Origin of the sequence: Paenarthrobacter sp. NPDC090517 (assembly GCF_044769165.1) — a bacterium.
In the GTDB taxonomy this organism is placed as follows: domain Bacteria; phylum Actinomycetota; class Actinomycetes; order Actinomycetales; family Micrococcaceae; genus Arthrobacter.
Genome location: NZ_JBIVXN010000003.1, coordinates 1 through 115,343, shown reverse-complemented (window position 1 = coordinate 115,343; position 115,343 = coordinate 1). Strand labels below are relative to the sequence as shown.

Annotated in this window: 96 protein-coding genes (1 of these 96 running past the window's edge); 50 read left to right on the top strand and 46 right to left on the bottom strand. The window is 60.6% G+C overall.

The annotated features are described in order from the left end of the window. A protein-coding gene (locus tag ACIQTW_RS12195) for a Re/Si-specific NAD(P)(+) transhydrogenase subunit alpha (protein ID WP_402937122.1) crosses the window boundary here: on the top strand, nucleotides 1–440 show its 3' portion. Its footprint begins 1,117 nt before the window's first position; 440 of the gene's 1,557 nt are visible here — the last part of the coding sequence; its start codon lies beyond the left edge, outside the window; the stop codon is at nucleotides 438–440. Then, on the top strand, nucleotides 437–1,909 hold the full coding sequence (gene pntB / locus ACIQTW_RS12190) for a Re/Si-specific NAD(P)(+) transhydrogenase subunit beta (protein WP_402937120.1): 1,473 nt from the start codon (nucleotides 437–439) through the stop codon (nucleotides 1,907–1,909). Before ACIQTW_RS12195 ends, pntB begins: the two co-directional genes overlap by 4 nt. Nucleotides 1,910–2,936: 1,027 nt before the next feature. Here the strand turns inward: pntB and ACIQTW_RS12185 are convergent. Next, on the bottom strand, nucleotides 2,937–3,155 hold the full coding sequence (locus ACIQTW_RS12185; RefSeq protein WP_402937119.1) for a hypothetical protein: 219 nt from the start codon (nucleotides 3,153–3,155) through the stop codon (nucleotides 2,937–2,939). 718 nt (nucleotides 3,156–3,873) lie between these two features. On the opposite strand from ACIQTW_RS12185, the gene ACIQTW_RS12180 reads away from it, so the two are divergent. The 7 genes from ACIQTW_RS12180 (at nucleotide 3,874) to ACIQTW_RS12150 (ending at nucleotide 9,449) form a co-directional block, all read left to right on the top strand. Then, nucleotides 3,874–4,515 carry a hypothetical protein gene (locus ACIQTW_RS12180; RefSeq protein WP_402937117.1) on the top strand — a complete coding sequence of 214 codons (642 nt, stop codon included), beginning with the start codon at nucleotides 3,874–3,876 and terminating at the stop codon, nucleotides 4,513–4,515. A gap of 838 nt (nucleotides 4,516–5,353) precedes the next feature. Beyond that, nucleotides 5,354–5,602: a hypothetical protein gene (locus ACIQTW_RS12175; protein WP_402937115.1), complete on the top strand. Its 249-nt coding sequence runs from the start codon at nucleotides 5,354–5,356 to the stop codon at nucleotides 5,600–5,602. Further along, complete coding sequence (locus ACIQTW_RS12170) at nucleotides 5,599–5,730, top strand: hypothetical protein (protein WP_402937114.1); 132 nt, start codon at nucleotides 5,599–5,601, stop codon at nucleotides 5,728–5,730. Before ACIQTW_RS12175 ends, ACIQTW_RS12170 begins: the two co-directional genes overlap by 4 nt. 413 nt (nucleotides 5,731–6,143) lie before the next feature. Then, the gene (locus ACIQTW_RS12165; protein WP_402937113.1) at nucleotides 6,144–6,863 is read left to right on the top strand and encodes an LppX_LprAFG lipoprotein; all 720 of its coding nucleotides are present in this window, start codon (nucleotides 6,144–6,146) and stop codon (nucleotides 6,861–6,863) included. Further along, entirely contained in the window at nucleotides 6,860–8,410 is a 1,551-nt protein-coding gene (locus ACIQTW_RS12160) for an MFS transporter (protein ID WP_402937111.1), read from the top strand. The genes ACIQTW_RS12165 and ACIQTW_RS12160 overlap by 4 nt, the downstream gene beginning before the upstream one ends. 756 nt (nucleotides 8,411–9,166) lie before the next feature. Beyond that, a complete protein-coding gene (locus ACIQTW_RS12155) occupies nucleotides 9,167–9,301 on the top strand; it encodes a hypothetical protein (RefSeq protein ID WP_402937110.1) in 135 nt (44 codons plus the stop codon). A 7-nt stretch (nucleotides 9,302–9,308) separates the two neighbouring features. Further along, nucleotides 9,309–9,449, top strand: a complete 141-nt coding sequence (locus ACIQTW_RS12150) for a hypothetical protein (RefSeq protein WP_402937109.1) — start codon at nucleotides 9,309–9,311, stop codon at nucleotides 9,447–9,449. Nucleotides 9,450–9,651: 202 nt separating this feature from the next. Here the strand turns inward: ACIQTW_RS12150 and ACIQTW_RS12145 are convergent, their stop codons facing one another. Further along, entirely contained in the window at nucleotides 9,652–12,051 is a 2,400-nt protein-coding gene (locus tag ACIQTW_RS12145) for a signal peptidase I (protein ID WP_402937107.1), read from the bottom strand. 141 nt (nucleotides 12,052–12,192) lie between these two features. Then, nucleotides 12,193–12,816, bottom strand: coding sequence for a hypothetical protein (locus ACIQTW_RS12140; protein WP_402937106.1), 624 nt, complete (start codon nucleotides 12,814–12,816; stop codon nucleotides 12,193–12,195). Between the two features lie 1,097 nt (nucleotides 12,817–13,913). Here ACIQTW_RS12140 and ACIQTW_RS12135 point away from each other — a divergent pair. After that, on the top strand, nucleotides 13,914–14,660 hold the full coding sequence (locus ACIQTW_RS12135; RefSeq protein WP_402937567.1) for a GAF and ANTAR domain-containing protein: 747 nt from the start codon (nucleotides 13,914–13,916) through the stop codon (nucleotides 14,658–14,660). Nucleotides 14,661–14,677: 17 nt separating this feature from the next. On the opposite strand, the gene ACIQTW_RS12130 is transcribed toward ACIQTW_RS12135, so the two are convergent. Then, nucleotides 14,678–14,887: a hypothetical protein gene (locus tag ACIQTW_RS12130; RefSeq protein ID WP_402937104.1), complete on the bottom strand. Its 210-nt coding sequence runs from the start codon at nucleotides 14,885–14,887 to the stop codon at nucleotides 14,678–14,680. Between the two features lie 138 nt (nucleotides 14,888–15,025). On the opposite strand from ACIQTW_RS12130, the gene ACIQTW_RS12125 reads away from it, so the two are divergent. Further along, on the top strand, nucleotides 15,026–15,763 hold the full coding sequence (locus ACIQTW_RS12125) for a GAF and ANTAR domain-containing protein (RefSeq protein WP_402937102.1): 738 nt from the start codon (nucleotides 15,026–15,028) through the stop codon (nucleotides 15,761–15,763). A gap of 669 nt (nucleotides 15,764–16,432) precedes the next feature. Here the strand turns inward: ACIQTW_RS12125 and ACIQTW_RS12120 are convergent. Beyond that, nucleotides 16,433–16,861 carry a hypothetical protein gene (locus tag ACIQTW_RS12120; protein WP_402937100.1) on the bottom strand — a complete coding sequence of 143 codons (429 nt, stop codon included), beginning with the start codon at nucleotides 16,859–16,861 and terminating at the stop codon, nucleotides 16,433–16,435. 560 nt (nucleotides 16,862–17,421) lie between these two features. On the opposite strand from ACIQTW_RS12120, the gene ACIQTW_RS12115 reads away from it, so the two are divergent. Next, complete coding sequence (locus ACIQTW_RS12115; protein ID WP_402937099.1) at nucleotides 17,422–17,838, top strand: hypothetical protein; 417 nt, start codon at nucleotides 17,422–17,424, stop codon at nucleotides 17,836–17,838. Nucleotides 17,839–18,748: 910 nt separating this feature from the next. On the opposite strand, the gene ACIQTW_RS12110 is transcribed toward ACIQTW_RS12115, so the two are convergent. Beyond that, entirely contained in the window at nucleotides 18,749–19,312 is a 564-nt protein-coding gene (locus ACIQTW_RS12110) for a dihydrofolate reductase family protein (RefSeq protein WP_402937097.1), read from the bottom strand. A gap of 450 nt (nucleotides 19,313–19,762) precedes the next feature. Between ACIQTW_RS12110 and ACIQTW_RS12105 the strand changes: the two genes are divergently transcribed. Beyond that, the gene (locus ACIQTW_RS12105; RefSeq protein WP_402937096.1) at nucleotides 19,763–20,863 is read left to right on the top strand and encodes a ferredoxin reductase; all 1,101 of its coding nucleotides are present in this window, start codon (nucleotides 19,763–19,765) and stop codon (nucleotides 20,861–20,863) included. A 13-nt stretch (nucleotides 20,864–20,876) separates the two neighbouring features. Then, complete coding sequence (locus ACIQTW_RS12100; protein WP_402937095.1) at nucleotides 20,877–22,037, top strand: fatty acid desaturase family protein; 1,161 nt, start codon at nucleotides 20,877–20,879, stop codon at nucleotides 22,035–22,037. Nucleotides 22,038–22,124: 87 nt separating this feature from the next. Here ACIQTW_RS12100 and ACIQTW_RS12095 read toward each other — a convergent pair whose 3' ends face one another. The 13 genes from ACIQTW_RS12095 to ACIQTW_RS12035 form a co-directional block, all read right to left on the bottom strand. Next, a complete protein-coding gene (locus ACIQTW_RS12095) occupies nucleotides 22,125–23,075 on the bottom strand; it encodes an alpha/beta hydrolase (protein WP_402937093.1) in 951 nt (316 codons plus the stop codon). A 26-nt stretch (nucleotides 23,076–23,101) separates the two neighbouring features. Further along, nucleotides 23,102–24,739 (bottom strand): DUF5597 domain-containing protein, encoded by a 1,638-nt coding sequence (locus tag ACIQTW_RS12090; RefSeq protein ID WP_402937091.1) that lies wholly within the window; start codon nucleotides 24,737–24,739, stop codon nucleotides 23,102–23,104. A 58-nt stretch (nucleotides 24,740–24,797) separates the two neighbouring features. Continuing rightward, nucleotides 24,798–26,987, bottom strand: a complete 2,190-nt coding sequence (locus ACIQTW_RS12085; RefSeq protein WP_402937089.1) for a glycoside hydrolase family 3 N-terminal domain-containing protein — start codon at nucleotides 26,985–26,987, stop codon at nucleotides 24,798–24,800. Next, nucleotides 26,977–28,008 carry a Gfo/Idh/MocA family protein gene (locus ACIQTW_RS12080; protein ID WP_402937088.1) on the bottom strand — a complete coding sequence of 344 codons (1,032 nt, stop codon included), beginning with the start codon at nucleotides 28,006–28,008 and terminating at the stop codon, nucleotides 26,977–26,979. The genes ACIQTW_RS12085 and ACIQTW_RS12080 overlap by 11 nt, the downstream gene beginning before the upstream one ends. A 1-nt stretch (nucleotide 28,009) precedes the next feature. Beyond that, nucleotides 28,010–29,488, bottom strand: a complete 1,479-nt coding sequence (locus ACIQTW_RS12075; RefSeq protein ID WP_402937564.1) for an MFS transporter — start codon at nucleotides 29,486–29,488, stop codon at nucleotides 28,010–28,012. A gap of 62 nt (nucleotides 29,489–29,550) precedes the next feature. Continuing rightward, entirely contained in the window at nucleotides 29,551–30,444 is an 894-nt protein-coding gene (locus ACIQTW_RS12070) for a sugar phosphate isomerase/epimerase family protein (protein ID WP_402937086.1), read from the bottom strand. Next, nucleotides 30,441–30,845, bottom strand: a complete 405-nt coding sequence (locus ACIQTW_RS12065; protein ID WP_402937084.1) for a DUF6379 domain-containing protein — start codon at nucleotides 30,843–30,845, stop codon at nucleotides 30,441–30,443. The genes ACIQTW_RS12070 and ACIQTW_RS12065 overlap by 4 nt, the downstream gene beginning before the upstream one ends. Before the next feature lie 7 nt (nucleotides 30,846–30,852). After that, nucleotides 30,853–32,406, bottom strand: coding sequence for a GMC oxidoreductase (locus tag ACIQTW_RS12060; protein WP_402937082.1), 1,554 nt, complete (start codon nucleotides 32,404–32,406; stop codon nucleotides 30,853–30,855). Between the two features lie 52 nt (nucleotides 32,407–32,458). Next, the gene (locus ACIQTW_RS12055; RefSeq protein ID WP_402937080.1) at nucleotides 32,459–33,343 is read right to left on the bottom strand and encodes an ATP-binding cassette domain-containing protein; all 885 of its coding nucleotides are present in this window, start codon (nucleotides 33,341–33,343) and stop codon (nucleotides 32,459–32,461) included. After that, the gene (locus ACIQTW_RS12050) at nucleotides 33,340–35,175 is read right to left on the bottom strand and encodes a dipeptide/oligopeptide/nickel ABC transporter permease/ATP-binding protein (RefSeq protein ID WP_402937078.1); all 1,836 of its coding nucleotides are present in this window, start codon (nucleotides 35,173–35,175) and stop codon (nucleotides 33,340–33,342) included. The genes ACIQTW_RS12055 and ACIQTW_RS12050 overlap by 4 nt, the downstream gene beginning before the upstream one ends. After that, nucleotides 35,172–36,107 carry an ABC transporter permease gene (locus ACIQTW_RS12045; RefSeq protein ID WP_402937561.1) on the bottom strand — a complete coding sequence of 312 codons (936 nt, stop codon included), beginning with the start codon at nucleotides 36,105–36,107 and terminating at the stop codon, nucleotides 35,172–35,174. The genes ACIQTW_RS12050 and ACIQTW_RS12045 overlap by 4 nt, the downstream gene beginning before the upstream one ends. A gap of 82 nt (nucleotides 36,108–36,189) precedes the next feature. Further along, nucleotides 36,190–37,707, bottom strand: coding sequence for an ABC transporter substrate-binding protein (locus ACIQTW_RS12040; protein ID WP_402937076.1), 1,518 nt, complete (start codon nucleotides 37,705–37,707; stop codon nucleotides 36,190–36,192). 315 nt (nucleotides 37,708–38,022) lie between these two features. Continuing rightward, nucleotides 38,023–39,291, bottom strand: coding sequence for an ROK family transcriptional regulator (locus ACIQTW_RS12035; RefSeq protein ID WP_402937074.1), 1,269 nt, complete (start codon nucleotides 39,289–39,291; stop codon nucleotides 38,023–38,025). 200 nt (nucleotides 39,292–39,491) lie between these two features. Between ACIQTW_RS12035 and ACIQTW_RS12030 the strand changes: the two genes are divergently transcribed. From ACIQTW_RS12030 to ACIQTW_RS12020, 3 genes are read left to right on the top strand one after another with little or no spacing between them, the layout of a single operon-like run. Next, nucleotides 39,492–41,351 (top strand): glycoside hydrolase family 3 protein, encoded by a 1,860-nt coding sequence (locus ACIQTW_RS12030; RefSeq protein WP_402937072.1) that lies wholly within the window; start codon nucleotides 39,492–39,494, stop codon nucleotides 41,349–41,351. Nucleotides 41,352–41,356: 5 nt separating this feature from the next. Then, nucleotides 41,357–44,524 carry a glycosyl hydrolase gene (locus ACIQTW_RS12025; RefSeq protein WP_402937558.1) on the top strand — a complete coding sequence of 1,056 codons (3,168 nt, stop codon included), beginning with the start codon at nucleotides 41,357–41,359 and terminating at the stop codon, nucleotides 44,522–44,524. Nucleotides 44,525–44,550: 26 nt separating this feature from the next. Beyond that, nucleotides 44,551–46,104 carry a family 43 glycosylhydrolase gene (locus ACIQTW_RS12020; protein WP_402937070.1) on the top strand — a complete coding sequence of 518 codons (1,554 nt, stop codon included), beginning with the start codon at nucleotides 44,551–44,553 and terminating at the stop codon, nucleotides 46,102–46,104. Here the strand turns inward: ACIQTW_RS12020 and ACIQTW_RS12015 are convergent. From ACIQTW_RS12015 to ACIQTW_RS12005, 3 genes are read right to left on the bottom strand one after another with little or no spacing between them, the layout of a single operon-like run. After that, nucleotides 46,101–46,868, bottom strand: a complete 768-nt coding sequence (locus ACIQTW_RS12015; protein ID WP_402937069.1) for an SCO1664 family protein — start codon at nucleotides 46,866–46,868, stop codon at nucleotides 46,101–46,103. The genes ACIQTW_RS12020 and ACIQTW_RS12015 overlap by 4 nt on opposite strands. Further along, complete coding sequence (locus ACIQTW_RS12010; RefSeq protein ID WP_402937067.1) at nucleotides 46,868–47,416, bottom strand: DUF3090 domain-containing protein; 549 nt, start codon at nucleotides 47,414–47,416, stop codon at nucleotides 46,868–46,870. Before ACIQTW_RS12010 ends, ACIQTW_RS12015 begins: the two co-directional genes overlap by 1 nt. A gap of 24 nt (nucleotides 47,417–47,440) precedes the next feature. Then, nucleotides 47,441–48,133, bottom strand: coding sequence for a histidine phosphatase family protein (locus tag ACIQTW_RS12005; RefSeq protein ID WP_402937065.1), 693 nt, complete (start codon nucleotides 48,131–48,133; stop codon nucleotides 47,441–47,443). Between the two features lie 113 nt (nucleotides 48,134–48,246). Here ACIQTW_RS12005 and ACIQTW_RS12000 point away from each other — a divergent pair, with 113 nt between their 5' ends. Beyond that, nucleotides 48,247–49,287 (top strand): AAA family ATPase, encoded by a 1,041-nt coding sequence (locus ACIQTW_RS12000; RefSeq protein ID WP_402937063.1) that lies wholly within the window; start codon nucleotides 48,247–48,249, stop codon nucleotides 49,285–49,287. 52 nt (nucleotides 49,288–49,339) lie between these two features. Here the strand turns inward: ACIQTW_RS12000 and ACIQTW_RS11995 are convergent, their stop codons facing one another. From ACIQTW_RS11995 to ACIQTW_RS11985, 3 genes are read right to left on the bottom strand one after another with little or no spacing between them, the layout of a single operon-like run. After that, nucleotides 49,340–49,744: a heme-binding protein gene (locus ACIQTW_RS11995; RefSeq protein ID WP_402937061.1), complete on the bottom strand. Its 405-nt coding sequence runs from the start codon at nucleotides 49,742–49,744 to the stop codon at nucleotides 49,340–49,342. Nucleotides 49,745–49,797: 53 nt separating this feature from the next. Next, the gene (locus ACIQTW_RS11990; RefSeq protein ID WP_402937059.1) at nucleotides 49,798–50,757 is read right to left on the bottom strand and encodes a 2-hydroxyacid dehydrogenase; all 960 of its coding nucleotides are present in this window, start codon (nucleotides 50,755–50,757) and stop codon (nucleotides 49,798–49,800) included. Further along, nucleotides 50,754–51,953, bottom strand: coding sequence for a pyridoxal phosphate-dependent aminotransferase (locus ACIQTW_RS11985; protein WP_402937057.1), 1,200 nt, complete (start codon nucleotides 51,951–51,953; stop codon nucleotides 50,754–50,756). Before ACIQTW_RS11985 ends, ACIQTW_RS11990 begins: the two co-directional genes overlap by 4 nt. A gap of 185 nt (nucleotides 51,954–52,138) precedes the next feature. On the opposite strand from ACIQTW_RS11985, the gene ACIQTW_RS11980 reads away from it, so the two are divergent. Further along, on the top strand, nucleotides 52,139–52,384 hold the full coding sequence (locus tag ACIQTW_RS11980; RefSeq protein ID WP_402937055.1) for a hypothetical protein: 246 nt from the start codon (nucleotides 52,139–52,141) through the stop codon (nucleotides 52,382–52,384). A 117-nt stretch (nucleotides 52,385–52,501) separates the two neighbouring features. Further along, complete coding sequence (locus tag ACIQTW_RS11975; protein ID WP_402937053.1) at nucleotides 52,502–54,076, top strand: serine hydrolase domain-containing protein; 1,575 nt, start codon at nucleotides 52,502–52,504, stop codon at nucleotides 54,074–54,076. A 7-nt stretch (nucleotides 54,077–54,083) separates the two neighbouring features. Here ACIQTW_RS11975 and ACIQTW_RS11970 read toward each other — a convergent pair whose 3' ends face one another. The 5 genes from ACIQTW_RS11970 to murF form a co-directional block, all read right to left on the bottom strand. Further along, the gene (locus ACIQTW_RS11970) at nucleotides 54,084–54,872 is read right to left on the bottom strand and encodes an ABC transporter ATP-binding protein (protein ID WP_402937051.1); all 789 of its coding nucleotides are present in this window, start codon (nucleotides 54,870–54,872) and stop codon (nucleotides 54,084–54,086) included. Beyond that, complete coding sequence (locus ACIQTW_RS11965) at nucleotides 54,869–56,722, bottom strand: dipeptide/oligopeptide/nickel ABC transporter permease/ATP-binding protein (protein WP_402937050.1); 1,854 nt, start codon at nucleotides 56,720–56,722, stop codon at nucleotides 54,869–54,871. Before ACIQTW_RS11965 ends, ACIQTW_RS11970 begins: the two co-directional genes overlap by 4 nt. Continuing rightward, nucleotides 56,722–57,723, bottom strand: coding sequence for an ABC transporter permease (locus ACIQTW_RS11960; protein ID WP_402937048.1), 1,002 nt, complete (start codon nucleotides 57,721–57,723; stop codon nucleotides 56,722–56,724). The genes ACIQTW_RS11965 and ACIQTW_RS11960 overlap by 1 nt, the downstream gene beginning before the upstream one ends. A gap of 12 nt (nucleotides 57,724–57,735) precedes the next feature. Then, the gene (locus ACIQTW_RS11955; protein WP_402937046.1) at nucleotides 57,736–59,334 is read right to left on the bottom strand and encodes an ABC transporter substrate-binding protein; all 1,599 of its coding nucleotides are present in this window, start codon (nucleotides 59,332–59,334) and stop codon (nucleotides 57,736–57,738) included. Nucleotides 59,335–59,551: 217 nt separating this feature from the next. Beyond that, nucleotides 59,552–61,012, bottom strand: coding sequence for a UDP-N-acetylmuramoyl-tripeptide--D-alanyl-D-alanine ligase (murF, locus tag ACIQTW_RS11950; protein ID WP_402937044.1), 1,461 nt, complete (start codon nucleotides 61,010–61,012; stop codon nucleotides 59,552–59,554). A gap of 342 nt (nucleotides 61,013–61,354) precedes the next feature. Here murF and ACIQTW_RS11945 point away from each other — a divergent pair, with 342 nt between their 5' ends. Continuing rightward, on the top strand, nucleotides 61,355–62,965 hold the full coding sequence (locus ACIQTW_RS11945) for a PucR family transcriptional regulator (RefSeq protein ID WP_402937043.1): 1,611 nt from the start codon (nucleotides 61,355–61,357) through the stop codon (nucleotides 62,963–62,965). Nucleotides 62,966–62,978: 13 nt separating this feature from the next. Here ACIQTW_RS11945 and ACIQTW_RS11940 read toward each other — a convergent pair whose 3' ends face one another. Beyond that, nucleotides 62,979–63,464: an Lrp/AsnC family transcriptional regulator gene (locus tag ACIQTW_RS11940; protein ID WP_402937041.1), complete on the bottom strand. Its 486-nt coding sequence runs from the start codon at nucleotides 63,462–63,464 to the stop codon at nucleotides 62,979–62,981. Nucleotides 63,465–63,508: 44 nt separating this feature from the next. Here ACIQTW_RS11940 and ACIQTW_RS11935 point away from each other — a divergent pair, with 44 nt between their 5' ends. From ACIQTW_RS11935 to ACIQTW_RS11905, 7 genes are all read left to right on the top strand, one after another. Continuing rightward, nucleotides 63,509–64,912, top strand: coding sequence for an alanine racemase (locus ACIQTW_RS11935; protein WP_402937040.1), 1,404 nt, complete (start codon nucleotides 63,509–63,511; stop codon nucleotides 64,910–64,912). Between the two features lie 74 nt (nucleotides 64,913–64,986). Further along, the gene (locus ACIQTW_RS11930) at nucleotides 64,987–65,832 is read left to right on the top strand and encodes a M55 family metallopeptidase (protein ID WP_402937038.1); all 846 of its coding nucleotides are present in this window, start codon (nucleotides 64,987–64,989) and stop codon (nucleotides 65,830–65,832) included. Nucleotides 65,833–65,896: 64 nt separating this feature from the next. Beyond that, nucleotides 65,897–67,459 (top strand): ABC transporter substrate-binding protein, encoded by a 1,563-nt coding sequence (locus ACIQTW_RS11925; RefSeq protein ID WP_402937036.1) that lies wholly within the window; start codon nucleotides 65,897–65,899, stop codon nucleotides 67,457–67,459. Nucleotides 67,460–67,514: 55 nt separating this feature from the next. Beyond that, a complete protein-coding gene (locus ACIQTW_RS11920) occupies nucleotides 67,515–68,450 on the top strand; it encodes an ABC transporter permease (protein WP_402937035.1) in 936 nt (311 codons plus the stop codon). Between the two features lie 35 nt (nucleotides 68,451–68,485). Then, nucleotides 68,486–69,343: an ABC transporter permease gene (locus tag ACIQTW_RS11915; protein ID WP_402937034.1), complete on the top strand. Its 858-nt coding sequence runs from the start codon at nucleotides 68,486–68,488 to the stop codon at nucleotides 69,341–69,343. A 32-nt stretch (nucleotides 69,344–69,375) separates the two neighbouring features. Next, a complete protein-coding gene (locus tag ACIQTW_RS11910; protein ID WP_402937032.1) occupies nucleotides 69,376–70,275 on the top strand; it encodes an ABC transporter ATP-binding protein in 900 nt (299 codons plus the stop codon). A 1-nt stretch (nucleotide 70,276) separates the two neighbouring features. Next, nucleotides 70,277–71,080: an ABC transporter ATP-binding protein gene (locus tag ACIQTW_RS11905; protein WP_402937030.1), complete on the top strand. Its 804-nt coding sequence runs from the start codon at nucleotides 70,277–70,279 to the stop codon at nucleotides 71,078–71,080. Between the two features lie 76 nt (nucleotides 71,081–71,156). Here ACIQTW_RS11905 and ACIQTW_RS11900 read toward each other — a convergent pair whose 3' ends face one another. The 5 genes from ACIQTW_RS11900 to ACIQTW_RS11880 all read right to left on the bottom strand — a co-directional run bounded on the left by ACIQTW_RS11900 (nucleotide 71,157) and on the right by ACIQTW_RS11880 (nucleotide 77,113). Next, the gene (locus tag ACIQTW_RS11900; RefSeq protein WP_402937029.1) at nucleotides 71,157–72,002 is read right to left on the bottom strand and encodes a M55 family metallopeptidase; all 846 of its coding nucleotides are present in this window, start codon (nucleotides 72,000–72,002) and stop codon (nucleotides 71,157–71,159) included. An 84-nt stretch (nucleotides 72,003–72,086) separates the two neighbouring features. Next, nucleotides 72,087–72,953, bottom strand: a complete 867-nt coding sequence (locus ACIQTW_RS11895; RefSeq protein ID WP_402937028.1) for a hypothetical protein — start codon at nucleotides 72,951–72,953, stop codon at nucleotides 72,087–72,089. A gap of 146 nt (nucleotides 72,954–73,099) precedes the next feature. Further along, nucleotides 73,100–74,704, bottom strand: a complete 1,605-nt coding sequence (locus tag ACIQTW_RS11890) for an ABC transporter substrate-binding protein (RefSeq protein WP_402937026.1) — start codon at nucleotides 74,702–74,704, stop codon at nucleotides 73,100–73,102. Nucleotides 74,705–74,783: 79 nt separating this feature from the next. Further along, complete coding sequence (locus tag ACIQTW_RS11885) at nucleotides 74,784–75,728, bottom strand: serine hydrolase (RefSeq protein ID WP_402937024.1); 945 nt, start codon at nucleotides 75,726–75,728, stop codon at nucleotides 74,784–74,786. Further along, nucleotides 75,725–77,113, bottom strand: coding sequence for a serine hydrolase domain-containing protein (locus ACIQTW_RS11880; protein ID WP_402937022.1), 1,389 nt, complete (start codon nucleotides 77,111–77,113; stop codon nucleotides 75,725–75,727). The genes ACIQTW_RS11885 and ACIQTW_RS11880 overlap by 4 nt, the downstream gene beginning before the upstream one ends. Before the next feature lie 167 nt (nucleotides 77,114–77,280). Here ACIQTW_RS11880 and ACIQTW_RS11875 point away from each other — a divergent pair, with 167 nt between their 5' ends. From ACIQTW_RS11875 to ACIQTW_RS11845, 7 genes are all read left to right on the top strand, one after another. Further along, a complete protein-coding gene (locus ACIQTW_RS11875) occupies nucleotides 77,281–78,264 on the top strand; it encodes an ABC transporter permease (protein ID WP_402937020.1) in 984 nt (327 codons plus the stop codon). 3 nt (nucleotides 78,265–78,267) lie between these two features. Next, nucleotides 78,268–80,250, top strand: a complete 1,983-nt coding sequence (locus ACIQTW_RS11870) for a dipeptide/oligopeptide/nickel ABC transporter permease/ATP-binding protein (protein ID WP_402937018.1) — start codon at nucleotides 78,268–78,270, stop codon at nucleotides 80,248–80,250. Beyond that, nucleotides 80,247–81,236, top strand: coding sequence for an ABC transporter ATP-binding protein (locus ACIQTW_RS11865; RefSeq protein WP_402937017.1), 990 nt, complete (start codon nucleotides 80,247–80,249; stop codon nucleotides 81,234–81,236). The genes ACIQTW_RS11870 and ACIQTW_RS11865 overlap by 4 nt, the downstream gene beginning before the upstream one ends. Continuing rightward, nucleotides 81,233–83,236 carry a S9 family peptidase gene (locus ACIQTW_RS11860; protein WP_402937015.1) on the top strand — a complete coding sequence of 668 codons (2,004 nt, stop codon included), beginning with the start codon at nucleotides 81,233–81,235 and terminating at the stop codon, nucleotides 83,234–83,236. Before ACIQTW_RS11865 ends, ACIQTW_RS11860 begins: the two co-directional genes overlap by 4 nt. After that, a complete protein-coding gene (locus tag ACIQTW_RS11855) occupies nucleotides 83,233–84,882 on the top strand; it encodes a PucR family transcriptional regulator (protein ID WP_402937013.1) in 1,650 nt (549 codons plus the stop codon). The genes ACIQTW_RS11860 and ACIQTW_RS11855 overlap by 4 nt, the downstream gene beginning before the upstream one ends. Nucleotides 84,883–84,917: 35 nt before the next feature. Continuing rightward, nucleotides 84,918–86,030 carry a mandelate racemase/muconate lactonizing enzyme family protein gene (locus tag ACIQTW_RS11850; RefSeq protein WP_402937011.1) on the top strand — a complete coding sequence of 371 codons (1,113 nt, stop codon included), beginning with the start codon at nucleotides 84,918–84,920 and terminating at the stop codon, nucleotides 86,028–86,030. A 157-nt stretch (nucleotides 86,031–86,187) separates the two neighbouring features. Further along, the gene (locus tag ACIQTW_RS11845; RefSeq protein ID WP_402937009.1) at nucleotides 86,188–87,771 is read left to right on the top strand and encodes an alpha/beta fold hydrolase; all 1,584 of its coding nucleotides are present in this window, start codon (nucleotides 86,188–86,190) and stop codon (nucleotides 87,769–87,771) included. Nucleotides 87,772–87,963: 192 nt separating this feature from the next. Here ACIQTW_RS11845 and ACIQTW_RS11840 read toward each other — a convergent pair whose 3' ends face one another. Together ACIQTW_RS11840 and ACIQTW_RS11835 are read right to left on the bottom strand one after the other, a co-directional pair. Further along, entirely contained in the window at nucleotides 87,964–88,983 is a 1,020-nt protein-coding gene (locus ACIQTW_RS11840; protein WP_402937007.1) for a DUF808 domain-containing protein, read from the bottom strand. Between the two features lie 124 nt (nucleotides 88,984–89,107). Next, nucleotides 89,108–89,887 carry a type 1 glutamine amidotransferase domain-containing protein gene (locus ACIQTW_RS11835; protein ID WP_402937005.1) on the bottom strand — a complete coding sequence of 260 codons (780 nt, stop codon included), beginning with the start codon at nucleotides 89,885–89,887 and terminating at the stop codon, nucleotides 89,108–89,110. A 54-nt stretch (nucleotides 89,888–89,941) separates the two neighbouring features. Here ACIQTW_RS11835 and ACIQTW_RS11830 point away from each other — a divergent pair, with 54 nt between their 5' ends. The 9 genes from ACIQTW_RS11830 to ACIQTW_RS11790 all read left to right on the top strand — a co-directional run bounded on the left by ACIQTW_RS11830 (nucleotide 89,942) and on the right by ACIQTW_RS11790 (nucleotide 100,214). Then, nucleotides 89,942–90,070 carry a hypothetical protein gene (locus ACIQTW_RS11830; RefSeq protein ID WP_402937003.1) on the top strand — a complete coding sequence of 43 codons (129 nt, stop codon included), beginning with the start codon at nucleotides 89,942–89,944 and terminating at the stop codon, nucleotides 90,068–90,070. 190 nt (nucleotides 90,071–90,260) lie between these two features. After that, complete coding sequence (locus tag ACIQTW_RS11825; protein WP_402937001.1) at nucleotides 90,261–91,328, top strand: LacI family DNA-binding transcriptional regulator; 1,068 nt, start codon at nucleotides 90,261–90,263, stop codon at nucleotides 91,326–91,328. A gap of 79 nt (nucleotides 91,329–91,407) precedes the next feature. Continuing rightward, nucleotides 91,408–93,081: an ABC transporter substrate-binding protein gene (locus ACIQTW_RS11820; RefSeq protein WP_402936999.1), complete on the top strand. Its 1,674-nt coding sequence runs from the start codon at nucleotides 91,408–91,410 to the stop codon at nucleotides 93,079–93,081. A 170-nt stretch (nucleotides 93,082–93,251) separates the two neighbouring features. Next, entirely contained in the window at nucleotides 93,252–94,229 is a 978-nt protein-coding gene (locus ACIQTW_RS11815) for an ABC transporter permease (protein WP_402936997.1), read from the top strand. A 10-nt stretch (nucleotides 94,230–94,239) separates the two neighbouring features. Continuing rightward, a complete protein-coding gene (locus ACIQTW_RS11810; RefSeq protein ID WP_402936996.1) occupies nucleotides 94,240–95,166 on the top strand; it encodes an ABC transporter permease in 927 nt (308 codons plus the stop codon). Continuing rightward, nucleotides 95,163–96,125 (top strand): ABC transporter ATP-binding protein, encoded by a 963-nt coding sequence (locus tag ACIQTW_RS11805; RefSeq protein WP_402936995.1) that lies wholly within the window; start codon nucleotides 95,163–95,165, stop codon nucleotides 96,123–96,125. The genes ACIQTW_RS11810 and ACIQTW_RS11805 overlap by 4 nt, the downstream gene beginning before the upstream one ends. Continuing rightward, nucleotides 96,122–97,216, top strand: a complete 1,095-nt coding sequence (locus tag ACIQTW_RS11800; protein WP_402936994.1) for an ATP-binding cassette domain-containing protein — start codon at nucleotides 96,122–96,124, stop codon at nucleotides 97,214–97,216. Before ACIQTW_RS11805 ends, ACIQTW_RS11800 begins: the two co-directional genes overlap by 4 nt. Next, on the top strand, nucleotides 97,213–98,763 hold the full coding sequence (locus ACIQTW_RS11795) for a glycoside hydrolase family 32 protein (RefSeq protein WP_402936993.1): 1,551 nt from the start codon (nucleotides 97,213–97,215) through the stop codon (nucleotides 98,761–98,763). Before ACIQTW_RS11800 ends, ACIQTW_RS11795 begins: the two co-directional genes overlap by 4 nt. A 47-nt stretch (nucleotides 98,764–98,810) precedes the next feature. Continuing rightward, nucleotides 98,811–100,214 carry a glycoside hydrolase family 32 protein gene (locus ACIQTW_RS11790; protein ID WP_402936992.1) on the top strand — a complete coding sequence of 468 codons (1,404 nt, stop codon included), beginning with the start codon at nucleotides 98,811–98,813 and terminating at the stop codon, nucleotides 100,212–100,214. On the opposite strand, the gene aztA is transcribed toward ACIQTW_RS11790, so the two are convergent. Next, nucleotides 100,207–100,848 carry a zinc ABC transporter ATP-binding protein AztA gene (aztA, locus tag ACIQTW_RS11785; RefSeq protein WP_402936991.1) on the bottom strand — a complete coding sequence of 214 codons (642 nt, stop codon included), beginning with the start codon at nucleotides 100,846–100,848 and terminating at the stop codon, nucleotides 100,207–100,209. The genes ACIQTW_RS11790 and aztA overlap by 8 nt on opposite strands. 54 nt (nucleotides 100,849–100,902) lie before the next feature. On the opposite strand from aztA, the gene aztB reads away from it, so the two are divergent. From aztB to aztD, 4 genes are read left to right on the top strand one after another with little or no spacing between them, the layout of a single operon-like run. Further along, nucleotides 100,903–101,787, top strand: coding sequence for a zinc ABC transporter permease AztB (gene aztB / locus ACIQTW_RS11780; RefSeq protein WP_402936990.1), 885 nt, complete (start codon nucleotides 100,903–100,905; stop codon nucleotides 101,785–101,787). Nucleotides 101,788–101,789: 2 nt separating this feature from the next. After that, nucleotides 101,790–103,037, top strand: coding sequence for an ABC transporter (locus ACIQTW_RS11775; RefSeq protein WP_402936989.1), 1,248 nt, complete (start codon nucleotides 101,790–101,792; stop codon nucleotides 103,035–103,037). Beyond that, complete coding sequence (gene aztC, locus ACIQTW_RS11770) at nucleotides 103,034–103,945, top strand: zinc ABC transporter substrate-binding protein AztC (RefSeq protein ID WP_402936988.1); 912 nt, start codon at nucleotides 103,034–103,036, stop codon at nucleotides 103,943–103,945. Before ACIQTW_RS11775 ends, aztC begins: the two co-directional genes overlap by 4 nt. Before the next feature lie 32 nt (nucleotides 103,946–103,977). Next, nucleotides 103,978–105,219: a zinc metallochaperone AztD gene (gene aztD / locus ACIQTW_RS11765; protein ID WP_402936987.1), complete on the top strand. Its 1,242-nt coding sequence runs from the start codon at nucleotides 103,978–103,980 to the stop codon at nucleotides 105,217–105,219. A 171-nt stretch (nucleotides 105,220–105,390) separates the two neighbouring features. On the opposite strand, the gene ACIQTW_RS11760 is transcribed toward aztD, so the two are convergent. Beyond that, nucleotides 105,391–106,836: an SLC13 family permease gene (locus ACIQTW_RS11760; protein WP_402936986.1), complete on the bottom strand. Its 1,446-nt coding sequence runs from the start codon at nucleotides 106,834–106,836 to the stop codon at nucleotides 105,391–105,393. Nucleotides 106,837–106,848: 12 nt separating this feature from the next. Then, nucleotides 106,849–107,967 (bottom strand): PrpF domain-containing protein, encoded by a 1,119-nt coding sequence (locus ACIQTW_RS11755; RefSeq protein ID WP_402936985.1) that lies wholly within the window; start codon nucleotides 107,965–107,967, stop codon nucleotides 106,849–106,851. A gap of 238 nt (nucleotides 107,968–108,205) precedes the next feature. Here ACIQTW_RS11755 and ACIQTW_RS11750 point away from each other — a divergent pair, with 238 nt between their 5' ends. Further along, the gene (locus ACIQTW_RS11750; RefSeq protein ID WP_091467125.1) at nucleotides 108,206–109,144 is read left to right on the top strand and encodes a LysR family transcriptional regulator; all 939 of its coding nucleotides are present in this window, start codon (nucleotides 108,206–108,208) and stop codon (nucleotides 109,142–109,144) included. Here ACIQTW_RS11750 and ACIQTW_RS11745 read toward each other — a convergent pair. The 3 genes from ACIQTW_RS11745 to ACIQTW_RS11735 all read right to left on the bottom strand — a co-directional run bounded on the left by ACIQTW_RS11745 (nucleotide 109,135) and on the right by ACIQTW_RS11735 (nucleotide 113,144). Further along, complete coding sequence (locus tag ACIQTW_RS11745; protein WP_402936984.1) at nucleotides 109,135–110,532, bottom strand: MFS transporter; 1,398 nt, start codon at nucleotides 110,530–110,532, stop codon at nucleotides 109,135–109,137. The two genes, ACIQTW_RS11750 and ACIQTW_RS11745, sit on opposite strands and share 10 nt — an antisense overlap. A 161-nt stretch (nucleotides 110,533–110,693) precedes the next feature. Further along, entirely contained in the window at nucleotides 110,694–112,055 is a 1,362-nt protein-coding gene (locus tag ACIQTW_RS11740) for an aspartate aminotransferase family protein (protein ID WP_402936983.1), read from the bottom strand. A gap of 30 nt (nucleotides 112,056–112,085) precedes the next feature. Beyond that, nucleotides 112,086–113,144, bottom strand: a complete 1,059-nt coding sequence (locus ACIQTW_RS11735; protein WP_402936982.1) for a phosphotransferase — start codon at nucleotides 113,142–113,144, stop codon at nucleotides 112,086–112,088. A gap of 217 nt (nucleotides 113,145–113,361) precedes the next feature. On the opposite strand from ACIQTW_RS11735, the gene ACIQTW_RS11730 reads away from it, so the two are divergent. Next, nucleotides 113,362–114,081: a haloacid dehalogenase type II gene (locus tag ACIQTW_RS11730; protein ID WP_402936981.1), complete on the top strand. Its 720-nt coding sequence runs from the start codon at nucleotides 113,362–113,364 to the stop codon at nucleotides 114,079–114,081. A gap of 74 nt (nucleotides 114,082–114,155) precedes the next feature. On the opposite strand, the gene ACIQTW_RS11725 is transcribed toward ACIQTW_RS11730, so the two are convergent. Both ACIQTW_RS11725 and ACIQTW_RS11720 read right to left on the bottom strand, forming a co-directional pair. After that, nucleotides 114,156–114,830, bottom strand: coding sequence for a GntR family transcriptional regulator (locus ACIQTW_RS11725; protein ID WP_402936980.1), 675 nt, complete (start codon nucleotides 114,828–114,830; stop codon nucleotides 114,156–114,158). A gap of 74 nt (nucleotides 114,831–114,904) precedes the next feature. Beyond that, a partial coding sequence (locus tag ACIQTW_RS11720; protein WP_402936979.1) for an amino acid ABC transporter ATP-binding protein occupies nucleotides 114,905–115,343 on the bottom strand: 439 nt, incomplete at its 5' end.

Here is a 115,343-nt window from a genome sequence, read left to right as displayed (position 1 = left end):
TCCAGGTCTCGGCGGCGCCGGTTGTAAAGGCCGACACCGGGACAGCGGAAAACACTGCGGCGATAAAGACAGAAGGTCTGGGCACAGTTGGCAAGGCTGGGTTGTTCGCTGCGGGCATCGCAGCGCTTTTCTTGGTCAATGTCGTCGCGCCAGCGCCGTTGCCACAGCACTTCACGGTACTGATGCTCTCTGTGGTGGTCGGTTTCTACGTCATCGGTAAAGTCCATCACGCCCTGCACACCCCGCTGATGTCGGTGACGAACGCCATTTCCGGAATCATCGTCGTCGGCGCCCTGCTGCAGGTCACCTCCGAAAACCCCCTCATGCAGATCCTTTCCTCCGTTGCGGTGCTGCTCGCAAGCATCAACATTTTCGGTGGCTTCGCCGTCACTCGGCGGATGCTCGCAATGTTCTCCAGCGGACGAAAGACACGATCATGAACACCGCCACCGAAACAGCAGCAACACTGACCAGGAGCCTAACCGTGACTGACACCGTCTCCGGTCCCTTGACCGCCGAGTCCATCGCAGGGGCGGCTTACATTGTCGCGGCCCTGCTGTTCATCCTCAGCCTCGCCGGATTGAGCAAACACGAAAAAGCCCGTTCCGGTGTCATCTACGGCATCACCGGCATGGTCATCGCCCTGGCCGCGACCATCTGGCTGACCCTCCAGGATGGGCGGGGCACCAGTCACGCCCTGACCGGTCTGGGCCTGCTCGTCGCCGCGGTCATCGTTGGCGGCGCCATCGGGCTGTGGCGCGCACGGGTTGTCGAAATGACCGGCATGCCAGAACTCATCGCACTGCTGCACAGTTTCGTGGGCCTCGCCGCGGTCCTTGTCGGCTGGAACGGACACCTCCAAGCCCCAGGCCTGTCCCCGCAACTGATGGCAATCCACCACGCCGAGGTGTTCATCGGCGTCTTCATCGGGGCAGTCACTTTCACGGGCTCCATCGTCGCGTTCCTGAAACTCTCCGCCAGGATGAAGTCCACTCCGCTCATGCTGCCGGGTAAGGACGCTCTCAACCTCGGCGCCCTTGTAGCATTCATCGCCCTTACCGTCTGGTACGTCAAGGACTCCCAGCTCTGGCTCCTGATCGTGGTCACCCTCCTGGCCCTCGGGCTGGGCTGGCACCTGGTGGCCTCGATCGGCGGCGGCGACATGCCCGTCGTCGTGTCCATGCTCAACAGCTACTCCGGCTGGGCCGCCGCGGCCGCAGGCTTCCTGCTCAACAACGACCTTCTCATCATCACCGGTGCCCTGGTCGGCTCGTCGGGTGCCTACCTGTCCTACATCATGTGCAAAGCCATGAACCGGTCTTTCATCTCCGTAATCGCCGGCGGGTTCGGCATCTCCGCACCCAGTTCAACCGACACCGACTATGGAGAGCACCGCGAGATCACCTCCCAGGCAACCGCAGAGTTGCTGACCAGCGCCTCCAGCGTCATCATTACCCCCGGCTACGGCATGGCCGTGGCCCAAGCCCAATACCCCGTCGCCGAACTCGCCCACCAGCTGAGGGAACGCGGCGTGAACGTCCGGTTCGGCATTCATCCCGTCGCAGGGCGACTCCCAGGACACATGAACGTCCTCCTAGCGGAAGCTAAGGTGCCCTATGACATCGTTCTGGAAATGGACGAAATCAACGAAGACCTGAACGGGACCTCAGTCGTCCTCGTTATCGGAGCCAATGACACCGTAAACCCCGCCGCCGCAGAGGATCCGGGCAGTCCCATCGCCGGCATGCCGGTGCTGCGCGTCTGGGAAGCGGAAAACGTGGTGGTCTTCAAACGCTCGATGGCAGCCGGTTACGCCGGAGTCCAGAACCCGCTTTTCTTCAGAGATAACTCCCAAATGCTCTTCGGAGACGCCAAGCAACGTGTTGAAGACATCCTCCGCGCGCTTTAACCGTTGCCGCACCCGAAATATCGTCCCAATACAACGGTGGTGAACGTGATCGAACTACACAGATATGAGGACTGGGCCCAACTTCGGGGCCACTTCGTAGAAATCAGACACTTGAACAATGTAGTGCGGTGTGGCTTCGTGGACGATGCGACAGCAGATTCCGAATTTATATGGGTAGCAGCCGATGCCAATACCACCAGACAGATGTTTGAAAAGTCCGAGGACTACGAGGTCTGGGTAAGAACGGACATAAGTGAGTAGAACCAGGTGAAGAAGCGCGCAATTCGTCGAGCCCTAACCGGTGAGCATTGTCCTGCATCGGGGTGGTGGTCCCCGGATGACAGTATGAGCCCTGCGCTGTTTGTGAGCGAGGGCACTTTGATGCCAACGTCAAACCATGAACCCGCTGTTTGGCGGCTGGTTGCTGTTCCGCAAACAGCCAATGCCAAGTGGTTAGCTCCGTCTGCCGAATCGGCACGACGCGTCCTCAGGACCAACGACGCGTAGATTCGTCTCCTCTGATGCGCGGGCATGTTCGAAGCACCGGAGGTCTCCGGAACGATCACATGAGCTTGTAGTTCGACCAGTTCAAGTGCGGTGTTTTCAGTCTCCGGACTGGTGGCGGACTGAAGGCTGCAACTGGCGGCGCATTCTCGGGGTTCATAGCTTGGGTCAAATACGCTATCCCGGGTTACAACCACATGGGGTAAAGGGGAGTGTGGACAGTGTCCACACTTTCCACCTTGGACTGCCTCGTTCAGCCCCCGAACTTGCCCGGATTCCGCATGTTTCCGCCACTTCCCGGCGCTTCCAAGCTCAAGAATCCCGTTCGAGTCCCACCTCGGGCACAGCAGACCCCCTCGTCAGAGGGGGTCATTGCTTTAACGTGTGTACACGCTGGGTGGTCAGGTCCCTCTGACATCGTGCCGCGGGGTGTGCCTGGCGCCGCGGGTCCCTGTTCGGTTGTGTGTGTGGGGGCGGGGTCAGGACCGTGGCTGGCCGGCCTTCCGGTGGCTCTGTACTGGGGCTATGGGTTCCTTTCTTGGTTCTCCGGGAGGGCGTGGTTGTCCTTAAGCCCCTTCATGGCTGGATGGACTGAGTGCAACATGACTTCGAGATCCTGCATCAAAGTTCTTGTTTTTGGCTCGTCGCTGGAGTCAAGAACCTGGACTAAGTAGAGCTTTTTCAGGCCAAAGAGGGGGTGGACATTGTCCACACTTAAATCTTCTCTATTGAGCCTGATCACAGCCACTTCCTTCCACTTGTTCGGCCTACATCCACTCATCGCGTGTAAGGACCCGAGCGACAAGACGCCCGTTCGCAAGCGCACCATCTGCAGGGCCGCAGCGACGTGAGAGTCCCGCCGCCACGGGCGACCGGTGCTTTGGGGAGGTCTCGTAGGTGTCCTCGACGCGTAACTACGACTAAATCGGGGAGTGTCCGGCGCGGATTGCGATCCCTGCCAAGGTCGCCGAGCATCTGGAGTTCACACGCTTGTCGGGGCGTTCACGTCGAAGCCGACCAGCTTGCCGATAAGGGCCCTTTAGGCCGTTGTAACGAGGCTATTCGTGTTTTCTGCGAGTACTCCAACTCTGATAACGACAATTGAGAAGAGGGAATCCAGCACTAGCTGTGCGAAAGTCGCAGCGCCTCCTCATTCATCTTTTTGGATCCAGCTCCACCGCAGGCCGATCCTTTGACAATTGTGCCGGCTACAAAGTATTCGACGCTGGAACCTCGCTTCGGCTCCCCTTCGGCCACCGTACAACCCTGCATCAACAACAAGGTGGCGTACCCGCGCTGGTTCACGAAAACAATCATCGGAAGAGATCGCGCCCTCGGGCTGGAGGGCGTGTGACAAAGGGCTGTCGTATCCAGCCAGTACTCTCTGGAGAGACCTTTCAATGATCATGTACGAGAGAGACCGGATTATGTCCCACGGATTCGACCAGCAGCCACACGCTATGCCACCCAACTACCCCAACCACGAGTCTGACGACGGGCAGGAAGAGGGACCGTTCTTCTTCCCCGACCTGGAGGGCGCCGCGTTCAAGTCCAAAGCGACAACCTTTGCCGTCATCGGAATTTTCTTCTTCGGCGTCATCTTTGGTCCCCTGGCGATCAGGAATGCCGCCAAGGCCGAGGCCCTGGGCGTGCGGGCTCCATTCGGAAGAATCTGTGGCTGGATTGTTCTTGTTGGGAACGGCCTGAACATTTGCCTCCTCATACTCGGAGCCGTTCTCGCCCTGTCCGGAGCCTTCGACCGTTCACCCGAATCGGTCGAGAGCAAAGTTAAATCCGTTGTCAAGGACGCGCGCGATCTTCAGGGAGAGCTCCCAATGCAAGTGGACTCTGTCACCTCATTGACTGGAATCGAGGCCGAAGGCGATGCGATCCGTTACGACTACGTCGTCTCGTCCAGCGTCGACCCGTCCACGGTCAGCGCAGACTCCCTACGCAGCATGGTCCTTCCGACCGTGTGTGCAGCCACATCGACGAAAGACATTCTTGATGCCGGTATCAAGATGAAGTACGCGTACACATTCGAGGGAAGCACCAAGAGTGTGGACTTCACCGTCACCAAAGCGGTGTGCGCAAGTCTATGAGCAAACGCGGGAGCATGTCTTCGCGCGGTGTGACGACAACGCGTCAGTAGAGTGAGCCCATGATTACTTCCCGGCCCACAGCGCCGGCCTGTATTGCTTTTGCTGGGCTGCTTCTCGCTGGCTGCGCAGCCACCGCGGCTCCGATTGCCCAGGAGACATCAACACCATCGGCGTCGATAGTGTCCAGCTCCGGTGGGCACGCTGACTGATGCGGAGCGGGTGACCAAAGCAGAGGCCGCAGCTCAGGCGGTGCTGCCTAATGCGCCCATCTGGAAGGGCATGACTTTCAAGGGGGTTGTCGTCGACGACTCCGAGATCTGCGTTGACGGCACGTGGGGCCCGGATGCCGTCCGGAAAAGCTCGGCGGGAACGCCGGCTTCGTCGGGGTCGGCTTTCCTGCGGTCGCCCTGGGCAAACCGGAGGACGGAATTTGCGAAGGCTATGCCCCAGCTGAAGCAAAAGCACCAGCCAAGGTCGAGGTGCCGTCAAAGATAGCCACGCAGGAATGACCAATGCTGCATGACCTGTAAGAGTGCGGCCTTACCCTCAGGCCTCTCATCAAGGGATCCTTTGATGAGAGCTTTTCAGTTGAAGCCGAGTGACGTTTCATGTTCGCGGTATTCCGGGTCGTTGCCTGTCCCAACAATGTGTCTCGAGTTGGATACGCCCGCGTCAACCTGGCTGACCAAAACACGGATTTGCAGAACCGCGAGCTCGAAGAAGTCGGGTGCGAGCGTATCTATAATGACCGCAGGATCAGCGTAAGCCGTCCTTAATTAGACCGAATGCTGGACCGACTCGGGCCGGCGATGAAGTGGTGGTGTGGAAGCTGGACCGGTTGGGACGCAACACCCGCCACCTGCTTGAACTCCTGGATGACTTCAAGGTGCGAGGCATCAAGTCCCGTTCCCTAAGGGATGGCATCGCCACTGACCCCGCCAGCGAGGTCGGGGGAGCGATGGCCCACGCCATGGTTACCATCATTTCCGCGTTCGCCAGCTCGAACGAGACCAACTTTCCGAGCGCACCAAAGCCGGCATGGCCGCGGCAGCTGCCAACGGGCGCGAGGAAGGTCGACGAGAAATGACGGCGGAGCACGAGAATGTGAAAAGGGCGCATGAACTGAAGGCTCGTGGGCTCAAACCGGCTGACATCGGAAAGATCATCGGAGCCAGCCGCGCCACGCTCTACCGACACCTGTCCATGGACTCCTAAGCCAGCTTCGTGCCTGCAGAGCTTCGTGCCTGCAGTCCCCGGCAGAGGATTTGGGACAACACGCGGGGCCGCCGGCTGCTAACCGGCGGAACAGATCGGCCATCGAAACGACGCGGTTCGGTCGGCGGCAGGCCCCCGTTCCTTGACAAGAAGACTGCAAGGGCCGGAGCGTCGTCGAACGAAGCTTCAATACCCTCAAGCAGTGGCGGGCTTGGCCGGTCGCGCTTCGACAAACTCGATCTCTTTTACTGCGGCGGAGCTGTTCTCCGAGCACTCAACATCTGGCTGACCACCTTAGGAGACACGCCCCAGCGGTTGTGTGCAGCCGGCCAGGACCAGCAGGGAGCAAATCTTCACGGGCAAAGTGCTAACTAAGCCTTCAGCAGCCTGACCCAGGGGTGTACGATTCGGCCATGTATAGCGCATCCAAGCAGAGCCGCTTTGTGGCGATCTTCGCGCCCCTCATCGCCGTCGTCGCCCTCGTTGCAGGGTGCACCGCACCATCCCCCTCCCCATCGCCGGAGGCCTCTCCCGACCCCGTTACCCTGTTGAAAGAGTCGAGTGAGACCACCAAAGGGCAGACCAGCGCGCATCTCGAACTCTCGGTTGAGGGCAAGATCGCCGGTCTGCCGGTCGAGGCGATCCAGGGCGATCTCACACGGACTCCTGCAGTCGCTGCCAAGGGCACACTCGACATGACATACCTTGGCCAGCAGCTCAAAGGGGTCGAGTTTGTAGTCTCCGACGGCGACCTCTGGGCCGCCATCACGTCGGGAGGCAGGCAGACTAACTTCGGGCCGGCCTCGAACATCTACGACCCCGCGACGATCCTGGACCCCGACGTGGGGTTGGCCAACGTGCTTGCCAACTTCTCCGATGCCAAGATTGACGGCAACGAGACCGTCGGCGGCGTGACCTCTGTGCGCATCACGGGCAACGTCACCGCGGACGCAGTCAACAAAGTCGCCCCGCAAATTGGTGCGACGGGGCCCGTGCCAGGCACCGTCTGGATCTCTGAAGGCGGCAACCGCGAGCTGATGCAGGCCCGTTTGGAGCCCAGCCCTGGTAACAGCGTCACAATGGCCCTGTCCAAGTGGGGCGAACGGGTCACCATAGATAAACCGGCGATGTGACCCAGGACCCGACTCCTGCCACCAGGCGGGCGTCGTCCAACCGCCGCATCGCGATCAGCGCGGCCAGTCTCGCAGTAGCGCTGGGCGCGCTCGACACCTACGTCGTCGTTACGATCATGACCGACATCATGCGCGACGTCGGCATCGGGGTGAATCAGCTGCAACGGGTCACCCCGATCATCACCGGCTACCTGCTCGGCTATATCGCGGCCATGCCGCTGCTGGGTCGGGCGTCGGACCGGTTCGGGCGGAAGATGCTCATCCAAGCCAGTTTGGCCGGCTTCGCGCTCGGATCGGTGGTCACGGCACTGTCAACTGAGCTCCCCGTGTTGGTCCTCGGCCGCACTCTCCAGGGCGCCGCCAGTGGCGCGCTGCTGCCGGTGACGATGGCCTTGGCCGCCGAGCTGTGGGCTGCGCGCAACCGTGCAGCTGTGCTCGGCAGTGTCGGTGCCGCCCAGGAATTGGGCAGCGTGCTCGGCCCCGTGTACGGCATTGCCCTGGTCGGTCTGTTCCAGCATTGGCAGGCCGTTTTCTGGGTCAACGTGCCGCTTGCGGTGATCGCGATGGTGATGATCCACTTCACCCTGCCCGGCCGGCAAAGAACCGATGATCTCCAGAAGGTCGACGTGCTCGGAGGCCTGCTACTTGCCATCGCCCTGAGCCTAACTGTGATCGGGCTTTACAACCCCAAGCCCGACGGCAAGATGGTGCTGCCCATGTGGGGAATGCCGATGCTGATCGCCGCCGCCATGGCGAGCGTCGCGTTCCTCCTCTGGGAAAGATTCGCCCGCGCCCCCCTGCTGGAAACGACAGGAATGCACCTCAGACCGTTCCTAGCGGCACTTGGCGCGTCGTCCGCCGCCGGCGCAGCTCTCATGGTGACCCTCGTCAACGTCGAGCTGTTCGGTCAGGGCGTCCTGGGCCAAGACCAGCACCAGGCCGCCCTGCTGCTGCTGCGCTTCCTCATCGCGCTGCCGGTTGGGGCGCTATTCGGCGGATGGCTGGCCACCCGGATCGGCGACCGGATCGTCACGTTCGCCGGTCTGCTCCTCGCCGCCGTTGGCTATCTGCTGATCTCGAAATGGCCCGTCGATGTGCTGACGGCACGACACGATCTCGGACTGTTCACCCTGCCCACACTGGACACCGACCTGGCCATCGCCGGCCTCGGTCTCGGCTTGGTGATCGGCCCGCTGACATCAGCGACGCTTAGGGTGGTTCCCGCCACCCAACACGGGATCGCGTCGGCAGCGGTCGTGGTCGCCCGCATGATCGGCATGCTGCTCGGCATCGCGGCGCTGAGCGCTTGGGGCCTCTACCGGTTCAACCAGCATCTGGCCGGCCTGCCCGCCGGTACGGGCGGCGACACCCTCGCGGAACGATTGTCAGCCGAGGCCGGCCGGGTCCGCGAAGCGTACGCCCTTCAGTACGGCGAGATCTTCTCGATCACCGCGATCGTGTGTGTGGTGGGCGCCGTGCTGGGTCTGCTGATCAGCGCGCGCGAGGAGTACGCCGAGGAGCCAGACGCTGGGGGAGATTTTCAGTAGCATCAAATCCCACAGCACAACACCTGAGGCCCGCTGACCGGTCCCGATTCCCCTCAGGTCAGAAGCCGCCAGAAGTCACGGAAGACAGCCTTGATACTCCGTGGATTCGACCGGCGACACCGGACCCGCGAATTCGAGCGACGCTCCACCGGGAGGACCAGCTCGGTGCACCCGCTGGGAACGCCTTTTCGCGCTGCAATTCAGGGTGGGGGAGCGTCCCGCTAAGGGTGTTCCAGTTCTAAGGAAGTGGAACAGGATCGGCCCCGGCATGAGAAAGCCCGCAGTGGGGAAATGCCCGCGTACGCATTGAAGCGGAGAATGCCCGAGCCGCCCTGGAAGCGGTCAATACTGTCGCCGGTGGGGAATCCTATCCGCTGCTCGTTGAGATGGCCGAAGTGAGTTTCCTCAGTCACGAAGCACGCGCTCTCCTTACCCAGCCCCGCGCCGCTTCGAGGATCGCCTTGCCATGCGGGGCCCAGTGGACTGCGTACTGGCTGACTATCAGCTTAAGACGGCGCGGACGCCGTGCTCCATCAGGTTCTTCACCTCCCAGACCGAGGCGCTGGCCTGGCTAAGGGAGTCCGAGTAGCCGCCACCGTGCAGGTTCCTCCATGTTTCCGCGGAGGAGCTTGCCCGGTGTCGGGCTTGTGGGAAGGCCGGTGCGGGCTGCTAGCTACGGAGTAGGACCTTTGCCGCGCGTTCACGGGACTGTTTCCTTTTCCACAACCGGCTTTCTTCTTCGTGGAGGACCACTTCGTGTTCCTGTTCGCTGATCTCAGGTCCGTCGTCCGTGGCCTAGCCGATGTTCGTGTCACTGATGTGGTGAGGCGTCCCATCCGACAGACCATGACGACGGTCCACCAGGAAGTCCGGCAAAGCATCGAAATATAATGGTTTTGTGGAAGTGAAGCTGACCTATGAGAACGGCGAAGGGGAACGGGGGCATGTGAGCGCCTTCGGTCCCAGCTACGAAGATGCCTTGGCTGCTGCACGCGTACTGGTGCCTGAAGGCTGTACCGTGCTCGCCATCAGCAAGTAACCGAAAACGCGGCCGGGTTCCGGACCGGGCATACTGCCACTCTTGGGCCGCGACGGGCCACGAGCAAGCGGTCGCAGTTACCGAAACTGCCACGGTCCCACTTCTAAGGAAATGGAGCACTCATTACCACCGAAGACCACGGGATTGATGGTTGAGGCACCCTGTACCGGAGCAAGGAGTAACGGTGGCGGGTTTTGGCAGATTAGAAGTCCCGGTCGAGGGGGCTGGTCTCGGTGGTGGGGGCTGTGGAGGAGCGTACGCCGCCGGGTGTGGTGACTGATGATGTTGGTGTCCAGACCATGGCCGCGGAGGTTGTTGAGGTGCGGAGGTTGCTGTTGCCGCTTGCCGTGCTGCCCAGGGTCACGGTGATGACGGTTCGTGGTATTCCGCTGGTGGTGATCGTTGTTGCGGTCATGGTGGCGTTGATCGTGGCGGTCCTATAGCTGGCGATGAGGTTTGCTTTGGTGTTCACGGTGCCGAGGTTGACTGGGCTGCCGTTGCGTTGGATGTCGATGGTGTCACCGCTGCTGCCGAGTCCCAGCAGGTTGCCGTCCCGCAGACGTAGCGTGACGGGCAGGGGTGCCCCGGTCCAGCCTGGAGTGATGGTGGCCAGGTTCACGGGTTGGCTATAGGTGTATGTGAGAGTGTCTGCCGAGCCGAGGCGGCCTGCGGTGCCGGTGGCATTGGCGGCTTGGATATCTGCTCCGCGAAGTGGGCTGTTGTCTACTCGGCGTGACGTGATGACCGAAGAAGTGGTTTCCCTTCCAGTGCCGTCGGTTAGGATCGCCCGGAAGTCATACACTCCGTCGGGTACGGCGCGGGTGTCCCAGTTGCAGGTGAATGGGCTGGTAGCCAGCGAGCAGCGGGTGGTCCATGCCGTGGTCCCTGCCGGAGCGGTTTGGATACGGACCTGGTTCACCCCTGCAGTGGAGTTCGCTGCCGCTGTCAGTGCAACGGTTCCTGTTAGGTAGGCACCGGGATCTTCCATGGAGACGGACGAGGCGGTGTTGTCCACGATCCTGTTGGTGATGGCGGTGGAGGTGGTTGTGTTTCCGGCTTCGTCGGTGGCGACCGCGCGGAAGCTGTAGGTGCCGTTAGGAAGCGCGGTGGTGTTGTATCGGCAAGAGAACGGTTCGGTGTCCACGCCGCAGAGGTTTGACCAGGTCGTTGTCCCGGAGCGGGAGTATTGGATCTGGACTTGCCCGATGCCTGAGTGGGTGTCGGTGGCTGTGGCCGTGAATGTCCTGGTGCCGTTGAGCGGGGTGCCGGGGTCGGACATGGCAACGGTTGGAGGCTGGTTATCTATGGTGACGTCGGTAATGATCTCGGAGTAGGTTGCTGTGCCGCCGGAAACGGCGACTGCGCGCAGATCGTAGGAGCCGTTGGTAAAGGCGGCGGTGTTCCACGTGCAGTTGTACGGGGAGGTCACGTTGGCGCAGAGAGTAGACCATTTGTCGGTTCCGGCTGCTGAGTACTCGACCCGTACGGTGTAGCTCCCGCCCGATGGGTTCTCCAGCGTGGTGGAGAGGATGACGGTTCCGCGCTGGGTCTCGCCGGGATCGGCTAGGTCAACGGCAAAGGTGTTGGCAACCCTGGTTTCGACCGGGGCCGAAACAGTGATGAGTCCGGCTTTGTCCGTGGCGACAGCGCGGAGGCTGTAGGCGCCATCCGGTATGACCGTGGTGTTCCACAAGCACGAGTACGGTGGTGCGGAGGCAGTACATAATAGGGTCCAGACGCCTCCGGAGGGTGCGTACTCGATCCTGACCCCGGCAACGCCGGTTTCCGCATCTGACGCTGTGGCTGTGAGGGTGACGCTGCCGCGGAGTGAGGATCCAGGACTGTTGATGGACACCACCGGCGGGTTCCAGTCTTCTGAAGCACTGAACGTATTGGCCGTGGTCGCTGTTGTCGCGGTGAACGCGGCCGTCGAAAACGCTGTGGTCCCTGCCAGGACCATGACGGCGATGATCGCGGTTAGGCCGAACGCTGCCCCCGCGCGCTGCCATTTCGACCGTCTCCCCGGAGGCTGTGCAGCGCGTGTTTCCAACGCGGCAAAGTGCTCGCGCGCAGCGGAGTGATCCGGAGCAGTGCCGGTCTGATCATCGTCGTCGTCGCTGCCGGTGCCTGTCCCTGTTTGTCGGTGTTGGTCTGGGCGGGTGCCGCCGAAGACAGCTGCGGTTACCGAGAGCAGTGTCAGGGCCGACCACAAAGTCAAAGCCGGGAAGTTGCCCGATACCAGCCATAGACCGGGAAGCCCGATGACCGGGACCAGTAGCCGTGCCTGTCCGGTAATTTGCTCCCGTTTCAGGGGCGTACTGTCGGCCTCGACGTTGGCGTCCCCTGCTGTGACGAACGTGCCGTCGTCGTTGGCCTCGACCACTCTGTGCAGGCGGGTTTTTTCGCTTCCGCCCGGTTCAGCGGAAGCGGGGCTGGTAAACTCGACCACCCCGCCCACAGGCACGGGATTTTCCGGATCCAGCGCAGACGCGAGCACGACGTCACCGGCGCTGATGTGAGGCTCCATTGAACCGCTTTGAACCACAGTTCCGCCCCAGCCGGCCAAGGCCGGAAGGACAGCGATCAGGGCAAGGCTAAGCACAACCCCTAGATACAACCGAGACAGCAGGCAGCCGAAAAACACCACCCACCCGTCCCGGGAAAATAGCGAAGTCACTCCGGAACGAACCGGGTGAACACCGGTTCTTTCCGGAGTCATCGATAAATCAGGACTGGCTAATGGTTACGGGGTGGGGGCGTTGTCGGACTGCAGCTCCCAGACCAAATCAATACCCACCCGGGCGCCCTGAAGGGCATTGATGGCGTCCTGGCTCATGCCGGTGGTATCAAAGCGCCAGGTGCCCCGGTAGCTCTGGGTTTCACCGGGCGTGCCTGCTGTCGTCCAGGGTGCCCCGCCGGTAGCGAAGTCCCGGTTCACCGAGGCCAGTGTGGACAACGGAAGTTCGGGGACCTGGTTCGCCGTAGGAGTGAACCCCGTGCAGTCATTGAACGAGCCACCCGTGCCTTGTTCCAGGTCGAAGAAAATCCTGTCCTCCATGCCGCGGGCCGCAATGAGGTTCTGCGTATACGCTCGAACCTCACCAGGAACATTGGACTGGGACGTGACCACAATGCACTTTTGCCCGGTCTGGCCAGGAACGATGTTCTCCACCGTAAAAGCGGCCGCGCCCAGGTCATCGTCGGTCAGCACGACGTTTCCCGTGCTCCAGGAATTTCCGGAGTTGCGCGTCGTTGCCGTAAAAGCGGCCTGAGACCCCTGCCAGACCATTGCCCCGGCCACAAGGACCGCCAGAGGACCGGCGGTGAACATGGCGATCTTACGAATGCGGTCGGATGGTTTCTTCATGAATAAGCACCTTGTCTATGCACGACTACCGCTCAGGCCACCAGCAAAATACCGTCACAGACGCTCTGCCGTCCCCAAGCATGACAAAGCAAGACTAACTGATTAACAGATTACTGACATTGCAGTCAAATATATGATAGTCAGCTTTCGATAAGCTCTATTGTATCTTTTATCGTTAGCGACCTGCTCTGCGACTGGTGCGGGGGAGGGGAAACAAGCGATATTGGCTGGCGTGCAGAAGTTGATTATGTGCGGCCCGGTGCGAGTATTGTCAATCCGGAGGGCCGAAGTCTTCCGCTGGAACACCAAGAAGTCCCGGTCTGCTTGTCTACGAGAACGCAAGGCAAGCCGTCGCCGTGCCCCACATCTTTCCAAGAGATTGGCCCGTTCCAACGGGTTTGTAAAGATCACTATGCGGGCCGAGTAGCCACGGTCAAGCTTTCTTTGCCAGACAATGGCAGGTTAGGGCCGTGAGTGGCGGCCGGCCTTCGCTACGTAGAAGAAGATGAGCTTGGCGCGACAATCGGATGACCGGTCCGAGCCGACACTATAAAGTATTGTGATGGGCACTTGACTTGACAAAACAATTTGACCCCTTAAACCTCGGCGCAGCGTCGCCGTGATCGCCAGTACATTCTTGGGCTGATGTGAAGCCAGTAATTCACTAAAGTGTGGGGATGGAATTACGATTGCTAGATAATCTCACGGCTGTTCCGCCCCTTCTCGGCTCAAGGGAATGGCTGCTTTTTATTCAGTCAGTGGGCCAGGGGTTGATGCCGAGTCGGTGCAGCACAATGGCCTACTACTACCGCAGCCACTGCGAGTGACAGTGTCCGGGGAGCGCAGTGGAGCGCTCATGTAGATGCCTCCGTTTAGCGTTGGGCAGTAGCTAGAGTGGTCGCTTCCAGAAACCCGGGCGGAATCGCTTCTTAGCGATTGCTAGACTTCCTTGCTAAATTATTGGCGGATGCTTCCTGATCCTCCGGTAGTCCCAGAAAATCGAGTTGCGGGAACTATAGGACTGGGGTGTCCCCGGCTTCAGCAGGGAGGCCTTTTTGGATGGGTGTGCCTGTAAAGGTGGTGTTGGCTTGGACACGGTGGCTGCAGAGGCTTGGTCGGAGGATGTTGAGCAGCTCGCGGACTTGATCGTCGGCTCTGGGGACATTAGAGCGTTCTTGGACGGGATGGCCGGTCTCGGGGCGGCGGTGATGTCCCGGTCGACCGGAACACGTATTGAGTGTGCTGTGACGCTCGGGCGGCGGAAACGAACCGCGACGATCGGCGGGAGCAGCGATCAGGCGATGCTGCTGGACAGGATCGAGCAGACCCTTGAACAGGGGCCCTGCATCGACGCCCTGGAAAGCGGCCGCCCCGTCCTTCTCGATGACGCCCTGTCGTCGCCGCAATGGGGTGACTATTGCGGGGCGTTGAATGCCGCCGGGACGCGCAGCGCACTAGGAGCGCCGATGAAACTCGAACAGGACTCCACTGCCGTGCTGAATTTCTTCGCTCCCACTCCGGGGACGTTCACTCGTCACTCCGTCGCCGATGCGCTGACCTTCGCCGGGATCGCGGGCAAGGCTTTACGGGTTGCCATCAGGATTACCGCATTGAATGAGACCGCGGAAGACCTCGACGCGGCGATTAAGAGCAGGTCCGTTATTGATACGGCGTGTGGAGTGATCATTTCGCAGAACCGATGCACCCATGATGAAGCGTTCAGAATACTGCGGAAGGCTTCGAACGACCGGAATCAAAAACTGCGTGACCTCGCCCAAGCGCTCGTGGACGGAGTTGGGACGCAAAAAGAAACCGGTCCAACAGAAACGGAGAGGGCTCGCTGAAGAAAGCTCTCTGGGACTCAGTGGCGTGGTCCGGCCTGCAGATCGTCCATGGCCCATGCCAGGAGAGTGAGTTCGAAAGGGTGCGGTCTCAACGCTTCGTGCACGTAGGCGTCCAGTTCCAGAGGGTCGGCGGTCCCGCCTTCTCCCCAGTACTTGATCCACAATCGTTCAAGGGTGATTGTGTTCTGGTTCAGTAGATTGCGTGCGCTCTGCCGTGGGTCATGCATCTCTTATATCCCAGTGCTGTTGGCGGGGCCTCCTGCGCGCCGACTGGATGATCAGCCTGCTTACTAATTAACCTACATGGAAGATGCCTGCCTGAACAACCGGGCGGGGGAGGGCAGGTGGGACCTACCATTAGGCTCATGGAAACTCCTGTACACGCCGAGCACATCCTGAGTCTGCACGAGCTGGTTACCGGCACGGCCGACATCAAAGCCATCCTGCAAGGGGTGACCGGCTTCGCGTCCAAGGCGATGAGCCAGGCCGCAGGAGATCCGATCGATTGCGCGTTGACCCTGCGGCGGCGTAAACGCACCGCGACGGTGGCGGGCAGCAGCGACAAAGCGGTGCTCTTGGACCATATCGAGCAAAGCCTCGGGCAGGGACCGTGCCTGGACGCCCTGGATCAGGGTAAGCCATTGTTGTTGGACGATGTCGCCACCGACGTGGATTGGCCCCAATACAGCCGCGCACTGGGCGCAGAGGGGTGTCATAGCGCGTTGGGTGTTCCCATGGACTTGGGTGAAACCTCCGAAGCAGTCCTGAACTTCTTCGCGTCCAAGCCCGGCTTATTCACCCCTGAGGTAATCGATGAAGCCGCCGCCTTTGCGCACGTCGCGGGCAGCACCCTGCGCCTGGCGATCCGGATTGAGACCGTGGAACAGCTCAACGCGGACCTGAAAACGGCGATGACCACCAGAACAATCATTGACCTTGCCTGCGGCGCCATCATGGCCCAGAACCGCTGCACACAAGAAGAGGCTTTCAAATTCATTTCCAAGGCATCAAGTCACCGGAACGAAAAAGTTCACAAGGTCGCTACGGACATCATCACCCACGTGTCCGGCGCGGCTGAGGGATCCCTACATTTCGAAGACTAAACCGGGGCGGGCAACGCTAATCCCCACCTAGGTTGTGTTCCCCTTTTAGGGAGCCGGTGTACAGCTATGTCATCTCAACACAGCCCGGCTGGCTAATAGACCTCGCGGGGCGCATGCTGGGCAGGAGGGATATGGAAATCGGTCAATCCGATGGCTTGGATTCGTAGACCCCGGTGCTGATCAGCGCTGGTTGCCAGCTTTCTGTCGGGCCGTTATGCAGCCAGCGGTTTGACGGACTGCGTGGCCCCCTGTGGGCTAAGAATGAACGCTGGGGTCGCGTCTGGCCTGCAGTGGGCTACCATACGGATCCCATCAGCCGTTTGGTTGTGCTGCCTCAATGTCGAGCATGACCGGAGGTGCGTGATGGGCCAGGTCAATCGGAGCGATTGTGCAGTCCGGCTGGAGGCCGGGGGCATCCTGCACTTGACGTGGAATCATGGCACCGAATCAAACCGGAAAGTGCCCGTGCCGCCTTGGATGCGGTAAACAGTGCGACGGCGCAAAAACGTACCCGTTGTTGGTTGAGACAGCCGAAGTGAGATTCCTCAGGCATGAAGCACGCGCTGTCTTCGCTCAGCCGTGCACCGCTTTCAGGATCGCATAACTGGGCGCGGGTCCAGTTGGCCGGACTAACCGTCCCTCAGCGACCTACCCGCCTGACGTTGCTCGTCAGGCCCCCTGCGAGAAGGAAATGGCGAAATTCTCGAACTTTTCTAGGTCGTTTACTCCCAAAGCCCAGCAGAACCACATGGCAGCAACGGCGAGTAGCAGCATGATTGACCCAGTCGCGATTCGATTCAGGGCCCGCGGGCGGGCAAAGATTGAAGCACCGGCCGCCGCCGCAGACAGTGCCGGAAACAGCATCGACAGGCCCATCACCCACTGCCTCTGTGGGATCTTGTCGCGGTAGTAAGAGGCAGGGTAGTCATCAGGGTCGTGCACGAACCCCGACACGAAAGCGAGGAAAGTTGACACTAATGTCAGGCACAAAAAGAGGAAAGCCCAACCCAGCCATACATTCCCGCTCCAACGCTTCAACATGACTGCCATCAAAACACGGGCCTGGCCGCCCCATGAAACAAGTGCCGTGATCCGCACGCCGTCTCTCTAGCTTTGTCGGTGAGGTTCGAAGATCATGGATCAGTGCCGGCAGAGTTGCTCTGGAGCTGACCATGCGACGCTGCAACGCCTCGAAGTCCAGCCGGTCCCGTTCCATACGACTGCTTCACCGTCGAGGACCACACCAGGAGGGACCTGGGCTCATACATTTGCGCATAGCTCGGGAAAGATGCGGGAAAGTTCTTTGCCCTGCCGACTCCAAGGCGTCACACCGTTCGAATCACTCAGAACGATCGCCCGGCTATTAACTGCACTTCGGCATAGCCGGCAGAACGATCAATGTGTGATGCCAGCATGTCGATTGTCACAAATCCTAAGTTTCTGTGTGTTGACTGGACAAAGCTTGGCAAAGCCCTCAAGTGCGGATAGTCTGCTCTCGCTAGTCGAAATTGGGGGTTCGAACTGCGTCTACTGCATTCCCTTTGTCGAGTTTTCTTACTCCAAGGAGTCACGCAGTGAGACGAAGTACGCGAAGAGGTGTGTTGAGACTTGCTTTAGCCGTGAGTTTCTCCTTGCTGACTGTCACAGGGTGCACTCAGATGGGTGAAACGCGCCGAGATGAACTGGTGGGGACATGGACTTACTCTGCCGAGGAAAGCACCGTAGGCTCTCCAGTTCCATCGACGACCATAGAACTCCGCTCCGACGATACGGTCACGGTCGTGGACTTCCCTGCGGATCAACTTACCGAAACAGACTTTGCCAAAACGCCTTTATCGGCGACAGGAACCTGGGAGTTCCTTTCCAAGCTTCCCGAAGGATTTGGTCGGTATGGCAAGCAGGCGGGGATTCAACTGGATCTGCCCGCCACCGGTTCTAGTGACGGAACATATGAGCAACGTCTCCTAGTTATTGAGAAAAAGGATGATGAAGCTCCGCGTCTAGTTATTTATGTGGGACACCCAGATACGGTAGGTAAGGATTTTGTCTTGACGAAAGGATCCTCAAAATCATGAAGATCCTTTAGTAGTTCCTGCTTTAATACGTGCAAGGAATGAATCAATAGATCCCTGCGAGGAGTTGCCGCAAAAGCTCGGTAGCTCCTCGCTTTTCATTGTGGTCAATGCCCCATGGGATGGCAGCATGTAGTGAACCGACCGGCAGGGAAAAAGCCGGGACCGGTATCTGTAGCACCTAAGGCTCTCTATTAGCAGCGCGCATTGCCGCGCCCATACCTGGACCTCCGTCTTGACGTCGACATGGCATCGCCGAGATCGAAGCGCTGGCTCGGATGAGACGGCTCGAACTTCCAACCGAACTACGGCTGACCTGCTAGACAGTTTTGTCCAGTGAAGGTAGCCGTCCCATTTGGGTTCGCCGTAGATCCGGCCAGACAGGGCAGCGGGACCGGGGAATGACTTGACGAGTTTCGCCAAGGCAACTGCAATCGGTGGTTGCAGTGCCCGCGGAATGGACTCGTCCATGCGCCCCAGCTTAAAGGACCCACGGCTAGACCTGGTGTCCGGTCAAGGCGGCAAGGAGCGCCCATGCGAACCACAACAGCAGCGCGAGCAACGTATGCCGCCAATGGTGATGGCAAAGGTGAGCCGGCGACGTTTACGGCGGAGGTCTGGGTCAGGGCCGTAGTTCTCTTCACAAGCACAGTGATTGCCCAAGCAGGAAGCAGATTCCGGCGCACAACAAGCGCTCCGGAACGACCAACTACCCGCTCTGTAAGCACTGCCGGGACAAGTAAAGCCAAGTGGGTGGCGGCCCAGAGCGGCCACCATCCACTTTTGCTAATCGTCTGTTCATGGCAAGGTCAATGGATCATGCCCTCGGCAAGGTGCGCCTACAAAATGCGGGTCAACGGTTCCGGTATTCCCAAACAGCAACACCTGGGCCCAGGGCCCCATCCGGCTGGGGTCAGCGCCGCTTCGGCCGGTAGGTTCGCCCAGAACTGCGTTCGGCACCCTCATACATCTGGATGAGCTCCCAGTCATAACGGCGCCCGCCGGGGACATCGAAGATGCGGGTGCCATCGCCGAGGAACACTGGGGCTACGAAGACCTGCAGTTCGTCGATGAGGTCGAGTTCAAGTGCTTGGCGGGCGATGTCGGCGCTGATGATCTGAACGTCCTTGTCGCCTGCGATCTCCTGGGCACGGCGGACCGCCTCCACGACGTCGCAGTTAAGCGCAATGATGGTGGGGTCGTCGGCGATCTCCTCCGGCCGGTGGGTAAGGATGATCTCGGTCCCGGACCAGGCACCGCCATAAGCCTCGGCGGTCATCTGATCCCGCTCGTCCCTTTGAGCCTTCGCGGCGTCGTAGCCGTCCCTGCCGGAGATGATCACCGCGACCTCGCCCGCCATCCGCTCGGTGGTGCCATTGTCGAGTGGTTCGGCATCGGCTAACCAGCTCATGTCATGTCCGGGTCCGGCGATGAACCCGTCGATGGAGCATGTGAATCCCCAGGCTACTTTGCCCATGTCTGTTCCTCGTGTGGAAGGTTGTCTGCGCTGCTCGATGACTATCTGCGGTTGAGTGATGGGTCGACTCTACTCCAGGGTGAAAATGGCCTTCGTCGGCGTCGACCACGTTCGTGTCGAAGGACGCGCGCGGGAAACGTGGTGGCACTCAGTGCAGTGCTTCTCTGGACCACTGGCTTTGGGTTTGCATGGAATCCGGTGGACGTATTAGTGTCTTGCTACTAAACCGGTATGGGCGACAGAAGCCCGGAGAGGAGGAGCGCATCACCGCTGACCAATCCAAGCATCACGTCCCATTTCCGTTGAAAGCCCCTCCCGGGGGGCTTTCCCTATGTCTGATAGTAATTCGGGGGCGAAGGGTATCGTAAGCATGCTTATGATATTCGGTAGTTGGATGCCCCGACAGATTCGGTCGGGGTCTTGGTTCTCTGTCGTTGTGAGGAGTAGTCCATGGTCAGCTTTCGGCCTCTGGCCCGCATTGCCGCGGTTTTGACCACCCCGCTCGCGCCGGAAGATGTTCTGGCCCTGTTCAATCCGGTGTATTCGTCCCGGCAGTTACGCGGGATCGTGACCAGGGTCGTCCAGGAAACTGCGCAGTCGGCCACTATCTTCTTCCGTCCCGGCCGCGGCTGGCACGCCCACCTCGCGGGCCAGTGGGCGAGGATCGGCGTCGATCTCAACGGGGTCCGCCAATGGCGTTCCTATTCACTGAGTGCGCCGGCGGGCAAGGATCCGGCCATCACCGTCACTGACGTCGGGTCCGTGTCAGGGACCTTGGTCCGGAAGACCAAGGTTGGTGACGTCCTCTTCCTGGCTCCGCCTCAGGGCGACTTTGTCCTCCCGGAGCACCCCCGTTCACTCCTCATGCTCACTGCGGGAAGCGGCATCACACCCGTAATGTCGATGATTCGGACACTTGTCCCAAGCCGCCCCGATGCAGACGTTGTGCTAATCCATTCCTCCCGCGGCGAAGACGACAGTATCTTCCGCGAGGAACTGGCTGAACTTGCTGATCAATTTCCCAATTTCCGCTTGGTGCAGTGGCACACCAGCGGCCGCGGCCGCATGAACTTCACATCCACGGCCGTCCTGGAAGAGGTCTGCCCGGACTGGCGGGACAGGGCAGCGTATGCGTGCGGCCCTGAGTCTTTCCTGGATGACGCCGAAGCTATGTGGAACCAGGCCGCGTTGGCTGCTGCCACCACATCAGGAGCGGAAACCAATGGTGGAACAGGGCACGGCTCGCTCACTATCGAACGGTTCAGCACCGAGCTCCTGGGAGGCGAAGGCAGCGAAGGCGGCGTGGTCACGTTCGAAGCTTCCGACCGCGAGGTTATGGCCGACGGCGGGGTCCCCATCCTCGATGTCGGCGAGGACGCCGGGGTGCTGATGCCAAGCGGCTGTCGCATGGGCATTTGTCATAGCTGTCTAACTCCTTTGCTCGCCGGAAGAGTCCGCGACCTTCGCACCGGCGAGATTCATGGGGCGCCCGGGGAACTCATCCAAACTTGTGTCTCGGCAGCCGCCGGGCCCGTCAACCTCGGAATCTGAGGAGTACAACCGCATGTCAGTAGTTTCAGCCCAAAGCTCCGCCGCCGCCGTCGGACTTAAGACACGTCCTGGTGCGCTTGCCGATGGTGGCAGGCCTACGGTGCGGCCTCCGGCGGCCGCGCACCTGAGCGACGAGCAAGTGGCCCAACTGGGCCGTGAGCTCGATGCGCTCCGTGACGAGATCCTTGCCAAGCGGGGCTCCAGCGACGCCGCCTACATCAGGCGCATGATCAAGATCCAGCGAGGGTTGGAAATCTCCGGTCGTGCGGCGCTACTTGTAGGCAGGAACAAGGCCGCCTGGTTCACCGGCACAACACTCCTCAGCGTGGCCAAAATCCTGGAGAACATGGAACTTGGCCACAACATCCTCCACGGCCAGTGGGACTGGATGCGTGACCCGGACATCCACTCCACCACATGGGAGTGGGACTTCGTTACCCCGTCGCGGTCGTGGCAGCATACGCACAACGACCTTCACCACCGCTGGACCAACGTTGTTGGCAAGGACCGTGACGTCGGTTACAACCTTTTGCGCATGGACCCCGATCAGGAGTGGAAACCCTTCAACCTGGGCAATCCGATCTACAACGCCTTGCTTGCGCCCGTTTTCGAATGGGGCATCGCCATCTACGACCTGGAGATCCCCGAGTACAAGGAAGGCCTGAAATCCAAGGAGGCTATGAACAAGGACCTCAAAGCGCTGGGGCGGAAGGCACTCAAACAGTTCGCCAAGGACTATGCAGCCACTCCAGCCCTGGCCATGCTGTCGGGTTCAGGAAAGCAGGCCCTCTACGGCACGCTCGCTGCCAATGCCATACGCAACGTCTGGGCCCATGCGGTCATCTTTTGCGGCCACTTCCCCGAAGGAACGGATACGTTCACCGAGGAAATGGTGGAGGGCGAAACCCGCGGCGACTGGTACGTCCGTCAGATGATCGGCTCCGCCAATATCTCAGGCCCACGGTTCATGCACCTCATGACAGGGAACCTGTCGCACCAGATCGAGCACCACCTCTTCCCCGACCTTCCTTCCAACCGCTACGCCGAGATCGCACCCAAGGTCCGCGATATCTGCGAACGTTACGGCCTGAAGTACACCACCGGACCGTTGCCGAAGCAGGTCGGCTCCGCGTGGGCTAAAGTCTTCAAGCTTGCTCTGCCCCCAAGGCGGTAGAGCCTCCGCGGCTACAGTGGACTTGGCAGGGAGTCACAGCGGAGGGTGCCAGCTCCAGGGAAGTGGTACAGGCGGAAAGCAAGCCCCTCAGGAACTCTTTGGTCGTAGCCTCGCTGCGATTCGTTCCAGTGCGTCGTCGACAGGAGCAAATGTTGGGGGCAGGTTCAGGAAGCCATGAAGCATGCCCCGAATCTTGACCTGCTCCACGTCCACGCCGCGGGCTGCGAGCAAGGCACTGAAGGCTTCGCCTGACGCACGCAACTCGTCGTATTCGGCATTCAGCACCAGTGTTGGTCCGAGGCCATCCAAGTCTGCAGTGGCGGGCATTGCGTATCCCGGAATGGAATCTTCGCTTGACGTTCCCACGTAATTCTCTGTTGCCAAGTGGATCATCCGAGGCGTCAGCCTCAAGACATTGGGTAATTCCGCCAACGCGAGCCGCAGCGACTCCGAAGGAGCAGGGAGCTCGGCGTGCATCATCGGGTACACCAGCACAAGATGCTCCGGCACCCACATGTCCTCGTCGCGGAGCCGCAATGCGGCGGCGGCAGCCAAATTTGCACCAGCGCTGGCGCCACCCACGGAAAGCGAGGTAAGGCCCAACTCCGTCATGTTCGCCTGCACCCATCGGATAGCGGCAACGACGTCGTCAAGAGGTACCGGGTAGTGCACACCGTTAACGGCCAGCCGGTAGTCCACGCTCACGATTGTTGCCGATGCCCGCTGCGCTAACTGTCGGGCAGTCCAGTCAGCCTCTTTGGTGTCCAGGTCCCCGAATTGGAAGGCGCCGCCATGCATCCACACCAAGGCGTGTGCGGAATCAGCTTCCTGGCTCGGTTCCACAGGGGTGTAAATGCGCAGTGGTACCGGACCGTGCGGGCCGGGCACAGAGACTATTCGGGTGGTGGCAGACGGAGGGGGAGGCGCGTCCGGGTAGGCATCAAATGCCTCCATCTGTGGCTCACTAAGGCCCGCTTCCAAGGAAGGAATGCCTTCCAGCAAGGGGAGCCGGGTGGCGATGCCGGGGTGAAACGGCATGGGGTTCCTTTCGGGGTTTGCAGCTTTCAGCCGGCGCTGACGAGGAGGCTAACCCTCACCGCGCTGATGTGCTTGTCCGAGAGGATCTCGAGGCGCTCATCCCCGTTGAGGAATCGTCCTTCCGTTAACCCGGCGTCTGTGACTACCAACTCCCTCACTGCATCAAGCTCAATTTCACAACCGGGCTTGTGGAAGTCCACTTGAGCTCCTTGGCCTACCACAATGAACTCGGAGGGACTGATGGCCAGGACCATCCCGAAGGGACGGGAGTCTCCGGGGGTGGGGCCATGGGTGGCAGCAACGGTTTCTTCCAGGAGTTCAGGCGCGGGAGGAACCCGAACGCCTGCGTCCAGGAGCATTCCTTCGAGGAGCTTCCTGGAATTTCGAACCGTAATTGCTGTACCCGCCAGTTCCGTGCTGATGCATTCCTCTTGCGGGTCGAGGGCGAAACCGAAAATACGGCCGTCGCGCTGGGCATCCACGATCTCTGGAGTCAGGGAAGTGATGATGGAGCAGGCAGCGCTGAACTGATTGCCTTCCCTGCCTTCTTCCACACCGAAGACGTTGTAGCCCAGGCCACCAAAACCGCCTATGGCCAAGAACGCATCTCCGGCCCGGAATCGCGCTTCGGGGACGAATAGGGGATTGGAAGCGGAGGAGTATTGCCGCATAACTTCCTCCGCGTTGGGAACGTAAATGTCCGGTGCCAGGAAGTCGATGGCCGGCGCCGCGGCACGCCACACAGGCACCATGCCGGCCGTCGGTCCGCCGCTTGGGTACTGGCCGGGCAGGTCCTGGCCGCGTTGCGGGCCGATCCACGCGTTGGCGTACGTGGGGAGCGGCAGAACCTCCTTCCCGGCTGCCGCCAAACCTCCCACAAAGGATGCAAATCCCCAGGCCATAAACGTCTCTTCAGCAACGGGGTTGTCATCGCCGAAGTGGTCCGCCCAGCTCTTGCTGCCGTCCGGACGCGCGCCAAGGGCCCGCACAAACTCCTGGTCAAAGGAATCCGGTTCTTGGGAAACCGCAGCAAGAAGCTGCTCGGGGAGCGGTGCATTCCATGCGTCCTCTGCGAGCGCGCAGTGGTCTCTTCCTGCCCCCAACAGCCCCACTTCGTTTTCAACCTGAACCATGATGACTGTGTGGTCCGGATCGATCAGAGCCACATGCGTCAACAGGGCAGTGTAGGCAGTTCGGTCCGCTTCAAAGAGATTTTCAGAGAAGACGGACAAGCTGGGCCGCGGCATGGATCCCGGATACGAGAAGGGGGTCTTCAACGGCTTGACGCCTCTGTCCGCGCGCGGGAAACGTTCACGGTCAGAGCGAACCCAGCCGGGGGCATACGTGGAGAAAGCGTTCTTGAACGCCCCGAACCAAATCATGACCAGACGGACGCCGGCGGTCCGAGCGTCCTCTACCAACCCGTCCACGATCGAGAAGTCGAACTCTCCCTCCACCGGCTCTGTTTGTTCCCAGGACACAGGAGCGATGACAGTGTTGACCCCGGACTTTGCCAATTTGTCCCAAATAGGCGACATGTAGCTCCGGTGCGACGCACTCGAATTATGCAGTTCACCCCCGATGCAGAGAAACGGCTTCTCCTCAACAATGAGCCGGACGTGGCCGCCTGTCCGCTCGAGTCGCGGGAGGTTCTGGTGTGCCATGGTGATCAATCCTTAATCCTTGGTGGGCGAAATAAGTTGGTGGGCGGGGCTACTGGGTTCAAGCGGAACGGGGAGCGACTGTCAGGTTGAATTCCCGGGAGGTCAGGCCGTTGCCGATCCCCACCCGGAACTCGCCTGACTCCACGATGTATCCGGTACGGGGATGGTTGGTCCAGAATCCCAGATCATCGAAGCCTATGGTCAGTGACACACGTCGTTCTTCTCCAGCCGGTACGAATACTCGTTTGAAGCCCCGCAGCTGCCTGACGGGCCGGGTCACACTTGCCAAGAGGTCAGAAATATACAACTGGACCACTTCGTCGCCATCCTTTGTTCCGGTGTTGCGAACGATGGTGGTGAAAGAGATCCTGGATCCAGCGCTCAACTCGTCCAAGGTGACTGAAAGTGCTTGGTCCGGCGATGATTCCAACTCAAAAGATGTGTAGCTGAGCCCAAATCCGAAACCGAATTGTGGCCCCAGCTCCAAGTCCAGATACTTCGACTTGAAGTAGTCATCGGTGTTGTTGGGGCCGGTAAGCCCAACATCGGGCCGTTCGTGAGCAAGAGAGCCTCCAGTACGGGCAGGCCTCCCCGTTGACTCGTGGTTGTAGTAGATGGGGACTTGACCCACGGAGCGGGGGAAGGACATGGGAAGCTTGCCGCCGGGGTTGACCGCACCGGTAAGGAGATCTGAAATTGCTTTTCCTGCTTCAGAGCCCAGATGCCATGCCACCAGGAGGGCAGGACATTGATCAATCCATTCGCTGACAACCAGCGGGCGGCCTGTCATGAGGACTACGGCAAAGGGGGTGCCTGAGCCGGCAATGGCCCTGATCAGTTGTTCCTGGTCTCCGGGGAGGTCCAATGAACTCCGCGAGCTTGCCTCACCGGAAAGGTCACTGGGTTCTCCAACCGCCACAATCACAAGATCTGCCTCCGCTGCGGCGGCGGCAGCCTCAGCCTGCAGTCCCGGATCGGAGTCAAAAAAGGTAGCGCCGGGAAGCGTGGTCACCACAGAGTCCGGCAGGGCTGTGGTCAGCGATTCCACAATGGAGGTGGACGTGGGTGAGGCGAAATACTGTACCCAGGCCCCGAGGTGGTCCCTGCTTTCGGCATAAGGACCCACCACTAGAATGCGTTGTCCCCTGGGCCTCAAGGGCAACACGCCGTCGTCGTTTTTCAGCAGGACCGCGCAACGCGCGGCGGTATCCCTTGCCGCTGAGAGCGAGGCTTCATCGGGGCCGGTTGCGGCCGTTGGCTCGTCCACATAAGGGTTGTCGAACAGGCCCAGAGCCTGCTTGAGCCGCAGCACGCGGAGCACGGCGTCGTCCAAGCGCGCGGAGTCCAGCAGGTCCTCGCGGATAATGGGCTCACCGTCGCTCAGCAATGAACCGCCCATTTCAACATCGAGACCTGCTGAAAGTGCCAGGCGTCCGGCGTCGGAAGCGTCGGCGGCAATGCCATGGTCCACAAGCTCGCCCACGCCGCCGGCGTCTGCCACCACAATGCCGTCATGTCCCCACTCGTTCTTCAGGACATCGGTGAGCATCTCCCGGTTGGCGTGCATGGGTACGCCTGAGACGGCGTTGAAGCTCGCCATGACACTGGCAACTCCTGCTGCGACCGCGGCCCTGAAGGGTTCCAGATACACGTTGTGGAGCCGCTGGACCGAGATGTCCGTGGTGTTGTAATCACGGCCTCCTTCGGCGGCACTGTAGCCAACAAAGTGCTTTGCGCAGGCGGCAATGGATGCGTTGGAGGAAAGATCATCACCCTGGTAGCCCCGGATCTTGGCCTCCCCGAAAACGGCATTGAGGTAGGGATCCTCGCCAAACCCTTCCACCACGCGACCCCATCGGGGGTCCCGCGACACATCGACCATGGGCGAAAAGGTCCAGTTCACTCCATTGGACCGGGCTTCCTTCGCAGTGAGCGAGGCATCGGCCCTTGCCACCTCGGGATCGAAGCTGGCAGCTTGTGCCAGAGGAGTGGGAAAGATGGTGAACTGGCCATGGACCACGTCAAGGCCGATCAGGAGGGGGATGCCGTGCGGGCTTTCCTCGACGGCGACCCGCTGAAGCGCGTTGGTGGCCTGCGCCGAGGCAGGCCAGAACAACGCCCCGGCACCGTTTCGGGCAAGGTTTCCCGCTTCTGCAGGGTCCGGCCTCCAAACGATCTGAAGCTGTGCCAGTTTCTGCGCATAGGTCATGGAAGCCAGGATCTGCTCCGGCTGTACTTTAACTTTCACGGTGAGGATCCTCCTGGGAAGGTTTGTGGACCTGGTGCCTTATGAGGTCCAGTGTGCGCATGATGGCCAGAGAGTCGCCCAGGGGCATCACGGAGCTCTGCAGGCTACCGGACTCGAGCAGCGCGTGGAACTCGAGAATTTCGTACCTGAGTCCGCCGCCAACAATGGGTGCCCGAATGATGTGGGGCTGCTGGAGTCCCGGCCCCGCGGGGTTGTAGCGAGAAACAGTCAGCTCGTTGGGGCAATGGTGCGGGGCCGGCAGTTCAATGAGGCCTTCGGTTCCCAGTATCCGCGCGTTGTTGGGAAGCACTGTGGACATTGATGAGCTGATGCATCCGGTTGTACCGCCGCGAAAGGAAAGAAGCGCCGTGGTGTCCAGGTCCACCCCGCTGGTGCTGTTGCGGCCGAACGCGGCGACGGCCGGTTCATCTCCCAGGAGCCAGTGCGAGAGCTGGACAGGGTAAACGCCCATCTCCAGCAGGCTTCCGCCGCCCAACGCGGGATCGTACAACTGCGGCCGCGCCCGCGGGCCGGCCTCCGGAATCGGGAACCCGAAGGACGCTTCAACCTTCCGCACTTCTCCAATTGCACCATCGTCCACCAGCCGCTTTAGCTCGACGTACGCGGGAAGGAACCGGGACCACATGGCCTCCATCAGCACTGTTCCGGACCGCTTGGCGGTTCGGGCAAGGTCCAGGGCCTCGGCGTGGGTGGCGGTAAAGGGCTTTTCCACCAGGACGTGTTTTCCCGCCTCCAGGAATTGCGCGGCAAGCTCATGGTGGGATCCTGCAGGGGTGGAAACGTACACCGCGTCAATAGTGGGGTCATGGGCAAGATCCTGAAAGGACAGGTGCTGTGTTGGGATGCCGAATTCGGAACAGAACTTCCCTGAGGCCGCCTCGGTCCGGGACGCTGCAGCAGCGAGGAAGGCAGAGGGGACTTCAGCAAGGGTCTGCGCAAATTCACGGGCAATGGTTCCGGTGCCGGCGAGCCCCCATCTCACAGTGTTGTTGCCGGGCACGTCAATCCTTTCCTTGCAGAGCCAGGTCTGCAGAGTCGTCCAGGGCGGCAGTGTCGGCAGAGACCGCGGCATCATCGGACAGCCGTCCATCGGGCAGCAGCAACGCTGCAATGAAACCCAGGATGTAGACGCCGGCCAAGGCAAGGAAAACGGGAGAAAAGACGCCGTGGTAAATCGCTGCGATCTCAGCCTGCAAGGCGGGGTCTGCGGCGTGGACCAAGGCAGGTGTCAGGGTGTGGGAATCGAGCCCGGTTGGCAAGAGCGATGCGACGCCGAACCCCACCACGCCGCCGACCACGGCTGATCCTACGGTGGATCCGATCTGCCCGCTGAGTCCCGCGGTTGCGGTTGCGGCGCCAAGTTCACTGCGTGGTGCAGCACCTTGCACGATCGCAATGGCGAGGCTCATGAAAGCTCCCGTGCCAAGGCCCACGAACGCCATGATCAGCGCCGGCACCCACAGCGGCGCACCCCCCGGGAGCAGGGACATGGCTCCGAGCCCGAGTGCTCCCATCACCGTTCCTATGATGGGAAAAACGCGGTAGCGGCCCGTTCGCGACGCAAGCCAGCCAGTCACCAGATTGCCCACCAACATACCCAGCACTGTGGCGATGGGTACCAGCCCTGAGATGGTGGCACTGACGCCATAGGCCATCTGGAAATACGTTGGCAGGTACGCCGTGGCTGAGATAAGCCCGGCACCCATGACTGCTGAGAGTCCCACGCCTGCGCTGAAGGTGCGGTTGCGGAACAAATGAACCGGGATGATGGGGTTCTGTTGACCACGCTCGACGACGACAAGCACACCTAGCGCTGCTGCGCCGGCTCCAAGGGCGATCCATGCTGCGGAGTTCCCGGAGCTGAACCACGCAACTGCCAGCACCACCGCCACAAGGACAGCGGTGAGCAGTACTGCCCCAACGACGTCGAACCGTTTTTTGCCCGCCGGTTCGATGTGCGGAACGGCAATGACTGCCAGGAGAAGTGCGGCAAGCCCCACCGGGACGTTGATCCAAAACACCCAGGGCCACCCCCAGTGGTCCGTGATCAGACCGCCGAGGAGCGGCCCGATCAGAATTGCCACCGGGAAAGCTGCGCCGATCAGTGAGAGGTACGCAGGACGCTGCCTTGGAGTGGTGACCTCGGCAACGATCGTCTGCGACATCAGCTGAAGACCCGCGGCGCTCATGCCCTGGAGGACCCGGGCGACGACGAGTTGGGTCATGTCATGCGCGAGACCACACACGAAGGAAGCTGCAACGAAGCCGATGAGCGCAATGAGGAAGACCATCCGCGGTCCGACCCGATCGCCCAGCCCTCCGAGTACCGGGAGCAGGACAGTACTGGCGAGCGTGTAGCCCACTACCACCCAGCTCATGTGCTGGAGAGCTCCGAGTTCGCCGGCGACAGTGGCCAAGGACGTCGAAACGATGGTGTGATCAAGGGCTCCAAGGAATGACACCGCCAGGAGCGCTGCCATGAGGAGCCGGAGCCGGGTGGGAGAGATCCGGACTGTGTTGCTGCTGCGGTTGCGGACTTCGGTCACGGCGTCCCGTCGATCTCGGCCTCCAGGCTGTGCAGAAGCGCATGCTGCCGGCGGACCTGCTCAATGGATCGGTAAGGGAGCCGATCGCCTTCATATTCGCTGGACAGGTAACCGGACCATTCGTTCTCCTTCAGGGCCTGAAGGATCTCGCGCCACGGAATCTGGCCGTCAACCAGGTCATCATTGATGTCGAAGAATTTGGCCTGAATGAACGACACGTAGGGGAGAACATCCACCAGGTCTGACATGGGAACGGCAAGGGGTTTACGCCAGCCTTCTTCCTGGGCTTCTTCGCTAAGGCCGTCATGCTTGGCGGTGGTGATCGCCCTTTGGAAGATGCCGGTGTCGATCAGCAGGCGGAAGTTCTTCGAGCCGGTTCGCTCGATGAACGCGATGTACTCGTCCACCACCGGGTGCTTGATGGGCGTGGGCGCATGGATTTCCGGGCAAATGATGAGATCCAGCTCGGCCGCGAGATCGAGGTTGCGCTCAATCACTTCCTCCCAGATCGGGTGGGGGCGCAGATCCATGGACACTACACCGATCTTGGGGCGGATTGAGGTGAATCCAAGACGATGGGCAAGCCGAAGATCGCGAGCCAGCATCACAGCACCCTCATCAGCGGTGAGGTCGCGGTCACGCCACATGCTCGAGTCGATCCACGACCCGTAGTTGGTGGGCTCCAGCTGGTATTTTTCGAGCAGCCCGAACCATTGGTCAATCCACGCGGTGGACGGTTCCGGATAGTTGGGCACGTGACCTTCACCCAGGATCTCAATCCCGGTGGCGCCGATGTCAGCTATTTGTGCCATGGCGTCTTCGAGGATGAGGACGGTGTTGATGTCACCGGTGTAGCTGTAGAGGGAGACGCCGTACTTGAGGTTGCTCATGCGAGGACCGTGACCTTTCGCTGGGACGTGAAAATTGACGGTTGGAATTCAGCCGGAATGTAGGGTGCGTGCAGCGCAATATCAACGCGAACATCGTGGACACCTACGGCCAGGCCGCCTGGGAGCGGCACCATGACGGTGGCCACTTCATCGAGCTGCCAGCGGACATCGGTGGATTGGCGCAGTTCCTGGATGCTGAAAGTGCGTCCCTGGAGTGTCCAGCGCGGTACTTCCCGGCTCCATTCCTGACCATCAACGGTGACAGCCACGCCGTCGATGAGGCTTCCCCAGACGCCCCGGTAGTTGGGCATGCGCAGGGCTATCTCGAAGCCGACAGTATCGGTTCCCTCCTGGACGTTGCGAAAGCCCCGGCTTTGGATCAGTTCTCGTTCGAGGACCATGTTTTCCTCACTTCTCTGTGGACGTGTAGTTGATTGATTCGGCGATGTGGCGTGCACCGGCGACGGCCAGGGCCACCCCGGTCAACGTGGGGTTGCAGGCTGTAGGGGTGGGGATGACACCGTTCCCGGCAACGAACAACCCGCTGACGCCCCACACTTGTCCGGTGGGGTCGCACACAGCGGTGCCGTCATTGGATGTCCCCATCCGCAGGGTGCCTTGGTAGTGCAGTGAGGCGCCGGCAGGGAAAGTGAGCGGTTCATCGCCCAATGGCTCGCCCAAGGACCGGGCAGCGGCAACCACGGATTGGCGTGCTGCAGAGAGTGTCTGCTCGTCACGTTCGGTGAAGGTGTAGTGGATATTCATGGCCGGCAACCCGTAGGCGTCCGTGGTGTCTTCGGAGAAGACAACGCGGTCCGAGGCTTGAAGGTCCTTGGCGCAGAACCATCCCAAGCCCACGATCGAACCGGGGATGACATCCCCTGAGATGGGCACCGGCGACGCGTCAAGTTGCATGACCTGCCCATGAAAAGGCTGCTCATCGGTGAAGGGCACCCAGCTGACACCGCTTTGGGCGGTGATGGTGGTGTCGCTTGATGAAGCAACGGGAACATCATCCACGACGCCGGTCAACCGGACAGCATGGACAATTTGAGGCTGGTCGTTCAGGTACCGGCCGAGTGCTTCGGGGCGGATACCGGAGGCGAACAGCAGCTGCGGACCGCGGAGGGCATCGGCGGCAACTACGACGTACTTCGCCGCAATTTCGTGCTCGTCTCCGGTCTTGTCGTCGCGCACCCGCACACCGCTGACCTCGTCTCCGTCGGTCAGTACCCGCACAACCACGCTTTCGTCGAACAGGCGGGCACGGGGGTTGTTCCGCGTCTCGTCACCGAACACCACATCAGCTCCAGACCAGATCAAGCGGCCGTCCTCAGTGCGGCGGACCGCCAACGGCATGGGCTGAACACGACGGTCAGGTGCGCGTCCGTCGTCGAGAGCCGCTGACAGACGCGAGCGGACGAGGTCGGCCAGGGGAGCGCCGGCCAGGGCCTCCGAGCTGACCGAGAGGAGGCGTTCGGCCTCGCTCAGAAGCTCGTCCATGTTGGGAAGGAACGCAATACGTTCGCTTCCGCCAGGACGCGGGCAGGCGCCGGTCCAGTGGGCCGCCATCCCGCCAACATTGCTGGAGAATGCAAGACCCGGCAGTCCAGCCTCGCCGGGCTGCTGCCAACCGTCATCAAGCAGGAAGGTGCCGGGCCGCACCGGGCGGGCGACGTCGCGTGCGTACTCTGCGAGGTTCCCGCCAGTTGGCAGGGCGCTCACTTTTCCCTCGGAACGGCGCTGGGCACCTTCGCGATCCTGAACACTTGCGATGTTCTTCACGTGGGATCCGGGCGGATCACTGATGGTGGGTCCGGCCTCAAAGATGGCAATGCTCGCCTGGGGGCTGAGCTCCGAAAGTATCCGTGCGTAAGTGGCGCCGGCAGGGCCACTGCCGATGATTGCGACGTCGACGCCGGCCGGATAAGGGCGCGCTGAAGGTACTGCTGTGGTGGTCATGCTGTTCTCCGGGAATCTGTAGAAGGGAGGGCTTCACGCCCTGGTGGTTTGCTCAGCGGGCAGCTGTGGACAGTGCGGGTTGAGCGTCAAGAAAAAGTCGTCGTTCCCGGCGCCGCTCGGCCTGACGAGCCGGGTTGGCGATAGGGGAGGCCAGAAGGAGGGCCTTTGTGTAGGCATGGTGCGGATTGGCAATAACCTGCTCCGTGATGCCGGTTTCCACAATTTCTCCCCGTCGCATCACCGCCACGCGCTCGCTGATATGCCGCACCACATCAAGATCGTGAGTGACAAACAGGAGCGAAACCCCGGTCTGTTCTTGTATGTCGGAGAAAAGTTGAAGAACCCGTGCCTGGGTAGAGAGGTCCAATGCACTGACGGGCTCATCACACACAATGAGCTTGGGATTCCGGCACAAAGAACGGGCGATTGCGATGCGTTGCCTCTGGCCACCGGAGAACTCGCGCGGGTAGCGGGTGCTGGCGTTGGCGGGCAGATTCACAACATCCAGGAGTTCCCGGACCCGTCGTTGAGCATCAACCTTGGACGTTCCGGAAACCTGCATCGGCTCGGACAAAATGTCGCTGATGGTCATGGACGGATTCAGGGAGGTATAAGGATCTTGAAAAACCACCTGGATGTCGCTGCTCAGTGCCCGGCGTTCCTTCTTGTTGAGCTTGGTGATTGACCTGGCGTCGAAATGGATGTCGCCGCCGGTCACGGGCGCGAGCCCGAGCACTGCACGGCCGATGGTTGACTTACCGGATCCGGACTCGCCTACGAGTCCCAGGGTTTCCCCGGGTTTGATGTCCAGGCTCACGCCTTGCAACGCCCGGAATGTCCGTTTTCTGCCGAACCCGCCAACCCTGTAGTCGACCGTCAGGTCGGTGATCCGCAGGAGGGGGTCAGCTTCGGGCAGCGTCTGGCTGAGGGAAGTCATCGTGCACCTTCTGTCTCGGTGGTCTTCTCAGAAACGACGGCGTGTTCACCCTGCGGTTTCGAGGTTGAATCGAGGGCAGAGTCCAAGAGGAGGCGTGTGTACTCTTCCCGCGGGTTGGTGAACAGCTCAGTCACCTCAGCTACCTCCACAATTTCTCCGTTGCGCATCACGGCCACTTGGTCGCACAGATCCGCTACGACGCCGAAGTTATGGGTCACCAGGACCACTCCCATGCCGCGTTCTGCCTGAAGGCTGCGAATCAGGTCCAGCACGTCGGCCTGCACAGTAACGTCCAGGGCGGTGGTGGGCTCGTCGGCAATGAGCAGTTCCGGATTGCAGGAAACGGCTCCGGCAATGAGCACGCGCTGCGCCATGCCGCCTGAGACTTGATGCGGGTAGGACTTGAAGACCCGCTCCGGATCAGGAATGCCCACGCGGGCTAGCAGTTTGATGGCTTCATCTTTTGCAGCCTTCGCTGAGATTCCCAAATGGTGTTGCATTGGCTCGGTGAGTTGGGACCCGATGCGGAAGGCGGGATCGAGGTTGCTCATGGGCTCCTGGGGGATGTACCCGATCCGGGCGCCACGCAGGCGATTGCGCTCCTTTGGAGTCATCCCCAGCAGATCCGCTCCTGCGAAACTCAACGTCCCCGCAGTCATTTCGGCTTGACCGGGCAAGAGTCCCAGGACCGAGAAGGCAGTTTGTGATTTACCGGAGCCTGATTCTCCCACCAGGCCAAGGATCTGGCCGCGCTTCACCTTCAAGGAAACGCCTTTGACGACGTCGGACTTCTCACCGTTGGGGCGGGGGTAGGAAACCCGGAGATCGTCGATGACCAGGAGTGCGTCGCCAGGATCCACAGGCGCTTTCTTCACTGGCCGTACAGGTTCAGGAGTTGTAGTGGCCTGCTTTGCTGCTTTTACTCTTTTGGCGGGGCCTGCAGAAGATCCGTAGTTCGCCAAAGCGTCGCGGAAGCCGTTTCCTACCAAGGTGCAGGCCATGACCGTCAACACCAGGGCAACGCTTGGCCAGAGGAGCAGCCAGGGAGCGTTGAAGATGTTCTGCGATGCGTCGTTGAGCATCAGGCCCCAACTGGCTTTGTCAGAGGAGCCAAGGCCGAGGAAGGCGATGCCTGCTTCGATTCCTATGCCGGCGCCTGCCAACAATGCCGCCTGAATGATGGTGGGCGTGATGACTACGGGAAGGATGTGGCGAACCATGATGCGGATATCGCCCAAGCCGGAGACCCTGGCTGCGTCCACGTACAACTCTTCCCGCACGGCCCGGACCGAGCCGCGGATGAGCAGGAACACCGAGGGGGCGATCAATATGCCGAAGACCACCAGTGCAAGTGAGGTGCTGCGTCCTACACGGGCCAGCACTACAAGGAGCACAACGATTGCCGGCAGCGAGAGGAGCGCGCCACTGATCCACATGCTGACACCGTCGATCCATCCTTGGCGGTAACCTGCCAGGAGCCCGGTGGGTACTCCGATCAGCAGGCTCACGGCGATGACGATCGCGGCACTTGAGAGGCTGGTCTGGGCGCCGTAAACGAGGTTTGCCAGCACGTCGCGGCCCACACCGTCAGCGCCTAGTGGGTGCTCAGGGGTGAATGGAGGTGCAAGGACATCGGCGAGGCGCGTGGCGGTGGGATCGTAGGAGGAGATCAACGGTGCGAGGACCGCCACCAGCCCGAGCAAGGCGAGGAACACCAGGGAAATCACTGCTGCGGGTTCACGAAGAAACTTCTTGATCAGTTTGTCGCCTTGTGGCGCGGAGCTAACCACTTCAAGGGACTTGCGGGTGCCGGTGACAAGGTTATCGGTCATGAGACACGAACTTTCGGATTGATCCAGCCTTGTGCCAGATCGACGAGGAGATTGACGACGACGACGAGCACCACGGTGACCAGGACAATCCCGAGCACAACGGGCAGGTCGCCACGGCCGGCTGAGTTGTTGGCCTGGGTGCCAATACCGGGGATATTGAAAACTTTCTCAATGATCACCGAACTGGAGATGGCCACAATGAACATCAGGGATACCGTGGTGAGGCTCGGCCCGGCGGCGCTGCGCAAGGCATGCTTCACCACAACGCTGCGCTCGGGGAGGCCCCGGCTGCGCAGTGTTCGAACAAAGTCCTGCTGCATCACATCGATCATTGACCCCCGGACCTGCAGGGCGATGGAAGCCAAAGAACCCAACGCCAGCGCAACTACGGGGAGCGTGATGGAGGCGAGCCATTTGCCGGGAGAATCGCTGAAAGAAGTGAACCCGGTAGCCGGGAGCATGCGGAGTTGGACAGCGAATACCAAAGCCAGGACCAGTGCCACCAGGAAGCCGGGAATTGCCTGCACCAGGGTGGACGCCACTTGCAGACCGCGATCGAGTCGTCCCCGGCGCAAGGCGGCGGTGACCCCGATCAAAGTTCCGAAACAGGCAGCGAGGATCAGTGACCCGATCACCATGGACAGGGTGGGAGGCAGTGTTTGGGAGAGTAGTTCTCCTACTGGCTGGTTAGTGAACCAGGACCGACCCAAGTCTCCGCGGACGGCTGATCCGAGCCACTGGAAGTATTGGGTGATCAACGGTTCATCCAGGCCCAGCTGCTGGCGCTTGGCCTCCACCTGTTCCACCGAAGCCACCGGCCCCAAAACCTGACGGACAGGGTCTTGCCCTGTGAGGTTCAGGAGGAAAAACGTCGCAGTGGAAATAACGAACATGAGCACCAGTCCTGAGGCCAGGCGGCGAAGGATAAACATCAGCACGGCAGCTCCTTGGGCTTCGGGAAGATGAGGGATGGGTAGGGGAGGCCGGCCCTGGATGGGGCCGGCCGCCCACCTGCTACTTTTTCGAGGGAGTCAGGCCCCAAAGCGGCGGCAGGGTGGAATAGCGCTGCGGTGTAACCGTGATTTCGGCGGTGCTGGCAAAGACGTTGTCAGACTGGATGTAGGGCGCAAACCAGGCCTGGTCCACCAGGTAAGTGTTCAGTTGACGGAACGTTTCGGTCTGGGCCTCACCGGTTTCGCCTTGGGCTTTGTTGATCAGATCAACCACGGTGGGATCCGAGACGCGGAACGGGTTCCAGAGAGATTCGGGAGTGAGCGCGATCTGGGCGAAATCCCACGGACGCGGGCTGTTGAGCCCGAAAATCGCTGCGGGATACTTTCCTGCCAATAGATCCGAGATGAAGGTCTGGCCGTTCACTGGCTGGTACTGCGGCGTGATGCCGATAGCCGTCAACGCTTCAGTTACAGCCGCTTGCTGGTCCGGATAGACGGGTGATACATCCGGCATGGGCAAGGTGAAGCCGTTTGCGTAACCGGCGTCGGCGAGAAGCTTCTTGGCGGCGTCCACATCGAAGGGGTACTTCTTGTCCAGCTCAGGAATGAAGGCGTCACTTGTGGAACTGAAGACTTGGCTGGTGGCCTTACCTTTACCGCCGAAGACCTGCGCCTGGATGGCGTCGCGGTCCAAGGCCATGTTGATTGCCTGGCGGACCTTGGCCTCGGCGAGCGCAGGAACCAGGGAACCCTTGCGGTCGAACAAGTACAAGCCGCTGGTGGTGTAAGCAGGGCTGGTTTGGATGTTCAGGCCTGCGGATTTAAGGCTGTTTGCATCTTTGTCGGTTACCACTGCGAAGTCGGCTTCGCCAGCCCGCAGTGCGTTGAGGATTGCATTGTTGTCGTTGAAGACCGTGACTTCGATGGTGTCGAACTGGAAGTCTTTGGCGTTCCAGTAGTCAGCGTTTCGCGTGTAGATGTACTTGATGCCGGTCTGGGACTTTGCTGCGTCCAGGATATATGGGCCGGAACCTACGGGGGTGGTGTCCAGCTCCGGGGTTCCCAAGGCTTTGGGGCTGGCAAGGACACCGGCGGTTCCGCCCAGGTTCGGCACGAGCGATGGGTCAGGAGCGGAGAGCGTGACCGTGAGGTTGGTGGCGTCGGTGACGGTGACCTCCTGGATGAAGCGCAGTTGCCCACCGGCTTCACCGGTGCCCTTGCGGGCGGAATCAAGATTGGCCTTCACCGCGGCGGCATCCAGCGGCGTACCGTCGGTGAATTTGACGCCTTCCCTGATAGTGAGGGAGAGCCTGGTCCGGGCGTCATCGTAAGACCACTTGGTCACGATGTTCTCGGCCGGTTCTCCTTCATTGGTGTTCCGGAAGAGGGAGTCGTAGACGGGCTGAAGGAACTGGGTGGTGGGGCCGGTGCCGAAGTTGCCCGGCGAGAAGGACTCGGGCGGCGCAATGGCTGCAATGTCCAACTCAGTGGGGGCGGTGGAACCACCAGCGGAAGAGCCGGTGCAGGCAGTAAGCGCCATGACGGCTGTGACGGCGGCAATGCCGACTAATTTGCGCATGTTTCTCCTAGACAAGGCGTCGAAAGCTCAGCTTCGAGTGATCCGACTGTTCTCCGGCGACAACGCTACGGAGATCGATAGGTATTGCGGTGAGTGGTGGCTGAAATGCCGTGGAAAGGCGCCTTGCTTCACAGGGAATCCCGCAGATTCCTTGTATGCGTTACGGGCGCAGGGCCAACGGATGCAGAGGGTGTGCTCCATGTGGTCTCCCTCGCCGTCGAGGTTTATGTTGCTGGTTGAGCGCTTTGTGGCGCCTGTTACAACGATAATCCGGCGACCGGAAGAAGTCAACAACTTCTTCCGGTCTTCGGAATATTAGGCGGAAAGTCCTTCGATGCTTTCACCCATTTGACTCAGGGGTTGCGTCAGCCGCTCCAGGAGCCCGGGCAGGTTGTCTTTGGAGAAGAGCTCGCCAAGAACAAGCTGGGCAGCCCCTACGACGCCGCCTACCTGCTCGTCAATGGCAGATAACTCCACGAGCAGGTCCGGAGCGCCCGTGGAGGGCAGCCGTTCAAGGACGGCTTGCTGTATGGGCTTGAGCACTATGTCCTTGGCCCGGGCAATGCCACCGCCAACCACCAGCATGTGAGGAGCGAAGAAACTGACCAGGGTTGCCAGGCTGCTTCCAAGAAGTGCCGCTGTTCGGTTGAGTAGCTCCCTCGCGGAGGCATCTTCGTGCTCAGCGGCCAGGGTCACGTCATAGGCGCGAACGCGTCCAGTGTCCTTAAGGACTTGCGCGAGGTAGGGGCTGCGTCCCGTTTCGGCCAGCATTAGGCCATCCCGCTCAATCGCCCATCCACTGGTGACTGCTTCAAGGCAGCCCGTGCGTCCGCACCTGCAGGCGACCACTCCGGCCTCGGGAACGGCCACATGGCCTATTGAGCCTGCCAGGCCATGGGAGCCCCGGTAGAGCCTGCCGTCGGTGATGAGGGCAGCTCCAACTCCGGCGCCGGCCCCGAAATAGAGCAGGTGCTTTGCCTTGGCAGCCCGCGGATTGCTCTCTATTTCAGCTAGCGCCAGAAGATTGACTCGATTGTCCACCCATGCCGGAACCGGCCAGCGCGCCGCGAACTCTTCCCGTACGGGGTAGTCCTCCCAGCCCGGCATGACCGGTACGCCAACGGGAGTGCCGGTATCGAAATTGACCGGACCGGAGAGTCCCACGCCGATCCCCAGCAGGTTGTTGCCGCTTTGCTCCCTGATGACGTCGTCGATGATCGCATTGACCTGGCTCAGGATCCGCGCGGGCCCTTCGCTGATCTCGCATAGCTCCCGGTGGCGGATGCCCAGCAGGGCGCCGGCAAGATCGGAAGCGCTGATCACCATTTCGTTGGAGGCGATGTCCACTCCTATGACGTACCCGGCCTGGGCGTTGAGGGACAACAGCTTGGCGGTCCGCCCGCCCGTGGAGGGAGCGCGGCCGGGGGAGTGGATAAGCCCGATCTGTTCGAGTTCTGCAACTCGCTCGGCAACAACACTGCGCCCGAGCCCAACCTGATCGGTCAGGCTTGCCTGCGTAATGCCGTCCTGCCAACGGATTGTCTCCAGCACTGATGCCAGTCCGGTGTACCGCTCTATGGCCATTGATTTTCCCTCCAAGCGCCTTCAGCACCTTGACGCAACCCGCGGCGACAGCCCGACCACCCTTGTCGTAAATGGCCGGGCGGTCAGGGTGCTTTTTGGGTCACCATCCGCAACTTTAGCTTGCGCTGAACATGACTAAGTGTATAACTTTTTCCGGTAAGCGGATAAACTATATGAAACCCATCACATAAGGAGGCCGCATGCGGCGATCTGTCAGGACCACAGACCACGGCGTCCAGTACCGGGACTTGAACGGAAACGGAGTGCTGGATCCGTATGAAGATCCCCGGCTGGATGCAGCCACGCGCGCCAAGGATCTCCTGACCCGCCTATCGGTCGAAGAAAAAGTCGGGCTCCTCTTCAACACGGTGATGGTCGTCGGTGAGGTCGCGGATCACGACGCATCGAGTCCTTTCGGGCCGGAGTCTCCGCGTGACTTTGTGGTGGGCAGGTCCATAAACCATTTCAACGTTGGCCAATTCCCTTCCGCCCAGCACATGGCGCGTTGGCAGAATGCCATGCAGGAGCTCGCAGAGCTCACACCACACGGGATCCCCATTACTTTTGCCACCGATCCCCGCCATGGCTTTGCACAAAATGACGGTATGGCCTTTGCCGCGGGCTCGTTTTCGCAGTGGCCCGAACCTATGGGCTTTGCCGCACTCGGCGATTCTGATGTCATAAGCGACTTCGCGGAGACGGCCAGGCAGGAGTATGTGGCCATAGGGCTTCGTGCCGCTCTCCACCCACAGATTGACCTGGCATCTGAACCGCGCTGGGCACGCCAACTTCAGAGCTTCAGTTCAAACTCCGCGGTGGCCTCGGAGTACGGTGCGCTGCTCATAGCAGGTCTCCAGGGCGGGAAGCTGTCATCCTCGAGCGTTGCCTGTACGGCTAAGCACTTCCCGGGAGGCGGGGCGCAAGAAGACGGGGAGGATCCCCACTTCCCGCAAGGCAAAGCTCAGGTTTACCCAGGGGGCAACTTCGAAGAGCACCTGGCACCGTTCCGTACTGCGATCGCCGCCGGCACGAGCGCGATCATGCCCTACTACTCATTGGCGAAAGACCTTGTCATAGATGGCGTGGAAGTCGAGGAGGTGGGCTTCTCGTACAACAAGTACCTGATCACGTCACTTCTTCGAGAACAGCTCGGCTTCGAGGGTGTTGTCCTGAGCGACTGGCAGCTTGTCACTGACCTTGAGGTCTTTGGTCTGCCCTTTCCCGCCAAGGCGTGGGGTGTTGAGCACCTCAGCCCTCTGGACCGGGTGCAGAAACTTTTCGACGCCGGCGTGGACCAGCTTGGTGGCGAATCCTGCACGGAGTTGGTACTTGAGCTGCTGGCCAGCGGCAGGTTGTCCCCGGAGAGAGTGGATGCATCGGCGCTGAGAATCCTCCGGGTTAAATTCGAGCTGGGGCTCTTCGACAACCCTTACGTTGACGCGGATGCCGTCATGGAGGTGGTGGGATCTGAGCAGTCCCGCGCGGCCGGACACCGCGCCCAGGCAGAATCCATCACCATCCTCAAGAACGAAGGGCTGCTGCCCCTGGCGCCCGGTACCCGCATATATGTAGAAGGTGTGGACCCGGCCTCTGTTGACGATCGCGTGCTCCTCGTTTCGGAGATGGCGGAGGCTGATGTGGCGCTGGTGCGGCTGGCTGCGCCCTTCGAACCCCGCAACGAGTACTTCCTGGACGCCATGACGCATCAGGGCAGCCTCGACTTCCCTGACGAAGAGATCGCGCGGGTACGAGCGATTGCAGCGGAACTCCCTGTGATCTTGGACGTCTACCTCGAACGGGCAGCAATTCTGACCCCCTTCGACACCGTTGCAACTGCCATCACCGCCAACTTTGGAGCATCCGAAGCTGCACTGCTGGATGCCCTGACTGCAACGATTCCTCCGAAGGGCAGATTGCCGATCGAACTGCCTCGCTCCATGGCTGCCGTCGAAGCCTCACATCCTGATGTCCCCAACGACACTGAAGATCCGCTCTACCCCTATGGTGCCGGCCTCAGCCTGTCATCAACTTCCCGGAGCGAGTCCGGGATGCTCACGTGAACCGGATGAACGGCGAACACCAATCGAGCGAGGTTCTCTGGAGTGAGTTCGTTGATCCCCCGGATTCGGCGCGGCCGCGTGTGTGGTGGCACTGGATGGACGGCAACGTGGATCTCGAAGGCATTCGCGCCGACCTTCGTTGGCTCCATTCGGTGGGCGTCCGAGGGGTACAGGCCTTCGACGGGGCGCTGGGTAATCCGCTGGTGGTGGAGGAGGCTGTGATTCCCGGCAGTGAGCAGTGGCGCGAAGCTGTTGCCGTTGCGGTGGCGACAGCGCACGACCTCGGCTTGGACTTCACTGTTGCCACTTCTGCGGGGTGGAGCGCCTCCGGAGCCCCCTGGGTTGAAAAGGCTGACGCCATGCGCAAGCTGGTGTGGTCGCAGACTGTCGTCCATGGCGGCCAATTAACCCAGCTTAACAAGCTCCCGGACATCGCAGGGCCGTATCAGGACATCCCCAAGTGGGGAGTCGAACCGCATGAAGGCTCGGGCGATGCTAAAGACCTCTTCGCGTTGGCCATCCCGTTCAACAGCGCCCACGATGCTTTGGAGCCCACATTCGTCCGCACGTCCGACTCGCCTACTGAAGCGGTCACCGCCAACCGTGCCACCGCCGTCGACGGTTTCCGCTTGACCCGTGACCCAAACAACCCCTCCATGGCCTGGATTGAACAGTCCTTTGTCACTCCTGTGACCGTGCGTTCGTGCGTCATCGAGCTCCCCGGCCCTCACGGTTTCGGTGCGGCGCCGCCCGCAACGGCCAGCCTTGAGGTCCAGGACGACGACGGCGGTTACGTCACCGTCTGCACGCTGCCCGCGACACAATGCCCCTCACGGAGCATGTCCTTCCCGCCGGTCAGCGCGACGCACTTCCGGTTGCGGCTCGAAGCCGAGGGGATATCGACCGTTCTGGCAGCGTTCGAGAAAGGGGTGGTGCCCCCACCGGTATTTCGGCCACTCAGCGAGTTCACCGTCAAAAGATTCGCCCTCTACGAAGCCAGCATGCCTTCCCACCGGGAGGCGAAGAGTGGTTGCTCCACCGCACTGGACTACGACGCCCTTGATACAGACCCCCGTGCAGCATTCGCTGCAGTGCCGCTCGCCAGCATCCTTGACGTCAGCAGTCAGCTTTCACAGGGCCGGCTCACCAGCCCGCTTCCCGAGGGCAAGTGGAGAGTCGTTCGCTTCGGCTCCTCGCTCACGGGCCAGACCAATGGCCCGGCGCTCGCGGAAGCCACGGGACTCGAAGTGGACAAACTCGATAGTGAGCGAGTTCGGCGTTACATTAAAACCCATCTGGCGCAGTTCGAGGACACACCGATTGACGGGCTGCTCAGCGACAGCATAGAGGCCGGACTCCAGAACATCACGGATCACCTCGACGCCGGCTTCCTCCGGCTTCGTGGCTACGACGTGATCCCCTGGATGCTCACCACGGCCGGGTTCCTGGTGGAGGACGCCTACTCCAGCGACCTCTTCCTCGCCGATTTCCGGCGGACGATCGCTGAAGTCTTCTCTGAGTCGTACTACGGAACTTTGTCCGAGGAAGCACATCAGCGTGGCGCGATCTACTACGCGGAAGCGCTGGAAGACCGCAGGCCGCAGCTCGGCGACGATCTGGCCATGCGCTCCCACGCAGATGTCCCCATGGGGGCCATGTGGACCTTCAGTTCTGAAGCCGGCCCCGCGCCCACCTATGTTGCCGACCTCAAAGGCGCATCATCGGTGGCACATGTCTACGAACGTAGCCACACCGGCTCTGAAGCCTTTACCTCAGGACGAAACCCTTGGAGTGATTCGCCGAAGTCCTTGAAGCATGTGGCTGACCTCCAACTGGCCCTCGGTGTGAACCGTTTCTGCATCCATACTTCCCCGCACCAGCCCACCCAGGTATCACCACCGGGAATCGCCCTGGCGCCCTCGCTCGGCCAATCCTTTACCCGCAACGAAACCTGGGCGTCCGCTGCCAAGCCTTGGGTGGACTATTTGGCCCGGTGCTCGCATCTTCTTTCTCTTGGTCGGCCAGCGGTGGATATCGCCTACTTCATCGGCGAGGAAGCCCCCGTTACGGCGCTTTTCGGTAACGCATTCAATGACGACGTTCCAGTTGACTACGACTACGACTACATCGGCCCGGACGCACTGAGCAACGTATTGAATGTTAAGGCGGGCGAACTGCAGGCGGGCGCCTCCCGCTACAGACTTCTTTACCTCGGCGGTGCCAGCAACAGGATGAGTACAGGCGCCCTCCAAGCGATCCTGCGATTGGTGAAACAGGGTGCAACGGTGGTGGGCGAACGTCCAACGGCCAAGCGCTCACTGGCTGACGAGGACACCGAGTACAAGCGTTTGTGTCACCTCATTTGGGACAGCCCGAACAGTGGCAAGGTTTTCGCCACTGCAGATCTGGCTTCCGTGCTTCGGGAGCATTTCCTTCCTCGTGTGATCGTAGAAGACCCCCGGGTACGGCGGATCGCTCGATGGGTGGACGGCGATCAGCCACTGATTTTCATCGCCAACCCTGTCAACGAAGAGCTGCACACCACCCTGAGGCTGCAGGATACGGGTGGCACATTCGTTGCGTGGGACCCGGTGACACTCAGACAAGATGCCCTCATCCGATCCGGGGATGGAGACGGCTTCGATGTGCGCCTACCCCCTTATGGTTCGCTCTTCATTCTCAGAGGCGAAGCGGATCCACATCCCGAAAACGAATGGATTACAGAGGCCTCTGGTGAGTGGACGCTCACCATCCCCGGCTCCAATCCGGTGCCGCTGGCCCAGGCCAGTTATTGGACCGACCCTGGACTCGGGGCCGAGCACTTCTCCGGAACGGCTACGTATCTGGTGGAGTTCCAGCTCGATGGCCCCGAACTCCCGCACGCTGTCCAGTTCTCCGATATTGCTGATGTAGCGCGCCTCGAAATCAACGGAGAAGAGTCAGGAATTCTCTGGACTGCTCCGTACAGAGTGTCCACCAACGCGCTGAGGCCCGGAACAAACCGGATCGAAATCAATGTCACTAATCCGTGGCGCAACCGGCTGATTGCAGAAGCCCGCAGCAACACCGGGACGCTATACCCACCTATGACGACAGTGTTCAACGATGAAGCCGAAATCCTGACGGCAGGTCTACTGGGGCCACTGAACTTGGTCTACAACCACCGCCCGTAATCTCCACTAGTGAAAAGACTGGACGTATGACATACCAAACAACGCAGCACGCTGTGAGCCTGGAGGGCCAGCGCCGGGCCGACCTCGGCGATGGAACGTACCTGAACCCGGCGTTCGCAGGGGACCACCCGGACCCGGCCATCCTGCGCGACGGCGATGACTACTACGTGACCTTCTCCTCGTTTGAGTCCACACCCGGACTGATCATCTGGCACTCACGAGACCTACTGAACTGGCAACCGCTGGGACCGGCCCTTTCCACGCCCATCGGCTGTGTGTTCGCTGTAGACATGTGCAAAGTGGACGGCCGGTACTTCATCTACATACCGATCATTCCCACCGCCATCTCCCCGGACCCAACTGCGCCTGTGCTGACCTATGTCATTCATGCCGAGAACATGGCGGGACCTTGGAGCGAACCGATCAACCTGGGCATCGAAGGGCACATCGATCCGGGGCACGTGGTGGGGGAGGACGGCAACCGCTACCTGTTCCTCAGCGGAGTCAGCCGTGTCCGGCTCACCGACGACGGACTGGCTATCAACGGGCCCGTGGAGCACGTCTACGATGGCTGGCGCTACCCCGACGACTGGGTGGTTGAAGCCTACGCGCTGGAGGGGCCCAAACTGACCCGCCGAGGCGAATGGTTCTACCTCACGACGGCGGTGGGCGGCACCTCCGGTCCGCCCACCGGGCATATGGTCGCCGTCGCCCGCTCCCGCTCCATTGACGGCCCGTGGGAGGACTGCCCCCGCAATCCGATCATCAGGACATGGGATGCGGATGAACCGTGGTGGAGCAAGGGACATGCCACCCTGTTCGAGGGCCCCAACGGCCAATGGTGGAGCATCTATCACGGCTACGAAAAAGGGTTTGCCACCCTCGGCCGGCAGACACTCTTGGAACCCATCACATGGGACAAGGAGGGATGGCCAAGGGCAGGCGGGGGAGACCTGTCATTGCCATTGGCCGCACCCTTGCCCGCCGTGTCACAGGGCGCCGATAAGAGCCATGGCTCGCCGCTTTCCGATGATTTTTCCGCCGGGCGCTTTGGAGCCCAGTGGTCGTTTCACGCCCCGTCCAAGGATGAGTATCTTCGGGCATCCTTGGACGATGGTTTGGTCCTGCAAGCCCGCGGATCAGGACCCTCTGACAGCTCGGCTTTAACGTGCATCGTTGGCGATCGGCGCTATGAGATCACGGTTGAGATGGACGTCAGTGACGGTGCCCAAGGTGGCATGCTGCTGTATTACAGCGATCGGCTGTTCTGCGGCATGGGTCACGACGGCAGCAGCATGACCAGCTACCGTGCAGGCAGGGCCATTCCATATTGGCGTGAGCCTGCGCCTGCGGCCAGAACGTTGCACCTGCGAATTGTCAACGACAACCACATAGTCACCCAGTACTACAGCCTGAACGGAACCGACTGGACCAGGCACGGACTGCGGTTCAACGTGGAGGGGTACAACACCAATACCGCCGACGAACTCCTCAGCCTGCGCCCGGCACTGTTCGCATCCGGGGCGGGGGAAGTACGGTTCAGGAACTTCACGTACCGTGCGTTAGCCTATTTCCCCTAAAACAGCGGCCAAGGCACCGCTGGCATCCCGCCGCTCGGAGCGGGGAACCGCCCTGCCGAGAGCAAGCGGGCACAGCGCGTGGCAAGCGATGCGATTTCTTCGGCGCTGAGTAAGTCGGCCAAGTCCCGGCCGAGCCCACCGCGCAGTCCGTCGGCGACGCGATCGATGCCGTCGCGTTCCTCAGCGGTAAGGGGGTCTCCCAGCCATCCCCACAGCACCGTACGCAGCTTGTGGTCGTGGTGAAAGGTGAGCCCATGGTCCACGCCGTGGCGGTGTCCGTCAGTCATGGCGAGGATGTGGTCGCCTTTACGGTCGGCGTTGTTTACGATCATGTCGAACACCGCCATGCGTCGGAGTGCTGGTGTGTCTTCGTGAACCAGCGCGACCGTCCGTCCGTTCTCGTCTTGACCTTCGAGAACGTGTTTCCAGCCTGCGTCGGGCACCTTGTCTGTTGCAAACAGGTTCACGGCGCGTTGGGACGGGTCTTGCTCTTGCCACAGCTGCACCATTCCGGTGCCGAAAGGGCCATCGCGCAGCCACGTGCGTGGAACGATGTCCCAGCCGGAGACCTGCGACACCAAGTAAGCGGCCACCTCACGGTGGGCAAGGGTGCCGTGCGGAAAGTCCCACAGCGGACTTTCGCCGGCTATCGGCTTATAGACGACTTCGACGTCGCCGATGCTGCCCAGGAATGTAGCGTTGGAGGCCGTGGTGATGCGCCCGGTGAGGGTCAGATCGGCGGTCACCAGGTCCGGCGTCGGCATCAGACCTCAGGAAGGGTGCAGATGTGCCCGTCGGCGTCTATGGGATAACCGCAGTTCGAACACGTCGGACGCCCGGCTCCCACGATCTCACGGGTTCGCTTGGCGAATGCACGCGCGGTGCCCACCGGCATTCGCACCAGCAGCATCTCGCTGGCGTCGTCTCCGTCAGCCGATTCGTCGTCGTCATCCTCATCGACATCATTGATGGGGTACGCCTCAACCACCACCTGGGCGGTGGTTGGGTCCCAACCTAAGCTCATGGCGCCGGCGCGAAATTGCTCCTGAACGGCTTCCAGCGGGTCGTTGTCGACAAGCTCTATGGGAGTACCTGTGGGAACGCTGAAGGGGTTGCCCTCGGCGGTGATCAGTTGGTCGAGAATATCGTCGATCTTCTCCGCGAGCAGGGCCGACTGCTGCTTCTCCAAGGCAATACTCACGATCTGCTTACCTGCGCGCACCTGCAGGTAGAACGTTCGTGCCCCCGGGAGGCCAATGGTGCCAACTACCACCCGATCAGGCCAGGCAAACTCGTGAACACGTGTAGGCATGTCAGTATTTTAGGCACATATGGTTCATGGCGCGGTCTGCCCTGCACCGCCGCCGACCGGCGCATCGCCCGATTGGATGCCGTTCGACAGCCATGACAGGTCACCCGCATCGGTGTTGGTAGCGTAAACGCTCGGCCGGCTGGGGCCGTAGCGCACGATCGACAGGGATGCAGGGCCCACGTTAATACGCTGGAACAGGTCAAGGTGCATGCCCAGCGCGTCGGCGAGGATGGCTTTGATGATGTCACCGTGGCTGACGGCCGCCCACACCGCCCCGGGCCCATGCTCGGCTTCGAAAGCTGCATCGTGGCGTCGGATCGCTGCCACGGACCTGGCCTGCATCGCTGCCATGGATTCACCGCCGGGAAACACGACGGCGGACGGTTGCGATTGCACTGCCGGCCACAAGTCCTCGGAGGTAAGATCAGTGAGCGTACGGCCCTGCCACAGGCCGTAGTCGCATTCGGTGAGATCCATATCGATGGGAGCGTACGGCGCGCCAGCCTGACGATCAAGGATGAACTGGGTTGTCTGCCGGCAACGCTCAAGAGGGCTCGACACCACCCCGACTAACGGCACGGCTGCGAGCCGGTCTGCCATCAGAGCGGCCTGTTCCCGCCCGATCTGGTCGAGGCTGACACCGTCGGCCCGACCGGCCAGCAGTCCAGTGGCATTTGCTGTGGTGCGGCCGTGCCGCACGAGAATAACTGTGGCCATCCACCCAGCCTAACCACCCGTACGACGGCGGTGTGAACGGTTCCGCGCCGGGCGTCGAACTGGCACCTCGTACTCGTTGTACGTGGTCGGAAATCGGGGACTACAGTGGTTGTATGGCTGCAAGCCGCAACCCGCTTGATGACCTGCGCGAAACCGTAGGCCATCTGGCCAATCAGCTCAAGCTGTCAGGTTCAGAACGAGTCGACGACCTGATGGGTGATTTCATCGGTGCCAGGCCCGGGCCGGCCAGACCGTTATCTGAAGTGCAGGCCGAGCTCGATGCGCTCGTCGGGCTGGAGACGGTGAAGGAACAGGTGCGGGCACTTGTTGCCTTGCTCCAGGTCCAGGCCCGACGGAAAGCTCACGGCCTGCCGGAGGTGGCCACGTCACAGCATCTGGTGTTCCTCGGAAACCCGGGCACAGGCAAGACAACCGTGGCGAGGCTTCTGGCCGAGATGTACCGCGCGGTGGGCCTACTGCAGAAGGGCCATTTGGTGGAGGTCGACCGTTCGGGCTTGGTGGGGCAGTATGTGGGGGCGACCGCCATTAAGACGGACCGGGTGATCCGGCGTGCGCTGGACGGCGTCCTGTTCATCGACGAGGCCTATGCGCTGGCACCGGAGGATGGCCGGATGGATTTCGGCCCGGAGGCGATCGAGGTCCTGCTTAAGCGGATGGAGGATCATCGCCACCGCTTAGTGGTGATTGTGGCCGGGTACCCGCGGCTGATGGAATCCTTTTTGCTGTCCAACCCCGGATTGCGATCCCGGTTTGCCCGGGAGATTACGTTCCCCGACTACTCCGTGGACGAACTCCAGACGATTTTCCACCAAATGCTGGCCCAGCACGAGTACACCTTGGAGCCCGGTGCGGACCAGATGTTGCGTCGCATCCTCACCGGGCTCCACGCCGGCGAGGACTCGGGCAACGCCCGGTTCGCCCGCACGCTGTTCGAGCAGGCGCTCAACCGGCAGGCGCTGCGGCTGTCACGCGACGAGGAACACAGTCTCGATGCGCTCGATCGTGATGCCGTCATGACCCTCACCGCGGACGACGTCGTTGAGGCAGCGCTGGCCTTGGGCGAGGAACCGGAGCCGGAACTGGAACTTACGGCCGAACCTGAACGATCCCGCTGGTGGCGCTGGCTGGCCTGATCCGATCTAAGGGGTGACAGGGGCGCCCGTGAAACCCGGACGCCCCCTGGTGTTAAAACTCGACCGCGGCCCCCGCAGAGGCAACGGCATGGTCATTTTCTACCGTGCTTCCGCTGACGCCCACAGCGCCAATAACATGGCCGTCCTGGCTGTACAGGGGAACGCCGCCGGGGAACGTAATGAGTCCTCCGTTGGATACTTCGATGTTGAAGAGGGAACCCCCGGGCTGGGAGAGTTCGCCGATCGAACCTGTTGGCATATCGAAGTATCGGGCGGTGCGTGCCTTCCGTATTGCTATGTCGATGCTTCCCAACCATGCACCGTCCATCCGGACAAAGCCTTTGAGGTTGGCGCCTGCATCCACGACAGCGATATTCATTGCCGTTCCTTGTTCCAGTGCAGCCTTGGCGGCTGCCGCGAGAACGGATTCTGTCTGGGCTTGGGTAATGTCAGCCATAGTTTCTCTCCCTTGAGAAATTACTTCGTATGCTTTCTTTCTGTCAGATCCCGCTACGCGATCGGTGCCGGAGGTCGTTCACCGCTCAACACTGCCAGTGCGTTATCGGCGGCGAGCATGGCCATGGCTGTACGCGTTTCCACTGTGGCTGAGCCGAGGTGCGGCAGGAGGGCGACGTTGTCCAGTTCCAGCAGACCGGGATGGACGCGTGGTTCTTGCTCGTAGACGTCAAGTCCGGCTCCCGCGATTGCACCTTCGCGGAGGGCTGTTGCCAGCGCGTCTTCGTCCACGATCGGTCCGCGCGCGGTGTTGACGAGGAACGCGGAGCTCTTCATCGCAGCGAGTTGTTCGGCCCCGATCAGGTGATGGGTTGCAGGGCCGTAGGGGCAGTGCAGTGAGACGACGTCGGAGGTGGCCAGCAGTTCGTCGAGATCCACCCGTCGGGCGTCCAGTTCCGCTGCGATCACGGGATCGATCTCGCTGCGGGACTGGTAGACGACATCCATGCCGAACGCTTTGGCCCGCCGTGCGGTTGCCTGGCCGATTCCGCCCATGCCTACGACGCCGAGCGTCTTGCCCTGCAGGCTGCTGCCGAGCAGGAAGAACATGCCCCACTTCCACGCCTGGCCGGAGCGGATGAGCCGTTCACCTTCGCCGAGCCGACGGGTGGCCATGAGGATGAGGCCGAACGCGATGTCGGCCGTGGCGTCGGTGAGCACGCCTGGCGTGTTGGTGGCCACGACGCCCCGTTCGCTGCAGGCGGGAACGTCGATGTTGTCATATCCGACGGCGACATTCGCGACGACCTTGAGCTGCGGTCCGGCGGCGTCGAGCAGTTCTGCATCAACGCGCTCGGTGAGCAGGGACACTATGGCATCGGCGCCGGCTACCCGGCGCAGAAGTTCCTCGCGGGTAATGGTCTCGGGACCATCCCAGGCCTCGACGTCGTGTTCGGCGCGGAGCTTTTCAATTGCAGCGTCGGGGATGCGTCCCGTGACGACGACGCGGCTCATGCGGTCACGATCCAGTCGCGGAGGCGGCCGAGGCCCTCACGGATGTTGGCGACGTCGATGCCTGAGTAGGCGAGCCGGATGTACTGCCTTTCCTCACCGGGTAGGCGCCGGCCGAAGTGCTCGCGAGTGCAGAAGGAGACGCCGGTCTTGTACAGGGCGTCGCTGGCGAAGTCACCTACTGCGGTGTAACCCATTTTCTCCATGACGTCAGTGACGTCGGGGAACAGGTAGAACGTCGATTGGGGCACTGCGACGTGCATCCCGGGGACGGAGTTCACGAGTTCGCAGGCAGCATCCCGCCGTTCACGCAGGATGTCGAGCATCTGTTGGACCGGTTCCTGGGTACCGCGGAGTGCTTCGACGCCTGCCCACTGCACGTAATGCGTGGTGCATGACTCGTCGTTGGTGTTGAGAGTGCTGAGAACTTTTGCGATCTCAAGGGGAGCTACAGCACAGCCGAGGCGTGAGCCCGTCATCGCGAACTTCTTGCTGAAGGTGTAGAGGATGACGGTTCGTTCTGCCATGCCTGGAAGCGACGTGATGGAACTGGAGACTCCTTCGTAGCGGGTCTCGAAGTAGGCCTCGTCGGAAAGCACCCAGAGATTGTGCTCCTGGGCGATCCGAGCGATGGCCTCGCGCTCAGCTGCAGTGGATTCCGCGGAGATGGGGTTCTGCAGGTCGTTGTAGATGATGGCAACAGTGTTCGGCGTGATCGATGCGCGCACCTGATCAAGGTCTATTGAGAAGCCCTGGCTCGTTGGGAGGTAGCGGTACGGCACCGCCGTGCCTCCGAGGTATTCGATCTGCGATTCATAGATCGGGAAGCCGGGATTCGGGTACAGCACTTCCTGACCGGGGTTCATCACCGCCTGCAGGAACTTCGTGATGACCGGCTTGCCGCCCGTCATGACCACGACATTGTCGGGGGACAGGCTGATGCCGCGGCGTGAGCCGATGTCCTCCGCGAGGGCTTCGCGCAGCTGGGGGATGCCGGGGCCGGGGCAGTAGCCTGTGTAGCCGTCGGCGATTGCCTTGGTCATGGCTTCGACGATGTGCGGGGCGGTGGGGATGTTGATGTCACCGAGGTGGAAGGGGTAAACCAGATTCCCCTTCGCCTTCCAGGCCGCCGCTGCTTGGGCGACGCTAAAGGCGGTTTCGGTGCCGAGCCGTTCGAGTCGATGCGCGAGTTGCTGCATGCTTTGTACTCCTCGTTGAGTTAAGAGTCATTCGTAGACATCTAATACATGACTAATATATCAAAGCGTCATGTGGCCTTAAGCACAAGTGTGTGACGGGCCTTGGTTGGAAGTTCCAATCCTGTCTATGAACTCGTGGCGGTTGCACAATGAATCATTGGCTGGTGCGCCGTAGATTTTGTGGCGTGAACACAACAACCATCTCCGACGACGACTTGTACCTCTACGAGCGGTGGAGCCGTTTGCGGGGAGCTGAGGTTGAGGTGCGCGCAAGGGGAAGGCATATCCGGAGGGGCTTCGTTGACATTGCGATGCCTGATGATTCTGCCCTATGGCTCGCGGCAGATGGTGCGGAGGGTCGCGTGCTTATCGAAGCTGCGGCGGGCTACGAAGTCTGGGTCAGCTTGGAGATATTGCAGACACTCTCCTGAAGCTGGCAGGAGCTGCCGGTTGGAGAAGCTGCCTTTGTAGCATTGGACACTAAGGGCCTTTGGATACTGGCCATCCCGCCCAACAGGGTCCCCGGGCATTTTGAGATGGTGATGGACATGGATATCTCAGACCTTCTGAACGAGCTCGTTCAATCCAAAGTCCACCATGATGCCCCGGGTGCCGCAGTGGGGATCTACAGGGATGGCGCCCTGATCCACCACGCGGCCGCCGGGTTGGCAAACGTAGAGTTCAGTGTCCCCGTGGATCTACATACACGCTTTGACACCGCGTCCGTAAGCAAGCAGTTCACTGCGACGGCTGCTTTGCTCTTGTGCGCGGACGGAAGGTTGTCCATGGAGGATGACCTGCGGTCTCACCTCCCTGAGCTTCAGCTGCCGACACCTGTAACTGTTGAACAGTGTCTGCGCCACACGGCAGGTTTGCCGGACTGGCTCTCTGTGGCCCAGATGGCTGGGCTCCCGTTGACCCGGATCAGCCAGGAGCAGGTCCTCGCGTTCGTGGCAGGGTTGACTGCCCTCAACTTTGAGCCAGACAGCCGTTTTTCTTACTCCAATACCGGGTACGTTCTTGTAGCGTCGCTTATTGAACGCCTCGCAGGAATGACATTAGGCGAGTTTGCGGCAAGGCGAATCTTTTGCCCACTGGGCATGCGAAATACCTTGTACCGGGAAGACACGATGATCCCGCTGCCCCTGTTCGCCAACGGATATCTAGTTGATGGCAAGGGAGTTTCCCGGGCTGACACGGAAGAATGTGCCGTAGGAGATGGTGGCCTTGTCACCAGCATCGCTGATCTTGGCCCCTGGTTCGGATTCCTGCAGGACGGCCGCGTTCTGGGTGCAGAGCTGAAGAATGCACTAGTGCGATCTACAAGCGGCAAGGGTGAGACCCCACGGCTCTACGCGTTGGGCTTGGCGCACATGAGCATCTGTGGCCAACGGGCATTGGCACATTCAGGCGAGGTCCCAGGCTACCGGTCCCAGCTTATTTTTCTGCCGGAGACCGGGATCGGGGTCGCGGTTCTGTCGAACAATTCCTCAGTCAAGCCCAGACAAATAGCCGTGGAGGCCCTGCAGTTGGCGACCGGCCTGACCTGTCCGGGGGCGCCGCAGACCGTTGTAGTTGATCCTGGAATGACGTACGCCTTGTCGGGTTATTGGGTGGACCCTGCGACGGACGTGACCCTTCACGTGGAGCCAATCGAGGACGGGCGCGTCGCTCTTTCAGGTGGGTTCCTGAACGGAGAGTTCGTCGCGACTACGGGAGGCGTCTGGCAAGGCCTGGATGATTCGGCTGATTTCCGCCTGCAGGTCAAGGGAGCGCTCCTCCAGGTTTCCTCAACCTTTCGTCCTGGCGACGACTCCTATTTTCGCCGGTGTGAGCCGCCGTCCATCGGGGCAACCATGCCGGCGGCTGCATACCGCAATCCGGAGCTGGGTGCGTTGGCGACTATCACGGAGGACGGAGAATTGGAGCTCGGTCTTCAAACAATTGCACGCCTGCAACCAGCCCCGGATGGGGCATTCACTGCCGGAGATCTCCTGACGCTGCGTTTAAGTGATGATCGGTTACTGGTAAGTGCCGAGGGGGTCTACCGTCTGCCGTTCATCCGCGAGCAAGAACGGCCCGAAACGCTGTGGCCCCTGCCGGAAAGGCCAGCGTCGGAATAACTGAGTTTCAGTACAAGGATTCACCGATCTTAGGGACGGCAGCCAGCAGTTTCCGTGTGTAGTCCGCTTGCGGCGCGTGCAGAACCTCGGTTGTGGGTCCTGCTTCCACCAATCGTCCACCCCTAAGCACCGCCACGTTGTCGCAGAGATAGTGGACGGCGGCCAAATTGTGGCTGATGAACAGTAACCCAAACCCCCGCTCAGCCTGCAGTTCCTTCAAAAGGTTCATGACTGATCCCTGGACAGATACGTCCAAGGCTGACGTGATCTCGTCCGCGAGGATAAAAGCCGGATCGGCGGCGAGGGCACGGGCGAGTGCTACACGTTGGCGCTGTCCGCCCGACAATGCCGATGGAAAGGCTGACGCCTTGGCCGCTGGCAGTTGCACAGATTCGAGGAGATTACTTACCTCGATGGACCGGCCCAATGAAGTGCTACGCCGCCGATCCCGGCGTTCGGCAGTGCGCAGGGCCTCTATTAGGGACGCGCCAATGGTCATCCGGGGATCCAGACATGACGAAGGGTCCTGAAACACCATTTGCACCCGTCGACGAGAGGACAGGGCGGCGCCCCGTGCATGGACCAGTTCAGTGCCGTCCAAGGTGATGGATCCGCGTGTGGGTTCACATAAACCCACGGCAGCCCGTGCCAGGGTGGACTTGCCCGACCCTGATTCACCGACCAGTCCGACGCTGCCCCCGGCCGGAACACGAAGCGATACATCGTGAAGGGCGGTGAAGGTGCGCGGACCGTGTCCAAAACTAACCCGTACTCGATCAAAAACCAGTTCGGTCATGCGTTTGCTCCTTCACGCTCGGTTGAATCTTTACCCTTTGAGGGGGGAAGCCCGTCCGCTGGTCGGTTGGCGACATCGAAGCGGAGGTCAGCATCGAAGTCCGCACCTTCAACAATGGTGGGCATTGGCACGGTGCGGTCAGTTTCCAAGGTGGGAACCGCAGCCAGGAGTGCCTGCGTATAGGGATGGCGGGCCTTACCGGCAACCAAATCTTCGGTGCTGATATTTTCCACGATCTGTCCTCGGTACATGATCATTACCCTGGTGCAGAACCCGGTTATGACTGCAATATCGTGGGAAATCATCAGTACCGCGGCGCCGGTTTCCTGATGGACATCGTGCAGCACCGAAAGAACTTCGCGCTGCACGGTAACATCCAGTGCCGTTGTAGGTTCGTCGGCAATGATCAACGCCGGTTTACCCATGAGCCCCATGGCTATCATGGCCCGTTGACGCATTCCTCCCGAAAGTTCGTGAGGGTACTGCCTGGCCCTGCGCTCCGGATCAGCAATTTTTACCTCCGAGAGCCGCTGAATCCCTTTTGCCCAGGCCGCCCGACGACCATGCCCGCCATGAAGGAAGCCAGGTTCCGCAACTTGCCCACCTACCCTCATCGAGGGATTGAGTGAAGACATCGGATCCTGGAACACCATGGCCAGGCGCGTTCCCAACAGTCTCGACACCGCGCGTCCGGGTCTGGTCGGAGCTGAGCCGCGGTATATCTCCCGTCCATCGAAACGGATAGTCTGCGCGCTGATATGCAATGGGTGCTCAGCGAGCTGTGCCACCGCCATGCACGTAAGTGACTTGCCTGACCCGGACTCGCCCACCAGCCCTACCAGCTCACCACGTTCGACGTCGAAGCTGACACCCCGAACAAGCTCAAGCCATCTGCTCCGGCTTGGAGCGGCGATGCGCAGATCACGGACCTGGAGCACGGCGCCGTTGTCATTGCCGGGAACCTCCGGACCAAGATCACGGGGGCGGAGGCGGGGAAGCCTGTCGCTGAGGGACGTGGTGACCCCCGTGGCGCGGGCGATTGTTTCACCTACCAGCGTGAAGATGATGCCTGAGACCACGACCGCGACCCCCGGCGCCAGCGCGGTCGCGGGGTTAACGAAGATCTTCAGCAGTCCCTCGTTCAACATCCTGCCCCAGTCGAAGTCGGGTTGCTGGACTCCGAGCCCCAGGTAGGACAGCCCCGCAAAAGCTGTAAGAGCACCTCCCGCAGTCACGGAGGCGTTCACGATCAAGGGCGCTGCGATGTTGGGCATGACATGGCGCAGAAGCAGTCTCGTACGGGACACGCCCAGAACGCGTGCCGCCGCGACGAAGTCACGGCCCGCCACTGAGGCTGCGAGCGTGCTGGTCAGCCGTGCATATGCGGGAAGAATTGCCAAACCAATAGCGAACACCGCCCCCGCGATGCCTTGGCCGAAGATCACCGAGAGCACCACCGTGATGAGGAGCCCCGGGAACGCGAGGGCAAAGTTCACGCCGGCCAATATCATCCGTCCCCAGGAAGGCGGCAGTACGCTGGGCAACGCGCCCAGCAAGGCGCCACCCAGTACTCCCATCGCGCTGGCCGCCAAAGCCATCAGGACACTGAGCCGTGCGGCGACCATGGTGCGTGCAAAAACATCCCTGCCGCCGGCGTCCGTACCGAAAGGATGCGACGGATCGGGTTTACGGGAGAGAGCCGTGGGGTCTGTGGTGGTACTGATGTCCCCCCAGATGACTGGTGCAAATATCACCAGGAACAGCATTACTGCCAAACCGGCCAACGCGACGAGCCCGGTTGGCGTCAGCAACGCCGAACTCCAGCGTCCGTTCAATCTGGATACGGCCATCAGGAATCCTTAATTGTCGAACGGGGGTCCAATATCGCCAGTAGGACGTCTACCGTCAGGTTAATGATCAGAACAATTGCCCCGTACACCACTACGAGGGCCTGGGCCAAGGGGAAATCCTTGGCACGTATGGATTGCACCAACGTCATGCCCAGACCGGGCCAGGCAAAGATGCTCTCCACCAGAACTGTCCCGGCTATGAGGGAGCCCAGGAACAACCCCGCATTTGTCATGGTGGACGTCATCAGGTTTGGCAGTGCATGCCGCAGGTACTTACGCAGCAACGGCATCCGTTTACCCGTCGCGGTGCGCATATAGTCAGAGCTGAGGACATCCAAGGCTTCCGCCCGGACAATTCGTGAGAGGGCAGCCACTGCGCCAATGGAAAGTGCAGCTACCGGGAGGACATAACTCGCCGGACCACTGCGCCCCGCGACCGGCATCCACGGGACGCTCACGGCGAAGGCGTAGACCAGCCCCACCCCGATCAGAAATTCCGGTGCGGAGGCGATGAGTCCGCTGGTGCTGTTGAATGTCAGCTCCAGTCCCCGTCGCCGCCCCCCTTTGGTGAGCGCAGCAGCTGACAGTCCTATGGGAATGGCCAGGGTAAGAACTACCAGTACCGTCAAGACAGCCAATTCCACGGTTGCAGGAAGTCGGCTGGCAATTACGTCCTCAACGGGCATCCGTAGGCTGATCGAATTCCCGGGATCGCCAATCAGAAGTCCCTGCCAGAAGGAGAGGTACTGTCCGGCAAGTGGCTGGTCCAGCCCCAATTCCCTGGTCCGTTCGGCTACCTGCTCGGGACTGGCCGTTGGACTGAGGGATTGTCGTGCAGGATCACCCGGAATCAGGTGGAGCATGAGGAAGGCGACCGTAACCAAGATTGCAATGGAGATCAGGAATTGGGTGCCTCGCCGAATGGCGAAGCGAAACCATCCGCGGCGGACGACGCCTGTGTGCATAACATTCAAGGGTGGGTGGATGGAAGTGTCGACCATGGGGATGCCCGCCTATTTCCGTACACGGACAAGCGGACCGGCCACCACGGTGTCGAAGACGCCGGAAGCGTTGTTGAGGTAGGTGTTGGAGGGCGCCGATGCGAAGGGCACTACGTCTGCTGTTTCGAAGAGTGCCTCTTCGGCTTCTGCCCAAGCATCACATGCCGCCTCGCCCGTCAGGGTCGAAGCCTTAGCGACGGCTGAGTCGTAGCCCGTGTTGTGGATGGAGCCGAAGTTGAGGCCTTCCGCAGGAGCAGGACCGGAAATCAGGGGCACAATGGTGCTGGGGACAGAGACATTGACGTTCTCCCACGCAATGTCCCAATCATTGTTGTTCTTTCCGCTAAGCAATTGCTCGATCATGAAATTCTCGTCGCCGCCCTTGATGGAAACAGTGGCCCCCAACTTGGTCCACTGTTGCTGGGCGAATTCGGCCGCAGCATTGGAAGTGTCAGCGGCATTGTTGTAGATAAACGCCAGATTCAATGCCTTCCCGGCTTTTGACCGTTTTCCGTTGCTGTCCAAGAGCCAGCCAGCAGCGGTGAGCTCAGCGGAGGCGCCTTCGAAATCGGCCGCAGGGAGGGCGCCGGTAGTCTCAATCCGGCATCCCACGGGGGCTACTCCGGACAGTTGTTTGCTGATTGAGCCCTTGTCGGCGGTCATGATCCTTGAAAGGTTGGGAATGTCCACTGCCTTGGTGAGGGCTTTCCGGACGGCTGGATCAGCAGTGGGTTTTCCGGACAACTGGTTGTAGAACATCTCACCCATGGGACGGTCAGTCCCCAACTTCCCAAGTCCTGCCGAAGACAACCGGTCCTCGTCAGCCCCCGAAACCACCGCTGCGTTCAGCTCGCCCGACAGCAATAGGTTGGCGGCAGTGCTTGGATTCGTGATGACTTTGAACGTGACATCCTTGGGCGTTCCGAGTGTGTCGGATGTCGTCTGGTTGTCCGGCCCCCAGTTGTAGCCGTCACGGCGGGTCAACGTGTAATGGTCGTTCGGCACTGCTTCGGTCAAGGTAAACAAACCGGTTCCGTCTGAAGCGGAAGCCACGGAGCCGGGATCGCGAAGTCCTGACTGACAGGTGATGCCTATGGAGGCCGTGTTAACCAGAAGGAAAGGAGAAGGTGTGGGAGTCTTCAGCGTGACCGTCCCTGTGGCGTCCTCGGCAGTGGCGACAAGGTCGCCCGGGACGGAGAAGCCCCGCAAAGGGGAGTTATTGGCTTCATCTGCCACAAAATTGAAATTGTCGGCGACGGTCTGAGGGGTCAACGGCTCTCCGTTGGAGCATGTGATGCCCTTCTTGAGCGTATAGACGACTTCGTCCGGCTTCTCTGTCCAGGCCTCAGCCAACCAGGACTTGACGGAGCCTGAGCCGGGGTCGATGAAAACCATGCGGTCGTAGAGGTAGTTGATTACCTGGCTAGCTGATGTGGAGACGGTCATAAGGGGGCTCAAGCTACCGGGATCGGAATCCAGCGCCATGGAGAAGCTGCCATCCTTGACCAGCTCCTGTCCGTCGCTTTCGGCCTGGCCTCCAACCGAGCATGCGCTCAGTGCAACAGCGGTGCCGCCCACTAGTGCGACCGCTCTTAAATGTCTGTGATTCATAGTTCCTCCGGGTCTGTTCGAAAGCCACCGCGGCGCAAAGCACCGAGACCGCCTTGGGACTACGATTCCGCGCCCGGGGCGCAGGTTCATCAGTGGATCCGACAAAGAGAGCCCTGAAAGTAGGGAACATTGGATAACCCATAGGGTCAGCTGTACTCCACTCATGGCCCGGCCATGAACCGTAGCTGACTGCCCGTGAGTCTGTGTCGGGGGAACATCAGCTCCCTTGGGACCAAATGCTGTAATCGGCTCGCCGGGCCGTCGCGATCCGATCCCCCAAGTACCTCAAACCGAGCTGTTTGGATGACTTGAACAGAATCAGGTCACCGGATAGGAGTTCTCCGTGGAGTAGCTCGTAGGCTTCTTCTGCTGTCTCCAGGAACCAGCACTGGTCATGGAGGAAACCTTCCTGCAAAGCGGCGCTGTAGATCGACCGGGCTTCGTGTCCGACCACCAGGAGCCTGTTAATTCTCAGCCGCGCCACTTGATTCCCCACCGCGATGTGCTCGCGGACGGAGCAGTCACCCAATTCGAGCATGCCTCCAAGGACAGCCCAGGTCCGCCTGCCTTGTCCGAGCCGGGCCAAGGTGTGCAGTGCCGCGTTCACGGATTCCGGGTTGGCGTTGAAGGCGTCGTTGAGGATGGTTACTCCGTCGGGACGTTCTGTGCGTTCCATGCGCCACCGGCTCGCGGGTAGTTGGAAGCTAAGCGATGAGGCGATTGCGGCAGCGGGAATACCCACTGAGAAGGCTGCGGTGGCGGCCGCCAAGAGATTTGTCACTTGGTGGCCACCGATCAAGCGGCTTTCCACGCGGACGGAAGGGCCGGTGCCGGGAAAGAAAAGATCGAACTCGGGGTGTCCATGGGAACTTATCACCACGTTCCGGGCTTGCACGTCCTCGCCGGGAGAACCCGAGGCAGTGAAGCCAACGACCTTGGCAGTTGTGCGGGAGCGCAAGGTGGCAACCTTGGGGTCGTCCAGGTTGATCACCGCAGTACCCAGCGTGCTGAGGGCCTCGAGGAGCTCGCCCTTTGTCCTGGCAATATTCGCCACCCCGCCGAATTCGCCGGCGTGTGCCGAGCCGACCATGAGAAGAACGCCCACGTCGGGCTTGACCATATCGGCGAGATATTTGATGTGGCCTAGTCCGGTAGCGCCCATCTCGATGATGAGGAAGCGCGTTTCGTTATCTGCGGTAAAAACGGTCAGAGGTACACCAACCTCGCCGTTGAAGGAGCCTTGGGGTGCCACTGTCGCACCAAAGGTGGACAACACCCCCGCCAAGAGGTCTTTGGTTGTAGTTTTACCAGCCGACCCCGTGATTCCAATGACCGTAAACGGCTCGCCGCGCTGCTCACGTTCGGACCGGATGCGGCGGACGGCTTCGGCGGCGAGGTGCCCCATGGCAAGTACGGCGTCATCAACCACGACGGCGGGATATGGTCTTCCGTCGGCATCGGTCACTCTTCGTTCGGCGAGGACCAGTACGGCGCCGCCTTCAAAGGCGGCGTCAACGAAGTCGTGTCCGTCGACGTGCTCGCCGGGCTTGGCTACGTACAGCGATCCGTGTGTTGCTTCCCGTGAGTCAGTGATCACGCCGGTGGGCACGATGCTCGGGTCTCCTATCAAAAAGCCTTGCGTGATGTCTGCGATCTCCATTGCGGTGAATGCAATCATTTGAATGTTCCCTACCCTTGGGCTCATAGGCACTATTTTCAAAAATGAGTTTGTCACACGGTCCCATTTGTGAGCCCTGCCGAAATAGTGAGCATGACTTTTCTAATTAAAGATTGGCGTCGCGGACAAAATCCTGGATATATTTGGTGTTGACGGCCAAAGCAAAGCCTTGGCGTCGAATGCCGTATATCAATGGTGCCCTTATACGAAGGTCAGCGAGGCCCTGTCGATGTCGGCACATATGAGTTTCCCGAAACTCTCGGGCTTTTCCGTTGTTACTTGATAGCCTCGTGTCACCCGCCTTTGCGGCACTTCATCTACTGCCCTAGGAGGTCGCAGCCCATGACCGACCCAAACACAGCCAACGGGATACGGTCGGTAGGTATCACTCTGGGTGTACTCCTGGATAGCCTCGGCCCCGAGGTGATAAGACCCTTGGCGTTGCCCCATGGGCCCTCCGTGGCCATGGGATCGCCCGTAATTCATGATGTGGAACAGGCCAACGTCGATCTCACCGACGCCGTGCTATTAGTCCCGGGCAGTCCGGGGCCCGACCTGCTGGATAAGGCATTGAACCGTAGGGCGGCGGCCGTCGTGGTGCGGGCCCGGGGGGAGGCGCCCGAGGTGATGATTGCCGAGGCGAATCGTCTCGGTGTGACGTTGCTGGAATGCAGTGAGGACCTCTCCTGGGGACAGTTGTACGTGCTCGTCGATACCCTGCGGGCACTGAGGGACCCCATACTCGAACAGGACGATCGAGCGGCGGACCTGTTCTCGCTGGCAAATGATATCGCCCTAAGAGCTGGCGGAGCAGTTGCTATCGAGGACCTGTCGATGAGGGTGCTGTCGTACTCATCGGTTCCAGGACAGGAAGTTGACGATCTGCGACGCGACGGAATCCTGGGCCGCCGCGTGCCGGATCATCCAACGAACGCGGAGGACTACGCCAATGTTATGCGGGCAGGTACTGCGACCTGGATAGGAGTCCAAGCTGACTTTCGGCCACGGTTGGCCATCGCTGTCCGCGATGGAGGTGAGGCGCTGGGGAGTATCTGGGTGCAGTTGGGAAGCACACCACTTGCCTCCAATGCTGCCGAAGTACTCGCCGAAGGGGCACGTCTTGCTGCTCCCCATTTGGCCAGGCTGAACGTGGCAACTGACACTGACCGCAGGCAACGGGCGGAAAGATTCGCCCGGCTCTTCCGCACCCCCGTTGATCATCAGGCTGCGGAATCATTCGGTTTGCAGTTGGAAGCTCCGGCATCAGTGGTGGCGATCGGCCGCAACGAGAATGCCCAAGGTTCCATGCCCGGCAGGTCGGCGGAGTCAGCCGCAGTTCACATTAGCGTGCTGCTCAGGATGGCGTTATCGTCATATCGGCTCGAGTCTGCTGTCGGGTCCTTGGAAGGACAGACCGTCGCCGTCATCGGTACCGTGGCCGATTCACCTGTCTTGCGAAAGATCCTTGCCAGCGTGCTGGGCAGGGCGGCGGACGTGGTGGGAGCGGGTTGGCGGGCCGGGGTTAGCCGAACGCTCAATAGCATCACCGATGCACCCACTGGACTAGTCCAGGCCAGACAAGCCTTGGGTGTGGTGTGCGGTTCGTTTGGTCACGGTGAAATCGGCAACCACAAGGAACTGGCAGCCTCAATGTTCTTGCTTGAGGTGCAGGACGCATTGCAGTCGCGCGATGCCCATCCCTCCGAGCCGCTGTCCCGGATAGTGGAATATGATCGCCTGCAGGGCACGGAGTATGTCAAGACTCTACGAAGCTGGATGGCCGCCCACTACGACATTGCCCGTGGTGCCGAGGCGTTGGTACTGCACCCTAATACGCTGCGGCATAGGCTCCGAAGACTGGCCAAGGTAGTTGATATTGAGGATCCCGACGTCAGGCTGGCGTTGGCTTTGCAGTTGCGCTTGCAGGAAATAGGTACGAAACCGGCCGGCTGAACAGCATCTGATTTTATGCCAATGCGTCCTCCTCCAGAAGTTGGCTGATCCGCAGGGGGATAAGGCTCTTCAACAAGAGGGATGTGGTGGTGCGACGGATTCCTGTGCAATCTGTGATGGCTTGGCCCAGCCTGAACAGGTCTTCGGCGTCGCGTGCCACAACGCGGATAGCCAGGTCTGCTTCCCCTGCTATGCCGTGAACCTCGATGATCTCTGGAATACCCACCAAAGCAGCCACTGCTGCGTCGAGCGATGTTTGTTCAACTTCCGCGGTCACGAGGGCTGAAATTGGCAAGCCCAGCGAATCAGGCGTGATGCGGGTGCTGTGCGGAAGGAGGTGATGACCCACCATCTTCCGTTCGAGTCGGGTCTGAATCGTAGCCCGCGCAAGACCAAGCTTCTTGGCAAGAAGGAGCACAGGTATCCGAGGGTCGTCATCGAGGGCTCTGAAGACAGCCCTGTCTGTGCTGTCGAAGTTTTTTCGGGTTCTGTAGTCCACCGTGGCCAAGCTATCAGCCAGATGACGATCGTCAAGACCCCCGCATGCGTACCAAATCCGCTTTGTCCGAAAGGCAGAAATATCGGTCAGGAGCTCTGCCTTCAGCACTAATTGCACACCATGGACGCGGCGTAATCTTCGATGTGAGATCGAGGAGAAGTGCATTTATGTCACAAGAGAAGCCCCAGACTTCTGCAGTTAGCTTTGAAGCCGACAGGGTTGTTGGCCGTTACAAAGCATTTCCGCCAAGCATTTCCGGACTTTCCACCGCTGAAATTCGGGAACGGGGATGGAATGCGCTCACTGGGGATTTTTCCCTGCCTGTTTTGGTTCTGAAGGAAGCAGAGCTAAACCACAACATTCTACGTATGGCCGGCTGGTGCGAGCAGCGAGGGGTCCTGTTGGCACCCCATGCGAAAACGACCATGAGTCCGCAGCTTATACGTCTTCAGATGGAAGCCGGCGCCTGGGCCGTCACCGTGGCGACAGTTTCCCAGGCCCGTGTCCTTGCTGGATGCGGAATTGAACGAATCATTATCGCCAACCAGGTACATGGCAAAGCTGACCTTGAATGGATCTGTGAGTTCCGCCGCCAAGATAAGGCAAGGGAAGTGTACGTTCTGGTGGATTCCTTGGCAGGTGTCCAGCTTATGAATGAAGCGTTGAGTCAGATGTCCGCTCCTGCAGAGCCACTGCCGGTGCTGCTGGAACTCGGGTATACCGGGGGCAGGGCAGGATGCAGGTCCACGCAGGATGCACTGACAGTTGCCGCTGGCGTTGCCTCGTCTTCATACCTGGAGTTAGTTGGAATTGAGGGTTTCGAAGGCCTCGTTCAAGGCGAAAGCGCTATGCGTAAACTCATTGCTGCGAGGGCTTTCCTTGGCGAAATGGCAGGTACCTTACATGCCCTCCACATAGCGGGCCTGCTTCCCCCGCAACCGATGGTGACAAGTGGGGGGAGCGCCTACTTCGATGAAGTGGTGCGGCAGTTTGTGGGGGAATGGCACGGACCTGCGATCCGGGTTGTCTTAAGGAGCGGTTGCTACGTCACCCACGATCATGGTCTCTACGAAAACACTTCCCCGCTCCGAGATGACGTGGATCCCTTCCAGCCGGCCTTGGAGGTGTGGGCACAGGTTTTGTCCGTGCCCGCCCCCGGTGTGGCGATTCTTGGGTGCGGCCGACGGGATGTACCTTACGACGCCGGTATGCCCGTCCCGTTGGTGGTGAGGCGGGAGGGTTCGGAGCGGCAGTTCTGTAATGCCCAGGTCACTGCACTCAATGACCAACACCTGTTTCTCTCGTTTTCCGCCGAGGACAGCATCGCTGTCGGCGAGTTGGTCTGTCTGGGGATTTCGCACCCGTGTTCAGCCTTTGACAGGTGGGCTCTGATTCCCCTTGTCAACGCCTCATATGGGGTCGTCGACGCAGTCCAGACGTATTTCTAGCCAACCCATCGGGGCGGGGTTGGCAGACTCGCCGACCCCGATACGTGGGCGCCCCCATTCAAAGGAGACTCATTATGAAGGTCTATATCTCAGTAGATATGGAAGGCATTTCAGGAATCGCCACTTACCACCAAGTCATTCGTGGTGGTTCCGGCTATGCCCGTGCACAACTGCTGATGACCGCGGAGACAAACGCCGCTATCGAAGGCGCTTTCGAAGGTGGCGCAACGGAGGTCCTCGTCAACGACAGCCACGGAACCATGGACAACCTGCTCCATGAGCAGCTGGATCCACGTGCGCGGGTAGTTTTCGGTTCCCCCAAGGCCTTCTGCATGGCCGAAGGTCTGACCTCGGACTTCGACGTGGCGTTCTACGTGGGTTATCACGCCCCGGCGGGTTCGGAGGGCGTGTTGGCGCACTCCTTCTCCGGATACTTCGCGAGCTTCCACGTTAATGGAGAGGTTGCCTCCGAAGCCTCAGTGAACGCCATGTTTGCCGCCACAAGGGGGGTTCCTGTGGGGCTGGTAACCGGCGACGACGTCATTTGTGACATCGCCCAAGCAGCGTTCCCGGGAGTCCAGACCGTCCAGGTGAAGGAAGCCCGCGGTGTCATGGCGGCGAACAGCCTTTCCCCTCACGAGGCCCGCAAACGAATTCGTAAAAGTGCCAGGGCTGCCGTGCAAGGCCTTGGAAGGACCCGGCTGCTCCCCGTTCCGAACCGCATCCACTTGGAAATTGGGTTTCAGACGGCGCTGGCCGCCGAGTTGGTTGAGGCTGTGCCCGGAGCGGTCCGCACCAGCAACCTTTCGGTAGCTCGTGAACTCGACTCGGCTGAGGACCTCTTGGGCATGATCGCCACCAGCTACAACCTGGCCGGCATCGCTGCCAGGACGGTGTTCTCCCTCGTCAACAGGACATGAGCCAAGAGCAAGCACTCTATTCCCATCCCACAGATGCACGACATATAGGACCCTAGGAAAAACAATGACCTTAGTAAAACGGCTGCCAACGCTTACCGCCATCACTGCCATCTCATCGCTGCTCTTGGTTGGTTGTTCGCCTGGCCAATCAACCACTTCAGGGGAGTCGGGGGAGCCCCGTAGCGGTGGACAACTTGTCATGGCCAGAGAAGCGGACGCGTCAACGCTGATGCCCGTGGACGCAACGGACAACGAGTCGATTTGGACCGTCGAGGAAATCTACGACACCCTTCTTGTTCCTTCCGTGGACGGCGGGACGCTCAATCCTTCCCTCGCCACAAAATGGGTGCAGTCCGAGGACAAGTTGTCATGGACGTTCACTTTGAGGTCGGGAGTCACTTTCTCTGATGGAAGCCCCCTCACATCAGCAGACGTGAAGTTTTCATTGGAGGCTGCTTCAGACCCGGACCTGCCTTCAGCATTCCTTAACGAGCAAATCGCCGCCATCGAAGCTCCGGCACCGGAGACAGTGGTGGTTAAGACGAAGGGTGTTTGGTCACCTCTGCCTTCAGTTCTTGCCCTTTTCGCAAACTCCATCGTGCCGGAGAATTACGGTGGCCTGTCGAGGGAGGACTTCGCCAAAGCTCCCGTGGGCTCCGGCCCTTTCAAGGTGAAGAGCTGGAACAGGGGCCAACAACTGGAACTTGTCAGGAATACGTCTTACTGGGGCCCGGACCGACCCTACCTCGACGGCGTAACTTTCGTAACGGTACCGGACGCAAATACCCGGGCCACACAACTTCAGGGTGGCCAAATCAGCATTAACGAAGCCCCGGCGGCGAGCAGTTTTGCTGCGTTGGCGTCAACCCCCGGGTTGAAGGCTTCGGCATTCGACAGCAGCCTCACCAGCTTCCTCACGCTCAACAACACCAGGGCTCCTTTTTCTGACGTCCACATACGACGGGCCATCGCCTACGCCATTGATCGGGAGGCGATCCTGAAAGCTGCATACTTCGGCCAGGGTTCCGCCGCCGGTTCATTCCTAAGCCCCGCCTATTGGGCATATGACGCGAACGTGACCGGTCGGCAGTTCAACCTCGATGAAGCAAAGAAGGAGATGGCTCAGTCCACTCAACCGCAGGGCTTTTCTGTAAATATCTTGGTGACTAGTGGCAACGCAACCCAGTTGACCATTGCCCAGATCCTGCAGAGCGAACTCGCTGAAATTGGGATCACTGTCAGCATCAATCAAATGGAACCTTCAGCACAAAGGGCTGCCAGGAAGTCGATGGACTACGACATGGCCATCAGCGTGGCCACGACGGACATCACGGACCCGGACGAGTTGGTGCGGTTCATCGCAGTGCAGTCCGGCGGGTCCAATGCCCTGTACACCGGCTACGACAACAAAGAAGTTGCGGATTTGGCGACCAAGGCCGCGGAGCTCAGTGATCAAGCCGAAAGGGTCAAAATCTACTCGAAAATCCAGGAGAAGGTGAACGAGGACCAGCCGATGGTTCCGCTTTTCTACCTTCCGGCGCTCTACAGCTACAGCGACACCGTCCATGGCTTCCAGCCATCCATCACCGGCAACTACAACTTGGTGAACACATGGCTGTCCGAATAGATGACCGCAGGCGGTCTTCGCCCACGAATACCTCCGACCGATTGGAGGGGTGGTAATGGTTCGCTTCCTTGCCCGCAGGCTTGGCCTGCTTGCGCTCGTCATCTGGGGTGTGGTGACCGCGACGTTCGTTCTTGTTCACGCCACTCCAGGCGATCCTGCCCGGACAACTCTGGGGGATAAGGCCTCCGAATCGGCGGTTGAAGCCCTCCGCGCCGAGTGGGGATTGGACCAACCCCTCGGAGTGCAATACTGGCACTTTCTGGTTGACCTCCTCAGCGGGGACCTGGGAACCTCGTTCCAGTACCGGTCGCCTATTGCCTCGCTCATCACTGACCGGCTCCCCACCACCCTCTTGCTCATGTTGCTCGCTGTGGCATTTGCGGTGGTTATTTCCCTCCCACTGGCCACGTGGGTTGCTGTCCGTGGCAGGGGCGGGGCGGACATTGGAGTTCGTCTTTTTGGTGCCGTTGCACAAGGCACGCCCACGTTTCTGACCGGAACTTTGTTGGTGATCGTCTTTGGCTTGAACCTTAGGTGGTTTCCGGTTGGAGGTTACGGAAGAACGACGGCGGAGCACCTTCATTCACTCGTCTTGCCTGCCCTGACAATCGCCCTGGGAATCGTTCCGATGCTGGTCAATAGTTTAAGGGCCTCTCTGACTGATGCCTTGCAGAGCGACTTCGTGGCGTTTGGCCACTCCAAGGGCTTGAAGAGGTCCACTGTCCTGGTTGCGTATGCGATCCGCAATGGCAGTATTTCCGGGGTCACGATCTTGGGAATCCAAGCCGGCGCGCTGGCTGGCGGGGCACTGGTAGTAGAGAAGGTCTTTGCTATTCCGGGTATGGGAAGCCTCATGCTGACGGGAATCCTGGGGCGGGATTTTCCCGTAGTCCAGGCCACAACACTCGTCTTTGCAGGGATCGTCGTAGGGGTCTATCTCGTCACAGACCTGTTCTATGCCCTGCTTGACCCGAGAGCGAGACTGGTATGACACAGACACTGAAACCTCAACCATCGGCCGCATCAGTGGCCCTTGAAACCAAACAAACCTGGCGGCTCCGGCTACGGCCACTGCATCGTGGGTGGAACATCGAACTCTTCCTTGGTGGTGGCGTCTTTGGTGCAATGGTGCTGGCAGCAGTCTTCGCGCCACTGCTGGCTCCCTACGATCCCACGGCCCAAGATCTGGCCAACGCACTATCCGGCCCCAGTGCGGCCCATCCCCTGGGCACCGACAACCTCGGGAGGGACACCTGGAGCCGGTTGTTGTTCGGGGCGCGAAGTGATCTCGGCATAGCCGTCCTGGCGGTGCTGTTTCCCTTTGCGTTGGGGACTATCGTTGGGGCGCTGTGTGGCTACTTCCGCGGGTGGTTCGACACGCTGGTGATGCGCATCGCCGATGTTGTTTCAGCTTTTCCGTTCTTTGTTTTGGTTATTACCTTGGTTTTCGTGTTTGGAAACGGACCTATGAGTATTTTCCTTGCCATTAGCTTGGTGAGTTGGGTGTCGTATGCGCGGATTGTACGTGCTGAAACTCTGCTCATCCGGAGCAGGGATTTTATTCAATCCTGCGAGACCGGAGGTCTGGGCACCGCCCGTATTGTAATCCGCCATGTGTTACCGAATACAGCGACTCAAGCAATTGTGTTCGCAATGAGCGATGTGGTGGGAAATATAGGCGTCATCGTTACGCTGAGCTATTTTGGGCTGGGCATAGTTCCGCCCACTCCGGACTGGGGACAAATGATAAGTGACGGTCAACAGTTCCTGGCTTCAGGGAACTACTCGCTCGTTCTTATTCCCGGGGCAGCCGTAATCCTTGCGAGCCTTTCCCTGACGTTCCTTGGAGATGGAATCGCCAACGCCCTGCGGGCAAAACGTTGAGCGCGGGGACAGCGGTGGAGCCGCTACTGCAAGTGCAGGGACTAAACGTCGACGTTGTCATCCAGGGTCGGGAATATGCGGCGCTTAAGGATGTCTCCTTCAGCGTTGAAAGAGGTCAAGCCCACGGCCTTGTGGGTGAATCAGGATCAGGCAAGAGCCTTGCCCTGCGCTCGCTCATGGGTTTGCTTCCGTCGAATGCGCGGGTCACGGGGGGTAGTGCAACGTTCAAAGGCGCCGATTTGTTCGCCAACAGGGGTCGGAACATACGGAAAATCCGCGGTGCAGGCATATCGATGGTTTTCCAGGAACCCGCTGTAGCCCTGAATCCGATTGCCCGTGTGGGCACGCAGATATCGGACGGGATAGCCCAGCAGAAGAAAATGAGCCGGAAGGAAGCCCGGGACTACGCGGTCCACATGATGGGGTTGGTGGGAATACCCAGTCCGGAATTGCGGGTGGACGCCTACCCGTTCCAGCTTTCCGGCGGAATGAGGCAGCGAGTCATGATCGCGGCCAGCGTCGCTTGTCAACCTGACCTGATTCTTTGCGATGAACCCACAACGGCACTGGACGTGACTGTCCAGGCGCAAATCCTGGCGCTTTTCAACGGCCTCAAGGAAGAGCTCAATGCAGGGATTCTGTATGTCACCCATGACCTGGCTGTCGTTTCCGAACTCTGCAGCACCATCAGCGTTCTCTACGCCGGGCGATTGGTGGAGTCCGGTAGCGCAGCTCGGGTCCTGGGCGATCCGCAGGAAGAGTACACACGCGCGCTCCTCGCGGCCACGCCGCGTATTGATGAGCCTGGTCAAAGGCTGCGGCCAATACCGGGGACCACACTGGCGTTACGGGACAGGCCTGCGGACTATTCATTCGCCATGCGGATAGCTGAGCACGCCTTGGATACCCCCACGAACTTTGAGGAGCAGTAACATGTCCCCCGTCCAGCCAACTACGCCTGTTCACGAGAATATTCTTGAGATGCGGGACATACGTGTCGAATATTCAAGTGGGCGTGGCGGCGGAAAACGCCAAATCGTCGCGCTAAACGACGTGAATCTTGCCGTTCCCAAAGGGACAATCCTTGGACTCGTAGGCGAATCAGGTTCGGGTAAGTCCACGTTGGCCCGGGTACTTACCGCTTTGGAGCGGTCCTACACCGGCACCATCACCTTCGATGGCGGGGTCCTGCAAACGCAACGGACCAAGGAATTAAGACGTCAGATCCAGATGGTCTTCCAGGATCCGTATTCCTCGCTGGATCCGAGGATGACCATTCGCCAGACCATCAGCGAACTCCTGCGGGTTCATAGGATCATCGAACGGCGGCATGTGGAGAAGAGATGCCGCGAATTGATGGGACAGGTGCAGTTGCCGGCGAGGGCCTTGGACAGCTACCCGATCTCCATGTCGGGCGGGCAGCGTCAACGGGTGGCGATCGCCAAAGCCCTCGCCCTTGAACCGTCCCTCCTGGTAGCGGACGAGGCTGTCTCCGCCTTGGACGTTTCTGTTCAAGCGGGCATCGTCAACCTTATGGCCGACCTCAGGGATGACTTGGGCTTATCGGTCTTGTTCATCGCGCATGACCTGGCTGTGGTCCGCAACCTGTGTGAAAACGTTGTAGTGATGTACCACGGCAACGTGGTTGAAGGTGGACCAACTGAGGCTCTTTTTACGGCCCCTCGTGACGACTACACAAGGAAGCTCCTCCAGTCCATTCCAAGGATCCGGTATTGATCGGTAGCCGCCGGAGCTTAAACAAGTTTGCAGGAGCCGGAAGCGGCTCCTGCAAACTCGTTTAAGGGGATTCCGTTCAGCTGAGGGATTCCCGAAGAAACATGGTCTTGGCTGCGACTGCGGCCATCTCGTAGGTAGTCCCTATCATCCCCAGAAGTTCTTCGGCCGTGTCCACGTCCCGGGCGATGACAAGGTTGCTGACCCGTGATACGCCGGGGACGGCCTCCAATAGCTCGGCCGCCAAAGGGTTCTGGAACCCAATTTCGAGTCGGAGATGCTCGGGAACAGGCAACAACCGGGCCTTCTCCACACCTTGGACAGCAGCTCGGGCGCCTTGGCGAATGGCGGCCCGCGCAAAAGCGGGGGAGAGGCTGTTTGCGGCTTGGAATCCGTGGGCAATCTTCACCGGAACCGTTTGTACTCCGGGGAACTCACGCTCGGCCATGGCACAGATGACGTCGTCACCGGTCACCAAGCCAACAGGGACGCCGCGAGTAGCTGCAAAGATCCCGTTGATACCGGCCTCGGAGGCGATTTCTCCATTGAGTTTGAAACTGGTGAAGAGAGCAGAAAAGCTATGGGCCAAGAGGCCTTCCACTCCGGCGGGGGCGTGATAGCCAACGTAGAAGGCAACATCAAAGTCCGCAGTCAGCCCCTCTGCCATGCAGAATGCCGTGGGTGATCCAAAGATGACGCGTGCCCTGGGATCAAGGTCCTCGTGCAGGAGGTTGTTCATGGTTCCATGGCTGTCATTGACCAGCACATCAGTTGCACCACCCTCGAAGGCTCCCTCGATTGCCGCATTCGCTTCGGCTGTCATGAGTGCCTGCGCGCGGGGATAGCCCGTGCCGCCCCGGATGATCTGGTCGTAGGTGGCCACACCTGCGATGCCTTCCATGTCAACAGAAATGTATACCTTCATGCGGATCTCCTCGTTGATGGACAGGGAGCAGAGGTGCGCTGGTGTGTGCCGTGGTCCGCTCGACTGATGGGTTTGAGTAGGGGTTCAGACTGTGGATACTGCAGGTGTGAGCTTGTACCAGCCCGTCCGGGTGACTCCTGAAGCCACGTAACCGGAGTTAAAAGCGTCCTCCATGACGACGCGGAAGTGTGTACGCCACAGGGCTGCTTCTTTGCTGTTGGAGCCCCTGAGGGCCACTATGTCCTGAGGTGCACGGCACCAGAGGTTTCCCTCCGTTTGAAGCAGGGCCGGTTGTGAGTCCGGGCCGTATTCCATTACCTGATCCAGCGCATCCTCGGGCAGGTTCACTTCTTCTGGAAGGCCTTCACTGCACTTGATGCTCCGGGCTGACGAAAGCGGCCAAACCACCACCAATCTGTCCGATTGGTCGTTGGCGTTAATCCGGTCCTGCATTTCGCCGTAAAAGTTACGTTCGTATTCAGAAGCAACAGCACCAAGTTTGGTCAGGTTAAACCTCGCGTTGCGGCTGACCAAGGGATCGAATGTCCAGGTCATGGTCTCCAGGCCACGTGCCAGCGACCATGCTCTCTGATGCTGTTTAAGGGCAAAACCCACGCCTCGGTCGGCGATCCCTGGAAGGACTCCTGCAATCAGTGAGTAAGCCGACCCTTCAGGTGAGACGATGGCCACCGCTGCCCCGCAGAGAATGCCCTCCGGGGTATAAGCGGCGGAGACGTTGCACCCGGCGTGGGAGATGCTGCGGAGGAGATCGAACGGAATGGGCGCTCCATGGGGAGACATCCCCCACACGGACACCAGAAGCTCTTCGACCTGCTGGAGCTTGTCCCGGTTGTGCTCGTCAACAATGTGGACGTTGGCCTTGGCCGCCGCCGAAGCGGCAGTAAACTGTGCGCGCTCTGCGCTTGGGTGGGTGTCAAGATTCAGTGACATGATTCAATCCTTGCTTGATGAGGGGTCCTTGGCTTTGTCCGGCCGGACCAACCGCTGCCGTGCTGCTTGTCTGCGGGAACCATCCGGCAAACAACAGAACGCTCCGCCCTGCTGGGCAGGACGGAGCGTTCGCTGCAAAAGGACAGTTAGCGGAGCATCCGGACCGAGGAAGGGGCCAGTTGCCCGTCCGCCAGCTCGAAAGTAGCGCCCACTGCGAAGGTCGGCGTTGCCGAGTTGACGAATGGTACGACGTCGACGTGTTCGAAAATCTGCTTCTCGGCGGCTGCCCAATTTTCACAGCCTGCCTCACCGGTGGACGCAACGGCCTTTTGGACGTTTTCAAGGTAGCCCGGGTTGTTGATGTAGGCGAAGTTGGTGCCATCCGGAGGGGTGGGCCCCGAAACGAGCGGTACGAGCTCATTGGGTAGTGCAACGCCGATCGGCACAAATGCGGCACCCCACCCGCCCTGGCCGCCAAGAATCAGTGAGCTGCCTTCAGCATCGGTGACGGGCCGCAGTTGGACGTCCACACCAATTCCGGACCACACTTCCTTGACCAGCTCCGCTCCGGCCGCGAAGGAGGGCCCCATGGTGCTGGGGTAGAAGAACTCCACTTTCAATGCTGTTCCATCTTTGCTCCGCACGCCGTCTGCACCGGCCTTCCACCCCGCGGCGTCCAGCTCGGACTTTGCAGCCTCGAGGTCATGTCCGGGCAGGTTGCCCGTCAACGTGTCCTGCTTGCAGGGGCTGAGCACTGGCGCGATGAGCCCAGTGGAAGGTTTACCGGTGCCGCTGGTCACTACTTGCCCGAGTTCGTCGAGTTTCAGTGCTTGCGTCAACGCCCGGCGGACGTTTTCGTCCGCACCCGGGGATCCCGGCTTCTGGTTGAACCAGATTTGTCCCAAGGCCGTCACGAGGTCACGTTGGAATGCCTTCTTGCTTTCAAGCCTCTGCTTGTCGGGGCCGACAATGGTGGCAGCATTCACATCTCCGGACAGCAGCAGATTTGCTGCGGTGGTCTCGTTGGCGATGACTTTCAGGACGACCTTGTCCGGAAGGCCTTCCTGGTCCTTCTTCCAGTCGCCGGGGCCCCACCCATAGTCCTTGCGCCGTGTCAGCGTGTAGTGGTCGCCCGCAGCCAGCTCAGTCAAGGTGTACATGCCAGTGCCGTCCGCCCCTTGGGCGAGTATATTTCGATCCTTGGAGCCGGCGGCACACACGATCGGCAGACCACCTACGTTCCTGGCAAGGAAAGGTTCCGGTGAAGGGGAGGTGACCGTTACGGTCCCGGCGGCAACGTCCGCGGTCGCCGTGCCGCCTGGAGGAACGTAGACACCGGTACGTGTGGAATTGTTGCCCGGGTCACCGACAAAGTTGATGTTGGCGGCAACGATCTCCGGCGTCAGAGGGGTGCCGTCTGAGCACGTGACATCTTTGCGCAGGTTGAACTTGACCGTAGTGCTCGTTCCCTCCCAAGTCTGCGCCAGGCCGGCCACCAGGTTGCCATCCGGATCAAAGTTCAACAGCGAGTCATAGAGGAACCTGGTCGCCTGCTGGGTGATGGAATTCGAAACGAAGTGCGGGTCCAGGGAACCTGGGTCCACGCTCAACCTCATGGTGAACGTCTTTCCGTTCGCTAGCTCGTCGCCGCTTGTCTTTGGCGCGGAACCTGAGCAGGCGGCCACCGTCACTGACAGCGCCCCGATGGTGGTAATGCTGAGTACCGCCTTGATCATGCCTTGAGTCGTCATTCAGTCATTCTTTCGGTCTGCTTTACATTGGCCTTTAGCTGGCAGGACAATCCGGGAAGCCCACGATTGTCCATTGGGACTACAGGGTTGTGGTCACGGGTTCAACTCCCTGATCTTTTGGCTGCGCAAGCCCACTGCGGAGGATGTCTACGGCAAGCCGAGCCGCCTTGCCGATGGCGGAGTCGATTGCCGGCTGCGGATCCTCAAGGGTCAAAGACCTGGTAAAGACAGCGACGGCGTACTGCCGCCCGTCGGGGTAGGTGACCACTCCTGCCTCGTTGCGGATAGCCGGGAGGGTTCCGGTTTTACCGGCCACCTGGACGCCCTCATCGAAGCCCGATGCCATGCGATGCGGCCAGATCTGGCGCGCCATCAGAGACCGGACGCGCTCACACGTTTCCGGGGAACCTGCCGTGTCAGTCCAGATTGCTTCAAGAAGGCTCACGATGTCCCTGGCCGTCGACGAGGGAGTCCGGGCTGGATCGAGAATCCCCATTGCCCAAATCTGTTCCGGCGTCGCGGCGGCCAACATGGCGTCGACGTCCAAGCAGGCACTCATGTCCAAGCCGAGATCGCCCGCCATTTGATGATCCATGTCTTCCCCACACCCAATGATTCGCGTGTGCTCAAGGCCGAGGTCGTCCAGGACGGCATCCACAGCCTCTTGGCCCACACGATGGAAGATGATGTCCGTGGCAGCGTTATCGCTCATGGTCAGCATGAACAAAGCGAGATCCCGCCAACTCATCTCAACATCGTCCGCGCAACCTGCTGTCCCTATACCGCCCACTCTGTACCGCGAGGTCACGGTGGTCCTTTCGGTTTCCACCAAGCGGCCAGCGGAGACTTCCCGTGAGTAGGCAACGGCGAAGGGAACCTTGAAGACGGAAGCCAGCACAACGGGTATGTCCGGGTCCAGCGAAACTTCGGGACCATCCAAGACCCCCACCTCATGTGCGTACACGGAGCCAACCGCTCCAACGGAGGCGAAGAGCCCGGCCAGTTGCTCAGTTCCCGGGTTCATGCGGTGACGCGACGGTCGGCGCGGCCGGTGTGGACATACATCGCTCGGCCTTCGCCATCGTCACCAAGGAACGTGTGGGGCATGTGCATGCCATATTGCTTTTGCCGGGGTAATAATGTGTCCCCGCCCACGGCCACCAGTTCAATCTTTTCGCGCTGGTCACCAACCTCTTCGTAGAGCCCCTTGGGAATCCTCTCCAACCAAATCCGGCCGTCCGTATCCTGGCTGACGACGACGTCGGCAACACGGGAAGAATATTCCCCCACATAACGGGACGCGTCTACGCGCTCACCGTAACCCGGCGGTGCCAAAAGCCCTGGTAACTGGATGGAAGCGAATTCACGGAGCGCCCGTTCTGCTATTTCCGCGAACACCGGAAGGGGAGTGCCGCCATTGGCGAACAGCGCAATCGACACATCCGTTTCCGGACAAATCCGCAGGAAGGCGGTCTGGCCGATAGTGCCGCCGTCATGGCCAACTACAGTGCCGCCGTCGTAATCGAACAGCGCGAATCCCAGGCCCCACGCGGCACCCATCCACCCGAGTTCCGGGAGCGTCACTTGAGGTGTCACCATGGCGGCCGCGGATGCTGGGTTGAGTACCTGCCTGCCTGTGGGCGTACGCCCTGCATCAATGTGCATTTGGGCGAACTTGAGGAGGTCGCGTGCACTCAGCGTGAGCATGGCGCCTACGGGAGCAGTGGATCGAGGCAGCGCCCAGACAGGGCTGGGCTGAGGTTCTTCGTTGTCGTTGTGGACGATGTGTCCTACAGCAGTGCGGAACAAGATGGCTTCGTAGGGGCCATTGGCGGCATGGGTCAGTTCGAGCGGGTCGAACAAGTACTTACGTAGGCATTCGTCATACGGTTTGCCGCGCAGGACCTCGATCATCCGGCCCAGCAGAACGTATCCGGCGTTGTTGTAGGAGAACATTTCCCCTGGCGGGAACAGCTGCGGGACCTCGCCAAAAGTCTCCACCAGCTTGGCGATAGCGTCCTCGCCCTGGCCGGTGTCGGTGAAGATGTCGCCCTCGAACCCGGCTGTGTGGCTCAGCAGCTGCCGTGTGGTGATCACTGCGGCCGCCGACTCGTCTTCGAGCCGGAAGCCGGGTAGGTACTTCCGGACCGGAACGTCAAGGTCCACCAAGCCCTCGTCTACCAATTGCATAATCAGGGTGGCCGTCCAAAGCTTGGTGATCGAACCCACCTGGAACAACGAGTCCACAGTGGTTTCGACGCCGGTGTTTTTATTGAGCACGCCGGCGGCGGCTTCAATCACATCACCTTTTACGGAAAGCGCCACAGCAGCGCCCGGAACCTGGTGTTCGGCCAGTAATACGGGGAGGCGGTCTTCCAACCAACTACGGAATTCAAGGAGGTTCGTCATTCGCCAATGGTACGGCCAAGGTAGGACGCGAGAAGGTTGTCCGATCCCCTCACGTCTATGACAATGCATGGTCCATTAGGCCAAAGGGAGGCGGACTTGTGAGCTACATAATAGAGATCGCCAGTCTCTGGTTCAGCAAGTGAGATCCCCATTAGCAGGAGTGGAATTTGAGCACTGCAGTACGTTCAGCCGCGGAGGCAACCTACAGCCCGTGGGCAGGCTTTGCGGCGCGAAGAATCGGACGCTTGGTAGTTTCTGTCTGGGTGCTGATCACGGCTTCCTTCCTGATGATCCACCTCATTCCCGGTGATCCTGTGAGATCGGCACTGGGTGCCACAGCCCCTGGTGCGCTGGTAGAAGCCAGACGGGAAACCTTGGGTCTCAATGACCCCTTGTGGCTTCAATATGTCCACTATCTACAAGGCCTGTTGAGCGGCAACCTCGGGACTTCAATGACTACGGACTTGCCTGTAGCTCAGGTTATTGGCGACCGCCTCCCTGCCACTTTTGAGTTGGCGGGACTGGCGTTTGTGCTGGCCGTCATCCTTGCGGTTCCACTGGGTACCCTCATGGGGGTCCTGACTCGTGGTGGTCGACGCCGTCGAACAGAGCTGGCTTTCACCTCCACGTCCATTTTGGTTGCGGCTATACCCGAGTTCCTCCTGGCTGTCGGGCTGGTCTTCTTTTTCGCCGTCCAACTTGGCTGGTTTCCCGTGGCAGGCCGCGCGGACGCGGGTTCCTATATCCTCCCCGTTTTGTCCATGGCGACGGGTTCGGCGGCCGTCTTGACCCGGATCGTGCGCGTGGAGATGCTATCGGTACTCAGCGCAGATTATGTACGGACTGCCCGCGCCAAGCGGCTTCCGGACTGGATGGTCTACTTCCGGCACGCCTTGCCCAATGCTTTGACAGCCACTTTGACCATCGGGGGCCTGATGCTCAGCGCAATGGTGGCAGGCACTGTACTCGTGGAAAACGTCTTCGCCTGGCCCGGCCTCGGCAGCACCATCGTCGCTTCCATCCTCGCGAAAGACTATCCGGTGGTGCAGGGCGTGGTGTTGGTTTACGGGATGGGTGTCCTGCTAGTGAATCTTTTAGTGGACATAGCACTGGGAATACTGGATCCACGTTCGACAATAAAAGAAAGCTGATTCATGCGCACTTCAAGGAATGCGAACGCCTCCCGAATGGGAGCCCGCTGGTTGGCAGCGCTGACAACACCGGTTGGTGCTGTGTCGGCTGTGATGCTGTTCCTGGTCCTGACGATGGCAGTGGCCGCGCCCGCTTTGTGGTCCGGGCAGGCTGAAGAAATGAACACTAAGGCTATATTGCAGGGCCCATCGGCGGAGCACTTGGTGGGGACTGACAGCCTTGGCCGTGATCTGTTCTTCCGGTTGCTGGTTGCCACCAGCCTGTCGGTCAAACTGGCCTTGGCTGCTACCGGTATTGGAGTCCTTGCCGGCTTGGTGCTTGGAACGCTTCCAGCATTGATGAACCGTCGTGCCGGTAGGTTCGTGACCGCAATTGTTAACATCGCCGTGGCGTTCCCGGGCCTTCTCCTGGCAATGTTCTTTGCCGTCATTTTCGGGGTTGGAGAGACTGGCGCTGTGTTGGCCATCGGCTTCGCCACAGCTCCATCCTTCGCCCGGTTGACCCAGACCCTGGTCGCTGCGCAAAAGGAGCGGGACTTCATCTCGGCCGCTGAATTGGCTGGCGTCGGCAGGCTGAAGCGGCTGCTCCGTCACATCATGCCCAACATCGCCGAACCCCTGGTGGTTACAGCGACCATTGGCGCAGGGAGCTCCCTCCTCGCTTTTGCGGGGTTGTCGTTCCTGGGGCTGGGGGTCCAGCCGCCGTCCTATGACTGGGGCAGGCTGCTCAATGAAGGTCTTAATGACATTTACCTGCATCCCATGGCGGCCCTTGCCCCCAGTCTTGCGGTCATTATTGCGGGGCTTGCATTCAATCTTTTTGGTGAGGCCGTGGCCAAGACCCTGGGCACTCCCGTAGCAGCCGCAGGCAAAGGGGCAGCACCCCTGCGGGTGCCCAGGCCTGCCGCCGTCGAATCTTCCACCACTGCCGACCGGACCGCTGAAAACGACGATGCAGTGCTGACTGTCCGCGATCTGTTCGTGACCTTCCCTGGCCCTGCCGGCCCCATCACTCCTGTCCGCGGCGTAAGCTTCAGCCTGGCCCGGGGCGAAGCGGTTGGTGTGGTGGGTGAATCCGGCTCCGGCAAGACCCAGACCGCGTTGGCTTTGGCGCAGCTGGTGGACTACCCGGGCCAGGTCAGCGCGTCTCGACTCGAATTCCTGGCCCAGGACCAATTTGCGGGCACTGCACGTGCCCGGCGTCAGCTGTTGGGCACCTCTTTGGCCATGGTGTTCCAGGACCCGATGAAGTCGTTCAACCCCACCATGAGGATTGGTACGCAGCTCGCTGAGGTGGCCATTCGGCACCAAGGGATGAACAGGCGTTCAGCACTTGCCCGTGCCGCGGACCGCCTCCGGGCGGTCAGGATACCGGCCCCGAAGAGGCGCCTGAGGCAATATCCCCATGAATTTTCCGGCGGGATGCGTCAGCGGGCCATGATCGGCATGGGCATCATGGGGAGTCCGGCTTTGATCATTGCAGACGAGCCCACCACTGCTTTGGACGTGACCGTTCAGCGACAAGTACTGGGGCTTCTCTCCACGATTAAGGAAGAGGACAACGTGGCAATACTGCTCATCAGCCACGACCTGACGTTGGTGGGCCAGGTTTGTGAGCGTGTCCTGGTGATGTACGCGGGCCGAATTGTTGAAGACCTTCCAGCGGGAGACCTGGCTGGGCAAGCCCTGCACCCGTATACGCAGGCTCTCCTGGCTGCAGTCCCAAATATGGAGACGGACCGCGACGTGCCGCTGGCCGTTATACCGGGGCGCCCCTCAGATCCATCACAGGTCCCGGTCGGTTGTGCCTTTGCAGCCCGTTGTACCAAGGCATCTGAGTTGTGCACCCGCGAAGATCCCCAACTTGTCCGGCAGGAAGACGGGCACCGGGTGGCCTGCTGGCACCCTTCCCGTGATGTCGGTGCCCCACCGATTCCCATGGAGTTGAAAATGCACGCCGCGGTACTGCAAGGAGATGCGTCATGAACGAACTTCGGTTCGAACAGGTTTCGGTTCGCTTCGGCGGCCGCCGCGGGATGACTGCCGTAGACGGGGTCAACCTGGTAGTGCCGCAAGGGCAGGTGGTTGGCCTCGTGGGTGAGTCCGGCTCCGGGAAATCAACGCTGGCCCGCGCAGCAGCAGGACTCACGCCTGTGTCAGCCGGCCGGATACTCTTTAATGGCGAACCCCTGCGGCATCGCCGTGGGGAGCCGAAGCCCCTGCAAATGGTGTTCCAGGATCCACATTCTTCGCTCGATCCTCGGATGAGTATCGGTGACTCCATCGCAGAGGCCGTTCCCCGGTCCGGCAGGAGCACAGCGGCAGGGCGGGCCGCCGAGGTGCAACGGCTGCTGGGTCTGGTGGGGCTGGACCCACAACGAGCGTTCAGCTACCCCGGCCAGATGTCGGGAGGACAACTACAAAGGGTTGCCTTGGCCAGAGCACTGGCGGCACGCCCTCAGCTCATTGTGGCCGATGAGATCACCTCTGCCCTGGACGTATCCGTCCAAGGTACCGTCTTGAACCTCGTCCGGGAACTACAACGTGAAATGCGTCTTTCAATGCTGTTCATTTCACATAACCTGGCGGTGGTCCGTTACGTAGCGGACAGCATCGCAGTGATGTATCTCGGGCGAATCGTAGAACAAGGCCCCTCCGAGCAGATCCTCGGCGATCCTCAACATCCCTACACCAAGGATCTGTTGGCTGCTGTGCCTAACCAGAACAATCCCGGCCTCCAACCGGCTGCCGTAGAGCCTGCCTTAAGCGCGGTGACCGATGCCGAGCCGGCGGACCCGCACCATCCACCTCTTGGATGCCGTTACCACTTGCGCTGTCCTATCGGTCCACTGGTACTTCCGGGCCGCGACATATGCAAAGAGGCAGACCCCAGTGCAGAGGGTCGCAGGCACGCAGCAGCGTGTCACTTCTCTGATGAGCTGTTGCTTTCGGGCCGGGAAGGGCTGCTGTGAACCGCAGGTTACGCATCACGGATCTCTTGGACATTGCGGTACCGGAGCAGCCGGCATTGTCAGCGGACGGGCAAATGGTTGCCTATGTCCTACGGACGCTCGACGCCGGCACTGACAGCACCCGGCGGAACATCTGGCTGGTTGACACCAAAGGTGGTTCTCCCCCCCAGCTCACCTTCAGCAACAATGACTCGACGCCGTCATGGCTGGATGCCGGGATGCGGTTGTCGTTTGTGCGCAAGTTCGGAAGTCAAAGCAAGCTTTGCCAGATGAACGTTTATGACGGTGTGGTCGAGGAGATAGCCACGTTGCCAGCGGGTGCCGGTAAACCCGTGTGGGGTCCCGATCGTACGCGACTGGCGTTCGCTGCCTTCGTCAATGGTTCCCTCGCAAATGGGGATGCGCCTGTCCAGTCCCAGCTTGCTGATCCTCCTATGGTGGCTGACGGCATGAACTATCGCATTGATGGTTACGGCATGTTGGGAACGTTGGTGCGCCAACTCCACATCCTCGAACCGGCCACTGGGAAGTGTGTCCAACTCACGCACGGGGACTGGCATGTCCGGGACCCGGAGTGGTCTCCGGATGGGAGCCGGCTGGCATTCGCCGCAGGGCCCGCGGCAGACGATGAAGCCAGCCTCGTGGCACCTGTGCACGTTATCGACGTAGACCGGCCCGGGGCTGAACCGGTCGTTCTTGGCCCCGCGGACGTAGTGGTTGGCGCACTGGAATGGGCTGCTGATGGGGAATCCCTTTTTGCTGTCGCCAGCCGCCCGGTTGGCCACAACTCCTTGGTCCGGCTTTCGCTCGAGGGCAGTCCATGGCTGGATCTGACACGTTCATTGGACCGCAACGTGATGGCCGGAGCACCCGCCTATCCCGGCGCCTCGCCCCACCTCACCGGAAGCGGCAAAACCCTGCTGTTCTGCATCCGGGACCGTGGCTGCACGCACCTTTTGGAAGTGGACGTCGACGGCGGCCAGTGCCGCCCCGTCCTGGGCGGCGACGGAGTGGTCGTCTCGGAGTTGTCCGTCTCCGGGAACAAGGCAGTGACCATCCTGAAGACACCCACCTCCTATGGCGAGGTGGTCAGCGTTGACGTCGAGGACGGTACGTCGCATGTCTTGACCAGACACGGATCTAACCTTGGAGATATAGAGCTCTTCCAGCGTCAGGAGCGTGAATTCATCATCTCTGACGGCACGGTTGTGCACGGCTGGCTGATCCGCGATCCGGAAACGAAAGGATCCCAGCCACTGCTGCTCGATATCCATGGGGGTCCGCACAACGCGTGGAACAGCGCCGCGGATGAAGTGAACCTGTATCACCAGGAACTGGCTGCGCGCGGCTGGGCAGTGCTGTTGCTCAATGTCAGGGGGAGTGATGGTTACGGCGAGGAGTTCTACCGAGCCGCCGTGGGGAGTTGGGGGATTGGTGACTCTCCTGACTTCCTGGAATCCCTGGACCAGCTCGTGGCCGAGGGCGTTGCAGACCCCGATCGCCTTGCGATTGCCGGCTACAGCTACGGCGGGTACATGACCTGTTATTTGACCAGCCGCGACAACAGGTTCGCGGCCGCAGTGGCCGGCGGGGTGGTCAGCGATCTCAGGAGCTTTGCGGGAACATCCGACAGCGGACATTTCTTCAACCAACGCGAACTTGTGCCAAGGGAGGGCCTAAGTTGGCCGTCATACGAGGGTATGTCGCCGATTTCCAAGGTGGATCAGGTGACCACGCCAACTCTGATCCTTCACGGCGCCAATGACCTCCGGTGCCCCGTCGGCCAGGCGGAGCAGTGGCACGCGGCGTTGTGCGAGCACGGCGTTGTGAGTCGTTTGGTTCTGTACCCCGGAGGCTCCCATCTCTTCACTGATGAAGGGCCGCCGTCTCACAGGATCGACTTCAACCGCCGCATCGTGGATTGGGTGGAGGAATACGCCAATGGTGTAGAGCCTGCAGGAGACGTCAGGACTGCCGGTGTGGGAACGGGATACGAGTGAACCACCAGCATCCGCGCGTCAGCCTGGGCCGGGTTCTTGATGATCTTGGTGCAAGTTTCCTGGAGCTTCTCGAGGGCGATGCCAGTCATCCTGGGGAGATCGGAGGGGTGGTGATCCATGACCCCATTGATGAACCTGACCTGCCACCCCAAGCACTGGTACTCGGAATAGGTCTTCAGGATGCCGGTCAGATCGCGTCACTGCTGGCGCGTCTTGGCGGGCAAGGAGCAGTGGGGTTGGTGGTTCGTGCGCCCGTCGTAGTGGACCTCCGAATAGCCGAGGCTGTCAAGGACTCGGGGGTGGTGTTACTGGGACTCACCCCGGGTGCCGGCTGGACGCAGCTAACCACGATGCTGCGGACTCTGTTTGCGACGCGCGAAATTGGAGCAGCGGGTCCGGACTCTGTGGGTGGACTGCCCTATGGTGACTTGTTCTCCTTGGCAAATGCCATTGCCTCCCTCTTGGACGCACCCGTCACAATCGAGGACCGCAGCCACCGTGTGCTGGCCTTTTCCGGGCGCCAGGATGAGGCCGACAACTCCAGGGTTGAGACAATTCTGGGGCGTCAGGTGCCGGACGCAGTATCACAAGTATTCGTCGCGAGGGGCGTCTTCCGTGAGTTGTACCGCACCAACGAACCAGTCGTTGTCGATGCTCTGCCGCCGTCCATTGATGCGGAATCCCTGCCACGTGTAGCCGTCGCGGTCCGTGCCGGCGACGAGGTCCTTGGTTCCATTTGGGTGGCAGTCAGGAGCCCGCTCAGTGAAGAACGGATGCAGTCCCTGCGGGACTCGGCCAAACTGGTGGCTCTCCATTTGTTTCGGCTGCATGCAGGCGCTGACGTTGAGCGACGGATGCGGGCTGACCTCCTGGGTGCCGCTTTGGACGGAGGCGCAGGCGCGCAGGGCGCCCTTGATCGGCTGGGTCTGGTCGATCAGCCGATGGTTGTGCTTGCGTTGGCAGTACTCCAGGATCACGAACGCACCCGCATCGCGGGGACGGACGCAGGACTTGCGTTGGAGCGTCAGAGGATTAGTGACAGTTTTGCCATGCATCTGGGTGCGGTCCAGCCGCGCAGTGCAGTTGCACTTCTCGGAGACACCACCTACGCCCTTTTCCCTGTCTCGCAGGACGATCACGGGGAAGAGCGCGCCGCTGCAACGGGGTGTGACTTCCTGCGGCGCCTGGGCGATCGAACCAACGCTGTGATCGGCGTCGGTTCGCTTGCAAGAGGAATCGCGGAGCTGGCAACTGCCCGGGCCAGTGCGGACCGGGTCCTGCGGGTTTTGCGGGCCGGGAACTCCAGGGGACAGCGGGTGGCCCGCTTGGCGGATGTCCACGTCGAGGCCCTGATACTTGAGCTCTCCGACCTCGCGGCTTCCCGAGGTGAACAACCGACAGGAGAAATTGCGCGGCTATACGCCTACGACGAGAAGCACAACGCCAACCTGGTGGACACGCTGCGGGCATGGCTGGATGCTTTCGGTGATGTGGCAGCCGCATCCGCCGCGGTCTATATCCATCCGAATACGTTCAGGTATCGGCTGCGTCGTCTGGCACTGGTTGGCGGACTTGACCTTGACGATCCCAAGACCCGGTTCGCAGCCATGCTCCAACTATGCATTCTGCCGTCCAGCTCCAAGTAATCCACTCATCGCAAACTACCTGATAGGAATCCTGCATGAAACTTTCCCGTGCCACCGTCACCCTGATTGACCTTCCGCTTATTGAGCCGTTCGTGGTTTCGTACGCTTCCTATCCTTCGATGCCAAGCATCATCCTCACTTTGGAAACTGACGACGGTTTGATCGGATATGGAGAGAGTGTGCCGGACGGCCACATCACGGGTGAGACGCCCACGGGCACAGTTGAAGCGCTGAGAACGGAACTACTACCGGCTGTTCTCGGCCTGGATCCCAGGGACATTACCGCCATTCACCAACGTCTTGATGCGGCACTCAAGGGGTGCGGCGCTGCCAAAGCTGCCGTCGACATCGCTTGCTGGGATCTGGCAGGCAAAGCCGCAGGGCGTCCCGTCTACGCACTGCTGGGCGGACGCCGGCCCGAGCAGCCGACCATAGCCAGGGTGATGAGCATCTTGGCCCCCGACGTGCTTGCGGAGCAAGCCGTGAAGGCGCGACAGGAAGGTTACCGGCACCTCAAGATGAAGCTTGGTGGAGGAGATGGGAAGGACATCGAACGCGTGCGGGCCGTGCGGACCGCCGTCGGAAGTGATCTGGGGATTCGGGTTGATGCCAATCAGGGTTGGCGGGATCCCGCAACGGCGCGCACCATGATTCGGGCCTTGGAGCCCTTCGACATCGACTGGGTGGAACAGCCTGTCCTAGCCGACGACCTCGACGGTTTCCGCTTGATTCGGCCAGGCACAGGAATGCGGCTCATGGCCGACGAGTCAGTGGTTGATTCGCGCGATATTGCGCACTTCGTCCGCGACCGGTCAGTAGACATGATCAACCTGAAGCTTATGAAGAGCGGGGGCATCACTCCGTGCCATCGTATGGCAACGCAAGCCGAACTCGGTGGCCTGAGGGTGCAGATCGGATCCATGCTGGAGACCAGCATTGCCTCTTCCGCAGGTTTTCACCTTGCCCTGAGCCATCCCAACATCGTATCCACGGAACTGTCAGGCCCCCTGCGTTTCGCGAAAGAACCAGGTGACTTGAAATACGTCATTCCGGACGTTCAGATTACCGAGAAACCCGGGCTGGGCGTCGAAGTGGACGTGGACATCCTGGCGGATCTCGCGGTGAGCGAATGCGAAATTTCGGCATGACGGTTGAGGCGGCTTTTGGCCAGTGATTTGCTATGGCTCCGGCATATGGCTCCATTGGTGTAGCCAGCTCCACAATTGGCTGGTGTAGTCTCCACCACCAATAAGACGGCAGCCTCCACCATCGTGCGGGATCAGTGGGATCCGTAGCGTTGATGACATGAAAAATGTTGCGACATCAACAGCTATGCCATCAGTCAAAACAGCTTGCGCCCCTCCCGAAGGACGTGGGAGGCCAGTGCGTAGGCTTCGTGTGTCGGCCGCCGCTGCAATACTGCTCGCCGTCCCACTTGTGGCAGGTTGTGCACCAACAGCAGCCCCGGCCCAAGGGGCGGGTCTCGAACGGTTCCAGGATCAGTCGCTCCAATGGGCTGCCTGCGAGGACGCTCAGCTCGCGGGCACCGGGGCAGAGTGTGCGATGGTGACCGTTCCGCTTGACTATTCCGTCCCGGAAGGCAGGACGATATCGGTAGCAATTTCCAGGATCGCTTCGACGGATCCCTCCCAGCGGCGTGGGATTTTGTTAACCAATCCTGGCGGCCCCGGGGGCAGGGGATTGGGAATGCCTGCCGACGTTCGTTCCGGAATGACGGAAGGTGTTGCCAAGGCATATGACGTTATTGGCATGGATACACGGGGGTTGGGGGAGAGTACACCCATTGATTGCGGTGTTCCCCAAATGACCTGGATGCGGTCTGCTGGAGCCGACCGTGAAGGATTCGACGAGAGCGTCGTCAGGGCGAAAGAAGCTGCAGACGCGTGCTGGGAAAAGTACCCGGACATCTTGCCACACATCAACACACAGAACGTTGCACGCGATCTTGACGTGATACGGGCCGTCTTGGGCGAACCCCGGACATCGTTCCTGGGCCAGTCCTATGGTACTTTCCTCGGCGCAACATACAGCCAGATGTTTCCTGACAGGATAGACCGCTTGGTTTTGGACAGTGCCCCGGATCCGAAAAAGTACGGGATCACCATGTTTCAGGACATGGGCCCGGCAAATGAGAAAGCGATCGACGATTTCTCTGAATGGGCGGCGTCCAGGAGCAGCGAATACGGCTTGGGAACCACCGGGGTTGAGGTCCGGAAGGGCATCGAAAAGCTCATCAGTGATGCAGCCCTCAGCCCCATCCCGGTAGGGAACTACAGACTCGACGATCACATCCTGCCTTTCCTCATGTACGCCTCTGCAGTGAGCGACAGCGAGGAGGACAACGAGGTATTTGCCCAAGTCCTTGTCCAGTTACGCGAGTTGGCCGATGGCAGGAACGTGGAACTTCATCCCAAATTGGCCGGACTGGCCCGGGCCTGGTTCCATACTGAGCTCGGAACGGGATCCGACTTTTCAGCCACCCTTGCAGTTGTTTGTGGGGACGTCACCCTGCCCTCCGACCCCGAGTGGTACTGGAACCAGATTCAAGAACACCGGCTGGACCAGCCGATCTTTGCGCCGGTTCACAACACAATCACACCGTGCTCTTTCTGGCGGGCTGCACCAACCGCGCCTGTCGCCATAGACAACGCCACGCCCTCATTGCAGATACAGGCAGTGGGGGACACTCGTACCACCTACGAGGAAGGTTTGGGAATGCACGCAGCGATGAAAGGTTCTCGGTTGGTAACCATCCCGGGGCGAATCCACGCCGTTTTCCCCAGCTATGGCAACGAGTGCGCCAATAGGGTAGTCAATGAATATCTCCTGGAAGGAACCCTGCCGGACAAGGACATGACCTGCAAATAGTTCTTTGAACCAAAAGTGCTGAGTGTACTCGGAATAGCTTCTGAGTCCACCCAAAGAAGAGTGGCACCGCATCCGGGTAGAAACCTGGACGCAGTGCCACTGTTCTCAGCCTGCTATGACGCTAAGTCATAGCCGCGCACCCAAGTAGGTCGCAGTACACGCCGTTTTGAGCCTTCAGAACGACTTGATCTGCTACTTACTTGGGTTGTGTTTGGCTGGCCGGTGACCGGCGATCGCGGCGCGGACATCCCCCTCTTCGTGTCCGTCCTTTTTCTTGCCAAACGGCAGCACCTTAAGCAGCGGGTGCAGGATGAGCATGATGACCAGGCCCCAGACGGCACCGAGGATGGCTGAGCAGATCGTGTTCACGAGCCAGGCAAGGAAGCCACCCACCACGGGGATCCCGACGAAGGGTGTCTCCAGTACATGGACAAGGTCATAGGGGCCGTGCCAGCCGAGGTCATAGGCGCCTTGCAGCATGATGTGACCACCAACCCACAGCATGGCGATCGTCCCTATGAGGGTGATGGCGGCCAGTACGGCCGGCATCCCCTTGACGAGCAGCCGGCCGAAGCGCTGGGAGCCTTCGGAGGCCTTAGTGGTCAGGTGCAGGCCGATATCGTCCATCTTGACGATGAGGCCGACGGCGCCGTACACGATGACCGTGATCGCGATCGCTACGACGACCAGGATGAACGCCCGGACCCATAGCGACTCAGCAGCCACCTCATTCATGGCGATGACCATGATCTCGCAGGACAGGATGAAATCGGTGGTGATGGCGCCCTTGGTAACTTTCGCCTCCGCTTCGGGGCCGCGTTGGACAGCCGGTGCTTTCTCAGCTTCAGCATGGCCGCCGCGGAACTTATGCCACACCTTTTCGGCACCCTCGTAGCAGAGGTAGCTGCCGCCAAGCATGAGGATGAACGGAATTACTCCCGGGATGAAAGCGCTAACCAACAGCAATGCCGGGAGGATGATCACCAGCTTGTTTCGCAGCGAGCCCCAGAAGATCCGTTTGATCATCGGCAGTTCGCGTGACGGGTCCGCCCCGGAAACGTATTGGGGGGTGACTGCGGCGTCGTCGATCACGACGCCGGCAGCTTTGGCCCCGGCTTTGGCCGCACCTGCCGCGATGTCGTCCACGGAGGCAGCCGCTATGCGGGCCAGCGCTGCGACATCGTCCAACAGTGCGACGAGACCGCCGCTCACAGGAGAACTCCGTCCTGCTTAACGGCGGGCAGCGGCGTGTGAATACCTGGGTAGAGTCGCATAAATGGCATGTTCGGAGTATACGATGACGGAGGTCTTGAGCTGCAGTGACGGCGCAGGAGGCCTAGTGTTCCGTGTCCGCCGCTGCATGCTTTTTGGCGCTCTTTTCCGCGTCCTTCTCAGCACGCAGCGCCTCTGCCTCATGCTGCTCCTCAGCCTTTTCCTGGTGGATGACCTGGGCGAAGAGCTTCTCCATCTCCTTGGCTACCCCGGCAGCTGAAGCAGGATTCTGACCGGTGACCAGTCGCTCGTCCACTGCCACCTTTTCCTCGAAGACACCTGCAGAGACATGGCGTGCTCCCTGTTCCTCCAAGCGGTCTGCCAGGAAGAACGGGATGACCTTGTCTTTCCCGGCGGCAACTTCCTCGTCGTTGGTGAAGGCGGCTACGTCCCGGCCTTGGACAAGACGGAATCCGTTCCCCAGTTCCACATTCAGCAGTCCAGCCGGACCATGGCAGACCGCGCCCACCAAGCCGCCGGCGTCGTAGACGCTGGCGACCAGGCGCTGCAATCCTTCGCTGTCCGGGAAGTCCCACATAGTGCCGTGTCCTCCCACGAGGTAGACGGCATCATATTGCCCGGGATCAATGACATCCACGCGGGCAGTGTTGTAGAGGCCTGCGCGCGTGGTCTCATCCTTGGTAAAAGCAACCTGGATGGGATCCTCCGTGTCTACCTCGTCGCTGGGAGGCTGCCCGCCCTTGATGGAGGCAAAATCGACGAAGTGGCCTGAATCTTTGAAGACCTTCCAGGGATGTGCGGCCTCGGCCACGTTGTAGCCGGTCTTCTCACCCGTATCGCCGAGCTCGGAAACGCTGGTCAGTACCATGAGGATTTTCTTCATGAAGTGCTCCTATCGTCCAACGTCCACACTACGCCCCGCCCCTATGCTTGCCTTATGTCTACTGATGAAGAGAAGGACCCTCCCGTACCGGCTGACGTTGAGGGGAAGATCCCCAAAAAAGTTCACGACGTCCCGAGCGAAGAACAACCGGAAGCATCTACCGACGAATCAAGCGGAAATTAGACGGCAGACCAGCATGGTTCCGTGCCCTTTCAATATCAAAACCGCCTGTTGACATTCGAGAAGTAACGCGGGTAACCTAAATCACATGCCAAGCAGGTAACGCGCGTTACCAACAGCATCCCTGCGGCCTGGCCAGACAATGATTGCTTGGCACCACACTGGACCAAACAAGAGCACCCGGAGTAATTCAATGGCGAAATCCACCCCTGATGAGGCCGTACCTGTACGGCAGCGGGGAGTCACCATGAAGGACGTCGCCAAACATGCCGGCGTTTCCCGGACTGCGGTTTCATTTGTGCTGAGCAACCGTGAAAACGCCAGCATTTCCGAAGAAACCCGCACCCGGATCAACCACGCTGTGCAGGAACTGGGTTACAGGCCCAACGCCGGTGCCCGTGCGCTGGCATCCCGGCGCAGCGATTGGTACGGGATCGTGACGGAGATCGTCACGGCACCGTTCGCCGTCAACATCATCAAAGGAGCCCAGGACCAAGCCTGGCTTGACCGCCGGTTCCTGCTCATCGCGCCCTCCGACCAGGCCGATGCCGTAGGTCCCAACAAGGGCCTGGAAGATGCCGCAACTGAAAAGCTGCTGGAACAACGAGTGGAAGGACTTCTCTACGCAGCTACTTTTCACCGGGGCGTTCACGTCCCGGCGAGTGCCAATGAAGTACCCACCGTCTTGATCAACTGCTTCGATGCGGACGGTAAGCTTCCCTCGATCGTCCCTGACGAGCGCGGGGGAGGCAGGATCGCCGTCGAGCGGCTGCTCCAAGCCGGCCACACCCGGATTGGAGTCATCAACCTTGACCCGGTTATTCCTGCTGCAGTGGGGCGGTTGGAAGGTGCACGCGAAGCACTTGCCGTCGTCGGGCTGGAGTTGGACCCGGAACTGGTGGTGTCCGGATATGCCACGGCCGACGGCGGTTACGAAGCCGCGTGCCGAATCCTGGACCGCTATCCACAACAGGACAGGCCAACGGCATTGTTCTGCCTCAATGACCGCATGGCGATGGGCGCTTATGACGCCATCAAGGAACGGGGGCTGACCATCCCCGGGGACATCGCCGTGATCGGCTTCGACAACCAGGAACTCATCGCGGCCTATTTACGGCCAAAGTTGACTACGGTTGCGTTGCCATTCGAAAAAATGGGCGCCTTGGGCGTCCAAACGCTCGCCGCACTAACAGCAGGACAGCCGATCATTGCCGACCAGCAATTGGTCGACTGTCCGCTGCTAGAACGCTCTTCGGTCTGACCGCGAAATCAACGTCGAAGAGCAAACCCCTTACCAACCCCTTCACCTTGCTGATGAAGATAGGAAAGAGATAACCATCATGACACAACCCCGATATTTCAGGGCTGCCCGGATGACGGCGGCAAGCCTTGCAGTGGGCGCAATGCTGCTCACCGGCTGCACGGCCAATGTCACCAAGACAAGCACTTCCGACGCCGGAGCGAACGCGAGTGCGTTCCTCACCATCCCGCGTGAGGACATGGGCACGTTCGTGCAGAACTTCAACCCGTTCGCTCCCACGGTCAACCCGATGGTTCAGCAGTCCATTTACGAATCCCTCCTGATCTTCAACCCGGCCAAGGGAGACACGGTGCCGTGGCTTGCCACCGAGTGGAATGCTGCGGAGGACGGCAAGTCACTTACCTTCACCCTCCGTGACGGTGTGAAGTGGTCCGACGGGCAACCCTTCGTCGCCGACGATGTTGCCTATACGTTCGAACTTCAGAAAAAGATCAAGGGCGGCTTCGAGTATCTGGACACCGTTACGGCTGAGGGCAACAAAGTCACGTTCAACTTCAACAAGCCCTGGTCACCGGCCCTCTACGACGTCGGCCAGCTCGTCATCCTGCCCAAGCACGTCTGGTCCGCTTTGCCGGACCCGGAAAAGGATGCAAACGCCAAGCCGGTGGGCACCGGACCCTACACCGAGGTGGACAGCTTCCAGGCCCAGTCCTTCGTGCTGACGAAGAACCCCAACTACTGGCAGCCGGAGAAGCAGAAGATTGCCGGCATCAAGATGCTCGCTTTTGCAGGAAACGACGGCGCCAACCTCGCCGCCGCGAATGGCGACGTGGACTGGGCTCCGCAGTATATCCCGAACATCGAAAAGACCTTCGTTTCCAAGGACAAGGAACACCGTCAATACTGGTTCCCAGCCACCGGTGCCATGATCAACTGGCAACTCAACACCACCAAAGCTCCGTTCAACGACGTTGATGTCCGCAAGGCACTGAGCATGGCCGTTGACCGCGATCAAGTCACCAAGATCGGCATGAGCGGCTACGCCAAGCCGGCGGACTGCACCGGGCTCTCCGGCAACTATGAGAAGTGGAAGAACGCAGCGGTCAAGGACAACTGCACATGGACCAACCACGATGTGCAAAAGGCCAACGAGCTTCTGGACAAGGCCGGATACCCCAAGGGAGCCGACGGAAAGCGCACCCTCAAGGACGGCAAGCCGTTCGAATTCGAGATCTCCGTGGGTGCGACTTCCTCCGACTGGCTGTCAGTAGCGAATGTGATCGCGCAGAACCTGGCCGAAGTGGGCGTAACTGCCAAGGTGGAATCCCCGGATTGGGCTGCAGTGGTTGCCGGCTATGAGACCGGCGACTTTGACTCCGGCATTGTCTGGAGCGCCAACGACCCCAGCCCGTACAAGTACTTCAACACGTCAATGGGCACAGCAACAGTGAAGCCCGTGGGCACCAAGACATTCGACAACTACCACCGCTTCGGCGACACGAAAGCGGATGCGCTCCTGGCCGACTTCGCCGCGGAAAGTGATGAATCCACGCAAAAGGAACTCGCCAACAAGCTGCAGGAAGAGTACAACGACGTCGCACCGCTGGTACCGCTGTTCTCAGGACCGGAATGGGGAGCCTTCAATGACACCCGGTTCACCGGCTGGCCCACCGAGGGCAACCCGTACGCCACCCTGTCGGTCCGTTCACCTACGACGGTGCTGGTTCTGACCACGCTGGAACCCCGCAAGTAGTCCCCACCGCCGCCCTAACCTCGCTGCGCTTCGGCCAGGGAACCCGGGCGGCGTGGGCCCACCCACCGCCACCGCTTTTGGCCCTAACAGGCCCACACCGCACGTCCGGGCGGCCAGCTCCGCCCGGGCGTGCCCCAAAACTTTCCGCAATTCCCGAATGGAGGGAAACCGTGCGCTTCATCCTGCGCCGCCTGGGTTTCTACCTGATCGCCTTCTGGGCATCCATCACCCTGAATTTCCTGCTCCCGCGTTTCATGCCCGGCGACCCTGTCTCCCGGATGTTCGCCCGCTCCCAGGACCGAATGCAGCCCGAGCAAATCGAGGCCCTGCGCAAGCTGCTCGGTGTTGACGATCGGCCCATTTGGGAACAATACATCGACTACATTCACAACATCTTCACCGGGCAAATGGGGGTATCCATTTCCCGTTTCCCCACCCCAGTCACCGAGGTCATCTCGTCCCAAATCGGCTGGACACTCCTGCTGGGCGGTACCGCACTGGTGGTTGCCGCCGTCGTGGGTAACCTGCTGGGTATCCTCGCCGCGTGGCGCCGTGGTGGGGCGATCGACTCCGCGCTTCCGCCGGTGCTGGTTTTCATCGGCTCGTTCCCGTACTTCTGGCTTGCCATGGGTGCGCTGTACCTGTTCGGCGTGGTGCTGGGGTGGTTCCCCATCCGGCATGCGTTCACTGACGGTTTGGAGCCGGCGTTCACTTGGGAGTTCATCGGCGACGTCGGTGCCCACCTTGTGCTGCCCGCGCTAACGATCGTGCTGGTCTCCATCGGAGGTTGGATGCTGGGCATGCGAAACACCATGATTGCCACGAATTCCGAGGACTACATCACTATGGCCGAAGCCAAGGGACTCCGACCCGGCCGCATCATGTTCCGCTACGCAGCACGCAATGCCATGCTCCCGTCGGTAACGAGTTTCGGCATGGGATTGGGGTTCGTGGTGGGTGGTGCGCTGCTCACGGAGGTGGTGTTCGCTTACCCCGGCGTCGGTTACCAACTCCTCAATGCCGTCCAAGGCCTCGACTATCCGCTCATGCAGGGCCTGTTCCTGACCATCACCGCCGCTGTGCTGCTTGCCAACTTCCTGGTGGACATCCTTTACGTCCGCCTCGACCCGCGCGTGCGCAGCAACTAGAGGACTGATCATGACAACCGCACTTCTGAAGCAGCCGGCTCCAACACCGGCCGTCCGCAAACCCAACCGCAGTTTCGTTCACGGGCTCCTCAACAACAAGAAGGCCCTGACGGGCATGGCCGTGATGTTCATCTTCATTGCCTTGGCCCTGCTGGCGCCGGTGCTGTTTCCCGGCGACCCGTCGAGGATTACCGCGATGGCCTCCTTGGAACCATCTGCCGAGCACTGGCTGGGCACCACCGCCAAGGGACAGGATGTGCTCGCGCTGACAGTCCACGGCTCACGGAGTTCCCTTTTCGTGGGGCTGACAGTCGGGGTGGCGTCCACGTTCATCGGCATCCTCGTGGGCCTCGCCTCGGCGTACTTCGGCAAGTTCATTGACGAAGCACTGTCCCTGGTCACCAACGTTTTCCTGCTCCTGCCCGGCCTGCCGCTGCTGGTCATCCTGGCCGCCTTCCTTCCGCCCGGCCTGGGCACGGTAATCCTGGTACTCGTCGTCACCGGCTGGGCCGGCTCTGCCCGCGTCCTTCGCTCACAGGCGTTGTCCATCCGGTCCAAGGACTTCGTGGCTGCGGCCGTGGTGTCCGGGGAACGGGCCGGCCGGATCATGTTCCGCGAAATCCTGCCCAACATGGCCTCGATTGTCATGGGCACCCTGCTTGCCTGCGTGATTTACGGAATCGGCGCCCAAGCGGGCCTGGAGTTCCTGGGCCTGGGCGATGTCAGCACGGTCTCCTGGGGCAACAACCTCTTCTGGGCCGGCAACGAAGGCGCCCTGCTCACCGGCAGTTGGTGGGTCTTCGTCCCCTCAGGCGTGTGTATAGCGCTGGTCGCCTTCGCCCTCGCCCTTATCAACTACGCCGTGGACGAAGTCACCAACCCGCGATTGCGAAAAATCAAGACTCCAAAAGACACCCAAAGGAGCGCCGCCAAATGACCGTATCCCAAGTTTCCTTCGGTTCCCACGAACCAGTCCTCGACGTCAAGGACCTCACCGTCAAGTACATCGGCGACACCCGCTCCACCACCGCCGTCGACCGCGTTTCCTTCAGCATTGGCACCGGTGAGGTGTTCGGCCTTGCGGGGGAGTCGGGCTGTGGGAAGTCCACTATTGCCAACTCGATCATGAGGCTCCTGAAGGACCCCGCGAAGATTGCAGGCGGCAGCATCTCCTTCGGCGGCAAGGACGTCCTTGCCATGAGTCCGGAAGAGCTGCGCCGCTTCCGCTGGCAGGACGTGGCCATGGTCTTCCAATCGGCCATGAACTCGCTCAATCCGGTCATGACCATAGGCGAACAGATCGTGGACATCTTCACCACGCACGCCGGCTACTCGCGCAAGGAGTCGTTGCGGCGTGCCGGTGAACTGCTGGAACTCGTGAGGATCGATCCCAGACGGCTCAAGTCCTATCCGCACCAACTCTCGGGCGGCATGCGCCAGCGGGCCGTGATCGCCATGGCAGTGGCGCTCAAGCCGTCACTGTTGATCCTGGACGAGCCCACCACCGCACTGGATGTGGTGGTGCAGCAAGAGATCATGGCGCAAATCAAGGAACTCCAGCGTGAGCTCGGCTTCTCCGTCCTCTTCATCACCCACGACATGTCCCTCATGGTGGAACTCTCGCACCGCATGGCCGTGATGTACGGCGGCCGGATTGTGGAGACCGCGAAGGCCCAGGACGTTTACGCGAATCCGCGCCACCCATACACCCAGGCGCTCATGGGTGCATTTCCGCCGCTCACCGGCCCCCGGGTTCCGTTGACGGGACTGCCCGACGGCGTGAAGTTCCGGAACATCCCCGACCTCACCGAGGAAGCACCCGGCCATTTTGTGGCTCCCTTTGGTGCCGGGACCCTCGCGGTTGATTCAGCAAACCTGGAAGGAGCTGCACGATGAGCCATTCACTCATGACCCCACAGGCCGTTTCCGGCACCGGCACCCCCGCCCTTGAAATCCGCGGCCTGGGCAAATCATTCCCCGTTGGCGGCCTGTTCTCCCGCGATTCTGTCCGTGCCCTGCACGGCGTCGACCTGAGCATTGGTCGCGGTGAGATCGTGGCCCTCGTGGGGGAGTCCGGTTCCGGCAAGAGCACCTTGGCCCGCTGCGTCGCGCGACTCGAGAAGCCGAGCTCCGGTGCGATCCTGATTGACGGCGTCGACATCCTCAAACGTGACCGATTCCAAGCCTCGCGTGCATTTCGATCACAACTGCAGATGGTGTTCCAAGACCCCTTCGGTTCATTGAATCCTGCTCACAGGATGGACCACTTCCTGAGACGGTCGTTGGCAATCCACGGCAAGGCCGGCGGGTCCGAGCAGGAGACCCAGCGTCGGCTCGCGGAACTCATGACCACTGTTGGCCTGCAGGCTGACATGCTGAACTCTTATCCGCATGAGCTTTCCGGCGGCCAGCGCCAACGCGTTGCCATAGCCAGGGCGCTCGCCGTTGAACCGCAGGTCATCCTGGCCGACGAGCCCACCTCCATGCTTGATGTTTCTGTCCGGATCGGCGTGCTGAACCTGATGCGCAAGCTTCGCGACGAGCAGGGTATCTCCATGCTCTACATCACCCACGACCTCGCTTCCGCCCGTTACTTGGCGGACCGGACTGCCGTGATGTTTGCCGGTGAACTCGTTGAGGAAGGCGAGTCCCTGGACTTGCTGTCCAACCCCGCACACCCTTATACGCAACTGCTGGTTTCGGCCGTACCGGACCCCGCACGGGCCGGCTCGTATGATCCCGTCCGCAGGGCCGAACTGCGGCAGGCGGTCATGGCCTCAACGCACTGCGCGTTCGACGGCGATCCGAACCAGGCATGTTCGGCCGAAGAACCCGTGCGCCATCAAGTTGGTGACCCCGCCAACCGTCACTGGGTGCGCTGCCATCTTTACCGGCCGTGGGCCGCAGCCGGCGGCCACGCTTTGGCGAGTGAACCAATCCACCCCAGTGGCCCGGCGTCGAACGCTCAGGAAGAGGCATCCGCATGACTGAACTAACCCACCCGCTCGCCACCGTTCCCCGGGACGAGTTGCTGACCCGTGCTGAGGCCGACCCTCTCCGCCCGCGATTCCATTTTGTGTCGCCGGCCGGCTGGCTCAACGACCCCAACGGCGTAAGCCAGTGGAATGGCACGTACCACCTCTTCTACCAGTACAACCCGGAGGGTGCTTTCCACCATCGCATCCAGTGGGGCCACGCCACCAGCACCGACCTGGTCACCTGGACGGACCTGCCCGTTGCCTTGGAACCGTCCGAGGGACCGGACGCCGATGGCTGCTGGTCGGGGGTATTGGTGAACGACGGCGGCAAGCCCACCTTGGTGTACTCGGGACGGCTCGAGGGCAAAGAGCTGCCCTGCGTCGCTGTGGGATCTGCGGACCTGCAGAACTGGACCAAGGACACAGGGAATCCTGTAATTGCGGCTCCGCCCGTTGGAGTGGAGATCACTGCTTACCGTGATCATTGCGTATGGCGCGAAGGCACCAAGTGGCGCCAACTGGTGGGCTCGGGCATTCGCCACCGCGGCGGCACGGCCTTCTTGTACGAGTCTTCAGACCTACGGTCTTGGGACTACATTGGACCCTTGTTCATCGGCGATGCTTCGCAGGGCGATCCTGCGGACACTGACTGGACCGGGACCATGTGGGAATGCGTTGACCTGTTCCGTGCCGGACAGGGCTCGTTGGGTTCTGCCCGTACTGACAACTCGCCTGATGTGCTGGTCTTTTCCGCGTGGGACGACGGCGTGACCCGCCATCCGCTGTACTGGACCGGCCGCTACGCCGGGGATGCCTTCGAGCCGGAGGCCCTGCACCGGCTGGACTACGGAGGCCGCTTCTTCTACGCACCGCAGTCTTTCGAAGATGAGTCCGGCCGCCGGATCATGTTCGGCTGGATGCAAGAAGGCCGAAGTGATGCGGCGATGGTGGAAGCCGGCTGGTCGGGTGTTATGAGCCTGCCACGGGTCACCACCTTGGGCAGCGATGGAACCTTGGAGTTCACGCCGGTCCCCGAAATTGAGAAGCTACGCAGAAAACACGTCAGCGTCCCCGGCCAGGTGTTGGTAGGGGCCGGAAGGTCCCTTGAGACCGGTGTGTCCGGTAACCAGCTGGACCTTGAGTTGGACGTGCAACTGGCACCTGGAGCGGAGGTTCGGCTCGGAGTGCTCGCCTCCCCGGATGGTGCCGAGGAGACCGTGATAGTGCTGAGGCGGGCCGCAGATGGAACCTCCGCCGGCACTCTCCGCTTGGACCGTACCCGCAGCAGCCTCAACCCTGCCGTCGATGTGGAGGACAAGTCCGGACCCGTCCCGATGTCGGACGGCCGGGTTAGCCTGCGCGTGGTGGTGGACCGGTCCGCCGTCGAAATTTTCGCCAACGGCAAGCCCCTCACGGCCCGTGTCTACCCGACTCTAGGCGGCGAGCGCGTGACATTGGCCGCTACCGAAGGTTCGGCGCGGCTCCTTACTTTCGACGCCTGGACCATGGCCGGGATCTTTGAAGGTACCCGGAGTCTTTTGCCGGAAGGAAAGTGAAACCCCCGAAAGGATCATCCCGGATGCGCCCGGCCTATCACTTCAGCGTGCCAGATAACTGGAAGAACGATCCCCAGCGCCCCATCTACCTGGATGGGGAGTACCACTACTACTATCTGTACAACGCCGACTACATCAGTGGTGGTGGCGGCACGTCCTGGCGGCGGTCCACCACAACTGATCACGTTGCTTTCCGGGACCGCGGTGTCGCGATCCCGAAGTTCAGCAACGGCAACGGTGACTGCTGGTCCGGATGCCTGGTGGTTGATGAGGGAAATACCGCAGGATATGGGGCGGGCGCGGTGATAGCACTTGTTACCCAAGCGCCGGAGGGCCGCCAAGCCCAGTACCTTTGGTATTCAACGGACCGGGGTCGCTCATTTCAGCCTGGCGGCTCGGCTCCGGTGCTGCCCAACCCGGGAGTGCACGATTTCCGCGACCCCAAAGTGATATGGGACGAGGACCGTGGGCGGTGGTTCATGGCTAACGCCGAAGGGCAAAAGCTCGGTTTTTACACCTCACCGGACCTGAGGTCCTGGACGCGTGTTGGCGAGTTCATGCGCACTGACTTGGGTCTGCTCGAGTGTCCGGACATCTTTCGAATGACCGCCGACGACGGCACATCCCATTGGGTGCTGGGCACCAGCGCGAACGGCAAGGGCCGGGGGCTGCCGGCGACGTATGCCTACTGGACGGGAACTTTCGACGGCAGTTCCTTCGTGCCGGACAATTACGAGCCGGAATGGCTCGATTATGGCTTCGATTTCTACGGCGCAGTGACCTACCCGCATCATGATGCGTCTGGCGCCGAGGATCCAACCCTGCGCAGGGCGATCGGTTGGGCGAACTTCTGGGACTATCCCCACAACACGCCCACGCTTGCCACCGACGGCTACAACGGCGATGACATGATTGACCGCGATGTCCGGCTTAAGCGTGGATCGGATGGTTACTACCTCGCCTCCGCCCCTACGTCTGCTCTGGCTGACCACGTGAAGCGCACGCATTGGCTGGGTGATGTGGCGGTTGCCGGTACTCATGACCTGACGATCCGTGCGCTCGCCTACGATCTCACCTGCGAGTTGGTGTGGGATCCGGCTGCGCCGCCCGCGAATCTCGGCTTCGAGGTTTGCCGTGCGTCAGGTGGCGCCAGGCTTGTGGCCGCGGGTGCCTTCCTGCGTGGCCCGTTCACCTACGTCAATCGCCGTCCAACCATCAACCCCACTGCAGGCGAAACCCAAACCCCGGTGGACCCTTCCACTGGGCGACTCATGCTACGCATCCTGGTGGATCGCACGAGCGTGGAGATGTTCGTCGGGGACGGACGTATGGTGCATTCGCACCGGGTCTTCCCGCTGGAAGGCGACGACGGCATCCGCCTCTACGCCCACGAAGGAGCGGCCACGTTCCGGGACCTGACCGTCCGTGAGGTCGAGGTCACGCCTAGCTGACCCGGCGGCCAGCGATCAGTGTGACTACGTGGTCCGCGGCTGCAATTGCTTCTTCATCGTGGCTGACGCAGGCCACTGCTGCACCGCGTGCTGCTTCTGCCGCGAGCATGGCCCGAGTGCGCTGACGGCTTTCCAGATCCAAGCCGGCCGCGGGCTCATCGAGCAGGAAGATCCGTGCACGGCGCGCTATGCCTTGGGCTAGTAGCGCACGTTGTCGTTGGCCTCCGGACAGGGCATTGAACGGCGACGACGAGAGTTCTGTGAGCTGAACGCGAGCCAGGGCCTCGGCCACCCGTGCCTTTCGCTCCCGTGCCCCTGTTTTGGGGGCTCGGCTGGACGAAACGCCCCACGTTCCCATGTTGACCACGTCATGAACGGTAAGGGGGAGTGCATCGGGCGTGGTCACCCGTTGGACTACCAAAGCCACGTCGTCTTCGCGGTCTACTGTGCCCGTGGCAGGTTTGCGTACCCCTGCGAGGATCTCGATAAGGGTCGATTTGCCAGCACCATTGGGACCGGCGATGGCGGTGACTTTGCCCCATTCGAGATCGAGGTCAACACCAACCAGGGCGGGGGCGTCGCCAAAGCTGAAGTGAAGATTGCGGGCGCGAAGGGCGGAGTCAGAGGAGATCACAATCGATTCTAATCCTTTTTGATAATGAATCTCAATATGCTTTACAGTGACTGAGTGCACTGGCTAACTGAACCTTTTTCCGCCGACTTCTTCCTCCGGGCCCTCCTCGGTGGTGCCTTCGTCGCGATCATCTGCGGTGTCGTCGGCACCTGGGTCGTCATTCGAGGGATGGCGTTCCTTGGCGAAGCCATAGGTCACGGGATGCTGCCAGGGGTGGCCCTGGCAACGGTAGCCGGCGCCCCGGCAATAGTGGGCGGGGCGGCGAGCGCCGTCGTCATGAGTGCGATGATCAGCCTGCTGCAACGGCGCGGCCGCTTGTCATATGACACCAGCATCGGCCTTCTCTTCGTCTCGATGCTGTCGCTCGGTGTCATTATCGTGTCCCACTCACGCTCTTTCGCCACAGATGCAACTGCCATGCTGTTTGGTGACATCCTCGCCATGGACGATGGTGACCTGCTTGGGCTGCTCCTGGCGGCGTTTGCCACAGTGGCCCTTGCCGTCATCCTCCACCGCAATTTCGTGGCCGCCGCGTTTGATACACGGATCGCACAAACCCTGGGACTCCGCCCGCAGGTAGCCCAGCTGGCACTGGTGGGTTTGGTAACGCTTGCTGTTGTCTCGTCCTATCAGGCCGTGGGGTCGCTTCTGGTGGTGGGACTCCTGCTTGCGCCGGCAGTTGCTGCCAGCCCATGGACACGCAGCATTCCGGCCCGTATGGGCTTAGCAGCCTTCTTCGGCGTCGGGGCGGTAGCTCTTGGCCTGCTGTGTTCCTGGTATGCCGGCACAGCGGCCGGCGCGTCCATTGCCATGGCCGCCATTACTCTGGCCGCCTTCTCCGCTATCGGTGGGCACCTAAACACCGGACGCAGCACGCGGGCGGCCAAAATCCCTGCGCCGGAACCGGCCCCTGTCTTTGTATCCCTCACTGGAAAGTAATCATGAACCTCCGTACAAAAACGGTGGCACTAGCCACGCTGGCACTGCTCTTGCTTGCGGGGTGTGGCAACCCGCCCACTGCGCAGGCGCCGCAACCTGACGCGAGCGAACCGGCGTCGACCGGTGACGGGCACGGGGCAATCACCGGAGTGTCCGAGGTCGCTGAACCGCAGCTTCACCTTGTGGCCATCGACGCCGAAGGCGAAACCTCCATGCTGGACCTCCTGAACGGGACACAGTCCCGGCTGGGAAAAGTCCGGTCTCCGGCTGAGGTCAGCACCGATGGGCGTTACGTCTTTGCAGCCGGCAACACCGGTGTGGACATTGTGGATAGTGGGGCGTGGACCTGGGATCACGTGGATCACTTCCACTACTACCGGGGCGAAGCGAGGAATATTGGCAGGGTTGACGGTGAAGGTACTGCGACCATTGCCACGGGGATGTTGTCCACGGCCGGCACAACCGGAATGTTCTTCCCGGCCTCAGGGGAGGCGGTACTCCTGGATAATCCCGCCCTCTCCGCCGGGACCATCGCCGAGACCATCCGCTTGAAGACCGAACCGCACGCAGGCCTGATCGCTCCACTGGGTGAGGGGGCTGTGGTCACGGAACCCGACAATGCAGGAAAGGCCGCCCGCCTGCGAGCCATTGACATCGACGGTAAGGAACTGGCCACCACCGAATGCCCGGCAGCGGCCGGAACCATCACCACCAGGGTGGGATTGGTGGTTGGCTGCTCGGATGGTGCGGTAATCGCCACCGTGGAAGGGTCAACGCCAGTATTCGAGAAGGTTCCCTACCCGGAGGGTGTCGCTGCCCCGGCAACCGAATTCGACGGACGCAAAAGCAGGCCCACGATTGCCGGCCTCAGCACTGATTCCGGTGTCTGGCTCCTGAATTCCCGGCAGCGCACGTGGGAATGGCTGCCGACCAGTACCCCCGTTATCGCTGCCGCAGCAGTCGACGACGCCGACCACCACGTGGTGGCCATCGGCACCGACGGCACGGTTCAGGTATATGACGGATCATCCAAAGAACAGATCTCCAGTACGAAACCGCTGCTGGCCGCATCACTGGCTGATCCAGCGTTCGCCGACAAGGTTCAACTCACCGTCGACGCCCAACGCGCCTACGTCAACGCGCCCGGCGAGGGCGTGGTCTATGAACTTGACTACGCCGATGGAGCCCGGATTGCCCGGTCCCTCGAGTTGCCTACAAAGCCGGTTCATGTCGTGGAGACCGGACGATGAGGCGGGCGGCACTCCTCGCCGTCACCGCGGTGGTCGGGCTGGTTCTCTCGGGTTGCTCCCAACCCGGGACGCCGGAGAAGCCGCAGGTAGTGGTGACAACCAACATTCTGGGCGACATCACCAAAGAGGTCCTCGGCGACCAGGCAGAAGTAACTACCCTCATGCAACCCAATGCTGATCCGCACTCCTTCGAGATATCGGCCCAGCAAGCGGCACTCATGGGCGGTGCGGACCTTGTGGTCTCAAATGGCCTCGGCTTGGAGGAAGGGCTGCAGCAACACCTGGACAGGGCCGCGAAAGCCGGCGCCCCGGTAATGGCGGCAGGTGAGGTGATCGACGTCGTGCCTTACAGTTCCGGTGATGCTGAAGGGGCGCCGGACCCTCACTTCTGGACCGATCCGGCGGCCATGACCGACGTCGTGGATGCCGTAGAAGGCGCCGCACGCGATATCGAAGGAATTGACTCCGCCCGGCTTGCTGCCAGCGCAGGGGCTTATCGGGAAAAGCTCACCCAATTGGACAGGGAAATGACTCGCGCGTTCTCTGCCATCCCCAAGGAGCGACGGGCCTTGGTCACAAACCACCACGTTTTTGGTTACCTTGCCAAACGCTTCGACTTCCAGGTTGTTGGTGCGGTCATCCCCGGGGGGACCACTTTGGCAGCCCCGAGCGCTGCTGACCTTCGCCAACTCAGCGAGGCTATCCGCAGCGCCGGTGTCCCCACCATTTTCGCGGACTCATCCCAGCCCGACCGGCTGGTGCAAGTCCTCGCCAGTGAAGCCGGCGTCAACGTTGAGGTCGCACAGCTCTTTACCGAATCGCTGACAGGACCCGACGGCGGCGCACCAACCTACCTGGACATGATGCGCTCCAATACTGAGCGCATTGTCTCCGGGCTCAAACCTTGATCACTTCACCCGCCCTTCAACACCACAACAGAATGAGGAACCTTTACATGCTCCGCCAAAGAAGCACCCGCCTGGGTGGCATCGCACTGATTGCCGGGATGACGCTCCTGGCCACCGCCTGCGCCAACACCACACCAGGCAGCACCACAGCCGATACATCCGAGACCCCCCGTGCATCGTCCAAGGACTCAGCCGAAGCACACGGGCGCGTCGCCATCTCCTACCCGGGAGGCATCAGCGTCCTTGATAGCAGAACACTCGAGGTCGTCAAGAAGTTCGACTCCGAGGAGTTCACCAGGCTGAACGCTGCCGGGGACGGTCGTCATGTCTTTGTCACCACCAAGGCTGGCTTCCAGTTGCTGGACACGGTGGAACCCAGGCTCACCGATCTGCGGGTTGACGCGACGGCGGCGGGCCACGTGGTGCGTCACGCCGGCAACACCGTCTTGTTCGACGACGGGACGGGCACCACCACCATCGTGAAGACCGACGAGCTCGCCAAAGCGGAGGGTGCCTTGCCTACGGCACAGACTTACAAGGCTGAATCCGCACACCACGGTGTGTCGATCGTGCTGGAGGACGGGAAGCTTCTCACCACCCTAGGGGACAAAACGTCACGCAACGGCGCTATGGCACTCGAATCCCACGGCGACCACTGGGACAAAGTAGCCGAAAGCAAAGAATGCCCCGGCATCCATGGCGAGGGAACTGCAGCGGACGAGGCAGTGATCTTCGGCTGCGAGGACGGCGCTCTCCTCTACCACCACGGAAAGTTCGAGAAGTTCACAGCACCGGACAAATACGGTCGGATGGGCAATGCATTCGTTTCTGAGACCAGCCCGATTGTGGTGGGTGACTACAAGACTGATCCTGACGCTGAAGGCTACCTTCTTAACTCGGTGGCGCTGATCGACACCGAAAAGCACACTTTCAACGTGGTCAAGCTCCCCGAAACCGTCCAGTACACCTTCCGGGATGTAGCCCGGGGGCCGGGAGACCTTGCGTACATCCTCTCCACGGACGGCTCAATCCATGTGCTTGATCCCAAGGACGGCAAGATCGTCAAGGAATTCCCCGTAATCAAAGCCTGGGAAGGCCCTGCCGAATGGCAGGACGCCCACCCCGCCATCGTGGTCAACGGCAACAACGCTTATGTCACTGAACCGGCAGCAAACACCGTACATTCAGTGGATCTGACCACGGGGAAGGTCACAGCATCGTCCAAGCTTGATGTAGTGCCCAACGAAATCGCCATCACCCTCGGATCGCACTGACCTTTTAGCATCTGAAGTACAAACAATGGCAGGACCACCAGTGGGTGGTCCTGCCCTTGTTGCGTTGGGTCGCACTCCTGCGCCCGTCGGTCGGGCTACCTGTTGCGATGGTGTGCGGGAGCGTTTCCCTACGCTTGCCGAACCGGTTCGTCGGCGTGTATCCGCCCCGAGCTACGTGATGCCCGTGGGAACCAGCAGCGCCCAGGCAAGTGCGGGTGCCACCAGGACTACTCCGCCTGCGTACATCATCAGCTGCTTGTAGACGCGCTGACGATCGTCTTCACGGGCGTTGGCTACAACCAGTGCTCCGTCGGTGGAGAACGGCGAAACGTCAACGACAGTTGCTGCGATGGCCAGGGCCGCCACTGTCCCCGACGCACTGAGTGAGCTCGTCGCCAGCAGAGGACCGGCCAGTGGGATGAAGGCCGTCAGGAGTGCGGTGGACGAGGCGAATGCCGAACCGACACCGATCACGTAGCAGAGCACCAGGGCGATGAGCAGCGGCGCTCCGAGTGCAAGGGCTTGCTCGGCGAGGGTATCGATGACTCCGACGTGCTGGAGCAGGGAAACGTAGGTGATCATACCGGCGACGAGGAGAACGGTTGACCAGGAGACTCCGCCGATGAAGGTCTGGTGCTCTTTGATGTTGACCAGCGCCAGCAGGAGCCCCGCTGAGAGAGCGACGAAGCCAATCGGCATGTGGAAGCCCAAAGCGCAGACGAGCATGGCGACGATGAGTCCCAAGGTGAGGATCTGCTGGCCGTGAGGCCGGGTGGCGCGTGCCTCGAGGTCGGCGTGCTGGCCGCCTGCGCCGTCGCGAAGTTTGCCCAAGAGGGCGAACAGGACCACGGTGAGGACTGACAGGATGAGATTCAGCGCGAAGCTCGCTCCGAAAAGTGCGCCTTGGGAGATCGGGAAGCCGTTCTTCACAGCGATGTCATGCACCAGAACGCCGGCCACGGAGAGCGGGGAGAAACCGCCGGCGTGGGCTCCGTTGATAATGAAGGCGCCCATGAGGACCGGGTGGATGCGTGATTCGTAGGCCAGTCCGATTGCGGCGGGTGCCAGCAGCGCTACGGCGGCGGGAGAGAACGTGCCCAAAGCAGTGAGTGATGCTGCCAGGAGGAAGAATACCCACGGCAGAAGCAACGTTTTGCCGCGAACAAGCCGGACGCAGTTCTGGACGATGATGTCTATGGTCCCGTTCCTCTGGGCCATGCTGAAGAAGTACGTGACACCAATGATCGTGATCACGATGTTGGCGGGGAAATCGGCAAGGATCTCCTTGTCGGTCATACCGAGCATGAAGTAGCCCACGCCGAAGGAGGCCACGAGTCCCATGACGCCGATGTTCAAAGGCCATTTCGTTGCGACGACGAACATCACCACGAGGATTACCAGCGGGATGATCTGGGTGGCTGTCATGGTCGGCTCCGATTCCGGGGTAGCCGCCGGGTTGAAGATGGCACCCCCGAGCAGGATGGCAGCCAGACCCAGGATGACAGAAGCGGCAACCGTTATGAGCAGGATACGGCGGCGGTTGTTGGGGCGCTGGGAAGGTTCTTCACGGATGTCGCTCTCAGCTTCGGGCGCTGGTTTGAAAATAGTCTTAGCCATGGTGCTTTCTCCTCATCGAGTGGCTGTTGCTAGTGAGGCTTCGACGACGTTGCCGAGAGTCTCCGGGAGATGAATGATGCTGGAGGCGATGGTGCGCGCTGTTCGGTCGACGCCCACCAGGACGGACCCGTCTTGTTCCTCGCTCCAGGTTTCGATGACGCCGGCAGGCGTCCTGAGTTTCAGAACTGATTCGTCTGTGGTGCCGGTGATGGTGTTCAGCACGGTGCCGGGTGTACGGGCTGCGAGCGTTAGCGCAATGCTGCCGGTGATGGCCAGGGCGGGATGCGGCTTGCCCATGGAGAGCATCATGACGTTGACGTCACATTCCGCGTCAGGCCCTTCGGGAGGCCCAACGATTGCGAGTTTGGGAACAGCCCGCGCGGATTGGGCGGGAGTCGCAGCCATTCCCATCCGGACAGCTGCCTGGCGACGGATGTTGTCCAGGGTGTCCAGTTGCAATTCGACGCCGGCTTTCCACGTGTCATAGCGGGCAGTGTCCAGTCCAAGCTCCTCAGCCCGCACCATGACCACAGGTGCGCCCGCGTCTACCATGGAAACCGTCCAACGGGTTCCGCCGGCAACGATTGTGTCAGTCGCCGAGCCGGTGGGAAGCAAACGTCCGGTGGTCTTGCCGGCCGGATTCTGGAAGCCGAGGCCCACTCTGTAACCGGGAAACACGACGCCGGGCATCTGTGCGTCAGGGACGATCGGCAGGGCACCGGCGGGAGTTGAAACCCGCTGAATGATGATCTGGCCCGTGTTGGTATTCCGGGTGACGATCCTGGTGGAATCGCCGTCGGGCACCACCCACCCTTTCTCGATGGCATAGAGACCCACAACCGCCGAGCAGTTCCCGCAGTTGCTGCCCCAGTCAACGGAGGCTTCTTCGATGCCCACCTGGGCGAAAGTAAATTCGACATCCACATCACGGTCCGCCGGGCGGCTAAGGATCATCGCCTTGCTGGTGGTTGAAGTAGCCCCGCCCACGCCATCGATCTGCCGTGAATCCGGGCTTCCGAAGAGTCGTGGCAGGAGATCGTCCAGGTTGGCGCCTGCCCTCTCCAAGTGATCAGTTTCAAAGACCCAGCACTTGCTGGTGCCTCCACGCATCCATTCGGCTTCGATCTTCATTGTGTTTCCCTGCTTCCCGTGGCGCTTAGTGAACTTGTGGCCTATAACGAGAATGATCCGGATCACATGTGAAGACAATGTTGGAAAGATGAGGGGGAGTGTAGGAATGCTTCAACCACTGTGGCGTAGGCCCGAGGTGTTTCACCTTTGCACTATCCCAAGCGGTCTTTCATGCGAAAATTCCTCTCCATGGCTGGAGACTGCATAGAATGAACCAAAGAAGAAGAAGGGTGAAGCCTTGCTTAACGATGAGAATTTAGATTTGTTCGATATCCGGCGGCTGGCCCTCCTGGTAGAGGTGGTTGAGCAGGGATCAATCACGGCGGCGGCTGACATTATGATGTATTCGCCCTCAGCCGTCTCGCAGCAGTTGCGGAAACTGGAGCAGGAAGTGGGCCAGCCCCTCCTCAACCGTAGATCCCGCGGAGTGGTTCCCACCGAGGCGGGTCAGGTGCTGGCGGGGCATGCTCGGAAGATCGTAGGACAGATGAGGGCAGCCAGGTCCGACCTGGGCCAGATCGCGGGTTTGAGGCGTGGCTCGTTGACGGTCGGTACGTTCCCCACGCTGGCCGGTTCCTTCTTGCCATTGGTGATTCGCGCGTTCAAAAAGCGATACCCGGCGATTGGCCTCTCAGTGCGCAGCGCCCGCTTCGATGAGCTCGTCTCGGACCTGGAATCCGGAGTGACGGGACTGTGCTTGCTCTGGGACTATCCTTGGAACCGGTTCAATGACGAGGCCATTCGGATCACGGAGGTGTTCCAGGAGAGCACGGTGATCCTCGTAGCCAAGGGGCACCCCCTCGCTGAGCGTGATGAAGTGTCCATGAAGGAGCTCCGAAAGGAGTCCTGGATAGTCCGCGCGGAGGCCCACCCTGTAGTAGAGGTACTTCAGCGATCTGCGCACGACGCCGGCTTTGAGCCGAACATCGGCTTCCTTGCCAATGATTACCAAGAGGCTCAAGCCATGGTCAGTGTTGGAATGGGGGTGGCGATGGTCCCCAAGACGGCGGTGGCTCTGCAGCATCCGGATGTCAGGATCCTAAGCCTCGGTGCTGACGCCCCACTGCGCCGGGTTCTTCTCGCCCAGCGCCAGGACAAGGTGTATGCACCGGCTGAGGTTGCCTTCCACTCAACCCTTCTGGAGATTGCCCGTGAACGTGGCAGCGACTACCTCTGAGGCGTTGCCCCACCCTGGGCAGCATGCAGGTCCTGTCGAAGTGAATGGTGCACGGAAGATGTGGGGATGAAAAGCCGGATGAACGCAGCCGTGATGGCCCCGAGCGCGGACAGGAAGATCCAGGGAGCGAGGGCGGTGGCTGACGGCGTGTAGGCGAGTTCGTAAAGGGGAGCAAGGGCTGTGTTGCCCAGGACAACCGCCAGGCCTCCAGCGCTTGCCAGCAAGCCATAGTACGCGCCGGTAGGGCGTCCGCCCGCAAACTCCAGGACCAGGCCCATTGCGACGGGCAACACACACATGTTGCCCAGTGCTGTACCCGTCACCAGCACTAGGGCTGGAAGGATCGGCAGCCAGTTCGGCGGGGGAAAAATCGCCAGAACTCCCAATGAAGCGAAGCCGAGGGACTGCAATGCGAAACCTAGGGGAAGGGCGATCCTGGGTCCGGCTTTTCGCATGAGGCCTGCTATTGGCCACTGCAAGGTGATGGTCAGGACGGATGCGTAGGCAAAGACGAGCGCCAGTGAGCTTGCACCGGCCCCGCTCCGCTCGAGTTCTACCGGAAGTCCGAAGTACAGCTGGTTGGTCGCTACCAGGTTGACGCTGAAAAAGGCCGCGAACCCGATGAACTTTTTGTCCTTCAGGCAGGACCAGAGGTCCGACGGCGGCACGCGGCCGGTTAGTTCGACGGGAGTTTTGGTCGTGTGGGCGTTCTTTGGCAGGAAGAGCCAAAAGACCACTGCCATCACGGTAAAAACGGCGGCTGCCGCCAGTAGCGAAGTGTCAAAGCCTGTATTCAGGAGGAAGCTTCCCAGCAAGGGGCCCACCACCACGCCTACTTCACCGCAGATCACAAGCAGCGCAAAGAGGCTGGACCTGTTGTTCTGCCCGGGGGCATTGCTTCCGGCGCGATCGGCGTTCTTGGAAGAACTGCGCTCGGCGGCCACGCCCGCGAGGCTTTGCAATGCTGGGGAGAACAATGCCCCGCCTATCCCGGTGACCACGGCTCCGATCAGGAACAGTGTGAAGTCGGCAGCCCAAGCCAGGAGCAAGAATCCGGTAATGCGGACAAGGCATCCCGTGATCATGGACTGGCGTGCTCCCCATCGGTCTGCAAGCGCCCCACCGAACAGGAACATTCCCTGTTGGGCGAAGGTGCGTGCCCCCAGGACGATGCCAATCGCCATCGCGCCCATTCCGAAGTCATCTCGCATGGTCACCGCAAGGAAGGGCACAACTGCGTAGAAGCCGATGTTGAAAATCAGTTGACTGGCGAGCAGCAATTGCGGGGCAGGTTCATCCCTCGCAGGACGTAAACCGGTGCGTTTCGAACGAAGGGTGCGCGCCGCCGTCGGACTCATCTTTTGCTGCCGTGTGTCGGGGCTGGCCATGGTGGATCCTTATCTAACGGCGCTGGACTCCATCAGCCTATCAAGAATGAGTCGCAATAATGCTTGTATTTCGAACTGCGTCCGGTGCGGTAGGCGAGGGCGCCTTCCTCGGGAGGAAGGCGCCCCTGATCGCTGTCTGTCGCGCCCGGTTGAGTGTGGGATCAGCGCAAGTTTGTGAATGCCTTGGCCATGCCCTCTATCAGGCGATCAGCATCGCTGCTGGAGAACGGCATGGGTGGGCGCAGTTTCAGGACATTGCCTTGGGCGCCGCAGGCAGAGATGAGAATTCGATCCTGGCGCAAGGAATTAACAATTTCCGCTGCTGCCACCCCATCGGGTGACAGGGTGGCTCGGTCGGTGACGAGATCGACCCCAATAAAGAAACCGCTACCGCGAACTTCTGCGACCTGTTCCAGGCCGTGCGAAAGACTCTTCAGCTCGGAGATGATCTTTCCGCCCACCTTCAGGGCGTTCTCAATGAGTGATTCCTCGCGGATGACATCCAGGACTGCCTGAGCGGCAGCGATCGCTACTGAGTTCCCGCCGAACGTGTTGAAGTACCGGATATTCTTTCCGAACTCCACGAGGAGTTCGGGCTTGAAAATCGCTGCCGCTACGGGGATGCCGTTGCCCATAGGCTTGCCAATGGTCACGATATCCGGGACTATTCCGTGGCGCTGGAAGCCCCACCATTCCTGGCCGGTGCGGCCAAAGCCTGGCTGCACTTCATCGGCGATATACAAGCCCCCCGCAGCATGGACCTCATCGATGATGGGGTGGAGGAAGCCTGTTGGCCCGGCGAAAACACCGTCCGAAGAAAAGATGCTGTCGGCAATGAACGCAGCTACTCCGATTCCGTGCCGGTGCAGGTCAGCGATGGCGGCACGTACCTGATCCCTCAGGTGCTCCTCCAAGGAGCCTTTGTCCGAGGCGTGCCGCAGGGCATCCGGCGCGTCGATGACGCGGACGTTCGCGCCCAGCGGTACGCCGACACCCAGCGATGGCGAGAAAGATGACACTTCGGCGGTGAGCCCGTGGTACGCGCCGGAGGTGACGATGATGCCTTGGTTTCCCGTTGCGTACTTGGCGACGCGCATGGCCAAATCGTTGGCTTCGGACCCGGTGCAAGTGAACATGACATGGCCAAGTTCGGCAGGGAATGTAGCAAGTAGCTGTTCGGAGTATTCGAGAATGGACTCCTGGACGTAGCGGGTGTTGGTGTTCAGCGTCTGCATCTGTTGGTGCACGGCTTCGATGACACGAGGGTGGGCGTGGCCGACGGACGGAACGTTGTTGTAGACGTCGAGGTAATCATTGCCGTCCCGGTCGAACAGCGTCACGCCCTTGCCGCGAACGATTTCCAAGGGTTCGTCATAGAAAAGCCGGTAGCTCGGACCCAGGCTTTGGTCCCGGCGTCGAATGCTTTTCTGCATCTGCTCCGGGAGCTCATTGAGGCGGTTCGGGTCAAAGCCATTGATCATGGCCCGGGATGGCTTGCGAATGGTCTGGGGAGCGTTGCTCACGATGTCTCCTTGAATGCTGGTGGGTCGGGTTCAGGTGGTGGAGTGGAGTTTTGGTGCGGGCACTGCAGCTGTGAAGGCCAGGCGTTCCCAGTCCGGCTTTGAATGGGAGAGAAGATAGTCTCGCCTTTGGGGAAGCTGGCTGGCCCGCCACTGCGTTATCAGGGCCCGCAGCAGGAGGCGGGCCTTGGCTGAGACAATAAGGGCTTCCAGCTCCCGGGCAGGCAGCGGGCGGATGGTCAGGAAGCCATCCATGACGTGCAGAGCCTGTTCCCAAGGACTCTCGGGAACCGTCCCTAGAAGATTCGCCATAGTCACGCTGAGATCGAAGATCACGGGGGTTCGTACAACATCCCCAAAGTCGATAATGCCGGCCACATAGTCTGGCTTATGCGGATCGACCAGAACGTTGAAGGGGCTGAAATCCCCGTGTACAACCTGGGTGGAGAGGGTATCCAGAAGAGGAGCGACCTTTGCATCGAACTGATCGAAAATCTGCTCGGCCAGTCCGCGTCTCTGCTTCTCATCGATGTAGTCAAGCAAAGGACGCAGCCGGTGGAAGTGTTTAAGGTCCCAAAGGAGCATCCGGTCGGCGCGGGGATGGTCAAAACCCTGTAGGGCAAGACCAAGTTGGGCAAGGCTTGAGCCCACTGATTGAAGCTGGCCTGCCGACGCCGAATGGTTGGCCAGTAGCGCTCCAGGCATGAAGCGCATTACCCGCAATACGCGGCTAAAGGGACCATCGGTTGCCGCGAGGAGGACTTGAGGATTCCCGCTGCGGCTCCTCACGAGACGCTGTACGGGAAGTTCAGGGGCGGTCCGCTCCAAATGCTCCATGCATGCCGTCTGCAGTTCGACAATCAGCGGATCCTCATCGGCTGGTGAGACCTTGACCAAGTACGTTTCTTCTCCGTCGTGGAGTCTGAAGGTCTCATCTTTCTCCGTTGGAATACGGATAAGTGTTCCCTTTAGTTCGTAGAACTGTTGAAGTAGCTCCAGGACGTTGGGGTCCGTGAGCTGTGACTGCGAAGTTAGAAGCCCGCTTTCCGATGCCACGGCTTCGATAAAGGCAGAATCGGTAGTGACATCCATGTCTTAGGCTCCTGCCGTCCAGTGGGGAATGGGTGAACATTGAACGGCGTTGTTTGCTGTTCAACAGTTATACAAGGATGCCAGTGATAGGGCTATGGGTCAACTGTAGAACTGTTGACAATTTGAGCGACGCAGTCTTAGTCTCGACCCATAGCGCTGTAACGATTAGGACGACGAAGTCCTGGAGCGTTGGTATTTCCACCGGAGAGTCCGCCGCATGAACGGCCTCTGGACCTACGGACACACAAAGAACGGACGACTCATGGCAGACAGCAATTCACGGCCGAAGTACATCTCCTTTGACATCTACGGCACGTTGATCAACTGGGATACTGATTTCACCACCCGCCAGCTTCTCGCGGGTCGCTTGCCTGACGAGCAGTGGCCCGCGTTCAAGAAGGTGTTCCGCGGGTACCGATTCGACGAAGTTCTCGGCGATTACAAACCCTATGAACAGATCCTTCAGAATTCCTTCGATAGGGTCTGCAAGTTCTTCGGCATCGGGCCGACCCCTGGTGCAGGTGCGGTATTCGCGGAGACGGTCCGCGGCTTTAGCGCCCACGACGATGTGCCGGCTCCGTTGAAACTCATGGGCGATAACTACAAGTTAGTGGCGCTGTCCAATGCCGACGACAGCTTCCTCGACATCAGCATTCCCAAACTCGGCGCCGATTACCATGCAGTCTTGACCGCTGAGCAGGCCCAGGCTTACAAGCCTCGATACCAGGCCTTCGAATTCATGCTGGACACTCTGAATGCCAGGCCGGAGGACTTCCTGCACATCGCCTCGCACACGCGGTATGACATGCATCCCATGCACGACATGGGCTTCCGTAACCTGTGGGTGCTGGATCGTGGTTATGACCCCATTACTGGGGGCTACGACTACAACTCTGTGAAGTCATTGGACGAGATTAACGACTACCTCGGCCTCTAAGAAGCTGGGCTCCAAAGACCGTTGCTAAACCATCAAGCCCGGCCTGGGAACGTCCAGGTCGGGCTTGACGTGCCCTAGTTGGCTGAATGTCTCTGGGCGACAACCTGACGAATTGATTCCCGATACTGGATGATCGTGTCCGAGATGACCTTTTCGGCCAGGGCGGGGTCGCGGGAGTCGAGTGCGTCAACGATGTTCTGGTGCTCAGCTTCCAGTGAGTCCGGATCCTCGTACTCATGGTTCTCAATTGACAGCACAAACATGAAGTACCGCAATTCGGTAACCAATTGCTGATAGAAGATCCGCAATTTTTGGCTGCCGAGCAGTCCTACAATCGCACTGTGAACTGCAAGGTCCTTCTCGACAATCTTGAAAGGGTCTCCGCTTTTCAAGACCAAGCGGAATTCCTCCATAGCTGCATGCACTTCATCCATGGACGTGGTTTCGGAAATGCTCCGTGCCGCCGTGGTTTCCAAGTGATATCTCGCGTTATAGACGTCCATTATCTCAGCGTCCGTGGGATCCCACACGATTGCGCCCTGGTTGGCACGATGACGAATGAGACCGCCCGCTTGGACTATGCGGACGGCCTCGCGAACAGTATTCCTGGAAAGCCCCAAATTCTCGGCGAGCAGGCTCTCCCTCAAGCGTTCACCGGGTTTTAGACCTCCGCTGAGGATCATCGCGGCGAGGCCATCCGCGACCTGCTGCACCGTAGATGAATGGACAATTTTTATCTGCTCAACCATGGCTTCATGCTACAGGTGATATCAACTGTAGTGCTGTAGACCACCTTTTCGATGACAATGGGACACGTTCATGGTTAGAGGACCTGCTTGAGGAAGGTTTGGGTGCGGGGTTCTTTGGGGTTGGTGAGGACTTCGCGGGCGTCGCCGCGTTCTACGACGTTGCCTTCGTCCATGAAGATCAGGGAGTCGGCTACTTCGCGGGCGAAGCCCATTTCGTGGGTGACGACGACCATGGTCATGCCTTTTTTGGCGAGGTCTTGCATGACGTTGAGGACTTCGCCGACTTTTTCGGGGTCCAGGGCGGAGGTGGGTTCGTCGAAGAGGATGATTTCGGGGTTCATGGCCAGGGACCGGGCGATGGCGACGCGTTGTTGTTGTCCGCCGGAGAGTTCGGCGGGGTAGCGGTCTCCGAAGGCGCCGAGGCCGACGCTGGTGAGGAGTTCCTGGGCGTGTTTGGCGGATTGTTTTTTGTCGGCGCGTTTGACCAGGACGGGTCCGGCCATGACGTTTTCG

Coding starts and splice junctions, on each gene's coding strand:
- pntB (WP_402937120.1), top strand. CDS start 437: ATGAACACCGCCACCGAAACAGCAGCAACACTGACCAGGAGCCTAACC.
- ACIQTW_RS12180 (WP_402937117.1), top strand. CDS start 3,874: ATGCCACCCAACTACCCCAACCACGAGTCTGACGACGGGCAGGAAGAG.
- ACIQTW_RS12170 (WP_402937114.1), top strand. CDS start 5,599: ATGACGGCGGAGCACGAGAATGTGAAAAGGGCGCATGAACTGAAGGCT.
- ACIQTW_RS12165 (WP_402937113.1), top strand. CDS start 6,144: ATGTATAGCGCATCCAAGCAGAGCCGCTTTGTGGCGATCTTCGCGCCC.
- ACIQTW_RS12140 (WP_402937106.1), bottom strand. CDS start 12,816: ATGAAGAAACCATCCGACCGCATTCGTAAGATCGCCATGTTCACCGCC.
- ACIQTW_RS12130 (WP_402937104.1), bottom strand. CDS start 14,887: ATGCATGACCCACGGCAGAGCGCACGCAATCTACTGAACCAGAACACA.
- ACIQTW_RS12125 (WP_402937102.1), top strand. CDS start 15,026: ATGGAAACTCCTGTACACGCCGAGCACATCCTGAGTCTGCACGAGCTG.
- ACIQTW_RS12115 (WP_402937099.1), top strand. CDS start 17,422: ATGGGTGAAACGCGCCGAGATGAACTGGTGGGGACATGGACTTACTCT.
- ACIQTW_RS12110 (WP_402937097.1), bottom strand. CDS start 19,312: ATGGGCAAAGTAGCCTGGGGATTCACATGCTCCATCGACGGGTTCATC.
- ACIQTW_RS12105 (WP_402937096.1), top strand. CDS start 19,763: ATGGTCAGCTTTCGGCCTCTGGCCCGCATTGCCGCGGTTTTGACCACC.
- ACIQTW_RS12100 (WP_402937095.1), top strand. CDS start 20,877: ATGTCAGTAGTTTCAGCCCAAAGCTCCGCCGCCGCCGTCGGACTTAAG.
- ACIQTW_RS12095 (WP_402937093.1), bottom strand. CDS start 23,075: ATGCCGTTTCACCCCGGCATCGCCACCCGGCTCCCCTTGCTGGAAGGC.
- ACIQTW_RS12090 (WP_402937091.1), bottom strand. CDS start 24,739: ATGGCACACCAGAACCTCCCGCGACTCGAGCGGACAGGCGGCCACGTC.
- ACIQTW_RS12075 (WP_402937564.1), bottom strand. CDS start 29,488: ATGGCAGCGCTCCTGGCGGTGTCATTCCTTGGAGCCCTTGATCACACC.
- ACIQTW_RS12070 (WP_402937086.1), bottom strand. CDS start 30,444: ATGAGCAACCTCAAGTACGGCGTCTCCCTCTACAGCTACACCGGTGAC.
- ACIQTW_RS12065 (WP_402937084.1), bottom strand. CDS start 30,845: ATGGTCCTCGAACGAGAACTGATCCAAAGCCGGGGCTTTCGCAACGTC.
- ACIQTW_RS12060 (WP_402937082.1), bottom strand. CDS start 32,406: ATGACCACCACAGCAGTACCTTCAGCGCGCCCTTATCCGGCCGGCGTC.
- ACIQTW_RS12055 (WP_402937080.1), bottom strand. CDS start 33,343: ATGACTTCCCTCAGCCAGACGCTGCCCGAAGCTGACCCCCTCCTGCGG.
- ACIQTW_RS12050 (WP_402937078.1), bottom strand. CDS start 35,175: ATGACCGATAACCTTGTCACCGGCACCCGCAAGTCCCTTGAAGTGGTT.
- ACIQTW_RS12045 (WP_402937561.1), bottom strand. CDS start 36,107: ATGTTTATCCTTCGCCGCCTGGCCTCAGGACTGGTGCTCATGTTCGTT.
- ACIQTW_RS12040 (WP_402937076.1), bottom strand. CDS start 37,707: ATGCGCAAATTAGTCGGCATTGCCGCCGTCACAGCCGTCATGGCGCTT.
- ACIQTW_RS12035 (WP_402937074.1), bottom strand. CDS start 39,291: ATGGCCATAGAGCGGTACACCGGACTGGCATCAGTGCTGGAGACAATC.
- ACIQTW_RS12030 (WP_402937072.1), top strand. CDS start 39,492: ATGCGGCGATCTGTCAGGACCACAGACCACGGCGTCCAGTACCGGGAC.
- ACIQTW_RS12025 (WP_402937558.1), top strand. CDS start 41,357: ATGAACGGCGAACACCAATCGAGCGAGGTTCTCTGGAGTGAGTTCGTT.
- ACIQTW_RS12020 (WP_402937070.1), top strand. CDS start 44,551: ATGACATACCAAACAACGCAGCACGCTGTGAGCCTGGAGGGCCAGCGC.
- ACIQTW_RS12015 (WP_402937069.1), bottom strand. CDS start 46,868: ATGCCGACGCCGGACCTGGTGACCGCCGATCTGACCCTCACCGGGCGC.
- ACIQTW_RS12010 (WP_402937067.1), bottom strand. CDS start 47,416: ATGCCTACACGTGTTCACGAGTTTGCCTGGCCTGATCGGGTGGTAGTT.
- ACIQTW_RS12005 (WP_402937065.1), bottom strand. CDS start 48,133: ATGGCCACAGTTATTCTCGTGCGGCACGGCCGCACCACAGCAAATGCC.
- ACIQTW_RS12000 (WP_402937063.1), top strand. CDS start 48,247: ATGGCTGCAAGCCGCAACCCGCTTGATGACCTGCGCGAAACCGTAGGC.
- ACIQTW_RS11995 (WP_402937061.1), bottom strand. CDS start 49,744: ATGGCTGACATTACCCAAGCCCAGACAGAATCCGTTCTCGCGGCAGCC.
- ACIQTW_RS11990 (WP_402937059.1), bottom strand. CDS start 50,757: ATGAGCCGCGTCGTCGTCACGGGACGCATCCCCGACGCTGCAATTGAA.
- ACIQTW_RS11985 (WP_402937057.1), bottom strand. CDS start 51,953: ATGCAGCAACTCGCGCATCGACTCGAACGGCTCGGCACCGAAACCGCC.
- ACIQTW_RS11975 (WP_402937053.1), top strand. CDS start 52,502: ATGGATATCTCAGACCTTCTGAACGAGCTCGTTCAATCCAAAGTCCAC.
- ACIQTW_RS11970 (WP_402937051.1), bottom strand. CDS start 54,872: ATGACCGAACTGGTTTTTGATCGAGTACGGGTTAGTTTTGGACACGGT.
- ACIQTW_RS11965 (WP_402937050.1), bottom strand. CDS start 56,722: ATGGCCGTATCCAGATTGAACGGACGCTGGAGTTCGGCGTTGCTGACG.
- ACIQTW_RS11960 (WP_402937048.1), bottom strand. CDS start 57,723: ATGGTCGACACTTCCATCCACCCACCCTTGAATGTTATGCACACAGGC.
- ACIQTW_RS11955 (WP_402937046.1), bottom strand. CDS start 59,334: ATGAATCACAGACATTTAAGAGCGGTCGCACTAGTGGGCGGCACCGCT.
- murF (WP_402937044.1), bottom strand. CDS start 61,012: ATGATTGCATTCACCGCAATGGAGATCGCAGACATCACGCAAGGCTTT.
- ACIQTW_RS11945 (WP_402937043.1), top strand. CDS start 61,355: ATGACCGACCCAAACACAGCCAACGGGATACGGTCGGTAGGTATCACT.
- ACIQTW_RS11935 (WP_402937040.1), top strand. CDS start 63,509: ATGCGTACCAAATCCGCTTTGTCCGAAAGGCAGAAATATCGGTCAGGA.
- ACIQTW_RS11930 (WP_402937038.1), top strand. CDS start 64,987: ATGAAGGTCTATATCTCAGTAGATATGGAAGGCATTTCAGGAATCGCC.
- ACIQTW_RS11925 (WP_402937036.1), top strand. CDS start 65,897: ATGACCTTAGTAAAACGGCTGCCAACGCTTACCGCCATCACTGCCATC.
- ACIQTW_RS11920 (WP_402937035.1), top strand. CDS start 67,515: ATGGTTCGCTTCCTTGCCCGCAGGCTTGGCCTGCTTGCGCTCGTCATC.
- ACIQTW_RS11905 (WP_402937030.1), top strand. CDS start 70,277: ATGTCCCCCGTCCAGCCAACTACGCCTGTTCACGAGAATATTCTTGAG.
- ACIQTW_RS11900 (WP_402937029.1), bottom strand. CDS start 72,002: ATGAAGGTATACATTTCTGTTGACATGGAAGGCATCGCAGGTGTGGCC.
- ACIQTW_RS11895 (WP_402937028.1), bottom strand. CDS start 72,953: ATGTCACTGAATCTTGACACCCACCCAAGCGCAGAGCGCGCACAGTTT.
- ACIQTW_RS11890 (WP_402937026.1), bottom strand. CDS start 74,704: ATGACGACTCAAGGCATGATCAAGGCGGTACTCAGCATTACCACCATC.
- ACIQTW_RS11885 (WP_402937024.1), bottom strand. CDS start 75,728: ATGAACCCGGGAACTGAGCAACTGGCCGGGCTCTTCGCCTCCGTTGGA.
- ACIQTW_RS11880 (WP_402937022.1), bottom strand. CDS start 77,113: ATGACGAACCTCCTTGAATTCCGTAGTTGGTTGGAAGACCGCCTCCCC.
- ACIQTW_RS11870 (WP_402937018.1), top strand. CDS start 78,268: ATGCGCACTTCAAGGAATGCGAACGCCTCCCGAATGGGAGCCCGCTGG.
- ACIQTW_RS11865 (WP_402937017.1), top strand. CDS start 80,247: ATGAACGAACTTCGGTTCGAACAGGTTTCGGTTCGCTTCGGCGGCCGC.
- ACIQTW_RS11850 (WP_402937011.1), top strand. CDS start 84,918: ATGAAACTTTCCCGTGCCACCGTCACCCTGATTGACCTTCCGCTTATT.
- ACIQTW_RS11845 (WP_402937009.1), top strand. CDS start 86,188: ATGAAAAATGTTGCGACATCAACAGCTATGCCATCAGTCAAAACAGCT.
- ACIQTW_RS11835 (WP_402937005.1), bottom strand. CDS start 89,887: ATGAAGAAAATCCTCATGGTACTGACCAGCGTTTCCGAGCTCGGCGAT.
- ACIQTW_RS11830 (WP_402937003.1), top strand. CDS start 89,942: ATGTCTACTGATGAAGAGAAGGACCCTCCCGTACCGGCTGACGTTGAG.
- ACIQTW_RS11825 (WP_402937001.1), top strand. CDS start 90,261: ATGGCGAAATCCACCCCTGATGAGGCCGTACCTGTACGGCAGCGGGGA.
- ACIQTW_RS11820 (WP_402936999.1), top strand. CDS start 91,408: ATGACACAACCCCGATATTTCAGGGCTGCCCGGATGACGGCGGCAAGC.
- ACIQTW_RS11810 (WP_402936996.1), top strand. CDS start 94,240: ATGACAACCGCACTTCTGAAGCAGCCGGCTCCAACACCGGCCGTCCGC.
- ACIQTW_RS11805 (WP_402936995.1), top strand. CDS start 95,163: ATGACCGTATCCCAAGTTTCCTTCGGTTCCCACGAACCAGTCCTCGAC.
- ACIQTW_RS11800 (WP_402936994.1), top strand. CDS start 96,122: ATGAGCCATTCACTCATGACCCCACAGGCCGTTTCCGGCACCGGCACC.
- ACIQTW_RS11795 (WP_402936993.1), top strand. CDS start 97,213: ATGACTGAACTAACCCACCCGCTCGCCACCGTTCCCCGGGACGAGTTG.
- ACIQTW_RS11775 (WP_402936989.1), top strand. CDS start 101,790: ATGAACCTCCGTACAAAAACGGTGGCACTAGCCACGCTGGCACTGCTC.
- aztC (WP_402936988.1), top strand. CDS start 103,034: ATGAGGCGGGCGGCACTCCTCGCCGTCACCGCGGTGGTCGGGCTGGTT.
- aztD (WP_402936987.1), top strand. CDS start 103,978: ATGAGGAACCTTTACATGCTCCGCCAAAGAAGCACCCGCCTGGGTGGC.
- ACIQTW_RS11760 (WP_402936986.1), bottom strand. CDS start 106,836: ATGGCTAAGACTATTTTCAAACCAGCGCCCGAAGCTGAGAGCGACATC.
- ACIQTW_RS11755 (WP_402936985.1), bottom strand. CDS start 107,967: ATGAAGATCGAAGCCGAATGGATGCGTGGAGGCACCAGCAAGTGCTGG.
- ACIQTW_RS11745 (WP_402936984.1), bottom strand. CDS start 110,532: ATGGCCAGCCCCGACACACGGCAGCAAAAGATGAGTCCGACGGCGGCG.
- ACIQTW_RS11735 (WP_402936982.1), bottom strand. CDS start 113,144: ATGGATGTCACTACCGATTCTGCCTTTATCGAAGCCGTGGCATCGGAA.
- ACIQTW_RS11730 (WP_402936981.1), top strand. CDS start 113,362: ATGAACGGCCTCTGGACCTACGGACACACAAAGAACGGACGACTCATG.
- ACIQTW_RS11725 (WP_402936980.1), bottom strand. CDS start 114,830: ATGGTTGAGCAGATAAAAATTGTCCATTCATCTACGGTGCAGCAGGTC.